The organism is Bradyrhizobium sp. (assembly GCF_049519115.1).
Taxonomy (GTDB): domain Bacteria; phylum Pseudomonadota; class Alphaproteobacteria; order Rhizobiales; family Xanthobacteraceae; genus Bradyrhizobium.
In genome coordinates this window covers 53779-148558 of the sequence record NZ_JBEKRB010000009.1, presented here as the reverse complement: position 1 = coordinate 148558, position 94780 = coordinate 53779, and the positions used below count along the sequence as shown (strand labels likewise).

The window sequence follows — 94780 nt, the reverse complement described above, 5'->3', positions numbered from 1 at the left end:
CGGGTCGAGCGGCCGGTTCTGCCAATCCCGGACTTCGTCCAGCACCGCGTCCGTGACCTTGCTGATCAGGTCCGGCGAGACTTCGGTGCCGTAGAGTTCGGCCAGGTGGCCCTGGATCTCCCTGGCGCAGGCGGCGAAGGTCTTACCGGGGCCGGCCGCCCCAAGCTCGTCAAACCCCAGCCTCAAGCTCGTCCATCTACGGTCGCGGTAAAGCCGCCGTGGGAACAAAGAGTGCCCGTGGCCAGTTGTCTTTCATTACTTAGAACTTTCATCGTGGCCCGATTTGAATTCGAGCGTAAACGTGCCGTTCAACAATTTACGCGCGATGGTCATTGTCGTCCTGCTCGCGGTCGCCTTCCATTCGGCATTGCCCTATCTCGCATCGCAACCGCCGCAGCGCATCGAACTCCTATCGCTGGATAGCGTTGCCGATTATCAATCAGCCACAGACATGATGAAGGATGAGCGGCGATGAGCCTGGTCATGACGCTTGCGTGGCGCAATCTTTTCCATGACCGGCTGCGCTTCATCGCCACCCTGGTCGGCATCGTGTTTTCCGTCGTGCTGGTGATGGTCCAGATGGGGCTTTTTCTGGGCTTCAGTCAGATGGTCACAACCATGATTGATCACGCCAATGCCGATCTCTGGGTGGTCCCCAAGGGAGCCAAAAGCTTCGAGGACCCTTCGCTCCTGGACGTCAAGCTGCGCGACAAGATCGTCTCCGTGGACGGCGTGGCTTCCGCGACGCCGCTGGTGATCGGCTTTTCAGACTGGCGGACCGAAACGGGCGAAGTCACTCCAGTCATCATCGTTGGTGCTGACATGAAGGCCGAGGCGCTGCCACCCTGGAACGTGGTCGAAGGAGATGTGCGCACACTGTCGCAATGGGGCGCCGTGGCCGTGGACCGTTCCTATTTCGACCGGCTCGGGATCAAGGGGCTCAATGCGACGGCCGAAATTCGCGGGCATAAAGTCAAGGTCGTTGCGCTGACAAGCGGGATTCGCTCGTTCACCACGACACCCTATGCCTTCGTCGATCAGAAAGACGCGCGGTTTTATACCGGTACCCTGCCAAGCCGTGCCAGCGATCTGATCATTCGCCTGAAGCCGGATGCGGATCGCACCAAGGCGATCCAGATGATCCGGGATCGCATCGGCGATGCCGAGGTGCTTACCACGGACGAATTTCGAAAACGCAGCCGGTCGTTCTGGTTGTTCGGCACCGGCGCCGGCGCGGCGCTGTTTGCCGGTGCCCTGCTCGGGGTGATCGTCGGCACCGTGGTCGTGGCGCAGACGCTTTATTCTTCGACCAAGGATCATCTCAGCGAGTTCGCGACGCTCCGCGCGATGGGCTCGTCAAACAATTACATCTATGGCGTCATCATCTATCAGGCCCTGCTCAACGCGGTGATCGGTTTTGTCATCGCGGCAGCAATAGGCTTCGTGGTGGTCAGAATGACCGAAAAGAGCGCGCTTCCGATCGTGATCACGCCATGGCTGGTTGCTGCATTACTGGCGCTCACAATTTTGATGTGCGTAGCCTCCGGTCTTGTGGCTATTGTCCGCGTGGTTCGCATCGATCCTGCCTCGGTGTTCATGCGATGAATGACATCCTCATCGAGGCCAAAGGCGTCAAGAAGACACTCGGCAAAGGCGCCGGCCTGGTGCAGGCCTTGCGTGGCGTCGATCTCGACTTGCGCAAGGGTGAACTGACGCTGCTGATGGGACCATCCGGCAGCGGCAAGACCACGCTGCTCTTGGTCTTCGGCTGCATGTTGACGCCGAGTGCGGGCGCGGTCACGGTTTGCGGCGTCTCGACCGCGGATGCCGACAAGGAGGGGCTTGCGAAAATCCGGCGTGACCACATCGGCTTCGTGTTCCAGTCGTACCACCTGTTTCCGACCCTCAATGCGCGGCAAAATGTTCAGCTCGCGCTCGACATCCGCGGTCACCACGGCCGGGATGCGGCCAGAAAGGCGCGGGAAGCGCTCGGTCTGGTCGGGCTTGAACAGAAGGCGAAGGCTTTTCCGGAGAACCTGAGCGGCGGCGAGCAGCAGAGGGTCGCGATCGCGCGCGCATTCGTCGCCAATCCCTCCATTATTCTCGCCGACGAGCCGACTTCGGCGCTCGACAGCGACAATGGGCGCAGCATCATGGGCATTCTCGCCGATGCTGCGCATCAGCGTGACCGCGCGGTGCTGGTGGTTACTCACGATCCCCGCATCATTCCATTCGCCGATCGCATCATCGAGATCGAGGATGGTCTTCTGGTTGAAGGAAAATCGGACGAACCTGGGCAATTGCGGCTGCCAAAGGCAGCCGCATGGCCCTGAGCGGCCGGGCATGTTGTTCGAGCGCAGGGAGACTTATTGCTTCGGAACAGCCTGCAGGGCGCGATTGAACGCCGAAGCAGCCAGTCGCAGTTGATCGCGATGAACTTCGTGCGTCGGGATCTTCGACACCTGCGAACTCAGCTGCTGCAAGATGTCGGCAAGCAAGCCATAGTTGACGTGAATATGAACGGATTTGCGCTCGTCTTCCGAACCCGGACGTTCGAGGACAAGCATCACACCGGTCGCATCTATCGATGCTTCAAAACGCGACGAGCGTTCGAACGTGCCGGAGAAGAATTTGTCGGGATATTCGAGGGCAACTTCAGCCTTGTCCGGAATCGGTTTCGTCATTGGATGAATCTTCCCGCGGATTGGAACGATCGAGGATGCGCACGATAGCTCGCGCCAGCGTGTTCAGTTTTGACTACGATCAACGACGAGAAGTTTCCAGGATTTCAGGCGCCCGTGGGGCGAGCCTGATCCTTCTTTGCTTGATAGCCGGCCAGAAACATCCGCGTCGCGCTCGCAATCACCTGCTCGATACGCTCCGCCGAGGGGGCTGGCGCCACCTGGAAAATGAAAGGCAGGAACAGCGAGGCCTGGCACATCTGGGTGAACTGCATCGACGCCAGCTCGAAGTCGTCAATCTTGAGGTCATCGAGTTGCGCGCGCGCCCGGAGATAGTCGGCAAGCCGGGCCGACGTCACAGAGATGACGTTGGTGTAGAAGCGGCGGCCGACGTCGGGCATCCGCTCGGCGATCGCCATCACGGTTCGGATCGCCGAGCCGCCGCCCGGCCGGCACAGGACCTGGATATAGGTCTGGCCGAAGTCCATCAGCGTCGTGGTGACGTCCCGTTCCGGATCGAAGTTGAAGGCCGCCTTGCCTTGTTCGAGGCTTTCCTCCTCGACGATGGCTTCGAACAGCCGGTTCTTGTCGGCAAAGTAGACATAAAGGGTGCCCTTGGAGACGCCGGCGGCGCGCGCGATCTCGCCCATGCTGGCGCCGTCAAAGCCCAGGTCGAGAAAGACCTTGCGGGCGCCGTCGATAATTTGCCGACGCTTGGAGGAGTCGACGTCTCCGACCAAACGGAGAGAAGATGGGGTCTCTGCAACCATTGGTTCAGCTTTCGGATAGATTTCGCGGTTTGGAAACAGTTCCGAAGGGGTTCCCCCGTATGTTATCGGGACTGGATATACCTTGACCGAACCGTTCGGTCAATGCTAATCAAGAGGCGGCCGGGGTTCTGCCCGGCCTTTGTCTGCATCACTTTTTCGATAGTATTTAGAGGGGGCCATGATGGCCGCAGCGAGAGACCAGGCCGCGCGGATTTTGCGTACCGAGCCGGACACGTCTGGTGACGAAGTGGCTAAGCAGGCTTCCGCTGAGATGGCCGATTCCGCTCGCGCGCATGTTTCCGACGAGACCGCCCGCCGCCCCCAAGAGATACCAGATCGGCAGACGCCGGATCGTCCTGCGGTCGCCAGACCAGTGGCGCCGGAGACGGTTGCCGCGCCGGCCGCCAAAAGCGGCAACCGCAAAAAAATGGTGTTCTTCGGCGCACTCGCGCTGCTTGCGCTCGCCGCAAGCTCTTACGGCGTGCATTGGTTCCTGGTCGGACGGTTTCACGTCTCGACGGACGATGCCTACGTTCGCGCCAACAACACCGTGCTCGGCGCGCGGGTATCGGGACATATCGCGGCGATCCTGCCGCGCGACAACGCAGTCGTTCATGCCGGCGACGTCGTCTTCAAGATCGACGATGGCGACTATCGGATCGCGGTGGACGCCGCGCGCACCCGGATTGCGACCCAGCAGGCGACGATCGATCGGCTCGGCCATCAGGTGATCGCGCAGGAAAGTGCGGCCGCGCAGTCCAGGGCGCAACTTGCGTCTGCGGAAGCCGGCTTGAAGCGCGCTGGCCTCGACTACGACCGTCAGCAGCAATTGAGCGAAAAGGGTTACGCGACGCACGCCACCTTCGAACAGTCCGAGGCAGGACGCGACCAGGGCATGGCGGCCGTGAAGGCTGCGCAGGCGGCCTTTGACGCCGCACGCGACAATGTCGAGGTGGCGAAGGCGCAGCAATCGGAAGCGCGCGCCCAATTGATGGAATTACAGACCACGTTGGCGAAAGCCGAACGCGATCTCGATTTCACCTCGGTGCGTGCGCCGGTCGAAGGCACCTTCTCCAACCGCATGGTCAACACTGGCGATTTCATCGCCGTCGGTCAGCGGCTCGGCAATGTGGTGCCGCTCGACGACGTCTTCATCGACGCCAACTTCAAGGAAACGCAGCTCAAGCGGATCCGGCCGGGACAGCCGGTGACGATCTCGGTCGATGCCTACGGCCACCGCAAGTTCTTAGGCATCGTCGAAAGCATCTCGCCGGCGGCGGGCTCGGTGTTCACGCTGCTGCCGCCCGACAATGCCACCGGCAACTTCACCAAGATCGTGCAGCGCCTGCCGGTCCGGATTCGCGTGCCAAAGGATGTGGCGCGGCAAAACCTGTTGCGTGCCGGCATGTCGGTCTACGCCACCGTCGATACCACCGAGGGCGCAACCGATGCCGACACCGATGCCGATCTCGACGCGCCGGGTGTGGTTCAGGCGAAGTAAGAAAAAGAGTAACGCGATGACGCCGACACCGCCTTTCGCCGTCATAGCGACGAAGCAATCCAGTATCTTTCCGCGGCGCCAACTGGACTGCTTCGCTAACGCTCGCAATGACGGTTTGATTGCATCATGACTGATACGACGGCAACGCCTGCGATGATGCGCGCCGCGCCCACCGAGCGGATCGAGCCGCGCCGGCTGGTGGCGTTTCTGATCATGGTGTTCGGGATGTTCATGTCGATCCTGGACATCCAGGTCGTCTCGGCCTCGCTCACCGACATCCAGGCCGGCCTGTCGGCAAGCTCCACCGAAGTCTCTTGGGTGCAGACCGCCTATCTGATCGCCGAGGTGATCGCGATACCCTTGTCCGGCTATCTGTCGCGCGCGCTCGGCACGCGGCTGTTGTTTGCGATTTCCGCCGCCGGTTTCACGGTTGCGAGTTTTCTCTGCGGCTTTGCCTCCTCGATCGAACAGATGATCCTGTGGCGCGCCATTCAAGGCTTTCTCGGCGCGGGCATGATTCCCACCGTGTTTGCTTCCGCCTACACGGTGTTTCCCCGCTCCAAATTCCATATCGTCGGCCCAATCATCGGCCTGGTGGCGACGCTGGCGCCGACCATTGGTCCGACCGTCGGCGGCATCATCACCGACCTGATGTCCTGGCACTGGCTGTTCTTCATCAATGTCGTGCCCGGCATCATCATCACGATCGGCGTGCTGGCGCTGGTTGATTTCGATCAGCCGAATTTCGCGCTGCTCGAGCATTTCGACTGGTTCGGCCTGATCACGATGGCGGGATTCCTCGGCGCGCTGGAATATGTGCTCGAGGAAGGGCCGCAATATGAGTGGCTGCAGGACACGTCGGTCGCGGTTTGCGCCGCGGTCTGCGTCGTCTCGGCCATCGCGTTTTTCTATCGCGTGCTGACGGCGAGGGAGCCGATCGTCGATATCAGGGCCTTCAAGAACCGGAATTTCGGCGTCGGCTGTTTAATCTCGTTCTGTGTCGGCATCGGTCTCTATGGGCTGACCTATATTTATCCGCGCTATCTTTCCGAAGTGCGCGGCTATAGCGCGCTGATGATCGGCGAGACCATGTTCGTCTCCGGCGCCACCATGTTCCTGACGGCGCCGATCGTAGGCCGCCTGATGCAGAAGGTCGATATGCGGCTGATCATCGCCCTCGGCCTCATCATCTTCGCGCTCGGCTCCTACCAGATGACGTGGATCACGCGCGATTACGATTTCTACGAGCTGTTGCTGCCGCAGATCCTGCGCGGCGTCGGCATGATGTTCGCCATGGTGCCGACCAACACTATCGCGCTCGGCACGCTGGAAGCCGATCGCGTCAAGAACGCCTCCGGCCTGTTCAACCTGACGCGCAACCTCGGCGGCGCGGTGGGACTGGCTGTGATCAACGAGGTGCTGAACGATCGCACCGATCTGCATATTTCGCGGCTTCAGGATCGCGTCACCTGGGGCAACATCATGGCGACCGAGACGCTCAACGATTTCACCCAGCGTCTGCAAGGCATGGGCGATGCGGCGTTGATGGCGATGAAGCAGTTGTCTCAGATCGTTCACCGCCAGGCCGTGGTGATGGGTTATGGCGACGCCTTCTTCATGCTGACGCTGTTTTATGTCGGCCTCAGTTTGCTGGTGATGTTTTTGAAGAAGCCGAACCCGAACGCTGTTGCGGGTAGAGGGCACTGATAGCGTTTTCGAGCGAAGTGAGTCGCACTATCCAGAAGCGATGCTGCTCCAAACCAGCGTGATGCCGGACAGGAATAACAGTCCAAGCACGACGTCGCGAAAGTTGCCGTCGCTGAGCGCATGATAGGTGCGTGCACCGAGCCACGCGCCGCCGATCGTCGCCGGCGTTACCAGCAGCGCAAGCCACATCGTCTCGCGCGCGATCAAGCCGGAGCCCGCCTGCACGACCAGCGCCGCCGTCAGAATCGTCCAGTTGAAAGTCTGGAAGACGCCACGCCGCTCATCCTTGCCCCAGCCGCGTACGCTCGCCCACAGAGTTGGAACAGGACCCGACAGGCCGGCGAGGCCGCCGAGTACGCCGCCGGCAAACCCGATGGCCGTGTCGGCGGCCTTCCCGCCGATGCTCAAGGCCACGGGTGCGCGCTGGAAATAGAGCGCGGCCGGAAACACCAGAAGCAGGATGCCGATGCCGAGCTTGAACAGGCGCGGATCGGCATAGGCAATCAATAAAGTGCCGAGTGGGACGCCGGCCAATCCGCCGACCAGAAAAGGCAACGCCAGCCTGAAGTCGATCGACCGCCAGATCGAAGGCATGGTCCAAGTCTGGGCGATAATGGAGCAGACCAGCACCAGTTGAACCGCGACATCCGGCGTCGCCACGTAAAGCCAGATGCCGAGCGCCATCAGCGCGGTGCCAAATCCCGCAAGGCCCGAGACAAAGCCACCGGCAAGCGCGCCGAATAGCAGCACCGCAACCGCAATTCCGTTCATGCTGCTATTGGCTGTCGCTGCGCCGCGGTCCGAAGATGGCGGTATAGAGATCGGTGGTCGGTCCGTTCGCCGTGATGCCGTAGGCGGTCGGAACGTCCGGCTCTGGCGGCGGCGCGGGTTGTTGCGCGACCTGCACCGGCGGGGGCTGGGCGGCAGGCGGTTGGCCATAAGCGGGTTGAGGTGCGCGGTTCGACGCCGAGGTTTGGCTCTGGCGGTTAGGTGTCGTCGCGGCTGTCGCCTGACCAGGGCGTGCTGCCGTCGCGCCCTGCTGTACTGGGGCGATCGGTTGCGACGTGACGGACTGAGTTGTTACGGATTGAACGGGCTGGGCCGCGGCCACGTTGGTTGCGGGCGCGGGCGATTGGCGCGGGCCGAAAACCTCGGTGTAGAGGTCGGTGGTCGTGCCTTCGCTCGTGATGCCGTACATGGTCTTGTATGGCTGCTCGCCTTGCGCGGATGCCTGGCTGGACGCCGCGTTGTTGCCCCCCGCGCAGCCGCAAGCGACGACCGCAATGGCGGTCAGCGCGATGGCGACGCGGATGCAAGGCAATACGCGGTTCAAGACGTTCCCCCTGACCAGTCGTGGCGGTCTGACGTCCAGCAATAAAGCGCCGATATGGCGCCCGCAAGGCAAACAATACCGCCAAAAGACGCCGGCCGACCAGCCTGAAATGGCGAGGGGTCCGGCGCATTACGCCGAACCCCTCATGGTATAGACATCAGCCGGCCTGTAAGCCGGGTTCTGTAGGGCCCCGCCCGCTTGCACGGACGGAACGTGACGGCCATTCCTCTGGGACAACGCTTGCGCGTTGCCTCGAGCAACCTACCCGGATAGCGAGCCTGACACCGCTCCCGCAGGCGTTATCGCTTTCGCGAACGACCCGCGTTGCCATCCCTATTCGGTCTTGCTCCCGGTGGGGTTTACCTTGCCGGTTCCGTTGCCGGTCCCGCGGTGCGCTCTTACCGCACCTTTTCACCCTTGCTGCCTCTTACGAGGAAGCGGTTCGTTCTCTGTGGCACTTTCCCTGGGGTTGCCCCCGCCGGATGTTATCCGGCACCGTACGTCGATGGAGCCCGGACTTTCCTCTCCCAAGGCCTTTCGACCAGAGTGGGAGCGGCCGTCCGGCCGACTGACGTCCAAGGCATGGGGTTTATGGCGGCCGGCGTCAAGCCGTTAACGGCCGGGAGAGCCCCCAAAAATAATTATCGTGAAGATGTCGTTTGGCGGTGGGTTCACTCGACTAGTGGCTGGCGATGACGCCGTTTCACAAGGAGTAAAGCGATGCAATATCTGCTGATGATCTATCGAAGCGAGGCCGAACTCTTCAAAATGAACGACGCCGACCGCCAAAAGATGTCGGCCGAGTACGGTACGTTTACGCAATCGATTATCCAGAGCGGCCAGTTCAAGGCCGGCGACGGATTGCAGCCGTCGACCACCGCGACCACCGTGCGGGTCCGCGAGGGCAAGGTTCTCACCACCGACGGCCCGTTTGCCGAAACCCGCGAGCAACTCGGTGGCTACTATCTGGTCGAAGCCAAGGACCTCGATGCGGCGATTGCGATCGCGGCGCGAATTCCCGGCGCCAGGGAGGGTTCGATCGAGATTCGGCCGATCATGATCTATTCGCCGGAACTGGTTCAAGCGAGGTCCGGCCGGGCCTGACAAATAATGACGTCAGCCGAAATCGAGAAAATATTTCGCGACGAGACGGGGCGGGCGCTCGCCACGCTGATCCGTCTTGTCGGCGACTTCGATCTCGCCGAGGACGCGCTCCAGGAGGCGTTTGCGGCTGCGCTGGAGCGCTGGCCTTCGACTGAAGTGCCTGCAAATCCGCGGGCGTGGCTGGTTAACGTTGCGCGCAACAAGGCGATCGATCGCATTCGCCGGCAAATCTCGTTTCGCGAGAAAGAGGCCGAGCTGACGCATGAGGCGATGCTCGATGCTGAAATCTTGCCGGAGGAAGATTGCTTAGTCCTCGACGACGACATGCTGCGGCTGATCTTCACCTGTTGCCATCCATCGTTCGCGACCGAGGTTCAGGTCGCCTTGACCTTGCGTACCGTCTGCGGGCTCTCCACCGCGCAGGTGGCGCGCGCCTTTGTGGTGAGCGAGGAAGCGATGGGCCAGCGCCTCGTCCGCGCCAAGCAGAAGATACGCCTCGCCCGCATTCCCTACGAAGTGCCCGAACGCGATGCGCTTTCCTTACGGCTGCGCGGCGTGCTCGCGGTGATCTATCTCGTCTTCACCGAAGGCTATGTCGCGACCTCAGGCGAGGCGTTGATGCGGCCCGATCTGGCGCGCGAGGCGATTCGGCTGGCGCGGCTGCTCGATACGTTGATGCCGGGCCGCCGTGAGGTGAAGGGCTTGCTCGCTCTCATGTTGTTGCACGATGCGCGCCGCGCCGGGCGCCAGACCGAAGGCGGCGATATCGTCCTGCTCGAAGAACAGGACCGCATGCTGTGGGACCAGAGCCAGATCACCGAGGGTTTGAAGCTCGTGGAAGAGGCGTTGCTGTTGCCGGGCCGCGCGGAAGCCTATGCGGTGCAGGCGGCGATCGCCGCACTGCATGCACGCGCGCCCAATTTTCAAGATACCGACTGGAAGCAGATCGCTGGACTTTACGAGGTGCTGCTGCGGATCAGCCCGTCGCCGGTGATCGAACTCAACCACGCGGCGGCGGTTTCGATGGTCGATGGACCGGCGCGCGCGCTCGACCTGATCGATGCCTTGCAGGCGCGCGGTGGGCTCGACGGTTATGAATTGCTGCCGGCGGTGCGCGCCGATCTGTTGCGCCGGCTCGGCCGGCATCAAGCGGCGCGCGAGGCTTATTTGGCCGCAACAGCCGCGACCCAGCTAGAGCCGTTGCGACGGCTCTATGCGCGGAGGCTGGCGGAACTTGACTGTTGAGCTAACCCGCCGCGACCGCCGTCGTCTCGACCGGCAAACTCGCGAGCAGTGATTGCAGCGTCGCCAGCGTCGAATGATCGGCCACGCCGTCGACCTTGGCGGGGCGGAAGTGACGCTGGAACGCGGTGACGACTTCCATGGTCACGGTGTCGTATTTGCCGGTGACGGGAACGCCGTAGCCATATCGGGCCAGCGCCTGCTGCAGGCCGCGAACGGCATCGTTGTCGGTTCCGATCTTCAATCCTTCGCTGCGCACGATCGGCGCCGGCTGAACCCAATGGCCGACGCCGGAATTCGCCATCGAATGCCAGGGAAATTTTTCGCCCGGATCCTTCTTGCGCGAGGGCGCCACGTCGGAATGCGCCAGCACGCGGTGCGACGGCACGTTACGGCGGAGCATGATGCCGCGGCACAGCGCGATCACGGCCGCGACCTGGCGCAACGGATACTCCGGATAGCCCCAGTCGTGCCCGCGATTGACGATCTCGATGCCGATCGAACAGGAGTTGATGTCGTCTTCGCCGGCCCAAGAAGCCACGCCGGCGTGCCAGGCGCGTTTGGCTTCCGGAACGCATTGGACGATGCGGCCGTCTTCCAGAACGATGTAATGCGCCGAGACGTCGGTGCCTGCTGTGCAGAGCTGGGCGATCGCGCCTTGCGCGTCCGGCATTCCCGTGTAGTGCAGCAGGACCATGTCGGGCACGCGGCCCTTGTTCCGCTCGCCGAAATTCGCCGAGGGGATGACATCGGAAGCGATCGAGGTATCTGGCGTGAAGGTCTTCATATTCTCGATCGGTCGGGGCAGCGGAGTGGCGCGCCGCTTCGAATCAATACCAGGAGACGCGAACGAACCTAGCGTCATATGAAGACTCAAACCGGGCAAGACAACGGCAATAAATTTCTTCAGAAATGAATAGCCGGTTTGCGGCCTGCATTTTGACCAGGTGTGTGCCGGACGCCTCACTTTGCGGTCACGGCCGGTGGATAACTCCGCCGGCGATCTTGTTCCGAGGCGGAGGTGAATCTGGCCGCCGAGCGTCAACGCTTTCTTAACGCTACCTGTCGTTACTAACTGGTGAAGAACTGCGCCCGGTTTCGGACCGGCTGGCACCGCCGGCTTCAGGTTTATGCATAGGAGGCGCGCTTCGGGGACGGATCGGAAGCCTCCGACGGCGGAGGGTGCGCGGGAAGCATAGGTTTGACGTGTCCTTTCGAATCCCAGCTTCGCAAGCGAGGACGCCAAGCTGGGCGCGAGCCCGGCGCCGTGAGGCACGGATTCTGTCGACCAGCCGGCAGGGGAACCAGGAACGCCTGGCAAAAAGCTCATTGTTGGGGCGCCATGGACTGCTTCGCGTCCAAGTTCCGCATTGGTTGTCTGCGCTCGGGAGAGCCGGCATGACCCAGCCGGCTGCGCGTTCGCGCCATATCCCGGTGCTTGGCCGCGAGGTGCTCATCTCGTTGCAGCCGCGCGAAGGCGGAATCTATGTCGATGCCACCTTCGGCGCCGGCGGCTATAGCCGGGCGATCCTCGAGACCCCGCAGACGCGCGTCATCGGCATCGACCGCGACCGCACCGCGATTGCAGGTGGCTTCGAACTGGTCGACCGGTCAAATGGCCGTCTCACTTTGATCGAGGACCGCTTCTCCAATCTCGCGGAAGTGTGCAGCGCGCAAGGCGTGACCTCGGTCGATGGCATCGTGATGGATATCGGGGTGTCCTCGATGCAGCTCGACGAGGCCGCCCGCGGCTTTTCGTTTCGGGCTGACGGCCCACTCGACATGCGGATGGGGCAGGAGGGGCCGACCGCGGCGGACGTGATCGCTACGGCGTCCGAGGCTGATCTCGCCAACATCATCTATATTTTCGGCGAAGAACGTCACTCGCGCGCAATTGCGCGGGCCATCGTCGTCGCGCGCAAGCAGGAACCGATTGCCTCGACGCGTGCGCTGGCCGATCTCGTCAGCAAGATCGTGCGGACGAAGCCCGGCGACATTCACCCGGCGACGCGGACGTTCCAGGGTCTGCGGATTTTCGTCAACGGCGAACTCGACGAGTTGCATCTGGCGCTTGCCGCCGCCGAACAGGTGCTCAAGCCCGGTGGCAGGCTCGTCGTGGTGTCGTTTCATTCGCTGGAAGATCGCATCGTCAAGAATTTCTTCAACGAGCGCGCCAAGGCAAGCGGCGGCTCCCGGCATCAGCCGGAGGCAACGATCGCGGCGCCGAGTTTCATCATCCTCACCAAGCGGCCGGTGACGGCGCAAGAGGATGAGGTTGCCGCCAATCCGCGCGCGCGCTCCGCCAAGTTGCGCGCCGCCGAGCGTACCGATGCACCTCACCATGCTGCCGGCGGCTTACCGGGATGGCCCACCCTCGATACCGTGATGAGGGGAGGCTAGCGGCATGCGCATCCTCCATCTCCTCGTGATCGGCGTTTTGGTGTTCGCCGCCGCCTATGTCTACCGGATCAAAATGGAATCGACCGAGCGCACCGAGCGCGTGCTGCGGCTACGCGCCGAAATCCGCGAGCAGCGCGACGCCATTGCGGTGTTGCGCGCCGAATGGGCCAAGCTCGACTCGCCGTTGCGGCTGCAAGGCCTGGTCGAGCGCCATCTGGCGCTGAAACCGCTGAACGCCAATCAATATGATTCCCTGAAGAACCTGCCCGACCGTCCGCCGAGCCTGGTCAAGCCGGGCGACCCTGACCCGATCGGGTCGATGCTCGAAACCATCGAGGCGACGGCGGACGCGCCAGCGACGACAGGTTCGATCCCACAACAGGAGGGCCAGCGATGACCGATCGGCTGCCTTCCGTACGGAAGCTTTCTCGTCCGCAGGAATCCTGGCGGGCGCGGCTGGTCCGCAGCCTGCTCTACGGGCGTAACGTCGATCGCGCGGCGAAAGCGCGCGCCCGCGTCGGCTTTGTGATGCTGGCCTTTGTCGCCATCTATGCGGTGATCGGTGGCCGGCTCGTGATGTTTGCAACCGGCACCGACAGTCACAGCGCGCGCCGCGGCGGAAGTCAGGACGCGATTGCTACCGCACGGCCTGACATCGTCGACCGCAATGGCGAAATTCTCGCCACCGACGTCAAGGCGCCGAGTTTGTTCGCCGAGCCGCGCCGCATCATCGACAAGGATGAGGCGATCGAACTTCTGACCGCGACCTTGCCCGATCTCGACACTGGCGAGGTGCGCGATCGCCTGTCCGGCCGCAAAGGCTTTGTCTGGCTGAAGCGCGAAATCTCACCGCAACAGCAGCAGGAAATTCATCGTCTCGGCATCCCCGGCATCGGCTTCTTGCGCGAGAACAAGCGCGTCTATCCGACCGGCAACGAGGTCGCCCACCTGATCGGCCTCGTCAACATCGACAATCAGGGCATCGCCGGGATGGAGAAGTGGCTCGACAACAATGGGCTGGCCGATCTGCATCGCGCCGGCTTTGCCACCGACCGTTTGCAGCGTCCGGTCGAATTGTCGGTTGACCTCCGGGTCGAGCACGCGTTGCGCGATGAATTGCTCAAGGCCAAGGAAAAGTTCCACGCCAAGGCAGCCTCCGGTCTTGTCACCAACGTCAGGACCGGCGAGGTCGTCGCGATGGTCTCGGTGCCGGATTTCGATCCGAACAATCCGAAAGAAGCGCACGATCCCGATCGCATCAATCGCCTGACCACGGGCGTCTATGAGATGGGTTCGACCTTCAAGGCGTTCACGCTGGCGATGGCGCTCGACACCGGAAAGTACAACCTCGATTCGCTGTGGGATGCGCGCGGGCCGCTGCACTATGGCAAGTTCGCGATCCACGACGATGAGCCAAAAGGCCGCTTCCTCAACACGAAGGAGGTGTTCACCTTCTCCTCCAATGTCGGAGCGGCGCGCATCGCATTGTCGCAAGGCGTGGAAGCGCACAAGGCGTTCCTGCGCAAATTGGGCCAGCTCGAGCGGCTGCGCACCGAATTGCCGGAGAGCGCCTCGCCGATCGTGCCGCACCACTGGAGCGATCTGAATACCATCACGATCGCGTTCGGCCACGGCATGGCGGTGGCGCCGTTGCAGGCGGTGATGGGCGTCAGCGCGCTGGTCAATGGCGGCTACTTGATCCCGCCGACCTTCCTCAAGCGCAACGAGCAGGAAGCGATGGAAGTCGCCAAGCGGGTGATCAGGCCCGAGACGTCGGAGAAGATGCGGTTCCTGATGCGCCTCAATGCCGAGATCGGCACCGCGCGCAAGGCCGACGTCAAGGGCTATTACATTGGCGGCAAGACCGGCACGGCCGAGAAAGTCATCAACGGCCGCTACGCCAAGAAGCGCGTGCTGACCGCCTTCACCGCGATCCTCCCCGTGGACAAGCCGCGTTATCAACTCCTGATCATGCTGGACGAGCCGCAGCCGTTGAAGGAGACCTACGGCTTCATCACCTCGGGCTGGAACGCGGTGCCGACCGCCGGCAACGTGATCTCCCGGATTGCCCCGCTTTTGGGCGTCGAACCGCGTTTCGACCTGCCGCCGTCCGACCGCCTTATTCTTGCGGCATCGAGGACAACCCAGTAAGGCGTACCACCTGCGACGCGTGACGGGATTCGATGCTGGGGTGATGCCCGGCCGGGCTGGAACTCCATGAAGCTCTCCGACCTCTTCGGTGATAACGCCACCATCAGCCCACAGAGGGCCGCGATCGAGGTTTCGGGATTGGCGGTCGACAGCCGCGCCGTGAAGCCGGGCGATCTGTTCTTTGCGCTTGCCGGCGCCAGGACCGACGGCGCGCGTTTCATCGATGCGGCGATTGCCGCCGGCGCCGTTGCGATTGCCGGCGATCATCCGCCATCGGGCGGATGCCGCGTGCCGTTTGTGACGACACTCAATGCGCGCCGCGCGTTGGCGCTGGCGGCCGCGAAATTCTTTTCCAAACAGCCGTCCACGATCGCCGCCGTCACCGGCACCAGCGGCAAAACCTCCGTCGCCGCCTTCACGCGTCAGATCTGGCAGCATCTCGGATTTGGAGCCGCGAGCATCGGCACGATCGGTCTGGTCTCGCCGAAGCGCACGGTCTATGGCTCCCTGACCACGCCTGACCCGATCGCATTGCACCGTGAACTCGACGAGATCACGCGCGAGGGTGTCACCCATCTGGCGTTCGAAGCCTCCTCGCACGGGCTCGATCAATACCGGCTCGACGGCGTGCGGGTGAATGCCGGCGCTTTCACCAACCTCACGCGCGATCATATGGATTACCATCCGGACGTCGCGCACTACCTCGCCGCAAAACTTCGGCTGTTCCGTGATCTCGTGGTCGATGGTGGTGCTGCGGTGATCTCAGCCGATCACGATCACTCGTCTGAGGTGATCGAGGTGGCGCGCCAAAGGAAGCTTCTGACGATCACGGTCGGCCATAACGGCGACGGTGCGGGCGAGGGGATTGCGGTGGCGGCGACTGCCATCGACGGCTTTACCCAGCGGCTTGAGTTGATCCATCGCGGGCGTCGCTATTCGGTCCACCTGCCGCTGGTCGGCGAGTTCCAGATCGAGAACGCGCTGGTCGCGGCCGGCCTTGCGATCGGCACCGGCAGCGCGCCCGACGCTGTGTTCGCCGCGCTCGAACAGCTCGAAGGCGCCAAGGGACGGCTCGAACGCGTCGGTGAAGTTAACGGCGCGCCGATTTTTGTCGATTACGCGCACAAGCCCGATGCGCTCGCGAAGGCGCTGCAAGCCTTGCGGCCCTATGCGCCGGGAAAACTCATTGTCGTGTTCGGCGCGGGCGGCGACCGCGACGCCGGAAAAAGACCTCTGATGGGCGCGATCGCTGCCGAGAATGCCGATGAGGTCATCATCACCGACGACAATCCGCGCAGCGAAAATCCGGCGGCGATACGCGCGGCAATTCTAGCTGCGGCGAAAGGCGCGAAGGAAATCGGCGACCGCGCGGAGGCGATCGGCAGGGCGATCGCTGGGCTCAAAAAGGGTGACGTGCTTCTGATCGCCGGCAAGGGTCACGAGACCGGACAAATTATCGGCGATCGCGTGCTGCCGTTCAGCGACCACGACGCGGTGGCTGCGGTTTTGGCGGAGCGGGTGGCATGAACGCATTGCCGTTGTGGACATCGGATGCGATGAGAGCTGCGATGCGCACCGAGGCCGATGGCGTGTTGCCGCAGGCGGTCACAGGTATTTCGATCGACAGCCGCACGCTTGCCCCGGGTGAAGCGTATTTCGCGATTCGTGGCGCGGTGCATGACGGTCACGATTTTGTGGAAGCCGCTTTGAAAGCAGGCGCCGCGCTCGCGGTCGTGGAAAAGGCGCAAGCCAAAAAATTCGCAAGCGATGCGCCGCTGCTCGTGGTCGATGATGTGCTGGCCGCGCTGGTCGATCTGGCGCATGCGTCGCGCGCCCGGTTGCAAGCTCAGGTGATCGCGGTCACGGGCTCGGTCGGCAAGACCTCGACCAAGGAAGCGCTGCTGCACGTGCTTTCGGCGCAGAGCCAGACTCACGCGTCCACGGCCTCGTTCAACAATCATTGGGGCGTGCCATTGTCGCTGGCGCGCTGTCCGGCCGACGCGCGATTTGCGGTGTTCGAGATCGGGATGAATCACGCCGGCGAAATCACCCCGCTGGTGAAGATGGTGCGGCCGCATGTAGCCATCATCACCACCGTCGAGCCGGTGCATCTGGAATTCTTTTCCGGCATCGAGGCGATTGCGGACGCCAAATCAGAAATCTTCGAAGGCGTCGTGGCCGATGGCGCCGTGGTGCTCAACCACGACAACTCGCAATTCGCCCGCCTTAGCCGCCGCGCCAGGAAGTGCGGGATTTCGCGCATCGTCTCCTTTGGTGCCGACAAGCGCGCCGAGGCCCGGCTACTGGATATCTCGCTGCATACGACCTGTTCGGCGGTGCATGCCAATATTCTCGGCCACGAAGTCACCTACAAGCTCGGCATGCCCGGCCGTCACATGGCGATGAATTCGCTTGCGGTGCTTGCCGCGTCTTCTTTGGCGGGCGCCGATCTTGCACTGGCCTCGCTGTCGTTGTCGCAACTCGTGCCCGCGGCCGGCCGCGGCGTCCGGCAGACGCTTGTGGTTCCCGGTGGCGAGGTTACCCTGATCGACGAGAGCTATAACGCCAACCCGGCATCGATGGTGGCGGCCTTGAGCGTCCTTGGCCGCGCAAAGATCGGTCCGCACGGGCGGCGGATCGCGGTGTTGGGCGATATGCTCGAATTGGGCCCGACCAGCGCGCAATTGCATGCCGGCCTGAATGACGCCATCAAGGCCGATCATATCGACCTGGTGTTTTGTTGTGGTCCGATGATGCGTAACCTCTGGGATGGTCTTTCCGCAGGCAAACGGGGCGGCTATGCCGGTAGCGCGGCTACTCTCGAACCGCAGGTCCTCGCCGCGATTCGCGCCGGCGATGCTGTCATGGTCAAAGGCTCGTTCGGCTCGAAGATGAAAACCATTGTCACCGCGCTCGAAAAGCGCTTCCCCGGCAACGCCGCGTTCGACGAAGCTGCCATCTAGGCATTCGCTACCTGTTCGGCCACGCCTTCAAAAAGCGAATGTCAAATCCAAAGCTCCACCAGAATTCGACATTTGCCAGTGGTCCTTTGATTCCAACATTTGTAAAAGTGCGTGCTGAAAACGCGAGAATCGGACCACTAGATGTTTTACTGGCTGATCGATCTTTCCAACACGGTTCCGGCGCTTGCCTTCCTGCACAGCCTTCTGAACGTGTTCCGCTACATCACGTTCCGCACCGGCGGGGCGATGGTGACGGGCGCGCTGTTCGTCTTTCTGTTCGGCCCCTGGATCATCGACCACTTGCGGCTTCGCCAGGGTAAAGGTCAGCCGATTCGCACCGACGGCCCGCAGTCTCATCTGACCAAAAAAGGCACGCCGACCATGGGCGGGCTGATGATCCTGTCGGGGCTCGTGGTCTCGACGGTGCTCTGGGCCAACCCGCTCAACCCCTATGTCTGGATCGTGCTGGCGGTAACGCTCGGCTTCGGCATTGTCGGTTTCTATGACGACTACCTGAAGGTCACCAAGCAGAGCCATAGCGGCTTTGCCGGCCACATCCGGCTGCTGCTTGAAGGGATCATTGCGCTGGTCGCCTGCTACGCCCTGGTGCGGCTCGGCCGCGAGCCGTTCTCGACCTCGCTCGTGATTCCCTTTTTCAAGGATGTCGCGCTGAATCTTGGCTGGTTCTTCGCGGTGTTCGGCGCGTTCATCATTGTCGGCGCCGGCAATGCGGTGAATCTCACCGACGGCCTCGACGGGCTCGCCATTGTACCGGTCATGATCGCAGCCGCGAGTTTTGGCATGATCTCCTATCTCACCGGCAACGCGGTGTTCTCGGATTATCTCCAGATCAATTACGTGGCCGGCACCGGCGAACTCGCCGTCATTTGCGGCGCGGTGCTGGGAGCAGGCCTCGGCTTCCTGTGGTTCAACGCGCCGCCGGCCTCGATCTTCATGGGTGATACCGGCTCGCTCGCGCTTGGCGGCATGCTCGGCTCGATCGCGGTTGCGGTGAAGCATGAGATCGTGCTCGCCGTGATCGGCGGCCTGTTCGTGCTGGAAGCGGTCTCGGTGATCGTTCAGGTCGCATCCTTCAAGCTTACGGGAAAACGCATCTTCAAGATGGCGCCGATCCATCACCACTTCGAGCAGTTGGGCTGGACCGAGCCGCAGATCGTGATCCGGTTCTGGATCATCTCGGTGATGCTGGCGCTCGCCGGCCTCTCGACCTTGAAGCTGCGGTGATCGCTTGATCCCCGTCACTTCCTTTGCGGGCAAGACGGTCGCGGTGTTCGGCCTCGGCGGCTCCGGGCTCGCGAGCTGTCATGCGTTGAAGGCCGGTGGCGCCGAGGTGATCGCCGGCGACGACGGCGCGGAGCGATTGGCGGAGGCTGCAAGAGCCGGCTTTGTCACCGCCGACCTGCGCAACGTAGACTGGTCGGGTTTTGCCGCGCTGATCCTGACGCCGGGCGCGCCGCTTACCCATCCCGCGCCGCACTGGAGCGTGCTGATGGCCGGCCGGGCCGGCGTCGAGGTAATCGGTGACATCGAACTGTTCTGCCGCGAACGGCAACGCCACGCGCCCGACGCGCCGTTCGTCGCGATCACCGGCACCAACGGCAAATCGACGACCACGGCGTTGATCGCGCATCTGATGCGATTTGCCGGTTACGACACCCAGATGGGCGGCAATATCGGCTACCCCATCCTGTCGCTGGAACCGCCGCGCAAGGGTCGCGTGCATGTGATCGAGATGTCGTCCTACCAGATCGATTTGACGCCTTCTCTCGATCCGGCCGTCGGCATCCTCATCAATGTCAGCGAAGACCATATCGATCGCCACGGCACGCTCGAACACTATGCCGAGGTGAAGGAGCGCCTGGTGGCCGGCGTTCAGTCACAAGGCACGGCAATCGTCGGTGTCGATGACATCTGGTGCCGCGCGAGCGCCGACCGGATCGAGCAGGCCGGAACACGCGTCGTGCGCGTCTCCGTGAAAAATCCGCTGCCCGACGGCATCTTTGTCGATCACGAGACGGTCTGGCGCGCCTCGGGTGGCGCGCGCAGCGAGGTCGCCAAAATTGGCGGCATCGGATCATTGCGCGGTCTGCACAATGCGCAGAATGCGGCATGCGCCTCGGCCTGTGCGCTCGCGCTCGGCGTCTCAACCGATGTGCTGCAAAAAGGCCTGCGCCATTTTCCCGGCCTTGCGCACCGGATGGAGCAGGTCGGCCGCCGCGATCATGTCCTGTTCGTCAACGACTCCAAGGGCACCAATGCGGATGCCACCGCGCACGCGCTGTCGTCCTTCGCCGACATTTTCTGGATCGCCGGCGGCAAACCGAAAGCCGGCGGCATCACGGGCCTTGCCGAATATTTTCCGCGCATCCGCAAAGCCTATCTGATCGGCGAAGCAGCAGTCGAGTTCGCGGCCACGCTCGGCAAAGGCGTGCCGCACGAGATTTCGCAGACGCTCGACGTCGCGGTCGCCAGCGCAGCGCGCGACGCAGCGGCCTCGGGATTGAGGGAGGCGGTGGTGCTGCTGTCGCCGGCCTGCGCGTCGTTCGACCAGTACCGCAATTTCGAAATCCGCGGCGCCAAGTTTCGCGATCTGGTGCAGGCGCTGCCGGGTGTGAAGCCGGTGGTGTGAGCGGATCTCGTGTCCCGGGCGCGGTGCAGCGCTTCTTCAGCGGTGCACCGCAGAGCCGGGACCCATCACAAATCTTTACAGTACCGCTATGGCCCCGGATCAGAGGCGCCCGCGCTGGCCTCGGTTCGGAATAAGCCTGGAGACCGATCACGGCGCGTTGCGCAGCACCCGGGGCACGCGAGACCCGCCGGACGTGGAAACATTTCCAATCCATTAACCCCTTGGAAACCATCATCGGCGACCAATGGGCGGGTCTCTCTCTAAAGGGAACGCCCATGCTCTCCCGTGAACAGCGAAATCCCTTCAGTGACTGGTGGTGGACGGTCGATCGCCTGCAACTGGCGGCGATCGTTGCGCTGATTTTGGCGGGAGTCATCCTGTCGCTGGCCGCAAGCCCGCAGGTCGCGACCCGGATCGGGCTCGATCCCTTTCATTTCTTCAATCATCACGTGGTGTTTCTGCTGCCGTCGCTGTTCGTGCTGATCGGCGTCTCGTTTTTGTCGCCCCGGCAAATCCGGCGCACCGCGCTGGTCATTTTTGCCGTGAGCATTGCTCTGATCGTGGCCACGTTGCTGATCGGGCCGGAGGTCAAGGGATCGCGACGCTGGATCACCCTAATCGGGGTCAATATCCAGGCCTCGGAATCCGCGAAACCCGCCTTCGTGGTGCTCGCCGCATGGCTGTTTGCGGAATCGACCCGGAAGCCGGAAATGCCCGCAACGTCGATGGCGCTGGTGCTGTTGTTGATGCTGGTGTCGTTGCTGGTCGCGGAGCCTGATTTCGGCCAGACCATGCTGATTCTGATGGTGTGGGGCGCGCTGTTCTTCATCGCCGGCATGCGCATGATCTGGGTGATGGGGCTTGCCGGCGCGGCAGGCGTCGGACTGTTCACCGCCTATCTGTTCGTGCCGCACGTGGCGGGGCGCATCAAGCGCTTCATGAATCCGGCCTCCGGCGACACCTTCCAGGTCGACACCGCGATGGAAGCCTTCAGCAACGGCGGCTGGTTCGGATTGGGGCCGGGCGAGGGCATCGCCAAACGCAGCCTGCCGGACAGCCACACCGATTTCGTGTTCGCGGTGGCGGCGGAGGAATTCGGAATCATTCTCTGTCTGGTGCTGCTCGCGCTGTTTGCGTTCGTGGTGGTGCGGGCGCTGTCGCGGGCCTATGCCAGCGAGGACATGTTCGCGCGCTTCGCGGCCTCGGGCCTGGCGATCCTGTTTGGCGTGCAGGCCGCGATCAACATGTCGGTCAATCTGCAACTGATCCCGGCCAAGGGCATGACGCTGCCGTTCATCTCCTATGGCGGTTCCTCGATGGTGTCGTTGGCTTACGGTGTCGGCATGCTGCTGGCGCTGACACGGCAGCGGCCGCGTACCGAACAGGAATCCATGAACGCCGGCGCTACAGTGCAGGGCTACGCGTGAAGCAAAATGGCTCCTCGTCATTGCGAGGAGCGTCAGCGACGAAGCAATCCAGAACCGATATGAAATACTACTGGATTGCTTCGCTTCGCTCGCAATGACGGCGTATTGCCTGTAAAAGACGCCTCCATGAACAACAAGACTCCCCTCATCCTGCTCGCGGCGGGCGGCACCGGCGGACATCTGTTTCCGGCCGAGGCGCTCGGCGTGGAATTGATGAAGCGGGGCTTTCGCGTGCGGCTTGCGACCGACGCGCGCGCATTGCGCTATTCCGGCCTGTTCTCGCGCGACACCATCGATGTGGTGCCGAGCGAAACCGTGCGCAGCCGTAATCCACTTTCGCTGGCGCGCACCGGCTTGATGCTGGCCGCGGGCATGGCGGTCGCGGTTCATCTGTTGCGCAAGCTCAAGCCCGCTGCCGTTGTCGGCTTCGGCGGCTATCCGACGTTGCCGCCGCTGATCGCCGCGCGGCTGCTCGGTATTCCCGGCATCATTCACGATGCCAACGCGGTTCTTGGCCGCGCCAATCGTTTTCTTTCGAGCCGCGTCAGCGCGATTGCGACCTCGCTGCCCGGCGTGCTTGACCGCGATCCAGGGCTCGCCTCGAAAACGACGACGGTCGGCACGCCGATGCGCCCTGCGATTCTGGCGGCCTCGGCCGTGCAATACGCGACGCCCGAATCAAGCGGGCCGTTTCGCCTGCTCGTGACCGGCGGCAGCCAGGGCGCGCGCGTGATGGCCGATGTCGTGCCGCCCGCCATCGAGAAACTCGAGCCTTCGCTGTGGGGTCGCCTCGTGCTGACCCAGCAGGTGCGCGAAGAGGACATGACGCGGGTGCGCGCGGTCTATGACCGGCTCAAGATCAATGCGGAGCTCGCGCCGTTTTTCACCGATCTGCCGGCGCGGCTCGCAGCCAATCACCTCGTGATCTCGCGCTCGGGCGCTGGCACGGTAGCCGAACTCGCCGCGATCGGCCGGCCTTCGATCCTGGTGCCGCTGCCCGGCGCCATCGATCAAGACCAGTTCGCCAATGCCGGCGTGCTGTCGGACGCGGGCGGCGCGTTGCGGATCGTGCAAAGCGAGTTCACCCCCGATCGTCTGGCCGCCGAAATCTCCGCGCTCGCTGCCGAGCCGGCAAAACTCGCGGCGATGGCAGACGCCGCGCGGAAAGCCGGCCGGCTCGACGCCGCCGAACGGCTGGCCGATCTGGTGGTAAAGGTGGCCGGGATTTAGGCGACAACCGCTAAAATGCCCCCTTGTCATGCCACGCGAAAGCGAGGCATCCAGTGGGGAGCGCGGCTGATTTGTGCCTCGCGAATCCTTAAGGTCTAGGGAAGCATCAATGAGACTGCCGCGCGAGATCGGACCCATTCACTTCGTCGGTATAGGCGGTATCGGGATGAGCGGCATCGCCGAGGTGCTGTGCAATCTCGGCTACACCGTGCAGGGCTCCGACGCTTCCGAAAGCGCCAACGTCGTGCGGCTGCGCGAAAAAGGCATCAAGATCGCAATCGGTCATCAGGCCGAGAATGTCGCGGGCGCCGACGTCCTTGTGGTCTCGACCGCGATCAAGCGCGATAATCCGGAATTGATGGCGGCGCGTGCCAGCCGAATTCCGGTGGTGCGGCGCGCCGAAATGCTCGCCGAATTGATGCGGCTGAAAAGCTGCGTCGCGATTGCCGGCACCCATGGCAAGACCACCACGACCTCGATGGTCGCAGCTCTGATCGATGCCGGCGGGCTGGATCCCACCGTGATCAACGGCGGCATCATCAATGCCTACGGCACCAATGCGCGGCTGGGCGCCGGCGACTGGATGGTGGTGGAAGCGGATGAAAGCGACGGCACGTTCCTGAAGTTGCCGGCCGATCTCGCCATCGTCACCAATGTCGATCCCGAACATCTCGATCACTTCAAGACGTTTGAAGCCGTGCAGGACGCCTTTCGCAGTTTCGTGGAGAACGTTCCGTTCTACGGTTTCGCGGTGATGTGCATCGACCATCCCGTGGTGCAGACGATCGTCGGCAAGATCGAGGACCGCCGCATCGTCACCTATGGCGAAAACCCGCAAGCCGATGCGCGGCTGGTCGATCTTTCTCCCGCAAACGGCGGCTCAAGCTTCAAGGTGGTGTTTCGCGACCGCAAGACCGATGCGACGCACGAGATCGCAGACATTCATCTGCCGATGCCGGGACGGCACAACGCGCTCAATGCCACCGCGGCGATTGCGGTCGCGCATGAACTCGGGCTTTCCGACGATGTCATCCGTAAAGCGCTGGCCGCTTTCGGCGGCGTGAAGCGGCGCTTCACCAAGACCGGCGAATGGAAAGGCGTCACGGTCATCGACGATTACGGCCATCACCCGGTCGAGATCGCGGCCGTGCTGAGAGCCGCGCGCGAGTCGACCAACGGAAAGGTGATTGCCGTGGTGCAGCCGCATCGCTTTACCCGGCTGCAATCGCTGTTCGAGGAATTCTGCACCTGCTTCAACGATGCCGACACGGTGGTCGTGGCCGAGGTTTATCCGGCCGGCGAAGCGCCGATCGAAGGCATCGACCGTGATCATTTCGTGCTCGGCCTGCGCGCCCACGGCCACCGCGAGGTGATTTCGCTGCCGAACGCGGCCGCGCTCGCCGCTGTCGTCAAGGCGCACGCAGGCAAAGACGATCTCGTCGTGTGCCTGGGCGCCGGCAACATCACGCAATGGGCCTACGCGCTGCCGGGCGAATTGCAGGCGCTGGGGTAAGGATGTTCTCGCTTGCCACGACTCTCGCCGCACGACGTGCTCTGCACTCTCCCCCCTTGTGGGGTCCGAGGCGAGCGAAGCTCGCTCTCGTAAGTGGAGAGGGGGGTACTACGAACACCGGCACCTGCGAGCCACCCCCCTCCCTAATCCTCCCCCACAAGGGGGGAGGGAACGGAGAAAGTGCGCTCGCATGACCTTCCCCGACATCACGCCCGACCTCAAAGCCGCGATGCCGGACTTGCGCGGGCGGCTAATGGCGAACCAGTCACTCTCCGAACTTACGTGGTTTCGCGTCGGCGGCCCGGCACAAGTGTTGTTCACGCCGGCGGATGAAGACGATCTCGCTTATTTCCTTAGCCGCCTTCCCCCTGAACTCGCGGTCACTGTCGTCGGCGTCGGCTCCAACCTGATCGTGCGCGACGGCGGCTTGCCGGGCGTGGTGATCCGGCTCGCCCCGCGCGGCTTCGGCGAAGCGAGCGCGCATGGTGAGATCGTGAGCGCAGGCGCCGCCGCGCTCGACAAGCGCGTGGCGGAGACGGCGGCTGCCGCCAATCTCGGCGGCCTCGAATTCTTCTTCGGTATTCCCGGCACCATCGGCGGCGCCCTGCGCATGAACGCCGGTGCCAACGGCGCGGAGACCAAGGACATCCTGTGTGAGGCGTCCGGTGTCGGCCGCGACGGCAAAAAACATGTCTTCAGCAATGCGGAGATGAAATTCGTCTACCGCAATTCCGGCGTCGATCCCTCCATCATTTTCACCTCGGCGCGTTTTCAGGGTAGACCTGCGACGGCGGAGGCAATCCGCGTGCGCATGAATGAAGTCCAGGCGCATCGCGAGGCGGCGCAGCCGGTCCGCGAGAAGACTGGAGGCTCGACCTTCAAGAACCCGCCGGGCAACAGCGCTTGGAAATTGATAGATGCGGCCGGTTGTAGAGGCCTTCGCGTCGGCGGCGCTCAGGTGTCGGAAATGCACTGCAATTTCCTGATCAATACCGGCGAGGCCACCGCAAGCGATATCGAGACCCTTGGCGAAACCGTTCGCACGCGGGTGAAGGAAAATTCGGGAATCGAGTTACACTGGGAAATCAAGCGGATCGGGATTTCTGCTTAAGTGCCATTTCGCGTGAGCGACGTGAACCGGGTTAAAGCGAAAGCGACGGATGCGGATCACCATTCTCTTCGGCGGCACCAACAAGGAGCGTCTGGTTTCGGTAGCGACCGCCCAGGCGCTGCACATCGCGCTGCCCGAGGCCGATCTGTGGTTCTGGGCTCCCGATGATGCCGTGCATGAGACCAGCGGCAAGGCGCTGCTCGGCCATTCGCGTCCGTTCGAAGATGCGTTCAAGCCCGATGGTGCGCGCATCAGCGGCTCGATCGAGCAGGCGATTGATCGGGCTCAAACCGACGGTCGGTTGCTGGTGCTGGGGTTGCACGGCGGCCGCGCCGAGAATGGCGAGTTGCAGACGATTTGCGAGATGCGCGGCGTCGCCTTTACCGGCTCGGGATCGGCGTCGTCGAATCTCGCCTTCGACAAGGTCGCGGCCAAGCGCTTTGCGGCGATCGCCGGCGTCCATTCGCCTGATGGTATCGCGCTTTCCGACATTGAGGCGGCCTTTGCCGAGTACGGAAAACTGATCGCCAAGCCCGCGCGCGATGGTTCGAGCTACGGGCTGATCTTCGTGAATTCCAAACAGGATATCGTTGCCGTTCGCAACGCTGCTCGAAGCGAGGAATACGTCATCGAGCCGTTCGTCGCCGGCACCGAATCGACCTGCGGCGTGCTGGAGCAGGCCGATGGCTCGGTGATTGCGCTGCCGCCGATCGAGATCATTCCGGCCGAGGGCGGCCTCGGCTTCGACTACCGCGCGAAGTATCTCGCGAAAGCGACCCAGGAAATCTGTCCCGGCCGCTTTGCGCCCGAAATCAGCTCAAAAATCATGGACATGGCCCTGAAGGCTCATCTGGCTTTGTCGTGCAGCGGCTATTCGCGCACCGACTTCATCGTCTCAGACAACGGGCCGGTCTATCTCGAGACCAATACCTTGCCGGGCCTGACCAAAGCCTCGCTCTATCCGAAGGCGCTGAAGGCCCAAGGCATCGATTTCGTCGATTTCCTCAAAGGTCAGATCGCCATCGCGGAGCGGCGGGCGCGGGGGTAGGTCTACGGCGGAAAAGCGGCACAAGCCTGCGCCTTTTGGCCGGAACCGTTCAAGCATTACCAAATTCCTAACGATACCGGCCAAATCCTTCTCCCGGCACGTCAAATCCGGGCCTGAACCGACCAAATTTACCCTTTGTTTACCAGGAAGTCCGAAGGTTAACGCTGGCGGCGCGTATGCGCTCGCACCGCAATTCCTTGCGGGCACAACCGTTAACGAGCTCGAGTAATGGATGGTGGAGGACGTCTCGCCCGGTCGCCGCGATCGCCGAGGCAACAGATGGGTCTGATACGAGCCGCTGCCATCGGCGCGGCCGTGCTGTTGCGCGAACGTCTCGGTTTTGCGTCTTCCGCCGCCAAAGCACGCCGTCATCCGCGCCGCGAACAACCCTCGGGCGTCATCGCCTTTGTCGAACGGCGCTGGCCCCGCCGCGGTGGCCTATTCGCCACCCTGTTGCTGCTCGTCGCGAGCACTGGCCTTGGCATCGTCAAGGGCGGCCATCTCGAACAATTCGTCGCGGCTGTAAGCGAGGCGCGCAACGCGCTGGCCAATTCGGCCGGATTTCGCATCACCTCCGTCGGCATCAACGGCCGCAAGCAGTTGACCCAGGACGAGGTGCTCGCGATCGGCGGCGTCAATGGCCACTCCTCGCTGTTGTTCCTCGATGCTTCCTCGGTGCGCGAGAAGCTGAAAGCCAATCCCTGGATCAGCGAAGCCACGGTGCTGAAGCTTTACCCGGGCCAGTTGCGGATCGATATCGTCGAGCGGACGGCGTTCGCACTCTGGCAGCAAAACGGCAGGCTCTCGGTGATTTCGGATGACGGCGCCGTGCTGCAGAATTTTGTCTCGCCGGCGTTCCTTAAATTGCCGCTGGTGGTTGGTAAGGGCGCCGAAACCCGCGCCAAGGATTTCCTCGCGCTGTTGTCGCGCTATCCGCAGGTCAATGCCGTGACCAGGGCTGCGACCTTCGTCGGCGAGCGGCGCTGGAACCTGCGTCTCAATGACGGCCTCGACATCCGCCTGCCGGAAAACGACGTCGGCAACGCGCTTGCGACCTTGAGCAGCCTCGACAGGGACGAACACCTGTTTGCCAAGGACGTCGTCGTTATCGACCTGCGGCTGCCGGACCGGCTGCTGGTGCAGCTGTCGGACGATGCGGCCAAGGCCCGCGAAGACACGCTGAAGAAAAAAGACCCGAAGAAGAAGGTCGGCGACGCATGAGCGGCTTCGATCCCAGGCAAGCACCGAAGACGCGTCCGATGTCGCAGAAGCGCACGGCGCTCGTGGCCTCGCTCGACATCGGCACCAGCAAGATCGCCTGCATGATCGCGCGGCTGAAGCCGTGCCCGCCGAATGAAGCCCTGCGCGGCCGCAGCCATGCGGTCGAATTGATCGGCTATAGCCAGATCCGCTCAAAGGGGGTGAAGGCCGGCGCGGTGGTCGATCTCGTCGAATGCGAGCAGGCGGTCCGTCAGGCGGTCGCGCTTGCTGAGGACATGGCCAAGGTTCACGTCGAATCGGTTTTGCTGTCGGTGTCGGGCGGACGGCTGCAGGCGCAACTGGTCGAGGCGGCCGCTGACATCAAGGGCGCCGCCGTGACCCCGGTCGATGTCGCGCGCGTCACTTCCGCCGGCATGCACCATGCGACCGGCGAGGGCCGTACCGTGCTGCACGCGCTGCCGACCGGCTATTCGATCGACGGCGTCAAGGGCGTCCGCGATCCCAAGGGCATGATGGCGCGGCAGTTTGGCGTCGATATGAACGTCGTCACGGCCGACACCACGGTCGTCAAGAATCTCATGCTGGTGGTCGAACGTTGTCATCTCAATGTCGAGGCGATGGCGGCGAGCCCCTATGTGGCCGGATTGGCGGTCCTGACCGACGATGAGGCCGATCTTGGCGCCGCCGTGGTCGAAATGGGGGCGGGGACCACCACGATTGCGACCTATTCCGGGGGACGATTCATCCACGCTAGCGGGTTTGCGCTCGGCGGGCATCACATCACCATGGATCTTGCGCGGGGGATGTCGGCATGCATTGCGGATGCCGAGCGAATCAAGACGTTATATGGCACGGTGCTGACTGGCGGGTCAGACGCACACGAGTTGATGTCCGTGCCGTCTACCGGCGACGACGAGCTAGACGTTCCGCAGGTCGTGTCACGCGCCACGATCGCGAATATTGTCCGGCACCGTGCCGAGGAGATTTTTGAGATGGTCAGGGACCGGCTTGCGGATTCTCCCTTTGCGGCGGAACCGAAAGCCCGTGTGGTTTTGAGCGGCGGCGCTTGCCAGCTCACCGGCACGCTGGAGCTTGCCACCCGAATCCTCAACCGGCCGGTGCGGATCGGCCGCCCGCTGGGTTTCAGCCGGCTTCCGAACGAAGCGAAGAGCGCATCGTTCGCGGTGCCCGGCGGCCTGCTGGTCTATCCGCAATTCGCTCACCTTGAACATGTAGAACCGCGGCATACGCGGCAGCTCCGGACAGGGACCGACGGCTATTTCGGAAAGGTCGGACGATGGCTACGCGAGGGCTTCTGATGAATCTTTTCCGCAACGAATCAATTTCACCAACACCCACGGCCACCGGCCGGGGCGAACCCACGCGCGCGTGATCGAGAGGCAACCATGGCACCCATCAATATCACTCCCCCCGACATTCATGAGTTGAAGCCCCGCATCACCGTTTTCGGCGTCGGCGGCGCCGGCGGCAATGCCGTGAACAACATGATCACCGCGGGGCTCCAGGGGGTCGACTTTGTCGTCGCCAATACCGACGCCCAGGCGCTGACGATGTCGAAGGCGCATCGCATCATCCAGATGGGCACGCAGGTCACGCAAGGCCTCGGCGCCGGTTCACAGCCCGATGTCGGCGCGGCCGCGGCCCAAGAGGTAATCGACGAGATCCGCGATCATATCTCCGGCGTCAACATGGTGTTCGTCACCGCCGGCATGGGCGGCGGCACCGGCACGGGCGCAGCCCCGGTCATCGCCAAGATCGCACGCGACCTCGGCATTCTCACCGTCGGCGTGGTGACCAAGCCCTTCCACTTCGAAGGCCAGCGCCGCATGCGCACGGCGGAAGCCGGCATCAACGAACTACACAAGGTCGTCGATACGCTTCTGATCATTCCGAACCAGAACCTGTTCCGCGTCGCCAACGAGAAGACCACCTTCGCCGACGCCTTCGCGATGGCCGACCAGGTGCTCTATTCGGGCGTCGCCTGCATCACCGATCTGATGGTTAAGGAAGGCCTCATCAACCTCGACTTCGCCGACGTCCGCGCCGTGATGCGTGAAATGGGCAAGGCGATGATGGGCACGGGCGAAGCCACCGGCGAAAAGCGCGCACTGACGGCAGCCGAAGCTGCGATCGCCAACCCCCTGATCGACGATTCCTCGATGAAGGGCGCCCGCGGCCTTTTGATCTCGATCACCGGCGGTCGCGATCTCACGCTGTTCGAGGTCGACGAAGCCGCGACGCGGATTCGCGAGGAAGTCGACCAGGACGCCAATATCATCGTCGGCGCCACCTTCGACGAGACGCTCGACGGCATCATTCGCGTCTCAGTGGTCGCCACCGGCATCGAACAGGCCGCCATCTCCCGCAGCACCGGCAATTCTCCGGCGCCGGCGCCCGCTCTCGTGAGCACGTCGAACTCGAATTCGCCTCCCGATTCGCGTCTGGCCGAACTGACCGCGCGGCTTCGGGCTGACAATGCACGGCTGGCCGAACGCGCCCAGAAGTTCGAAGGCTCGCATCCGGCGCCTTCAGCGCCGCAGCAGCGCCCGGGCAATACGGTCGAGCGCGCGGCGCTCGCGGCCATCGCCGCGGCCGTTGCACCCGAAGCGCCGTCTGCACCGGCGCCGTTGCAGCCGGCTGCCTATGGCGATGTCACGGTTCGCCCGATCGCCCAGAAACCGACGCTGTTTCCCGATCCGGAAGTAGCGACGGCGCCCGCGCCGGAACCGGCGCCGCCGGAAAATTTCATTCCGCAGGCGGCCGAACGTGCGCCGGTCCGTGCGCCGCGGATGCCGAAGTTCGAGGACTTGCCGATGCCGGCCCAGAACGAAATCCGCCAAGCCCGCGGAGAAGCCGAGGACGATCACCCGCAGAAAAGCCGAATGTCGCTGTTGCAGCGTCTGGCCAATGTCGGTCTTGGCCGCCGCGACGACGAAAGCGAGCCGCCGATCGCAGCGCGTGCTTCGGGACCCGCGATGCCGGCGATGCCGCCGCTGCCCGACCGCAAGCCTCAGCGATCGGTCGCGGACCAAATGGCGAATCGGTCTCCGGTATCAGAGTATGCTCCTCGTCATGCACCTCAGGGATTGGATATCCACGGCCGGCCGGCACCTGTGGCCGCAACGCCACAGGGCGATGACCATCTTGATATCCCAGCCTTCCTCCGCCGGCAGGTGACCTGAAATTTGTTACAAACTTGACGATGCCAAAGGGCCCCGGTCTAACCGCCGGGGCCCTTTTGTTTTACCGGACGGGTCAGGCCTCGATTCCATCGCAAGGCATTGAAATTAAAATGTTAAACATGTGTGCTAAAATTGACGTGAGGATCGTTTGACGGCCTTTTTCGGCGGCGGATTGGGGTCCGGCTTTGGCGCGAATGCGGCAGAGATAGGGTAACAATCGGTAAAAAAGCGTGAGTTGGCGTGCATTAAGGCGACGACTATTCTCGACCGTGACTTGGGGAACCACTGAGTCGAACCGGCATCATAGGGGAGCCGGTTTGGTCTCGCGGTAAGTCAGTGTGGGCACTTCTGTATGAAATTCGGCCGGCAGACAACGCTGCGTTCGCAAGCAACCGTGACAGGTGTCGGTGTCCACTCCGGACTGCCGGTTAATCTGACGGTTGGACCTGCATCCGTGGATGCGGGTTTTATTTTTGTCCGGACCGGCCTTGAGGGCAGCGACCGAGAGGTCCGCGCCGTCGCCGAGTCCGTGATTGCTACCGAATTTGCCACCGTTCTCGGCGACCGCGAGGGGCCGCTGGTCTCCACCGCCGAGCACGTGCTGGCCGCATTGCGCGGCATGGGCGTCGATAACGCCACCATCGAAGTCGACGGCCCCGAAGTTCCGATCATGGACGGCAGTGCGGCGGCTTTCGTCGCCGCGATCGATCAAGCCGGCTTCGTCTCCCAGTCGGCGGCGCGCCGTTTCATCCAGGTGGTCAAGCCGGTGCAGGTCACGATCGGCGATTCCTTCGGCGAACTGCGGCCGCATGCCGCGGGCTTCCGCGCCGAGGTCGAAATCGATTTCGCCAATCCCGTGATTGGCCGGCAAAGCTACCTTCTCGATCTCAGCGCGGAACGGTTCCGCCGCGAGATTTCCCGCGCCCGCACCTTTGGCTGCGTCAACGACGTCGCCCGCCTGTGGAGCGCCGGTTTTGCGCTCGGCGCCTCCTTCGAGAATTCGGTGGTGTTCGACGACAACCGCCTGCTCAACACCGAGGGCCTGCGCTACAGCGACGAATGCGTGCGCCACAAGGTGCTCGATGTGATCGGTGACCTCGCGCTCGCGGGCCTGCCGCTGCTCGGCGCCTTCCGCTCGGTCCGCGGCGGCCACAAGCTCAACCACGCCGTGCTGACGGCGCTTCTGGCCGATCGCACCGCTTATCGGGTGGTCGAGGGTGAAGCCGCCCGCCGGTCGCGCACTCATGCCGAGGTCGGCAGCGGCATGGTCGGCGGCATGGTCGCCCCCGCCTATGGCCCGGACGTTTCCTAAAGGCGTCCTTATTTCCCGTTTTCTTGCTCGATCGATGCCCCGTGGCGGCAAAGCGTGTCTTTGCGCTCCGAATCTGCGAATTTGGCTCCAACGGCGGCGGTCGGCGATAAGTTTTGAGGGATGACAGGCGTTGAAACCCGCCTTATTCCGGGCGAAATAGCTGCGTATCCGGTTGGTTAAAGGACTTGTTTTAGATAAACAGGGCTGGGGCAACGCAGATCCGTGCCGGCTCCAGTTTCCGCTGCGCCCGATCACGCTCGAAAGGCGTCAGGTCTGAACTTCATGTCGACAAAGCGTATGACGCTCGCACATCAACGATTTTCAAACCGTTGGGACCTCGGTGCTCTCGCGCGATTGGTGCGCGTGGCCGCGGGGCTTGCGCTTGCCGCCACGGTTTTGAGCGCGTGCAGTTCGGCCACCGAATTATGGGACAAGGTCACCCAGAAGGACGACACCTTCGTCGAGGAGCCCGCGGAAAAGCTCTACAATGAAGGCCTGTTCCTGACCAACGAGAAGCGCGATGCGAAGGGCGGGGCGAAGAAGTTCGAGGAAGTCGATCGCCAGCACCCTTATTCGGACCTGGCGCGCAAGTCGCTGCTGATGTCGGCCTACGCTTATTACCAGGCCAACGACTATGACAGCTGCATCGGCGCTGCGACCCGTTACGTCACGCTGCACCCCGGCAGTTCGGATGCGGCCTATGCACAGTACCTGATTGCCGCCTCGCATTACGACCAGATCGCCGACGTCACCCGCGACCAGGGCCGCACCGAGAAGGCGATCGCCGCGCTCGAGGAAGTCGTGCGCAAATATCCGACGTCGGAATATGCGGTCAGCGCCAAGGCCAAGCTCGAAGCCGCGCGCGACCAATTGGCGGGCCGCGAGATGACCGTCGGCCGCTATAATTTGGAGAAGCGCAACTACACCGGCGCCATCAACCGCTTCAAGACCGTGGTCACCCAGTACCAGACCACGCGCCATGTCGAGGAGGCGTTGGCGCGCCTGACCGAAGCCTATATGGCGATCGGTATCGTCAGCGAGGCGCAAACAGCCGCCGCCGTGCTCGGGCATAATTTTCCCGACAGCCCCTGGTACAAGGACGCCTATAATCTCGTAAAGTCCGGCGGTTCGGAACCGACCGAGAATCCCGGCTCTTACATTTCCAAGGCGTTCAAGAAGTTCGGTCTCGGCTAATCATCCGGCTCGAATATTGGTATGGAATCGGGGTCTGATTCCATTTAGTCCGGACTTGATCTGGGAATTCTCATGCTGGCGCGTCTGTCGATCCGTGACATCGTCCTGATCGAACGGCTCGATATCGAGTTCGCTCGGGGCCTTGCGGTTTTGACCGGCGAGACCGGCGCGGGAAAATCCATTTTGCTTGATGCCTTCGCGCTGGCGCTGGGCGGCCGCGGCGATGCCACCCTGGTCCGCCACGGCGCCGAGCAGGGTCAGGTGACGGCGGTGTTCGACGTGCCGAAGGGCCATCCCGCAGCCGCGCTGCTTGCCGAGAACGGCCTTGAGGATACCGGCGAAATGATCCTGCGCCGGGTGCAACTCGCCGACGGCCGCACCCGCGCCTTCATCAACGATCAGGCGATCAGCGTGCAGACCCTGAAAGCGCTGGGAACCGCGCTGGTCGAGATTCACGGCCAGCATGACGAGCGCGCGCTGGTCGATGCCTCGACCCATCGCCGCCTGCTCGATGCGTTTTCCGGCCTCGAGAAGGATGTCGGTGCGCTGGAAAAGCTCTGGGAAGCGCGGCGCGAGGCCAACCGGTTGCTCGACGACCACCGCGCCGGCATGGAGCGTGCGGCGCGCGAGGCCGATTATCTGCGGCACGCCTCCGATGAATTGAAACAGCTCGCGCCAAAGGACGGCGAGGAGACCGCGCTCGCCTCCCGCCGCACCACCATGATGCAGGGCGAGAAGATCGCCTCCGATCTGCGCGAGGCTCAGGACGCCGTCAGCGGCAATCAGTCGCCGGTGGCGAGCCTGTCGGCGGCGGTGCGCCGGCTCGAACGGCGGGCGGCGAATTCGCCTTCTTTGGTTGAGCCCGCGGTGAAAGCGATCGATATCGCGATCAATGCGCTGGAAGAGGCCGATCAGCATCTCACGGCAGCGTTGCTCGCGGCCGATTTCGACCCCGCCGAGCTCGAGCGCATCGAGGAGCGGCTGTTTTCGCTGCGCGCCGCCTCGCGCAAATATTCGACGCCGGTCGACGGGCTGGCCGCGCTCGCCGCCAAATATGCGTCGGATGTCGCGCTGATCGATGCAGGCGCCGATCAGTTGAAAAAACTGGAAGCGGCGGCGGATGCGGCCGACAAGCTTTACGGTGCCGCGGCCGCCAAGCTTTCCGCGGCGCGCCTCAAGTCGGCGGAGAAGCTCAACAAGGCGGTCAATGCCGAACTCGCGCCGCTCAAATTGGAGCGCGCGAAATTCACCACGCAGGTTGAATCCGATCCGGCCTCGCCCGGCCCGCAAGGCTATGACCGCGTCGAGTTCTGGGTGCAGACCAACCCCGGCACGCGACCGGGCCCGCTGATGAAAGTCGCCTCCGGCGGCGAACTGTCGCGCTTTTTGCTGGCGCTCAAGGTGGTGTTGTCCGACCGCGGCTCGGCGCCCACGCTCGTGTTCGACGAAATCGACACCGGCGTTGGCGGCGCGGTGGCGGACGCGATTGGCGCGCGGCTGTCACGGCTCGCCTCCAAGGTCCAGGTGATGGCGGTGACGCATGCGCCGCAGGTCGCAGCCCGCGCGGACCAGCATCTGCTGATTTCAAAGGATGCGCTCGACAAGGGCAAGCGCGTCGCCACCCGCGTCAACGCGCTCGCCGCCGACCACCGCCGCGAGGAAATCGCCCGCATGCTCGCCGGTGCGGAAATTACCGCCGAGGCGAGGGCTGCCGCCGAGCGGCTGCTGAAAGCGGCGACGGCGTAGGTCTCTCGTGTCCCGGACGCGGTGCAGCGCCATTAGCGCGTTTACGCGCGTCTTCGACGCGCTGCGCTGCTCCGCAGCGCCGGGACCCACACTTCATCGGCGACATGGACCCCGGATCAGCAGCCCACCGCCATAGCGCGCCGAAGACGCGCGTGAATTCCCATGGCGCTGCGCTGCATCCGGGGAACGGCCGGTGGCAGGCCCACTTTTCTCAAAATGAACTTCGTCGTAATCATTGACCATGGCCAAAGCAGCAAAACCCAAAAAGCTCCCCGACGTCGCCGACCTCACCAAGACGCAGGCCAAGGTCGAGCATATGCGGCTCGCGCTCGAACTCGAGGGGCACGACCGGCGCTACTACCAGGACGACGCGCCGAGCGTCACCGATGCCGAATATGACGCAGTGCGCCAGCGCTTCAACGCAATTGAGAAGCGCTTTCCGGAATTCGTCGATGCCTCCTCGCCGTCGCAAAAGGTCGGCGCCGCGCCTTCCGGCCGATTCAAAAAGGTCCGCCATGCCATACCGATGCTCTCGCTTGATAATGCGTTTGCGGAAGGCGACGTCGTCGATTTCGTCGGCCGCATCCGCCGCTTTCTGAAACTGTCCGAGGACGAGCCCATCGACTTTTCCGCCGAGCCCAAGATCGACGGGCTTTCGATGTCGCTGCGCTACGAGGATGGCGAACTCGTTACGGCCGCGACGCGCGGCGACGGTGCGGAAGGCGAAGACGTCACCGCCAATATACGCACGCTGGAAGACGTGCCGAAGAAGCTGAAAGGCCGCAAGGTGCCTTCAATCTGCGAGGTGCGCGGCGAAGTCTATATGACCAAGAAGGCGTTTCTGGCGCTCAATGAACGCCAGAAGGCTGCCGGAGGCACCATCTTTGCCAATCCGCGCAACTCGGCCGCGGGTTCGCTGCGGCAGAAAGACCCTTCGATCACCGCCTCGCGGCCGCTCGGCTTCTTCGCTTATGCCTGGGGCGAAATGGCGGAGATGCCGGAGGACACGCAATCCGGCATGATCGCCTGGTTCGAGCATTGCGGCTTCAAGACCAACCCGCTCACCAAGATCTGCCATTCGGTCGAGCAGCTGATCGCGTTTCACCGCAAGATCGAAGAACAACGTGCCAGGCTCGACTACGATATCGACGGCGTCGTCTACAAGGTCGATCGGCTCGACTGGCAGGAACGTCTCGGCTTTGTCTCGCGCACCCCGCGCTGGGCCATTGCGCACAAATTCCCCGCCGAGCGCGCCATGACGGTGCTGCGCGATATCGAGATTCAGGTCGGGCGCACCGGCTCGTTTACCCCGGTCGGCAAGCTGGAGCCGGTCGGCGTCGGCGGCGTCATCGTGCAGAACGTGACGCTGCACAATGAGGATTACATCAAGGGGATCGGCAACAAGGGCGAGGTGTTGCGCGAGGGCCGCGATATTCGGATCGGCGATACGGTGGTGATTCAGCGCGCCGGTGACGTGATTCCGCAAGTGGTCGATGTCGTGATCGACAAGCGGCCGAAAGGCACAAAGGAATTTCCTTTTCCGAAGAAGTGTCCGTGCTCGCTGCATACCGATGTGGTGCGCGAGGAAACCGCAACCGGCGAGGAGGGTTCGCGCGCCCGCTGCACCGGCGAGTTCGCCTGTCCCTTCCAGAAGATCGAGCACCTGAGACTGTTTGCCTCGCGGCGCGCTTTCGATATCGAGGGGCTCGGCGAGAAGCAGATCCAGTTCTTCTTCGAAGAAGGATGGGTAAGGGAGCCCGCCGATATCTTCACGCTGCAAAAGCGCAACGCCAAGCTCAAGCTCGATGAAATCGAAGGCTACGGCGAAACGTCGGTGCGCAATCTGTTTGCCGCGATCGAGGAGCGGAGACGGATATCGCTGGAGCGCTTCATCTATGCGCTCGGCATGCGCCATGTCGGCGAAACGACCGCACTGGCGCTGGCGCGCGGTTACGGCTCGTGGGATGCGTTCCACGACGCCTGTCTGAAGGTCGCGAAGGACGACGAGGAAGCGATTGCGGAAATGGATGCGCTCGACCAGATCGGCGATACCGTGATCGCCAGCATCAAGGCCTATTTCGGCGAAAGCCATAACCGCGGCGTCGTCGAGAGGCTGACGCGCGAGGTTGATATCCTCGATGCCGAGAAGCCGAAGAGCAATTCTGCCGTGGCGGGCAAGACGGTGGTGTTCACGGGCTCGCTCGAAAAGATGACGCGCGACGAGGCCAAGGCGACGGCCGAGCGCCTGGGCGCCAAGGCCGCAGGTTCAGTATCGAAGAAGACCGATTACGTCGTCGCGGGTCCCGGCGCCGGCTCAAAGCTGGCGGAAGCCAAGAAACACGGTGTCACGGTGCTCACCGAGGACGAGTGGCTGAAGATGGTCGGGGAGTGAGGGTTCTCCCGCTGTCGTCATCATCCGCGAAAGCGGATGATCCAGTATTCCAGAAACAGTAATTTGTTATCGAGAGGGCTCGGTGTACTGGATACCCCGCTTTCGCGGGGTATGACGAAGGATGGTGCGGACATATCCCCTCACACCATCCCCGTCTCTTCCTCCGCCTGCTCGATCAGTTCCTCGCTCACCACCACGTTGCGCCTCGGTATGATGAACACCATGGTCGAGGCGCAGGCGAGCGAGAGAACAAATACAGCGGCGTTGAGCGGCGCCGGTGTGGTGAAGTGGCCGCCGAGATAGGCGCCGAACTGCGACAGGAACGAGCCGAGCCCCATTTGCAAGAATCCCATCGCGCCGGATGCGGTGCCCGCCGCCTCGGGCCGGACGCTGATGGCGCCAGCGGCGGAATTCGACATCACGAACGCATTGGCGAACATCACGATCATCTGGGTGCCGAACAGCCAGCCCGGCATCTGGTTGAGGCCCGTGAGCCCGCAGACGAGATTGAGGAAACTGCCCGCGAGTTGCAGCGCCAGCCCGAACCAGATCAGCCGCTCCAGTGAATGGCGCGGCGCAAAGCGCACGCAAAAGAGATTGCCGACCAGATAGGCGAAGCCGATGAGCGCAAACCAGGCGCCATATTCGGCGCCGGTGCGGCCCATATGCGTGATGACGATGTAGGGAGCGCCGCCTGCGAAGGTGAAGATGATCTGGGAGGCCAGCACCTGGCACAGCACATAGCCGATGAAGGCGCGGCTGGTCAGGAGATTGCCGACGTCGCCGCGAAAGCCGCTTGGTTGAAGGCGCACGCGGCGCGTTTCCGGCAAGGCCAATGCGATTGCGACTGCCACGGCGAGCGATCCTGCAGTGGTGACGTAGAAGATCGAACGCCAGCCGAATGCGGTCTCGAGCAGGCCGCCGGTCAAAGGGCTCAGCATCTGCGCGATCATCATCACCGCGATGACGAGGCTGATCATCGAGGAGATGCGCTCGCGGTGATAGAGGTCGCGGATGATGGCGCGGCTTATCACCATGCCGCTGGCGCCGCCCAGCGCCTGGAAAAACCGTGCGGCGATCAGTTGGGGCAGCGTCTCGGCGAAGATGCACGCCGCGCTCGCCACCACCATCAGGGAAAGGCCCGCCAGCAATACCGGCCGGCGTCCGTAGCGATCGGACAGCGGCCCCATCAGGATCTGCGAACAGGCAATGCCGACCATGTAAAGCGACACTGTCATCTGCGCGATGGAAATGTCGCTGTTGAAGCTCGTCACGAGCAGCGGCAGCGCCGGCACCAGCATGTAGAGCGAGATCGGCGCCACGCCGGTCATGGCGACCAGGAGCAGCAGCATCGTGCGCGTCGTCGCCGCGTTTGTGCCGTCGGCCACTTTGCCGTTGGCCACCTTGCCGTTAGTGAGTGCGGCCGGTTTGCCGACGACGCCGTGCATCAGAAGTCCAATTCGTTAGGCGCAGGCACCGTCAGACCGCAAAGCGATCCGGTGAGTGCCCTCCAGATTTCGTTTGAGTGATTTTCTTCGGGTTCGACTTTAGCGTTATTCGGCGCGCCGAATATGCGAGTTTCGGCATGCGGCTATTCGTTTTCCGGGATGCGCTTGGCGCAAGCGGGCCTGCCGTCAGGGAATGGTTGAGAGGCGATAAATACCGCCATTTTCTGTCATGACTTGCGACGTGGATCGACGATCCGTTACCGCGGAAACGGTGTGCTCTCTCTCTCCCGCGCAACCGGGGTTTACCCCGGTTGCGCGTTGTAAATTTGCGCAAGTCGGGCGAGCCCGACTTGCGGCGGGAGAGCGTCGGGGTTGAGGGGGTACGGTCTATCGATAGTCCGTAGCCCCTCACCCGGATTGCGCCATTGATGCTTCGCATCACCGACGCAATCCGACCTCTCCCCATGGGAGAGGTGATCCAGCGCGGGTGGTGAGTGGACTACAACGACAGCGGTGCCGTCGCTTCGTCGAGCCAGGCTTTCGTCACATCATCGACGTGGCTGCGCACGGCGTGGCGGACCCGCTCGTGGTATTCGTTGACCCAGCTCAACTCCTCGGCCGTCAGCATGCTGAGATCGATCAGCCGGCGGTCGATCGGCGCGAGCGTTAGTGTTTCGAACGCGTTGACCGGCTTCTCGGCGCCTGCGATCTCGGCCGCGACCACCAGCTCGAGATTCTCGATCCGGATGCCGAAGGCGTCGGTTTTGTAATAGCCGGGCTCATTGGAGAGGATCATGCCGCGCTTCAGCGGGGCCGAGCCGAGCTTGGATATCCGCGCCGGACCTTCGTGCACCGACAGGTAGCTGCCGACGCCGTGGCCGGTGCCGTGTTCGAAATCGACGCCGGCCTGCCACAGGAATTGCCGCGCCAGGCTGTCGAGCTGCGCGCCCGTGGTGCCGTCGGGGAACAGCGCGCGCGCAATGGCAATATGACCGCGCAGCACGCGGGTAAAGCGGTCGCGCATCTCGAAGGTCGGCTCGCCGATCGCGATCGTGCGGGTGACGTCGGTGGTGCCGTCTTCATATTGCGCGCCGGAATCGATCAGCAGGAGATCGCCGCGCGCGATGCGGCGGTTGCTCTTGCGGGTCACACGATAATGCACGATGGCGCCGTTCGTCCCGGTGCCTGAAATGGTGGGGAAGGAGACATCTTTCAGCGCGCCGGTGTCGCGCCGAAAAGTCTCCAGCGCCTCGACGGCGTCGATCTCGGTCAGCGCACCCGAAAGGGCCTCGTGGTCGACCCAGGCGAGAAAGCGTGCCAGCGCAATCGCGTCGCGCCGGTGCGCCGTCCTGGCGCCCGCGATTTCGGTGTCGTTCTTGACCGCCTTCAACAGGCTGACGGGATCGGCCCCGTGTACCGGTTTGCCGCCGGCCGACGAAATCAGGCGGGTCAGGGCGTCGGCTGCCGTTGCAGCGTCGAGCGCGATCGACGCGCCGCTTTTCGACAGCTCGACCAGCTTCGCCGTCAGCGCGCCGGGCTCGGCGATATCAGCGGTCTGCTCGAGATGATCGCGGACGCTGTTGGAAAGCTTGCGGTGATCGATGAACAGCGTCGGCCGGCCGCTTTTGGGCACCAGCGCGTAGGACAGAGGCAGGGGCGTGTGCGCGACGTCGCCGCCGCGGATATTGAAGGTCCACGCCACCGCATGGCTATCGGACAGCACCAGCGCGTCTGCGCCGAGCTTCGTGATCTCGGCCTCGATCCGCTTCAGCTTGTCGCCCTCAATCTCGCCCGAAAACGGCTGGCCGTGCAGGCTGACCGGGGCAAGCGGCAGCGCCGGCCGTTCGGTCCAGACCGCATCGACCGGGTTGGTATCCACCGCGACCAGCTCCGCGCCGGCTTTGGCGCAGGCGGCGGCGAGCTTTTCCGCGGCTGCCGTCGCGTGCAGCCACGGGTCGAAGCCGAGGCGGTCGCCGGCGGCCAGGTGTTGCGCCAGCCAGGTCTCGGGCGGCGGGTCGATCAGCGATTCGACAGCCCAGGCCTTGGTGTCGACCTGCTTGGCTGATTGCAGCGTATAGCGGCCGTCGACAAAGACCGCGGCCTCGCGGGCCAGCACGATGGCCAGGCCCGCCGAGCCGGTGAAACCGGTGAGCCAGGCCAGCCGCTCTTCGGAGGGCGGAACATATTCGTTCTGCTGCTGGTCGGCGCGCGGCACCACGAAGCCGCTCAGGTTGCGTTTCGTCAGCTCCTCGCGAAACGCGGACAAACGCGCGGACAAGGCGATGCCGGTCTCGGGTTCGTCGAAGGTCTGGAAGTGCGCTTCAAACATTAGTCGATAGTATCATCTTCCAGGGAGCACTCGGCAACCGACTCAATTTGCTTCCGATTCCGGATTTATTGTGATTGAATTGCTGCACCCGCGTTAGACGGGCTTGAACGTTTCGTGACTGCAATGGTTATGGAAGCGATTCAGAAGAAATCCTTCCGGGTGGAATTCCAAGTTCCATGGGCGTTTTGTGACCAGCGTCGAGGAATTAACCATGCCCGTCTTCACCTTTGAGAAGATTTCGCCACCGATGCGCCGTGTATCTGCTTCTGCTCCCGTTGCCGAAAAGCCGCGCAGCGTCATCGTTCAGATCCTGGATCGTTTTGTCGAAACCCGCGCCAAGCGCAAAATCAGCGCCGACAAGGCCGGCAAGCCTCGCCAGCGGAAGTCGGCGAAATAGCCAACCGTCCTTCCTTCAACGCACCTTGTGGAGCAGCAGGCTGCTCCAGCCGTCGATTGTGATCCGCCGTTCCAGCACAAGCCCTCGCGCCAGGTAGGCCGCGATTACCGACGGCGCCTGGGCCGACAATAGCCCCGACAGGATGACGCGCGCGCCGCCGGCCAGGTGGTCGGACATCGCCGTCGCCATCTGGCGCAGCGGATTGGCGAGAATATTGGCCAGCAGCAGGTCGAAGGGTTTCCGTTGCCGCAACCGGGGGGCGGAAAAGCCGCTTCCCCAGGTCACCTCGACCAACGGACCGACGCCGTTCAGGCGCGCGTTCTCGGCGGCGACTTTCACCGACAGCGCGTCGATGTCGCTGGCGAGCACAGAATCGTGCAGCGCCTTGGCGGCCGCAATCGCCAAGACCCCGGTCCCGGTGCCGAGATCGAGCACGCGGCGTGGCCGATGCGCCTTCAACACGTGGCCCAGCAGCACGAGGCAGCCGCGGGTGGTGCCGTGATGGCCGGTGCCGAAAGCGAGTGCAGCCTCGATCTCGATGCCGAGCTTGTTGGGCGCCACTTTCGCCCGATCGTGCTGGCCATGGACGATGAAACGGCCGGCATGGACGGGAATCAGATCCTCCAGCGTGGCCTTGACCCAGTCCTTAGCCTCGACGACGTCGAATTTGACGGACCGCGCGACCTCGTCGCCTCCGGCAAGTCGCACCAGCTCGCGGATTCTGGCCTCGACAGGCGCGTCGCCAAAATGCAGGGTGACGTCCCAGCGCCCGGTTGGTCCCTCGAACGCCGCAACCGCGGCCTCACCCGCATCGAGGCTTTCGGTCAAAAGATCCGAGACGCGGCGGGCGGTTGCTTCGTCGCCGATTGCCAGCGTCGCGCGGTGGGTTTGCGGTGTCTGCGTTGAGGCCATCGTGATTTTCAGGTGAGAGGGCTTAATGGATGGTAGGGGCTGTTTCAAAACCTCCCCTTGAAAAGGGGAGGTCGCTTTGCTCCGACGTCGGGTGGGGATCAAAGCAGCACGTGTAATGCAAACTGCGAAATGCAAACAGGCGGACCCCCACCCCAACGCTCTCCCTTTCAGGGGGAGGGAGAAGCAACCGCCGTTGCTCTGCCTGATGTAGTTTAAAGCTTCATTCAGTTTCTTCTTATAGGTTCAACCGTGCTGGAGCACTGTCGGTCCGCGATCAAATTTAGCCGCGGAAAATTTGTGAGAAACAAACGGCTGTGCAAGGATGTGGCGGCGGTTCTCAAACCACTTTTTGAATGCCTTCATCTGCTCCGTCAATTCAGCCCCAATCACCCGACTAAAGCCAGGCATCACCTCCGCGCCGTCAAAGTGTTGGTTCAAGCACGCGCTGGATCATTATGAATTTGCTGGTTGATCGTGCGAAAAGTTTCTCGTTGGCGTCGCTTTGGGCCGTCCTGAGGGACTTGTTATCCACAGCGGCTGGCGAGACTTGGCTCTTTGCGTGACGCGCGGATTCCTCAAAGCGCATTTTATCCACACGACCTCACAGCCAACGCAATGCTCGTCCACAGGTCTGTCCACCCAACATACCGCGCTCATTCAAGGCGTTGTCCATGCGGGCTGAGCGGGAGACAAAGGCGCGGTTCGAGGGTTAGATCGGGCAGCAGATTTCGAAGCGAACGGCGATCTGGTCCATGCGGAACGGGCTTTACTCCATCCACATCCATATGCTCGACGGGGTGCGGGGCCGCGACAGCGGCGTTCTCATTCTGAAGGACGGCCAACTCGTGGGGGGCGGTCCGTATTTCTGGTCGGTCGGCCGCTACAGTGTTGGGCAAGTCAGCGGGAACGACGGCACCTGGAAGGGCGAACTCGTCACCAACCAGCATACGCCCTTTGACGATCCCTTCGTCCGCCCGCTATTCGCAGGTCAGGAGGTCTCGACCGGATTTTCCGGCAAATTTTCCGGCGGCGCGTCCGAAGTGTTCGGCACGACCTTGGTGGGCACGCGCAGCCTCAGCTTTCACGCGGTGCTGAAGTGGCTGGCGGAGGGGTAGGGCTCGCGCTCGGCGATCATGGCGGCGATTCCCGATGGCGTCGGCGGCGCGTTTTCAGCCTTCGCGCGTAGCCTTTGATTTGCCGTCCTCGTACCCAAATATAGCATCGACCAAGGGTAGGACGAGAAGATGGCAAGACCAACCGACAAGCTTGAGGATGGGATTCGGATATGGCCAAGCTAGAGCGGCCGGTCTCGGTGGCATTAGAACATCTCGGTCGCCGCGCCAGGTAAATAAGATCACAGAAGAAAATAAGAAAACACGGCACGCCCTCGAAAACTTACGCGAGATGGCCAAAGGTCCAGAGTGGGCGGCTTACATTAAACACCGCGTTGCGGAAGGCTGCTCAGCCGATGTTATAGCGGATGAGGCCTACTGGGTGGATCGATACTCATGAGAAGGCGCGGATACTCGGTCTCGGGCTGCCTGAAATACCATTGGCGATTTTGAAATTTCGAACTGACGCACTGCCCAGTTTCAAACTGAGACACTACCGGCCCATCCCCAATCCATCCACAGCCTATCCACCGATCATCCAAACATCCCCCGGTGATCCCTCAGGATCACCCGCGCGGCGTTGTGACCGGGGGCGCCGGTAACGCCGCCGCCGGGGTGGGCGCCGGAACCACAGTGATAAAGGCCTTTGAGAGGACCGCGGTAATCGGCATGGCCGAGCATCGGCCGTGCCGAGAAGATCTGGTTCAGCGTCAGCGCACCGTGGAAGATGTCGCCGCCGAGCAAGCCGAATTGACGTTCGAGGTCGAGCGGCGACAAAACCTGCCGCCCGATCACGCTTTCCCCAAAGCCGGGCGCGTAACGATCGACGGTCGCGATCATGAGGTCGGCGACTTCCTCGCGGTGGTCGTCCCAGGAGCGCCCGTTGGGGAGTTCCGGCGCGACATGCTGGCAAAAAAGACTCGCGACGTGTTGGCCTGGCGGCGCGAGGCTGTCGTCCAGCGTCGAGGGGATCAGCATTTCGACAATCGGCTCGCGGCTCCAGCCGTCCTCGCGGGCGTGCTGCCAGGCGCGGTCCATGTAAGCGAGGCTGGGCGCTAGGATGATGCCGGAGGTCAGATGATCCCCTTCGCCCGGCAACGCGGTGAACGAGGGCAGGGCGCTCAGCGCCACATTCATCCGGAAGGTGCCGGAGGCGTTGCGCCAATGCTGTATGCGGGTGAGAAAATCCTTCGACAGGGCGCCTGAGGGCACGAGGCGCGTATACAGAAGCTTCGGGTTGACGCCGGAGGCGACATATTTCGCGCGGACGGTCTTGCCATTGTCGAGAATGACGCCTGTGGCGCGGTCGCGCTCGACGATCACCTCGCGGACGCCGGCCTCAAGCGTAATCTCCGCGCCGGCCTGCCGCGCGGCCTTGGCGATGGCCTGGCCGATTGCGCCCATGCCGCCGATGGCATGGCCCCAGACGCCCTTCTTGCCGTTCACCTCGCCAAAGGCGTGGTGCAGCATCACATAGGCCGAGCCCGCGGCATAAGGGCTCGCATAGTTGCCGACGACGGCATCAAAACCGAACAGCGCCTTGATCAGGTCGCTCTCGAACACCTCGTCCAGCATCTCGCCGGCCGAGCGGGTGAACAGATCGAGCAACATCCGCTGCTGCTCCAGCGAAAGCTGCCGCAGGATGCTGGCCGACCCCAAGGCGTTGAAACCCTCGCGGATCGCACCGACCCCAAAACTCTCGACCAGGTTCGGCGGCGCGCGCAATACAAACGCGCGCAACACGTCGGCGATTTCTTCAAGCTTGCGATTGAAACCATCAAGCGCTTCGGCGTCGCGTTGGCTGAGTTTGGCCAGAGACGCTTTCGTGCGGCCTTCGCCTGACATGAGATAGCTGCCGTCGGGCGCGGGCAGGAAATTCTGCACGCGGCGCTCGACGATCTCAAGGCCGTGTTCGCCGAGTTTCAGGTCAGAAATAATCTTGGGGTTGAGCAGGCTCACGGTGTAGGCCGCGACCGAATTGCGGAATCCAGGCGCGAATTCTTCCGTCACCGCCGCGCCGCCCACCACCTTGCGCCGCTCGACGACCCGCACGCGCAGGCCGGCGGCGGCGAGATAAGCCGCGCAGGTGAGGCCGTTATGGCCGGCACCGATGATGACGACGTCTGTTTCGTTCATGTGGGTTTCAAGAAAATCCGGTCAAAAATTTTAGCCGTCATTCCGGGGCGATGCGAAGCATCGAGCCCGGAATCTCGAGATTCCCGGCCTGGTGCTTACGCACCATCCCGGAATGACGAACAATACATAGCGAACCTGAAGCTGTGGGCACAGCGGTTTGATCGGGGCCGGATTGCCCATGTCCAAGCCATGTGCTCCATTGCCGCCTCTCGTTTGCGTTTCGAAAACACCCCGCCGGAGCCTTCATGACCCAATCCGATCTGCCTGTCGCCGCGGAGCTCGCTTCCGCGGGCCGCAACCGGCTGGTGCTTCTGGTCTACACGGCTTCGATTTTCGTCAGCGCGTTGTTGTTGTTCTCGGTCCAGCCGTTATTCACGAAAATGGTGCTGCCGCGGCTCGGCGGCTCGCCGGCAGTGTGGTCGGTGGCGATGGTGTTTTTCCAGTCGCTGCTGCTTGCCGGCTACGTCTATGCGCATCTGCTGATGCGGATCAAGAGCCGCGTGATCCCGATTCTGGTGCATTTGGTGTTGCTGATCGTGGCCTTCTCCACGCTGCCGCTGGCGATTGCGGCGCAATGGGGTGATCCGCCGACTTCAGGCTACGCGCTGTGGCTGCTTGGTCTGTTTGTCGCCTCGATCGGGCTACCGTTTTTTGCGCTCGCCGCCAACAACCCGCTGCTGCAAGCCTGGTTCGTCCGCACCGGTCACCCGGATGGCGCCGATCCCTATTTTCTCTACGCTTCGTCCAATATCGGCAGTTTTCTGGCGCTGCTGTCCTATCCGCTGGTGCTGGAGCCGGTCTTCACGCTTCGGACGCAAAACCTGATCTGGACCGGTGGCTATGGCTTGCTGATCGTCCTGATCGCGGCCAGCGGCTTCCTGTTGTGGCGTTCGCCCGCATTGCCGGCAGCTACGCTTGCTGCGGAGAGCGACGCGCCGGCGCCTTCTTGGGTGTTGCGGGCGCGCTGGATTTTTCTCGCCGCGGTGCCTTCCGGACTTTTGATCGCAGTGACCGCGCATATTTCGACCGACGTGGCGGCGGCTCCCTTGCTGTGGGTCCTGCCGCTATCGCTTTATCTCTTGACCTGGGTCTTGGTGTTCCAGTCGCGGCCGCTGTTGCCGCACAAATGGGTGCTGATGGCCCAGCCGGCGGCGATCGCGGGCATCATCGTGTTGCTGGCGATCGGCGGCGAACAGAACCTGTTGCTGACGCTCGGCGGGCATCAGGTCTGTTTCTTCGTCATCGCGATGGCGTGTCATGGCGAACTCGCGCGCACGCGACCGCCAGCCAAATATCTCACCGGCTTCTACGTCGCGCTGTCGTTCGGCGGCATGATCGGCGGGTTGTTCGCAGGATTGATCGCGCCCAACGTGTTTTCCTGGGTGGCGGAGTATCCGATCCTAGTGGTGCTTGCCGCGCTCTGCCGTCCGCCGGCCAGCGAGCGCTGGCCGTTTTGGAGCCGCCCATTCTGGCCGCTTCTGGTGGTGCTGGCGGTCGCGTTGATCGTTCCGTCGCAGGGCAGGGATAGTTTGTTCGACTGGTTCGAGGAAAACCGGGTCTATGTCGCCGGCGGCGTTGCCGTGTTCGGCATGCTGCTGGCGCTTGGGCTCAACGCCTCGCGACTGAAGCTTGCGGCGGTGGCGGCGCTGGCGCTGGTGCTGGTTCGGGTTTACCCGTCCGACGACGGTCGCGTGGACACCGTGCGCAGTTTCTTCGGCGTCCACAAGATCGTGACCACGCCGCACGGCCAGTATCATGTGCTGTTGCACGGCACCACGATTCACGGCGCCGAGAAATTCCAGAATGACGACGGCACGAAGATCGAGGGACGGCCGGAGCCGATTTCCTATTATCACAAGGACGGCGGCATCGGTCAGGCGGTAACCGCAATCCGCGAACGCAAGGGCGCGCCGTTACGCGTTGCGGCGATCGGACTTGGCTCCGGGACGCTCACCTGCGTCGGGCTGCCCGGCGAGACCTGGAAGTTCTTCGAGATCGATCAGTCGATGGTCGATACCGCGCGCGATCCGAAATATTTCACCTATGTGCAGAACTGCCAGCCTGATTTGAAGCCCGTGATCGGCGATGCGCGGCTGACCTTCGCGCGCGAGCCCGACGGCGTCTACGACCTCATCATCGTCGACGCTTATTCCTCGGACGCGATCCCGATCCATCTCGCCACCCAGGAGGCGATGAAGATCTACAAGGACAAGCTCTCACCGCAAGGCGTGGTGTTGATGCATGTCTCGAACCGGCATCTTGAATTGGCGAGCGTCGTCGTCGGCATCGCCGACGCCAACGGCATGAAGAGCTGGGTCTACAATGAAGACTCCGGCCGCGACGGCGAGTACATCTTCGCGACCAATGTCGTGGTGTCGGCGCGCGACGAGGCCGATATCGGCAAGCTCGCCTCAAGCGACAAATGGGAAGAAACCGAGGCCAAGCCGGATCAGCGGGTCTGGACCGACGATTATTGCAACGTCTTGGGCGCGGTCTATCGGCGGCTTCGCGACGGCGAGTAGCTTCTTCACCTCTCCCCGCCTGCGGGGAGAGGTCGTGTTGCGCGAAGCGCAATACGGGTGAGGGGCATTTTCCGATAGTCTGGGTGTGCTTTGACTCCCCTCATCCCAACCTTCTCCCCGCAAGCGGGGAGAAGGAGTTCATCTTTCATCGCGGCATTGAGGGAACTCGCAGGTTCCCTCCGGCGTTGTGGCATCAATTAAATGTCCCAATTGTGCCGCCGTACGCCCTGATGGCCGTGCGAAGATCGGCATCAGATCCGCTGGAGGAGATGCCATGCCGAACGTCAAGTGGTTGTCGGTCGTTGTGTTGTCGGTCGCGCTTTCCACCGCCGCCTATGCGGCTGGACGGGGCGGTGGCGGCCATGGCGGCGGTGGACACGGCGGGGGTGGTGGTCACGGTGGCGGCGGACGCGGTGGTGGCGGCGCCCATTTCGGCGGCGGCGGCCATGGCGGGGGTGGACATTTTGGCGGCGGGGGTCGTGGCGGTGGCGCACGGTTCGCCGGTGGCGGCGGTCGGCATTCCGGCGGCGGACGAGCAGCCGTCTCGCATGCGGGCGGCGGCCGGGGGGCGGCATTCTCGCGCGCGGCCGGCGGCAGCAGTTTCCGCGGCAATCGTGGTGCGGAAAATCACAACGCTGCAGGCAATCCGGCCGGTCACAATGACCGCGCAGCAGCCAATCTCCGTGCCAATGCCGTTCACCACGCGCTCGCCGCGGGTGCGGTCGCCGGCGCGCTGCATAACCATAACGCGTTGAACAATCCCGCAGCCCGCGCGCATATCACTTCCGCTGCGGCGACTGCCGGATGGCGCGGCCATGACCGTAACGGCGGCTGGTGGCGTCACAGCCATGGCGGCTATGGCTGGGTCGGTCCGCTGTTCTGGCCGTTCGCCTATTACGACCTCTATGGCTACGCGATGTGGGGCTACGATCCCTCGCTGTGGGATTACGGCTACGGCGATATCTATGCGGGGATGTTCGCGCCTTACGGCTATGACGACCTGAGCGGCTATCTGCCGTCCGGCAACGCGGCGGCGCCGGCGTCCGGTGGCGCCAATGCGCCGCCGAATGAACTCGCGCAGATGTGCGGCGATGACAGCCAGGACATCGCGGGGCTTCCGATCGATCGGATCCAGCAGGCGCTCAACCCCAACGATGAGCAGCGCAAGGCACTCGACGATCTCGGCACTGCGTCGGTCAAGGCCGCGCAGACCATCAAGGCGGCTTGCCCGAAAGATGTCGCATCGACCGCGCCCGCTCGCCTGGCAGCGATGCAGACGCGGCTCGAGGCGATGATCTCGGCGGTGCAGACCGTTCAGCCTCCGCTCGATCATTTCTATGGTCTATTGAACGACGAGCAGAAGACGCGGCTGACGGCGTTGGGCCAGGATCAGCGGCGCGGTAGCAACAACGAAGGCGTGCTGGCGCAGGGTTGCGGCAATGCGCAGGCCAATGCGACCGAGTGGCCGGCAGCCGCCATCGAGAGCCGCGTTCATCCGACCGATGCGCAGCGCGCGAGCTTCGACAACTTGAAGGATGCCAGCGCCAAGGCGGCCGATCTGCTCAAGGGAACGTGCCAGCCCAACGAGGCCTTGACGCCGCCGGCGCGGCTATCGGCTGCCGGCCAGCGCCTCGACGGGATGCTGCAGGCGGTCGAGATCGTGAAGTCCGCGCTCGACAGCCTCTATGGCGAACTGAGCGACGAGCAGAAGGCGCAGTTCGAATCCATCGGTCCGGGCCGCGACGTCGCGCAAGCGTCGGTTTCTTCTGACGACGCTACAGCCGCGCCGCAGCACACGCGCCATCGTCGTCACGCCAATGTCGTGGGTCTTGTTCGCCGCTTGATCGGGTTCTAAGACGCGCCGGCGCAAAGCGCGCGTCACGAGGCGCGGACGCGCGGCATACCGGTCGGGCTCGCGGCGATCACCGCGCGGCGGTCGACCACGGCGTGATGGAATTGTTCGAGCACGAGGCCATAGGCGGAAAGGTCGCCTTCCTCGATCGCGCCGTCATCGTAGCATTCCAGCGTTTCGCGCAGGAATTCGTCGGCTTCTTCCTGCAACGCATCGAGTTCCTCGAGGGAATCGGTCTTGCGCACCTGCCCGATCGCCGAAAGCAGTTTGTCCCGGTGCAACGTGGTGACGTTGCGCTCGTCGCGCTTCATGTAATGGCGCACCCACGCCGCGCCTGAGCCGAGTACCGAGAGCAGCAGAATGCCGCCCCAGAAATAGTCGCTGTATTTATCCAGAAAAGTCCGCTCGGTGCCGTCGATATAGGCCGCAGCGCCCGGATGCGCCGGGATCGCCGCGTCCTTGTCGGTGTCGGGCTTCTGGATCTTCGAGGCCGCCGGATCATCCCTGGCGAGCGCCGGGCGCACCTGAAACAGCGCGCGGGTGAAGGCGCCGACAGTTGATTCCGATAGCGACTTCGGCGCCACGATCAGATGATTGACGCTCACGGTATCGACCGTGTCTTCGGGCCGGGCAGGGGCGCTGGTGAACGAACTGCCGGGAATTTCCTCGGACTCATAAAGCGGATGTTTGTGCGCGATCGTTTCCGAGACGTCGATCGGGATGAAGGCCGGTTCGCCGCGCAAACGCGCGGTCGTGGTGATGGCATCGGTAGTGATCTTGCTGTCGAGCGGGCCGACCGTCATGAACGCGTCGATCGACGGGTCTTTTACCATGTCGGTGATCTGCGACGTCGAGAAGCGCGAGACCGCGACCTTGTCGGGGTTGAGGCCGGATTCGGTCAGGATCACCTTGAGCAAGTTGATATTGATCGGGGTGCGGCCGAGCACGCCGATGCGATGTCCTTCGAGATCGGCGATCTCCTTGATCTTCGACTTGGTGTCTTTCTTGGCGCCTTTTTTCGGTGCACCGGAAGGCGCCCACAGCACCACGACGTTCTTGCGCAGGATCGCAACCGAACCGGCTCCCTTGGGCATTTCCTCATCGGCGCGCCCGACCGCCAGATCGGTCTCGCCGGTGCCGAGAAGCCCGAGGCTCTCCACTGCGCCCGCGGTCGAAATCACCGTCAGCCGGACCGGGCTCCCCTCGCTGGCAAAAGTCTGTGCCAACGCCTGGATCAGCCTTTGATCGTCGCTGCCCGCCGGGCCCACGGCAATTCGCAGGGTGGTCGGACGCCACAGCAGGAAGGCCGCGCCGGCAATCGCTGCGAAGATCAGCAGCGACGCAGCGATCAGCAGAAACGGCGAGCTTCTCTTCCGCCCTGCGGAAGCGAGGTTCGCGTTCAAACCGTCCGACACCGACATGTTGCCGCCAACTTACCTGTGAGCCCTGACGTCCAAAGAAACTTACGAACAAACCTGACGAAGAAATCCCACGAAGAAACCTTACGAGAACCTTACAAGGAACTGCGCCGCACCATCATCCTATCACGCCCCGTAGTCTTGCGGGCCAGGATTTGTGTTGGCGTCGCCCACGCGGCCATCGCCAGTCCCTACGAAATCGCGTAATCATGCCGTCGTTAAGGAAGTGCTCGTCCAACTCGGCGATGATATCAGGTCGAGAGGTGTGCGCGTTCGATTTGAACACGATTTTAACAGAACTGTCTGCTTGCCGATCGTTATCTGACAGGCACAGCTGGGCGCGATGGGCCAATGCGCTCACGTAAGGAGAGCGTGCCGTGCGATTGCGACGTCTGCTCAGCTTGACGCTGCTCGCCGCCGGATTGGCGGCCTGTTCGCAGGAAATCGATACGACTCCCGAGCAGCGCTCCTGCATCGCCGGGCGCTACGCCAGCTACGACGCGAAAAAGATCGACCAGTGTGTCGACGTGTGCAAGGCGTGCATGAAGGGCAATACGGTCACCTGCAACACCTCGTGCAGGTTGCGCGGCGCCAGTTAACCGTTAATGACACGGCGGTAATGGGGTGCGCCCAAGCCTGTCGTTCAGTGCTTGACCCGTCACCGAAGGCATCGAATCATTGGTGCTTTCAGGCTCGCGCCAAAATGATTGAGATTGGTATTATTAGTATCATTGTGCTGGCGGTCGGCTATTGGGTCACGCTGTGGCTCATGAGCCGTCACGACGACGTCCTGCACGGCGACTTCGTTCATGGCGAGCCGGGGGCCGAGACGGCTGCGCAGCCGGATCAGCGGTTTGCGGCCAGACCGCCGTTTCCTGCGAAGCCGGTGTTTCCTGCGAAGCCTGAAGTCAAAGCCGCCGCAGTCAAATCTGCGATGGTCAAGCCCGCTGCCGCCAAGCCCGTCCTGCGCAAGCGCTTCACGCGCAGCCGCCATCGTCGGCCGCCGCTTCCGATCGATTGGATACGCTGCAATCGCTGTTGGCGTCCATCAAGCGGGACTTGAAGGACGCCTCGCAGCTCTAATTTCCGAGAAAAGAAACCGCGTTAGTTCGGATAGTAATAGCGCGGCTGCTGCTGTTGATAATAGCTGCGCGGCTGCTGGTACGCATTGCCGTAGGCGTCATAGCCCTGCGGCTGCTGCTGATAGTAGTAGACCTGCCCATCATAGGCGCGGCGGCTTGGGCGCGGTGCCGGGTAGCGCTGGTCGGTTGAACTGCCATCGGCCGGATAGATGTAGCCGTCGTCGGCGCGGACCTGAGGCATGACTGGTTGGGGCATGACCTGGCGCGGCGCCATTTGCGGGGCGACCGGATCGCCGGCGGCATTGCCATATTGCGGCGTATATTCCTGCGGAGCATATTCCGGAGCGGTATCGCGGCGCGCGACGGCTGTCCGCGGCTTGGGATTGCGGGCCAGCGCGACCGTGGACGAACCGGTCAGCGTGACCGTGGTGTTGAGCACGCCTTGCTCCTGCACCAAGGCGTACAGCGTGGTGGCGTTGGCGCGCGACAGCCGTACGCAGCCGTGCGAGACCGGCGTGCCGAGGCGGCCTTCGGACTCGGTGCCGTGGATCGCATGCCCGACCTTGGTGAAGAAGATCGAATGAGGCATCGGCGCGTCGTCGAATTCCTTGGAATAGTGATCCTCTTCCATCCGGAAGGTGCGGAAAGAGCCGTTCGGCGTCTCATGCGACGGATTGCCTGACGAGACCGGCCAGTGGTAGCGCTCAACGCCGTCGACGGCGACGGTCATCATCTGCGCATCCTTGTCGACGGTGATGGCGACTTTGGCCTGTGCGGCGCCGGCGGCAAACAGCATCAGGATCGCGGCGATGAGAAGGGAACGCATGTTACTTTTGGCCTCCGGGCCTTTGACGATCGCACCACCCCATCCCCGCCTGCCAATATGCCCGAATTAGGGCCTTGGTTCCAGCGGCGCTTTGATGCACCGCTTAATGGGGCATCGTTAACGCCAACTTGAACGATGAGGTCTGGCGCCACGATGGCGGCGATGTGTGGTTCACCTTTGCGCCCCTCGCACCTTCGTCACCCCACGCCTTTGTGGCGGCCCGATGAACATGGAACCTGCGCGTCACGGCGGCGTTATAGACCCATTCATGAGATGAGGATGACGATGGTGAATAAGGTAAAGGCGATCACAACGGCGGCGTATCCCCTCGAGGGGCGGGCTGGGCGTTGGCTTGCGGCCACGGCCGTTGCGTTGGCGCTGCTCGCGATCCCTCAATTCGCGCATGCGCAGGGCGTTGTGGGCGGGATGGAGCGGGGCGCTGCCCAGGGCTCTTATGACGGCAGCCGCGTCGCGGGTCCGGTGGGTGGGGCCGTGGGTGGCGCCGTCGGCGCCGGTGTCGGCGGCGCGGTCGGCGCAGTCGACGGCATTCTCGGCATTCCCGGTCCGCGTTGCCGTGGTTACTACAACCGTTACGGCCACTGGCGCTGTTACCGGTATTGACCCTTCAGAGTCATTCCGGGATGGTCCAAAGGACCAGACCCGGAATCTCGAGATTCCGGATGCGCTCGCATATGCTCGCGCTCCGGAGCGACCCCTTCGGGGTCAATTCTTTAGCCGATATCCGGTTTTGAAGATCCACCACACCACGATCATGCAGATGACGAGGAACGCCAGCGTCATGCCGACGCTCAAGGCAACGCTGACGTCGGCGATCTCGTAAAAGCTCCAGCGGAAGCCGCTGATCAGATAAACCACCGGATTAAGCAGCGTGATGGTGCGCCAGCCCGACGGCAGCATATTCACCGAGTAGAAGCTGCCACCGAGAAAAGTCAGCGGCGTTACCACCAGCATCGGGATCATCTGAAGCTTCTCGAAACCGTCGGCCCAGATGCCGATGATGAAGCCGAACAGGCTGAACGTCACGGCCGTGAGCACCAGGAAGGTCAGCATCCATATGGGATGGTGGATTTGTAAAGGTACGAACAGGCCGGCGGTCGCCAGAATGATCAGGCCGAGAATAATCGATTTGGTCGCGGCCGCCCCGACATAGCCGAGCACGATCTCGAAATAGGAAATCGGCGCCGACAATATTTCGTAGATGGTGCCGACGAATTTCGGGAAGTAGATGCCAAAGGAGGCGTTGGCGATGCTCTGCGTCAGCACGCTCAGCATCACCAGGCCCGGCACGATGAAGGTGCCGTAGCTGACGCCTTCGACTTCCTTGATGCGCGAGCCGATCGCGGCGCCAAACACCACGAAATAAAGCGAGGTCGAAACCACCGGCGACACGATGCTCTGCACGATCGTGCGCCCGGTGCGTGCCATTTCGAATTTGTAGATTGCGCGGACAGCTTGGAAGTTCATGATGCGCGCACCAGATTGACAAAGATGTCTTCGAGCGAACTCTGGTTGGTCTCCAGGTCCGTGAAACGAATGCCGGCGGCGCGGAGGTCGCCGAGCAGGCTGGTGATACCGGTGCGGTCGCCTTTGGTGTCGTAGTTAAAGGTCAGGTCGTTGCCGCCGTTCGACAGTTCGAGATTATAGTCGCTCAGCGCCGGCGGTATGACGTTGATGCTTGATTGCAGATGCAGCTTGAGCTGTTTCCTGCCGAGCTTCTGCATCAAATTCGCCTTGTCCTCGACCAGGATGATCTCGCCCTTGTTGATGACGCCGACCCGGTCCGCCATTTCCTCGGCCTCGCCGATATAATGCGTGGTGAGAATGATGGTGACGCCTGCGGCCTTCAAGGTCCGCACCACCTCCCACATGCCCTTGCGCAGTTCGACGTCGACGCCCGCGGTCGGCTCGTCGAGAAACAGAACCTGCGGCTCATGCGACAGCGCCTTGGCGATCATCACGCGGCGCTTCATGCCGCCCGACAGCGTGACGATCTTGGAATCCTTCTTGTCCCACAGCGACAGGTCCTTGAGGACCTTCTCGATGTGAGCGGGATTTTTCGGCTTGCCGAACAGGCCGCGGCTGAAGCTCACCGTGCCCCATACCGACTCAAACGCATCGGTGTGCAATTCCTGCGGCACGAGGCCAATCATCGTGCGTGCCGCGCGGGAGTCGCTGATGATGTCATGGCCGCCGACCGTGACGCGGCCGGCGCTCAGATTGTTGATGCCGCAGATGATGCTGATGAGCGTGGTCTTGCCGGCGCCGTTCGGTCCGAGCAGCGCAAAGATTTCGCCTTGCTCGATCTCCAGATTGATGTCCTTCAGCGCCTGGAAGCCGGAGCCATAGGTCTTGGAAAGATGAGAAACGGAAATAATGGAAGCCATGGCGGCGAGGGCGATCTCGTGAGGGAGGTCTTTTGACGCTGAAATGAAAAAGCGAGGCGGGAACACACAGATAGGAAGTGAGAACTTTTGTGCAATCCCGCGAGGCGCCTTTGGCGGTTGTTTATAAGCCGCTAATCGAAATATCCTGCGACCAAAGATAAATCAAAACAACCGGCAAATTAACCGGGGACCCAAGGAAATGTCAGGGCTTTGTCAGCATGATGTCAGCATCAAAGATTTTTTGCGCCGCTTCCCGATGGGCGGTGGCGCTGTTGGCGAGTGTGTGTGCGGCGTCGCCGCACGGCGCCCACGCGGCCGAGGTCACGATCAAGCTCGGCAACACCGCGCCCTATAGCGGGCCGGCGTCCGCTTATGGCACGATCGCGCGCGCGGAATCCGCCTACTTCCAGATGCTCAACGACCAAGGCGGCATCAGCGGCCGCCGGATCGAGTTCCTGACGCTGGACGATGGCTACTCGCCGGCGAAGACGGTCGAGCAGACCCGCAAGCTGGTCGAACAGGATGAAGTCTTGGCGATGTTTTCTTCCGTCGGCACCGCGCCGAACATCTCGGTGCAGAAATATCTCAATGCCAAACAGGTGCCGCAGATTTTCGTGTCCTCCGGCGCGACGCGCTGGAACGATCCCGAGCATTTCCCCTGGACGGTCGGTTTCAATCCGACCTACGAACTCGAGGGACGTCTCTACGCGGAGTACATTCTGAAGACCAAGCCGAACGCGAAGATCGCGGTGATCGCGCCCAATGAAGACGCGGGCAAGGATTATGTGCGCGGCTTCAAGGCGGGCCTCGGCGAGCATCTCGATCAGCTGGTCTCGGAGACGACCTACCTCACCGCCGATCCCACCATCGATTCGCAAATGGTCACGATGCGCGAATCCGGCGCGGATGTGTTCTTTGCGGAAGCCACGCCGAAATTCGCCGCCCAAGCGATCAAGAAAGCCGCCAGCATGGGCTGGAAGCCGCTGATCATCCTGCCTACGGTGTCGAACTCGTTCGCCGCGGTGCTGGAGCCAGCGGGGTTAGAGAATTCGATCGGCGTGGTGACCGGGCTTTATCTCAAGGACCCCAACGATGCGCGCTGGGCGGACGATCCCGCGCTGAAGGACTGGTTCGCCTGGATGAAGAAGTATCAGCCGAACGCGTCAACCGGCGATCTCTTCAACGTGCAGGGCTATACGGTGGCGCAGATCATGGCGCTGGTGTTGAAGAACTGCGGCGACGATCTTTCGCGCGACAACATCATCAGGCAAACCAAGCGGCTCGACGGGGTCGAGATGCCGCTGCTGTTGCCCGGCATCAAGGTCTATGTCGATCCGAACAACGTCACGCCGATCCGCCAGATCCAGATGGCGCGGTTCGACGGCAAGTCCTGGGTGTTGTTCGGGGATGTGCTGGGGGAGAAGTGAGGGCGTTTCGGCAGCGCGATAGCAGCACGTATTCGAACCTTGGAGATGTCGTCCCTGCGAAAGCAGGGACCCATAACCACAGGCTTCTGTTTTTTTAAGGAGGATTTATCGAATCACGGTACGGATAGATTCCGCGGTATGGGTCCCCGCGTGCGCGGGGACGACTGCCGTAGCAAGCTTCGCGCCGCCGTAGGCCCTACTGAAAATAATTATTGATGATGCGCAGGTCAGACAGCGCCGGTTGCGCGCCTTTCATGCTGGCCTCGATCACCCGCCGGCACACCGCGGCCGTGGTCTCGTCCCGGAAGTCGTTCGCGGCCTCCAGCACCGTGCGCGCGGTGTCGAGCGCGCCGCCGTCCTGCTTCGAGGCCTCGGAATCCTCGCCCGCCGCGCCGCCCTTGCGGCCAAAACCCTGGCCCGCGGCCTTGCCGAAAGCAGGCACGCCCTTGCCGAATGGAATCGCGTTCATGCCCGGCTATCTCCCCTGATCATGCGTAGAGCGCGGCCGCCATGCTCGCGTCGAGCGGGGCGGTGCCGTTCTTGCGCGACTGGTAGAACGCGAGCACGCTGCGCGTCGTCTCGATGTTGAGACGGCCGTAGTCGCTTTCGAGGCTTCTCAGGTCGCTGGCGGTGATCCGGTGATCCTTGGCGCCGAGGAACAACAACGCCATCGTGGTGTCCCAGGAGAAATTCAGCGCCTTGCACAGGATCAGGATCATCTCGCGATTGCGGTCGAACAGCGCGCGCTCGATCACGTCGCTCGGCAGCGAGCACAACAGGGAGATGCCGATCGTAACCTCTTCGAGCCGGTGCGAACGCGCGTAGGTCGATATGCTGGCTTCGTTCAGGTTGCCCTGCCGGTGCTGCGTCGTCACCACGCGCTTGGCGACGAAATGGCTGCGCGACACCGGGCCGAACTTCGACTGCAATTCGCCGGCCAAATCCGACACCGACGACTGGATCTGCCGCGCGATGTCCGGACGCTCGCGCTCCAGGCGCTTCTTCACGTCGGAGGTCGCTTTCGCGATCAGCTGCTGGAACACATGCCGCGGAATATCTTTGCGCAGGCCGAGCTGCTCGGCGAGGATCGAATCGCCTTCCGCGCGCTGGACCATGTTGAGGAAGCCGAAGTCGGAGAATTTGGCGCCGCTGTTGCTGGCGACGGAATTCACCACGTCCTGGTCGCCGCGCTTGACGAGTTCGTCAGTCACCCGCTCTTCAAGCGTGGTGCGCTTGGAGATCGAGAGCATGTGCTCCTGGCTCTTGGTGCAGGCGTTGGCCACCAGCGCATAGGTCTCGAGCTGCTTTGATTCCCTCAACACGGGACCAGCGACCTCGATCGCGTCATCGAAAGCGAGCTTGTGAATGATGTTGACGGGCGCCTGGTCGAAGCGCGCGAGTTTTTCCGATAGTTGCGCGCGAGCCGCGACCTCGATTTCGTCGGCGAGACGGGAGACGACCTCGCCAAAGGTCCAGATTTCGTCGTCGGAAAAGCCGCCGGCGATCATCAGATCGGTGGTGTGCCACAGGGCGCGCGCCCGGCTCTCGGGCGTTCCGCGCGAGACTGCGTCCTCGAGATCGTCGAGAAACGACTTCGATTCCGTCTTCCTGGCCGTCTTGAACTGCAAGCTCATTTTGGGTGCCAAATCCTTCGGCAAAACCTCATCTCGCCGCGAAGATACAGACCAGACCCAAGTTTTCGGTAAAAAAGGCTGGGAAGTATTGTCGGTCGAAATTCGTTAAAATCGGCTGGATTTCGTTAAGATGCATATCTGCGAGCGGGACCCCCAAATCGGGCGTTTGCATCGCCCCAGGGTTTCAATCTAGAAGGCAACTCGGCCCCAAATCACTAAGAAGAAGTAACGAAAAAAGTAACGATACGTGGCCCCAGCCAGCCCAACGAGCCCATCCCAGACCCGCACGCTGTTCTTTGCCCTGCTGGCGCTGGCCTGCGGCCACACGCTGTCGACCTGCCTGAGGACGCTGCCCGGCATCAGCCTCGACCTGATGGCCAGGGACTTTTCTACCGCACCGCAAACACTGGCGAGCCTGATCGCGGTCTATCATTTCTCGTTCGCGGCGCTGCAGATACCGGTCGGTGCCGCGATCGACCGCTTCGGCGTGCGTCCGGTCTCGCTCACTTTGTTTTTTGGAACGATTGTAGGCTCAGTGGCGAGCGGGTTTGCGACCGGCACCGCGAGCTTTGTGTTCGCGCAATTCCTGATCGGCGTTTCGACGTCCGGCATGTTCATGTGTCCGATGACGCTTGCCGCCAAGCAGGTATCGCCGGAACGGTTTGGCCTCTGGTCCGGCGCCGTTCTTTCGATCGGCAATACCGGCATGCTGCTGTCGTCGAGCCCGCTGGCTTACGTGATCGAACATTACGGTTGGCGCGCAGGCTTTCTGATCTCGGCGGCGATCGGCGCCGTGATTGCCGTGGCCGTATTCGCGCTGGTGCCGAAGCAGCCGGCCGAACACAAGGAACAATCCTCGCCGTTGTCGCAGATGGCCGAAGTGCTGCGCATCGGCTTCTCGCGTCCGATGCGCGGCATCATCGCACTGGCGCTGGTGTCGCTCGCTTCCTCGCTGGTGCTCAGGGGCGTGTGGGGCGGCCCATGGCTGATGGATGTCAAAGGCCTGACGCGAATCCAGGCCGGCAATCAACTCGGCATTTTCACGCTGTCGCTGATCATCGCGCCGCTGTGTTCGGGAATTATCGATCGACGGTTCGGTCATCGCCGGATGATCCTGGCGGGCGGACATCTGCTGGCGGCGATCTGCGTGGCGCTGATGGCGCTGGGCGCGCCCGATTCCGTTCTTCCGCGCTTGTTCCACGTCGAGGTGATGCCGCCGCAGTTCGATCTGGTCATGCTGGTCACGATGGGCTTTGCGGTGTCGACGCAATCGCTGCTGTTCGGCATGACGACGCAACTGATGGGCGCCGAGATGGCCGGCAGAGCCTTCGCGGCCACCAATCTCGCTCTGTTTCTCGGAACCGCATTGTTGCAGTCGGCAACCGGCGTGGTGGCAGCGAGATATGGCTTGCCGGCGGTGATGATGTTCGTGGCGGCGGCGCTGGCGGCGGGCGCTCTGACGTTCTTTGTCCATACGCGGCCATCACAGCGGTGAAAGCCGTCGCCCCTATGCCGGCGAAGTCGCCAGATTTTCCAGCGGCGCCGTCAGCCGGCAAATCAGTCCAGTTGATCCATAAGAGACGTCAACGGTGCCGCCGAAATCGTCTTGCAGCACGCGCGAAATGAGGCGTGAACCGAAGCCGACATTCGTGGGCTCGGACGCGGGCGGGCCGCCAGACTCCTGCCAGGTGAAAACGAATTCCTGATTTTCAGACGTCCACGCAATCGATACGTGGCCGCTCGGCACCGTGAGGGAGCCATACTTCATCGCGTTGGTCGCGAGTTCGTGGATCGCGAGCGACAGGGCCAGTGCCTGCCGGGATTTGACGATCAAAGGAGGGCCTGAGACCGTGAACCGGCCTTCGCCGGTCCGGTACGGGGTCAGCGCCGTGCTGACGACGTCTGGAAGCGGCGCGGCCGCCCAGTTGGCCGCGGTCAGCAAGTCGTGCGCGCGTCCGAACGCCGCCAGACGTCCTTGATACTTGTCGAGATCGGCCTTGTGCGAAGCGTCGCGGAACGTCTGGGTCGCCACGGCGCCAAGGACGGTGAGGGTATTTTTGACGCGGTGCTTGAGCTCCTCATTGATCAGGTGCAGCGCTTCCCTTCCCATATGCTCTGATGTGACGTCCTTGCAGACGACGAGCACGCCGCCGACTTTGCCATCGACATCGATCGGACCAAAGCTGTAGGTCCACCAGACATCCTCGCGACGTCCGTAACGCGTGACCGGCACCAGCTGGTCTTCGTTCCAGGTCGCTCCCTTGCCTGCCATGACGTAGTCGATCTGGGGGCCAATGATGTCCCAGATCTCGGCCCAGCATTCACGGCCACGGGCTCCCAGAGCGCTCGGATGTCGTTCGGGCCCCATCGTCTCGCGATAGGCATCGTTGTAGAACTGGATCAGCTCAGGCCCCCACCAGATGAACATCGGGTGGCGCGAGGTGAGAACGAGCCGCACCGTCACCCGGAGACTTTGCGGCCAGGCATCAGGAGGGCCGAGCGAGGTTTTTGACCAGTCGAACGCCCGCGTCAGCGCGCCGAGCTCGCCGCCGCTGCCTAAGAAGTCGCCGACTTCTTCGCCACCCATACGCAAAAACCTCACTCACACGCCCGTCATCGAGCCTATAGCCGGAGTTCTGCAAGGTACAATGGCCGGCCTTAGGGAGTCAGCCCCCATGGTACCAAAGGCTTAACCCCGAAAGGAGTGGGATACGCCTGCACTGCCGCTGGATAGGGGTATTCGTGGTGGATGGGTATAGGTCTTTCCGCGCGCATCGGGGGCCGGTGCGGCGCAGCTGCCGAACTCAGGCGCGCTCGACAAAACTGTCGACGACTTTCTTTTCGCCGGCCTTCTCGAAGGCGATGGTGAGTTTGTTGCCGTCGATCTTTACCACATGGCCATAGCCGAATTTCAGGTGAAAGACGCGGTCATCCAGATTGAAGTCCGAGGCGGTGCCGGTCGATTTGGCGATCAATTCGCCTTCGATCACCAGCGGTGCGCGCTTGGGTTTTGCGAAGCCGCTTCCCTCGCGCGAGTTAAACGACGACTGCCGTTCCTCGAAGCCAAAACCACCTTGACGGCTGCTTGATCCGCGCGCGCGGTTGGCCTGCGCGCGTTGCCAGCCGGGCGTCGTATAACTTGAACCAAAGGATTCCACATTGTCGAAGCGCGAGGGGCCGTAGCCGCCGGCGCCGCCCCAGCCCGAGCCGCCTTTGGATTCCGTGATCTCGACGTTGTGCGCCGGCAGTTCGTCGAGAAAGCGCGAGGGGATCGTGGTCGTCCAGGTGCCGTGGATACGGCGGTTGGTGGCGAAATAGAGCTTGGCGCGCTTGCGGGCTCGCGTCAGCCCGACGTGCGCGAGACGGCGCTCTTCTTCCAATCCCGCGCGGCCCTGTTCGTCGAGCGTGCGCTGGCTCGGAAACAGACCTTCTTCCCAGCCCGGCAAAAACACGTTGTCGAATTCGAGCCCCTTGGCGGAATGAAGCGTCATCAGCGACACGGCTTCGTCTTCCCCGCCACCTTCGCGATCCATCACCAGCGAGATGTGTTCGAGGAAACCTTGCAGGTTCTCGAACTCTTCCATCCCGCGCACCAGTTCCTTCAGGTTGTCCAGCCGTCCGGCAGCATCCGCCGAGCGGTCCTTCTGCCACATCTCGGTGTATCCGCTCTCGTCGAGGATGGTTTCGGCGAGTTCCGTATGCGAAACCACTTCGGACTGCGCGCGCCAGCGATCGAAACTGATCAGGAGATCGCGCAAGCTGCCGCGCGCTTTTGGCTTCAATTCGTCGGTCTCGACCATCGCCCGCGCCGCTTCGAACAACGGCAGACGCCGCTTGCGGGCGTGATCGTGCAGCATCTGCACGGTGGCGTCGCCAAGCCCGCGCTTGGGCACGTTGACGATGCGCTCGAACGCCAGATCGTCGGCGGTCGAATTGACCACGCGCAAATAAGCCAGCGCGTCGCGGATCTCGGCGCGCTCATAGAACCTCGGACCGTTGATCACGCGATAGGGCAGGCCGAGTGTGACAAAGCGTTCTTCGAACTCGCGCATCTGGAACGAAGCCCGGACCAGAATGGCAATCTCGTTGAGGTTCTCTTTCTGGCGCTGGAGTTCCTCGATCTCCTCACCGATGGCGCGGGCTTCCTCCTCGGAATCCCAGGCGCCGGTCACGGTGACTTTTTCGCCGTCGACATCCTCGGTGCGCAAGGTCTTGCCGAGGCGGCCTTCGTTATGCGCGATCAGATGCGAGGCGGCGGCAAGGATGTGGCCGGTGGAGCGGTAGTTGCGTTCGAGGCGGATGACTTTCGCGCCGGGAAAGTCGTGCTCGAAACGCAGGATGTTGTCGACCTCGGCGCCGCGCCAGCCATAGATGGACTGATCGTCGTCGCCGACGCAGCAGATGTTTTTGAGGGACGCTTTCTCCCTCTCCCCGTTTACGGGGTCGCGACGATCGGAGCTCGCGCTGAGAGCGTCGGGGTGAGGGGGAGTCTCCAGCAACTCGGTCCGCGGAGATTCCCCCTCACCCGGATTGCTTTGCGATCCGACCTCTCCCCGCAAGCGGGGCGAGGTGGAGGAAGAACTCGGCGCCTGCGCCAACAGCCGCAGCCAGAGATATTGCGCGACGTTGGTGTCTTGGTATTCGTCGACCAGAATGAACTTGAAGCGTCCCTGGTATTGCCGCAGCACGTCCGGATGTTCGCGGAACAGGCGGATGTTTTCGAGCAGCAGATCGCCGAAATCGGCGGCGTTGAGAATCTTCAGCCGCTCCTGATAGCTCGCATAAAGCTTGCCGCCCTTGCCGTTGGCGAACACCGAGGCTTCGCCCGCCGGCACCTGCGACGGCCCAAGCCCGCGATTTTTCCAGCCATCGATCAGGCCGGCCAGCATCCGCGCCGGCCAGCGCTTGTCGTCGATGTCTTCGGCCTGCAGGAGCTGCTTGAGCAGCCGTATCTGGTCGTCGGTATCGAGCACGGTGAAATTGGATTTCAACTGCACCATCTCGGCATGGGTGCGCAGAATGCGCCCGCCGATGGAGTGAAAGGTGCCGAGCCACGGCATCCCTTCAACGGCTTGGCCGAGCATCTGGCCGAGCCGCAGTTTCATTTCGCGGGCGGCCTTGTTGGTGAAGGTCACCGAGAGGATTTCGCCCGGCCGTGCCCGACCCTGGCTCAGAATATGAGCGATGCGGCAGGTCAGGACGCGGGTCTTGCCGGTGCCGGCGCCGGCCAGCACCAGGACCGGACCATCCAGCGTCTCCACCGCTTCGCGCTGCTCGGGATTAAGGCGGCTGAGATAAGCGGGTGCGGCCGACGCGCGCGCACGCGCGGCAATTCCGCCGGCCAAAGGCTGGTGGTCGGGGACGCTCGTATGGGGCAGGTGGCGCGGCTCGGTCATCTCGTGATTCGTTTTCCCACCCACGATTACACCGCAGGCCGGCAAAGGGGAGCCTTCATAGCAGGAACCAAGCCCATATAGGGTCCCTAGTGGTCCGATTCCAACATTCGCACACCTTTTCGGCGACCACTTTTGCGAATGTTGGAATCATTGGACCACTAGCAAATACAGGATTCGAGTGGAGTTTGGGATTTGACATTCGCTTTACGGACTCGCGGCTTAGGGAGAGCGAATGTTAAATCCACTCCACTCGGAAGCACCTTTGACAGGAGTTATCCAGCCCTCACGCAGCCCTTGATACCGTCGCGATTTGTTCCTTTCCGGGCGAGATTTTTCGCTTCCAAGACGCTTTGAAGCGGCCGGAACCTTTGTTCCAGGGGGCGATTATTTCACCGAAAGCGTCAGCGTTTGTTCGCGACGCTCGGAAAAACGGATGAAGCGGAGCTTGTCATGTTGAGCTGGGTCGTCACCTTCCTGATCATTGCCCTGATCGCCGGTATTCTCGGCTTCGGCGGTATCGCGGGCGTCTCCATCGAAATCGCCAAGGCGATCTTCTTTATCGCGGTCGTGCTGTTCATCATCTCGGCTGTGGTTGGCCTGGCGCGCGGCAGAACGCGGGTTTAGAGCATGAACCGGACCCGCAGGGCCGCGTCAGCGCAAAGTGGGTACCGGTTTTCCCTCGCGACAAACGCGGAAGCGTTTGCGCGCAGATCAATCTGAAATAGAAGTTCGTTATTTCCTCGACGGCATCGCGATTGCGCGGCCGATGCCCTCCGGTCGCGGGACCATTGCGTGAGCCTTGGCCACGGCATCAATTGTGGCGCGGATGTCGGGCGGGAAGGGCGCGGTCTTTCGCTCTCCCATATCGATATGCAGCGTCATGTTTTCGGAAGTAGCCGACAGCCAGCCTTCGTCGGCGTGACGCAACTCCTCAAAGGTATGCAGGCGCTTGTCGTCGGCGGCGATCAGATAGACGGACACCTGCAACGGTTGGCCGAGATGAATCTCGCGCAGGTAGCGCACATGGCATTCGGCGGTGAAGGTCGAGCCGTTGCGGCTTTTCTTGTAAGAAGGGCCGATGCCGAGCACGAGCCACAGCTCGTCGATGGCCCGGTCGAACATCACATTATAATAGGCCATGTTGAGATGGCCGTTATAGTCGATCCATTGTGGCTCGATCTGCATGATCGAAGACAGGAACGGCGCCGGCCGATCGGTACCGCCGGTACCGGATTGTGTCGTCATGGTGTCCATCTCTCTTCGTGGGTCAACGTCCCTTGACCCTCCAAATATCCTTTGCCACGGTATTCCCCTAGTGGAGCGGTTTTGACATTCGCTAACCCGTCTAGCCGCAGACTTGGAAAGCGAATGCCAAAACCAAAGCTCCACTAGAAACTCATATTTGCTAGTGGTCCTTAGATTCTAACATTCGCAAAGATGTTCGCTACAACGGGAAGCGAATGTTAGAATCGGACCACTAGGAGGAATCCACAAGTGGGCACGACCATCACCAATATTCCGAAGCGCGCGGAGCCGAAGGCGGTTACTGCTGCGGTGGAAAAGCTCGCCGCGCGGTTCGGCAATCGCCTCGTCACCTCGCAGGCGGTGCGCGACCAACACGCCCATACCACGACCTGGCTGACGTCGCAGCCGCCGGATGCGGTGGTATTCGCGCAAGAGACCGCCGACGTACAGGATGTGGTGCGGATTTGCGCCAGCCACGGCGTGCCCGTGATTGCGTTTGGCACCGGCACGTCGCTGGAGGGTCAGGTCAACGCGCCTGCCGGCGGTGTTTGCATCGACTTCCGCGACATGAACAAGGTGCTGGAAGTTCACGCCGAAGATCTGGATTGCGTGATCGAACCCGGCGTCACCCGCAAGGCGCTGAACGAGCATCTGCGCGATCAGGGCGTATTTTTTCCGATCGATCCCGGCGCCGACGCCTCGCTCGGCGGCATGGCCTCGACGCGGGCCTCCGGCACCAACGCGGTGCGTTACGGCACCATGCGCGAGAACGTGCTGGCGCTCAAAGTCGTGCGCGGCGACGGCGAGATCATCAAGACCGGCACACGGGCCAAGAAATCGAGCGCCGGCTACGACCTCACCCATCTGTTCATCGGCGCGGAAGGCACGCTCGGCATCATCACCGAACTGACGATCAAGCTGCGCGGCATTCCCGACACCATCGCGGCGGCCGCCTGTTCGTTCGACAGCGTGCGCGGCGCCTGTCAGGCGACGATCATGGCGATCCAGACCGGCATCCCTGTTGCACGCATTGAACTCTTGAACGCCGAACAGGTCGCGGCGTGCAATTCCTATTCGAAGCTGACGTTGCCGCAGACGCCGCTGCTGCTGCTCGAATTCCACGGCAGCGAGGCCGACGTCGCCGAGCAATCGAAGAATTTTGCCGAGATCGCCACGGAATGCGGCGGCGGCGATTTCACCTGGACCACGCGGCCCGAGGACCGCACCAAGTTATGGCAGGCGCGGCACGATGCTTACTGGGCGGTCAAGGCGCTTCGTCCCGGCGCCGGCGTGGTGGCAACCGATGTGTGCGTGCCGATTTCACGGCTCGCCGACTGCGTCACCGAAACCGAGGACGACCTGAAACGCCTGCACCTGCAATCGCCGATCGTTGGCCATGTCGGCGACGGCAATTTCCACTGTTCGCTGCTCTGCGATGTCGACGATGCCGACGAAATGGCGCGCGGGGAGGACTTCATGCACCGCCTGGTCGAGCGCGCGCTGTCGATGGGCGGCACCTGCACCGGCGAGCATGGCATCGGGCAGGGCAAGCAGAAGTACCTGAGAGGCGAACTCGGCGGTGAGGCCATCGACGCCATGCGCGCGATCAAGCTGGCGCTCGACCCCCAGAACATCTTCAATCCCGGCAAAATCATTCCGGCGTCGAGCGGATGACGTAATCTGCAGTTACGATGATCGCGCGGCGGTGTATTCGATAGATATTGTTTTTCGACCTAAAGATTTGGACCTGATGATGCGCCTCTGCCGGAATATGACAGCCGCTCTGATCCTCGCGCTGGCGCCACAAATGGCGGCCGCGGCGGACGGCGATCCTCCGCCGGAGCCGGCAGTGAATTCCGCGCAAAACCAGCCGGCACTCGGGGCGGGTGATACGGACGAACTGAAGCCGCAGACGCCGGACACGGATCTGTTCGCGCTGATGACGGGAACATGCAGCACGCTCAAGGTAGCCGGGCGCGATTTTGCCTGCCGCACGGTTGCCTATGCCCACAGCGTTCAGGGCCGGGCCTATTTCACCATCGCGCTCGACGATCCAGCCGACCAGAGCCACATCATCTCGTTTTCAGGTGAAAATAGCCGGCGGACCAATGAAAACCTGTATGACCTGACGGTCGACCGAGTGCTGTTGAATTCGAAAAACCAGCCGAAAGCCGATGGCCTTCCGGTGCCGACGGTGGTGAGGTCGGCGGGCCGGTGCGTGCAGCTCGGCAATTTTGCCACCGGCCATGTCTCCAGCGTGGTCTGCTCCGCGACCGACCGGAGCGGCAAGAAATACGATCTGCGCTTCGAATCAGATGGCTCGCCGATCACGGTGCGCAGAGTCATTCCAACCGAGCCGACCATCCGCGGGCGCAGTTGAGTTTTGAGAACATAAGCGATGGCGATGCGCTGGTTCGACAAGCCGAAGCCGAAGGATATCTGGGAAGAGCCCGTGGCCGGGCCGCTCGGAGACATCGAGGCCGCGCACCGGATTCGCGATATTTGCCGCGCAGCCTCAGGTAGCGCCGAGAAGGTCGGCACCCACGGCGGCAAAAGCGATCAACATGAGTTTCAGCGCTACGAGCGCGCGGCGCGGGCGGCGATGGAGACCGCCATGAAGATATCGGACGATCTGCTGCGCGACACCGCGGTGCGCCAGATCATCGATCTGTGCCTGACCGCAGATGATGCGCGGACGGCGCGAATTCTGTTCCGCGCGATCCAGGCCCCGTCGATTCGCGAAGAGGTGCTGCGGGATCATCCGCTGCTCGGATCGTAGAGAACGCTTCGACTGCAACCGCGACGGAGGTCAAACCCCCTCGCCCCGCTTGCGGGGAGAGGGGGACTGTCCGTGTAGTGGAAATGCCCCTCACCCGAAGGCTTCGCCTTCGACCTCCCCCCGCAGGCTGGGAGAGGTGGGGAAGGGTAGGCACTGTTGCTTGTTTACTTCTCGACCGCGCCGCCGCTTTCGGCCCAATCCTTGAAGCCGCCGATATTGTAGACCTCGTTGTAGCCCATGTCCTTGAGCAGCTTGCCGGCGAGTGCGGCGCGGCCGCCGGATGCGCAATAAATCAGGATGGTCTTGTCCTTGGCAAAATTCTTGTCGTGGGTGGGCGCGTCGGGATCGGCGCGAAACTCCAGGAGGCCGCGCGAGACGTGAACCGCGCCGGCCGCCTTGCCGCTCGCCTGCACTTCGGTGCCGTCGCGGATGTCGAGCAGCAGCGCGTTGCCTTTGGCGATCTTCTCACGCGCCTCGGCCGGCGTGATCTTCGGCACCGCCGCGTTCGCGGCTTCCATCATCTGCTTGACACCGAGCGCCATCTTTCATCTCCCCTTTTTGGACTGTTCGTTGCGTTGCTTGACGGTCTCGACGATATAGGTTTCTTCGCATGAACGCCAAGACGGGTGTGGCGCGATCAAGGACTTCCTGATGCGGCTTCCGTTTTTCTACGGCTGGGTCATCATCGCGGTGACCTTCGTCACCATGGCGATCGGCGTCAACGCCCGCACCGCCTTTTCGCTGTTATTTCCGCCGATCCTCGGCGAATTCGGATGGGATCGCGGCGTGACCGCCGGCGCGTTCTCCTTCGGCTTCGTGGTGTCGGCGGCATCAAGCCCGCTGATCGGCCGCCTGATGGACCGTCTCGGCCCGCGCAGCGTGATGGAGCTCGGGGTCGCGCTGATGGCGGGTGGATTGTTGCTGGCGCCGCTGACGACGCAACCCTGGCATCTTTATCTGACCATCGGCGTTCTGGTCGGAGCCGGCAGCATCTGTCTGGGCTATTCCGGTCAATCGCTCTATCTGCCCAACTGGTTCAACCGCCGCCGCGGGCTTGCCATTGGTCTTGCTTTCGCCGGCGTCGGCATCGGCTCGATGACGCTGCTCCCCTGGGTGCAGCTGATGATCGAGCAGACCGGCTGGCGAACCGCCTGCACCGCGATGGGGCTTCTGGTTCTGATTGCGCTCGCACCGATCAACCTTCTCGTGCGCAAACGGCCGGAAGACCTCGGGCTTCGCCCCGACGGCGATGCCGCGCCGTCGGCCTCAGCGTCCAAGCCGGTGTCGAATGTCGTCGATCATGAGTGGGCCAGTATCGACTGGACGCTGGCGCGCGCTGTGTGCACCGCGCGATTCTGGTGGCTTGCGATCGGCTATTTCGGCGGACTTTACGTCTGGTACGCGGTGCAGGTGCATCAAACCAAATATCTGCTCGATATCGGTTTCAGCCCAAAGGTTGCGGTGTGGTCGCTCGGCGCGGTCAGTCTTCTCGGCATTCCCGGCCAGATTTTTCTGGGTCATCTGTCCGACCGGGTCGGACGCGAATGGATCTGGACCATCGGCTGTGCGGGTTTTGCGATCTGCTTTGCCGCGCTGACGGCGCTGTCGGAGATTCATTCGCTGGCGCTGATTTATCTCATGGTGTTCACGCAAGGCGCGCTCGGTTACGGGCTGACGTCGGTGCTGGGCCCGATCGTGGTCGAAATCTTTCAGGGCAAGCATTACGGCAGTATTTTCGGAACCGTCACGGTCGCGGCGCTGGCCGGCGGCGCGGCCGGCCCGTTTGTGACCGGCGTGCTGCATGACGTCACCGGAAACTACACGCTGGCGTTTGCGATCGGGATCGCCGTCAGCGGCCTTTCGGCGCTCGCGATCTGGTTCGCTTCGCCGCGCAAGGTCCGTGCTGTCGCCGGTCGGCTGCACTTCGAATAGGCGGCACCGGATACCGCGCTAGACGACGGTGCGGGACTTTTGATCGGCGGTACTAGTGTTTTGTTAGACTTTAGCCTTCAGACCTTCATCTGCGGCGGCTGGCGTTTTATATTACGCAAAACCGGAGCGGACGACCATGAATGAGCATGCTCAGGCTGCCGTGACCGCGCCGCTGTTCGATCCGCTGTCGCCGGAATTCATTCGCGATCCTTATCCGCACTACGACCGGCTGCGCCGCCTCGATCCCGTACACATCACGCCGCACGGCATGTATCTCATCAGCCGGCACTCGGACGTGAGCGGCGTGTTGCGAGACAAGCGCTTCGGCAAGGATTTCTTCGACCGGTCGACGCGGCGCTACGGCGCCAAGATCATGGAAGAGCCGATCTTCCGCTCGATGAGCCACTGGATGCTGCAACAGGACCCGCCGGACCACACCCGCCTGCGCGGACTGGTGGTCAAGGCCTTCACGGCGCGGCGGGTGGAAGACATGCGGCCGCGCATTCAGGCGGTGGTGGATCAGACGCTCGATCGCATCATCCCGCGCGGGTCGATGGACCTGATCGAGGACTACGCCTTCCGCCTGCCGGTCACCATCATCTGCGATATGCTCGGCATTCCCGAAGAGCATCGCGAGCTGTTTTACGCTGGCTCGCGCGAGAGCGGCGGCCGCATTCTCGATCCGGTGCCGCTGACGCCGGAAGACATCGCGAAAAGCAATGCGGCCTACATGATGTCGCAGATGTATTTCCAGCAACTGTTCGAGCTGCGGCGCAAACAACCCGGCGACGACCTGACGACGCAACTGGTGCAGGCCGAGGAAGACGGCTCCAAACTCACCAATGAGGAATTGACCGCCAACATCATCCTGCTGTTCGGGGCGGGCCACGAAACCACCGTCAACCTGATCGGCAACGGGATTCTGGCGCTGCATCGAAACCCGGACCAGCTCGCGCTTTTGAAGGCGCGCCCGGAATTGATCACCGGCGCGATCGAGGAGTTTCTGCGATACGATTCCTCGGTGCAGATGACCGGCCGGGTGACGCTGGAAGATATCGACGACCTCGGGACTAAGAAGATCCCCAAGGGCGAAAGCGTGCTTTGCCTGCTCGGTTCGGCAAACCGCGACCCGGCGGTCTATCCCGACAGGCCTGACCGGCTCGACATCGCGCGGCCTAACGTGCGCCCATTGTCGTTCGGCGGCGGCATTCACTTCTGCCTCGGCGCCCAGCTGGCGCGCATCGAGGCCGAAATCGCGATCTCGACCCTGTTGCGGCGCTTGCCGGATTTGCGGCTCGATGACGCGGAAAATCCGGAATGGCGGACAACTTTCGTCCTGCGCGGCCTCAAGCGGCTACCGGCCGGCTGGTGAACCGCCGCGGTGACTTTGCCTAGAAGAAGGACGTTCTCTTGCCCCCCTGCAACGAGCTGAACGACGTCGATTGCGGTGTCTGGGCTGGCGTCGAGCGGCAATAAACGCGTTGCATGTCGCGCGGGTAGGTCGTCTTGGCGTGCTCGGCGGCCGCCAAATCGATCTCCGCGGTGACGAAGGGCTTGTCCGCCGACGTCTCGCCAAGCAACGCCGCGTCCGGCGAAAACAGCCAGCCATTGCCGGTGAACAGGCTGCGGTCGTAACCGCGCCGATTTGCCGAAGCGATGTAGCAACCCGATACGATCGCCGACATCTCGCACGCCGCGCGCCAGCGCTGGGCCGCGCCGCTGGCCCGCGGGTGGACGATCAGGTGAGCGTCGGCAAGTCCGATGTCGCGCGCGTGTTCCGGAAACATGATTTCGCTGCAAAGCTGGAAGCCGACCCGAAGCTGATCGTGCCGGGTGACGCCGAACTGCCAGTTGCCCCGGTCGAACCAAAGGCTTTCCCGCGCGGCCGGGAGGTCGGGCAGATACCATTTGCTTCGCGTCGGCCGGTAGCCGAACTCTTTCGTCCAGATGAAGGCTTCATTGAGCCGTAGCCCGTTTCGTTCGGTCGGTCTCGATGTCATCACCATCTTGCAGGCGAGGCTACCGAGCGCGCCGATCATCTCGTCATGCGCGGCGATCGCCTTCTCCCACAGGTCTCGATCGAAGGTGTCTTCGCCAAATATCCACTCGCAGAACGGCATTTCCGGCAACACCACCAGATCCGGTTCTTCCGCATCAACGTGGGCGACAAGCGCATCCCAGGCGGGCTTTTTTCGCGCGGCTTCGTCGGGAAATTCACAGATCGTTATCTTCACGTCCACACGCTCCACACCCTCCTGGCCCCCTTGGGCCGAGAGACAGTACAAACCGGATAGCCAAATTTCGCACTGGCAGAAATGAAAAAGATATGCTGTTTTCTGCCAAATGACGAAGCCTCGAAAAATGGTCGTGTTTGCCTTCGACGGCTGCCAGCTTCTCGACGTGGCCGGGCCATCGTCGGTTTTCGGCATCGCGAACCACGTCACCGGCCGCCTGCTCTACGACGTCAAGGTGGTCTCGCCCCGCGGCGGTTTGGTCGCCACCTCTTGCGGCGTGTCGATTGCGGCGCTGGCAATCAAGTCCGTATCTCCCAAGACCGTCGATACGGTGCTTGTGTCCGGTGGCGAACTTGCGGCGATGCGCGATAGCATCGCGCCGGCCGCCACGCGCCGATGGCTCAAGCGATGCGCCCAAGAGAGCCAGCGCTTCGGGTCGGTTTGCACCGGCACCTATGTTCTTGCGGAGTTGGGCGAGTTGGACGGGCGCCGGGTCACCACGCATTGGGCGGATTGCGAAAATCTGGCGGCGCAATTCCCGGATATATCGGTGGATCGGGACGCGCTCTTTATCGTGAGCGGCAATATCTGGACTTCTGCCGGGATCTCCACCGGAATCGACATGGCGCTGGCGATAGTGGAGCGGGACCACGGCCGGCCGGTCGCCGACAGGGTGGCAAAGTCGATGGTTCTGTACGCACGGCGGCCGGGATACCAGTCGCAGTTCAGCGAGGTGCTGAATGCCCAGATCGCGTCAGGGGCGCCGTTTGCAGATCTGATCAATTGGCTTGAAAGCCGGGTCGGCCAGCCGATCGACATCGCAACGATGGCAAACCGTTGTGGTCTGACGGAACGGACCTTCTATCGGAAATTCGTCGCTTCCGTCGGGCAGACGCCAGCCAAATTCATTCTCAACGCCCGGCTGGAAAAAGCCCGAACCCTGCTCGGGACCGACCTGCCGTTGAAGGTCATTGCCGATCGCATCGGAATGGGCTCGGCGACCCGGCTCAGTCTCGCATTCGAAAGAAAGTTCGGCCTGTCCCCCTCGACATTCCGAAACGTCCATCATGCCAACGGGAAAGGGCCCAAGTCAGTCTCCTCAGCCCGTTCCCCTTCGTCCCTCTCGGGGGCCAAGGCGGTCGCGGCTAATTGGTGAACCGTCGCGGTAATCCGCCGCTGTGACTTCGCCACGGTTCACTCTATATATAGCCCGATATATGACCGGCGGCATGCCGCTTGCTTCATATCGTGCGCGAAGCTTACGGCGCGAAGAGGCGCTCGCAACGCGCGTGATCTGTGCCCTCAAGAGGAGACACCGTGCAGACGACGCTGCTCGGACTGGCGATAGCTTTTATCATCGCGCTCGTCGCCGCGCTGGTCGGGCCGTATTTCGTCGACTGGAACCAGTTCCGTCCGCAATTCGAGGCCGAAGCCGCCAAGGTGATCGGTGCGCCGGTGCGGGTCGCGGGCGAGCTGGAAGCCCGTCTGTTGCCGTCACCCACGTTGCGGCTGCGTTCGGTGGTGGTCGGCGGCGCCAACGATCTCGGCAAGGTGCGGGCCGACAAGCTCGACGTCGAATTCAGTCTCGGCTCGCTGATGCGGGGCGAATGGCGCGCCACCGAACTCACGATTGGCGGCATGGCGCTCGATCTCGGATTGGACCCGAAGGGCGCGATCGACTGGCCGGCTTCCAACGGGAAGTTCAATCTGGGAAGCCTCGCCATCGACCGGCTGCATCTCACCGGCCGGGCTGCGTTGCACGATGCGATGAGCCATCGCACGCTTGAACTCGAGGACATCGTTTTTTCCGGTGACGTGCGCGCGCTGGCCGGCTCGATGCGGGGCGACGGCAGCGTAACGGTGTCGGGCAGCCGCTATCCGTTCCGCGTTTCGTCCGGCCAGAGTCCCGACGGCAACGGCACACGATTGCATCTGAATGTCGATTCCGGCGCGCGGCCGGTGTCGGCCGACCTTGACGGCCTGCTGAACTTCGAGGGGCGCAGCCCCCGCTTCGAAGGCGCCATCACCTGGGCCGCGGCCGCGGGGGGCAAAGGAGATAAGGGCGACAAGGGTGCTGCGCCGGCAAATGTCCCGTGGCGGGTTTCCGCCAAGGTCAAGGCGGACCGCACTGTCGCCAAACTCGACCAGATCGAGGCGAGTTATGGCGCAGACGACATCGCCCTCAAGCTGACCGGTACGGGCGAACTTCGTTTTGGCGCGTCGCCGCTGTTGCATGCGGCGCTGTCGGCGCGGCAACTCGATGCCGACCGGTTTGCCGCCAGGGAAATCGCGGCCGCCGGCAAGCCAGGCTCCGCCAAACAAATCAGCGGCCTAAACAGCGGCAAAGACAACACCGCCGATCCGGTGCGGGTACTTCCGGTGCTGCGCGCACTGATGAGCGCTTTTCCGCAAGCACCGATTCCGACCGAGCTTGAACTGGCCGCCGAGCAGATCGTGCTCGGGGGACGCAGCGTGCAGAATTTTGCCGGCCAGCTTCGCTCCGATGAGAATTCTTGGGCGGTCGATCGTCTCGAGCTCCGCGCGCCCGGCTCGACCCGCGTTTCGCTGAGCGGCAAAACGCTTGATGCCACAGCCGGTCATTTCAAGGGCGCGCTGACAATCGAATCCTCCGACCCCGATGCGCTGGTGATGTGGCTGCAAGGGCGGAGCGAGGCGACCTATCGCAGCCAGAATCCGTTTCGCCTGAGCGGCGACGTCAATATTGCAGCCGACAGCGTCGCCATCGACAACGTAAAATCCGAGATCGACGGCGGCGCGGTGGAGGGGCGGATCGCGCTGACGCATGATGCGGCAAAGGGCGCGGCGTTCGAGGCGGCGCTGAAGGCCGAACGGCTCGATCTTGATTCCGCAGCCGCCTTTGCGCGCGCCGTGCTCGGTCCACAGGGCGAGTGGCCGGAACGAATGCTGCTTTCGCTTGCGATCAACCATGCGATTTCGGCCGGACAGGACCTGCATCCGTTTTCGGCCAAACTCGGCTACGACCCGAAGACCATGACGCTGGACTCTTTGAAGATCGGAGAGGCCAGCGGCGTGGTGCTGGAGGGGAGCGGCGCGTTCGATCGGGCGAACGCGACCGGCAAGCTAGCGCTCAATTCAGGCGGGGCCTCGCTGTCGCAACTCGCAAGTCCTATCGCGGCGTTATCGCCGCAGCTCGCCGCGCGGCTCAACGCCATGAAGCTCCCTCCAGGGCGGGCGCAACTGAAGCTCGCGCTCGCTGTCGACAAGGACGCAGGCCGTGCCGATCGCGCCAATGCGCAAGTCTCGATCGACCTCGACGCGCCGCAGTTCAAGGGCTCCGTTACGATCGCCGCCAAACCGGGCGCGGCAAGCGTGCGCGATGCCGATCTCGACAAGCTCATCCATGGCGACGTCGCCATAGAGACCAAGCTGTCGTCGGAGCAGGGCTCGGTGCTGTTCGCGCTGCTCGGCCTCGATGGCACGATCGCCGCGCGCGATGGGCCGGCCCAGCTTCAGGGCTCGGTGACCGGCGCGTGGGGCACGCCGCTTCGCCTCAAACTCAATCTTACGGCTGCGGGTTTTGAGGCCGACGCGCAGGGCACCACCGATTCCTTTGTGCAGGAATTCAGTGCCAAGTCCGTCAAGGCCAGCCTGTCTTTGAAAGCGCGCGGTCTCAATCTCTCTCCGTTGTTCGATCTCAAGCCGTCTGACAAGTTGGCGCAGGATGTCGGTTTGTCGTCGCGGGTTTCGCTGGCCGGCGGCAAGGTGACCTTCGACGACATCGATGGTGCGATCGCAGGCTCGCGGCTGCGCGGCCGCATCGCGATGACGCTCGATGGCGAACGCCGGATCGACGGCGAAGTGGGCCTCGATACGCTGGATCTGGCGCCGGCCTTTGCGCTGATGCTGGGCGCGGCCGGGCGCGACGCGGCTGAGCCGTTCGGCAACGGCTTTCTTAGGGGTTGGCGCGGGCAGGTCGCGTTTCAGGCATTGCGGGGCGTGCTGCCGGGCGGCAGCGCATTGCGGCCGCTCTCGGGCACCGTGAAGGGCGACGGTCAATCGCTGGTCGTCGACGGCATCAAAGGCGCGATCGGCGGCGGCGACCTCAGTGGCAACATTGAAGCGAGATCAACTCCGGGCGGATTGGCGCTCAATACCCGCCTGACGCTCAGCGGCGTCGATGGCGCGGCCTTGCACTACCGCGCGCTCGCGATGCCCGCCGGGCGCACCTCGTTGCAGATGACGCTCGCAAGCCAGGGCCGCAGCGCCTCCGCTTTGATCGGGGCGATCTCGGGCAACGGCACCGTGACGCTGGAAGCAGCCCGCGTCAGTGGGCTTGATCCGCGCGCGTTCGAGGTTGCGATCCGCGCCAGCGACGCTGGCCAGCCGGTGGACGATCTTCGGCTACGCAAACTGGTTGAGCCGGCGTTGTCGGGCGGTGCGCTGCTGGTGGCTTCCGCGCAAATCCCGTTCACGATCAGAGACGGCCGGCTTCGCGTGACCGCCACTGCGCTTGAGGCCGACGGCGTCCGCGCCATCGTATCCGGCGGTTACGACATTCCCGCCGACCAGACCGACGTTCGCGCCACACTGACCGCGCCGGGCGCCGGCGCCGGACAGGCGAGCCCGCCGGAGATTGCGATTTTCGCCGCAGGATCGCCCGATGCGCTCGACCGGACGGTCGATGTTGCGGCGCTGTCGTCGTGGCTGGCGGTGAGGGCGATCGATCGCGAAACCAGACGGCTCGATTCGATCGAGCGCGGCGAGGCGGCCCCGGCTTCGATCCCGCCGCCGGCGCAGCCGATGAGCTTGCCCGAGGGCTCACCCGCTCAGCCACCCGCCGACGCGCCGCCGCGTCCGCTTGCCCCGAGGCCGAGAGTTAGCGTACCGCGCCCGCCAGCCGTTTCGCCGGCCGTGAATGCTCCGCCTGCCAACAATCCCGCCGCCAGCGGGCCGGTCGTGAGCCAACAAGCGCCGCCCTTGCCGCCGGCGATCGACGTGCGGCCGGCGCCTGCGGTGGCGCGGCCGCCGAGACCGAAACCACCGCTGGTGCTGACACCGCCGGTCGCGACCCCGTAGCCGGCTTTCCAGATTTTTGCACAGCGCGTGATCGCCTCTTCTCCGAGACCGCTCCCGTCGAGGATAAAATTCTGCCGGACGGCTTCGCGCGCGAACCCCGTTCCCAATCGCCGTTCACATGCGTCCATGTGAAAAACGGGCCTTTTCCGGTCTCAATCCTGCGGCTACGGTGCCGCTCCGTTCGCGCTGTTCGCGAACGTCTTGCTTGCCGGCTGCAGACATGACGCTCAACCAGATCTGTCACTGGATCGACCAGACGGCGTTAAGCCAATGGATCCAGATCGCCGGCTGGGTCGTTCCAACCGTGCAGACGATCCACATCCTCGCCATTGCGGTGGTCGCCAGTTCAGCACTAATGCTCGATCTGCGCCTGATCGGCGTGTTCTGGGCCAACCGGCCGCTGCAAACCGTGAAGGCACGGTTCCTGCCGCTGGTGTGGTGGCCGCTGCTGGTCTTGCTGGCCACGGGTCTCATCATGATCATCGCCGAGCCGGCGCGGTCGCTGAAGAACCCGGCCTTTCAGCTCAAGATGGGACTTCTGATCGCAGCGCTGATCGTCACCTCGCTGTTTCAATTGCTTCACCGGCGCAACACGTCGTTCGGCGATGCCGCCGGTTCCCGCGCCGCCGCCGCGACGCTCGCCGTCGTCTCGATCCTCCTGTGGTCCTCGATCATCTTCGCCGGGCGCTGGATCGCCTATTTCGCCTGACAGAAATCGAATTCATCACCCACATGCATCACAGGGATTTCTTCGGTGGATATTGAGGGCGCGCTGGCGTGGTTGCAGTCGACGTGGATCGCCACCGCGGTTGCCGAGAACGACATCCTGTTTCCATGGATCGAGTCGGTTCACGTTTTGGCGATTGTGATCGTGGTCGGAACCATCTCGATCGTCGACCTGCGGCTGTTGGGCGTGGCCTCGCTCGATATCAGCGCCAAGCGGCTGATGCGCGATGTCATCCCCTACACCTGGGCCGCGTTCGCGATCGCCGCGATCACGGGATCGCTGATGTTTTCATCCGATGCGACGCACTACGCCCATAACCGTCTGTTCCAGATCAAATTGGTGATGCTCGTGCTCGCCGGACTCAACATGGCGGTGTTTCATCTTTTCGGCGAACGCGACATCGAGCGCTGGGATGCGCCGGGTGCAACGACGCCGGTGGCCGCGAAGGCGGCGGCCGCCGTTTCACTGATGGCCTGGATTGCGGTGGTCTCGCTCGGCCGCGGGACCGGCTTCACGATGCACTGAAGGTGGGCGGCACTGACTTCACATTAAAACAAGTTCTGGCTACTTTTGTTCAAGTTGCCGAACTCAGATCACTCTTTTCCTCCGGAGAAATGCGCGTGAAATCGGGTCCAATCGGTATCGCTTCTGTTGCTCTCTTCGCCCTCGTGCTGGCGCCGTCGATTGCGGGTGCGCAAGCGCCGCAAAAGGCGCCCGCGGTGATCAACCCGCCGCCGACGGCCCAGGACTGGGCCGACATCGCCAAATTGCCGGACTGGAGCGGCGTCTGGAATCCGAAGATCACGGATCAGGATGCCCAGATCAAAACCAATCCGCCGCCGTGGAACGAGGCCGCCGCCAAGAAGATCCAGCACATGTTCGCCGAGGAAAAGGCCGGCCGTCCGACGCTGATTTTCGCCAACTGCCTTCCCGAGGCCCACCCCTCCTGGATGCTGGTCACCCACAACGCCATGGAGATCCTGTTCACGCCGGGGCGCGTGACCATGCTTGGCGAGTCCGACGGCAATCGCATCCGCCGCATCTACACCGACGGCCGCGGTCATCCGGAGACGTCTGACCCCACCTTCCACGGCCATTCGGTCGGCCACTGGGAAGGCGACACGCTGGTGGTCGATACCACCGACATCGTGCCGGAGGCACCGCTCGCCGTCAGCGAGGCGGCAGGCCTTCCCAACAACGGCGACATGCATGTGATCGAGCGCATTCATCTCGCCGACAAGGATATCCTGCACGACGATCTTGAAATCGTCGCGCCGAATATCTTGACCAAGCCGTGGAAGACGACGCGCATCTTCTTCCGCCAGCGCGCGCGCAAGTTCGACATCGTCGAGGGCGTCTGCGCCACCGGCGACCTGGTCGAGCGCGTCAATGCGGATGGTGACCATGTTTTTGTTCCCGTTCAGAAATCCGAATGGGGCCACACCACAGCCGTTCCGGCGAAATAACCTGCAAAACAAGACAGGAGATAACCATGCGACACGTCCTGAAATCGATCGGCGCGTTCGCCATTTTGGCGGTCGTATTAGGCGGAATCTCGCAAGTTGCCGCGCATCACTCCGCCTCGATGTTCGATTTCACCAAATCCCAGACGCTCAAAGGCAAGGTCGTTGAGATGCGCTGGGTCAACCCGCATGTCACGATCACCGTCACCGGATCGCCCAGTGCGGACGAAGCGCCGGCCGACTGGCTGATCGAAACGACGAGCCCCGGCAATCTGGTGCGTGCCGGTGGCTGGCGGCGCGACGCGGTGAAGCCGGGCGATGAGGTCGAGGTCACCTTCCATCCGGAGCGCGAGGCCGGCAAGAAGAGCGGTCTGTTGATGGAGCTCAAAGCGATTTCATCCGGCGAGGTCTTCACCGCCAATATCCGCGATCAGGAAAAGCCGGGTCTTGAGTAAGAATTGGCCGGAATAAAGCAAGGCGGTAACGGCTTTCCTCGCCCGGCGAAGTGGCGCCAAGAAAGCGACAGGAAACCAGAACAGCGTCAGGAGGTGCCCATGCGACTCCTTCGGAACTCAACCGTCGTGATGGCCGTCGCGGCGATCGCCGGTGCGGGGATTTCACAAGTCGCGGCCCATCATTCCGCATCGATGTTCGATGTCATGCGGACCGAGGTGCTCAAGGGCAAGGCGGTGGAGCTGCATTGGGTCAACCCGCATGTCACGCTGATCGTCAAAGGCGCGCTCAAGTCCGGCGAAGCGCCGGCCGAGTGGATGATCGAAACGACGAGCCCCGGAAACCTGGCGCGCCTCGATGAGGGCTGGCAGCGTGACGCCGTGAGACCCGGCGAGGAGGTCGTGGTCGCGTTCCATCCGCTGCGGCAGCCCGGCAAGAGACTGGGTCTGTTGCGTCAGGTGACGACGCTTTCAAACGGCCGGGTATACGCCGGCAATCTTCGTGACCAGGAAAGGGCCGGCCTTGAATAGACCCAACGCGGTGCGTGCTTTCGCCAGGCAAAGTTGCGTCCTGTTCGCCGTCCTCGCGGCAGCGCTCAGCATTGCGGCCACGCCTTCCCTGGCCGAGGATCAGCCTCCGTCCAAGGATACGATCTTCGCCCGCAAGGTCGCGATGGGCGAGATCGACATGAACATGGACGAGATCGAGACCATGCTGGCGCCCGAAGGCAAGCTGCTGCTGTCGGACGCCGAGGAGCATGCCGAAGTTATCTCGACCTTGCTGATGGCGTTTCCGCATCTGTTTCCGCCCTCGACCAACCAGTGGAAGGAAGGCGCGGAGCGCGATCCCGCCACCGACACGTTCGCCAATCCCGCGATCTGGTCGAATTTTTCGGATTTCTACAAACGCGCCAGCGAAGCCTCGAAAATCGCATGGGCCGCCAGCCGCGCCAAAAAGCCGGACGAGTTCCGCGCCCAGATCAAGGAACTGCGTTTGCGATGCAACGCCTGCCACGCGCTCAATCTGAAGACGGAATAGTCAGCGTTGCGCATGCGCGGCAAGCGCCGGCTCGCCGTCGCCGATGCCAGGTGGCTCAGACCCTGTCGGCGACCGGCGGCTTTGATTCCGCGGCCGGCGCCGCCGTCTGGGCGCGCGACCGAAAATAGTCCAGCACGAAGAGCCTGATGGCTGACGACAAATTGCCTTGCTGGCGATTGCTGTCGATCTCGCCGACCAGTTCGGACAGCGTGATGTTCCGCAGGCCGGAAATTTCCTTCATGCCGTTCCAGAAGGCCTCTTCGAGGCTGACGCTGGTCTTGTGGCCTGCGACCACGATCGATCGCTTTACGACGGGCGATTTCATGATGCGTCCTCGCCGTCCATGCGATGCTGATCCAGGTGTTCACTGGCGCGTTCGGTGCGCAGTTTCTCGAGTTCACGTTCGGACCGGGTGCGGCCGAACCGGGTGCGATTGGCGGCGGCTTCCTGTTCCGACCGCTCCTTCGCAACGCGCTTCCTGAACTGTTTCAGATTGACCAAATCCCCCATGGCGGCCCCCGTCATGCAGATCTGGTTGTCGTGGCGACGATGCCGTCAATCGATGAACGTGTGCGGGTTCCAGTTGAATTGACCCGATCCAAATTCAGCGGATGCGCGCTATCAAGCTCGATCCTCATTATGAAATCCCCATTATGCCGTCTGATCGCAAAATGTCGTATGTCGATTTTCGAAATATTTTTTGCTCTACCACGGCGAAGTGCCACCGTAAAAGCCAATAAGCATAATTCTTTAGGCGATAAGAGGTCGCGGTGCATGGCAACGCAAGAAGCCATGCCGTAGTTATCCGGGGTGCGTCATTTCGCGCGGCTTCACCAGCCGGTCGAACTCCTCGGCAGAAACAAAACCAAGTCGGACCGCCTCTTCTTTCAACGTTGTGCCGCGCGCGTGAGCGGATTTAGCCACTTTGGCCGCATTATCATAGCCGATCTTCGGGGCCAGCGCGGTCACCAGCATCAGCGAACGTTCCATCAGTTCATGGATGCGTTTCTCGTCGGCGCGTATTCCCTCGACGCAGTGCTCGGTGAAAGAGCGCACCACGTCGGACATCAATTGAATGGAATTCATCATACAAAATGCCAGGACCGGCTTGTAGACGTTCAATTCGAAATGGCCCTGGCTGCCGGCCGTCGTGATCGCCGCCTGATTGCCGAACACCTGGCAGCACACCATCGTCACGGCTTCGCACTGTGTCGGGTTGACCTTGCCCGGCATGATCGAGGAGCCGGGCTCGTTCTCCGGCAGAATCAATTCGCCGAGGCCGGAGCGCGGCCCGGAGCCCAGCAGGCGAATGTCGTTGGCGATCTTGAAAAGGCCAGTGGCCGCCGCGTTCAGGGCGCCGTGCGCGAACACATAGGCGTCGTTGGTGGCGAGTGCCTCAAATTTGTTCTGTGCACTTGTGAACGGAAGCCGCGTGATCTTCGCGGCGTGGCGGGCAAAGGTCTTGGCGAATTTCGGCTTGGAATTAAGCCCGGTGCCGACCGCGGTGCCGCCTTGCGCCAGCGGATAGAGCTCCTTCAGCGCCACGCGTATCCGTGTCATCGCGTGCTCGACCTGGGTGGCGTAGCCGGAAAATTCCTGGCCCAACGTCAGCGGCGTCGCATCCTGGGTGTGGGTGCGGCCGATTTTGACGATATGGGAAAACGCTTTCTCTTTGGTCCGAAGCGCGCGGTAGAGCATCGCCAGCGCCGGCAGCAGGTCATGGGTGATGGCGACCGCGGCTGCAATATGCATCGCGGTCGGGAACGAGTCGTTCGACGACTGACTCATGTTGACATGATCGTTGGGATGCACCGGCGCCTTGGTGCCGAGCTTGCCACCGAGCAATTCGCTGGCGCGGTTGGCGATCACCTCGTTGAGGTTCATATTGGTTTGGGTGCCGGACCCGGTCTGCCAGACCACCAGCGGGAAATGATCGTCGAATTTGCCGTCGACCACTTCGCGTGCGGCGCGGATGATGGCTCGGGCCCGGCGCTGGTCGAGCAGGCGGAGTTCGCGGTTGGTTTCGGCGGCGGCGAGCTTGACGACGCCGAGTGCACGAATGATCGGCATCGGCATCCGGTCGTGACCGATGCGAAAATTCTGCCGGCTGCGTTCGGTCTGCGCGCCCCAGTAGCGGCTCGCGTCAACTTCGATCGGACCGAAGCTGTCGGTTTCGGTCCGTGTCGCCGATTTTGACGGGGATGGGGATTTTGATCGGGCCATAATGTTCCTGAACGAATTGCCGCTTTGTTCTGCAGGAACTTTAAATAGGAAGCCTCGAATAGGAAGTCTTGAAATAGGAAGCCTTGAAATAGGAAGCCTTCGAATAGGAAGCTTTGGCAGGCCAATCAGGTCTGCCTTGCTGTCATTTCTTGCGGAAGCGGTCGAGCCGCACCACCTCGGCGCCCTCGCTGGGCTTTTCCGGCTCGCTGGCTTCTTCATTGGTCGGCACTGGCAAAGCGGGGGTTGCGGGCGAAGCCGCTGTCTCCTGTTCATCGGCGGGCGCCGCCGTATCGGAGGTCTCGAATTGCAGGCCGAACTGCACCGAAGGATCGAAGAAGCTCTTGATGGCGCTGAAGGGAATGACGAGGCGTTCCGGGATGCCGCCAAACGACAGACCGACCTCGAAGCGCTCCTCCGTCACCACCAGGTCCCAGAACTGGTGCTGCAGGATCACGGTCATCTCTTCCGGATATTGCGCCAGAAGACGGGGCGACAGCTTCACGCCGTCGGCCGTGGACACGAAGGTGATGAAAAAATGATGGTCGCCCGGCAGGCCGTGCTCGGCCGCATCGGCCAGAACGCGACGCAACACCCCGCGTAGCGCATCGCGGGCCAGTACGTCGTATCGGATATGATCGGTCGCCATGGTCAGTCCTGTCGTGCCATCTGAAAACGTATTTGCCCGCGAAAGCCGGCCGGAACGCCGGCATCCGACTCGGGGCGAGTTCCGCATCGTACCCCGCTTAATCGCCGAGGTCAGCAGGTCCGAAGCTTACAAACTGGGCCGAAAAGGCCTTTGGAAAAAGGAAAGTGGAGGCTTCTGTTGCCAGGTGCCTCCGAACCCCGCCTAACGGAGCTTAACCCGTCAGGACTTTAAATCGGTATTTCAAACTGCGTTACGCAGCCTGAGCAACCGGAGCATAGTTGTCGTTTGCAACTATTGCATGGCCCGATATCGGCGGAACCATACCGAGAAAAAACACGCCCTTTACGCCCTCGTCGATCCTGTTTCGCCCCCGCCGAAGCCTTGTTCGGGCATGATCCGGAAAAAGCCTGCCCCGCACGTGATGCGGGGTGGGCACCGGTTTTCCGACAAAGATCATGCCCACCTGGAAGGCTTTGGTGGAGGCGCCGGGTACTGCCCCCGGGTCCGAATGGTTTATTGCGACGGCAATTTATTTCCATAGCCGGCGAACCGGCACCCCTATATAGGGGGCAAAGGTTGAGAAAGACAGTGCCGGCGCGCCCTCTGTGAATGACACGAATGTCAGAACCGGACACTGGAAAAGCCGTTGAAACACATGGTTTTGAGGAAACCGGTCGCTTCGAGGGGGTGGATAGGCGGGAATATCGGTTGGCCCGCCCGCGGCCACATTCTAGAACTGCCCCATGCCCCCGGAATCGCCACCGGCCGCCGTCGCCGCGCCGGATCTTTCTAAATCGCCGCCGACATTGGTTGAGCTCTTCATAGCCTTCGCGAAAATGTCGCTGGCGGGCTTTGGCGGCGTCCTGGTCTGGGCGCGGCGGGGCATCGTCGATCAGCACAAATGGATGACGGCGGACGAGTTCAACGAAACCTTCGCGCTGTGCCATTTCCTGCCCGGTCCCAACATCGTCAACCTCACCTTCGTGTTCGGATCGCGCCTGCGGGGGCTGCCCGGCAGTATCGCGGCGTTTTCCGGACTGGTCGGCCCGCCGGCCCTGATCATGGTGGTGATGGGCGCGCTCTATCACCGCTACGGCGAGATCGATGCCTTGCGGCGCATTCTCTCCGGCGTGGCCTGTGCGGCCATTGGTCTGATGCTCGCGGTGGTGTTCCGGATGATGACGCCGCTCTTCAAGCGGCGGGACGTCGTTGCGCTGTTGGTGATGGTCCTGGTCTTCATCGCGATCGGCCTGTTCCGTCTGCCTTTGGCGGCGGTGCTGCTGATCGCCATTCCGGTATCGATCGCGATCACTTACTGGATGCGGAAGGAGGCGGCATGAATTCCGATGCCAATCCGGTTCTGACACTGGCCTGGACCTTCGCCATGATGTCGCTGTTTGCCGTCGGCGGCGCCAATTCGGCGATCCCGGAAATGCATCGTATTGCGGTCGACGTGAATCATTGGCTGACCGACAAGCAATTCACCGACGTCTATGCCATCGCGCAGCTCTCGCCTGGACCGAACGTCCTGATCGTCACCCTGATCGGCTATTCGGTGGCGGGCATCCTGGGCGCGCTGGTCGCCACGCTGGCGATGTGCGTGCCGACCGCGGTACTGGCCTTGATCGTCAGCCGCTTTTTGACCCGCTCGAGTCAATCGCGCTGGCCTTCCATTATCCAGGCGGCGCTGGTGCCGTTGTCGATCGGCTTGATGGGCGCGAGCGGCTTTATTCTGGCGCGTGCCTCCGACCAGACCGTCGTTGCCGTCCTCGTCACGGTCGGAGCCGCGGTGCTGGCGTCGGTGACCAAAATCAACCCGCTCTGGATGCTGGTGGCCGGCGGCTGCCTCGGCTTTGCCGGCCTGATCGGGTGAAACTTTCTTATCCCTCTCCCGCGAAGCGGCGGGGAGGGATAAGAAAGTACGCCGCCATGCGATGCCGGACTCGGTTCCGGCCTTGTTGAGGCCGCGCCGGATGCTCATTTTTCGGGGTATAAAGGCCGGGCGAGAGCGAATCGCCGTATTGAAGGCTGGCCCTCGCCGTTAAAAGTTCGCCGCCGGCTGCCCAGAAGGGCCTGTCGGCTCCGACCAGTGGAACGTCATTGAACCCATGATCCAGTATCACGACCTGCTCGAACGGATTCTGGCCGACGGCGTCGAGAAATCCGACCGCACCGGCACCGGGACGATCTCGATCTTCGGCCACCAGATGCGCTTCAATCTGGGCGCGGGCTTTCCGATGCTGACCACCAAGAAGCTGCCACTCAAGGCGATCATCCATGAGCTGTTGTGGTTTCTGCGGGGCGACACCAACATCAAATATCTGCACGACCATGGCGTCACGATCTGGGACGAATGGGCCGACGCCAACGGCGATCTGGGCCCGGTCTATGGATCGCAGTGGCGCTCCTGGCCGGCGCCGGACGGACGCAAGATCGACCAGATCGCCAACGTGGTCGAGATGATCCGGCGCAATCCGGATTCGCGGCGGCTGATCGTCAGCGCGTGGAATCCGGCCGAGATCGACCAGATGGCACTGCCGCCGTGCCACTGTCTTTTCCAGTTCTATGTCGCCAACGGCAAACTGTCGTGCCAGCTGTATCAGCGTTCGGCCGACGTGTTTCTCGGCGTGCCCTTCAACATCGCCTCTTACGCGCTGCTCACCATGATGGTCGCGCAGGTCACTGGATTGAAGCCAGGCGACTTCGTCCATTCCTTCGGCGACGTGCATCTTTATTCCAACCATATCGAGCAGGCGCGGCTGCAGCTGACGCGCGCGCCGCGGACCTTGCCGGTCATGAAGATCAATCCTGATGAGAAGGACATCTTCGGTTTCCGCTTTGAAGACTTCGTGCTCGAAGGCTACGATCCGCATCCGCACATCAAGGCCGAGGTCGCGGTTTGAATTTAGTCATTCGCCGCGCACGTCCCGACGAAGCAGGCGTCGTGCTCTCGCTGATTAAAGAACTCGCCGACTACGAAAAGCTCTCGCACGAGGTCGAAGCGACGGAGGCGATGATTGCGGCCGCGCTATTTACCGACAACCCGCGGCTGTTTTGCGATGTCGCGGAATGGAACGGCGAGGTCGCGGGCTTCGCGGTCTGGTTCGTCAATTTCTCGACGTTCTCGGGCCGCTCCGGAATCTATCTGGAGGATTTGTTCGTGCGGCCGGCCGTGCGCGGCAAGGGCATCGGCAAGGCGTTGTTGTCGCATCTGGCAAAAGAGTGCGTGGCGAATAACTGGTCGCGCCTGCAATGGTCGGTGCTCGACTGGAATGAGCCCTCGATTGCTTTCTACAAATCGTTCGGCGCGGTCCTGATGGACGAGTGGACCATCTGCAAGGTCGCCGGCCCCGCACTGTCAGCGCTTGCACAAGAGCAACGCTAATGGAGATCGTGCTCATAGCGGCGGTTGCCGACAATGGCGTGATCGGCGCGGATGGCGCGATCCCCTGGCGGCTCAAGACCGACCTGCAACGCTTCAAGGCACTTACATCAGGCAAGCCGGTCGTGATGGGGCGCAAGACCTTCCTGTCGCTACGGCGTCCGCTGCCCGGCCGCACCAACATCGTGATGACGCGGGATGGGGGTTTTCGAGCTTCAGGCGCCGTCGTGACCACCTCGCTCGAAGACGCCCTGGACGTCGCGAAGGGGGACGCGCTGCGGCGTTTCGTCACTGAAATCGCCGTCATCGGCGGGGCGGAAATCTATGCCCAATGGATCGGCCGGGCCGCGCGCCTGGAGATCACGGAAGTTCACGCCGCGCCCGCGGGCGATAGCCGTTTTGCCTCCTTGGACAAGGCGGTCTGGGAAGAGGTCGCGCGGGCCAAAAACCCGTCAGGCCCGGACGATAGCGCGGCCTTTTCCTTTGTGACGTATGTCAGGTGGAAACCGCATTAACCGCTTCCCCCAATGTTTACGTTGACAATTAGGGCCGCCAGCATAGCTGTTGCGGGCCCTATATCAGCCTAAAGGCGCGCGTTGTAAGGGCAGGGGCCGTCCCCTATAAAGCCTGCGCGGACGCTGCGGGCGGGCCAACCGGCCCTGTGTCCCACGAAGGAGAGTTTGAATGGCGTGGAAGAATCAGGGCGGAGGCCCCTGGGGTTCGGGTCCGAAGGGGCCGTGGGGCTCCGGACCGCAGCCGACAGGCGGCCCAAGGCCGCCTGATCTGGAAGATCTTCTGCGCCGTGCCCAGGACCGCATCCAGCAATTGCTGCCGGGCGGCTATTTCAGCGGGCTCGGCATCGCACTCGCGCTTCTGGTTGTGGTCGCGATCTGGGCCATGTCCGGCTTCTACCGCGTGCAGTCCGAAGAACTCGGCGTCGTGTTGCGCTTCGGCAAATATGTCCGCGATGCGCAGCCAGGCTTGAACTACCATCTGCCCTATCCGATCGAGACGGTGCTGCTGCCCAAGGCGCTGCGCGTCTCCACGCTGTCGATCGGCATGACGCTGATCGACGATCCGGCGCGGCGCGGCCGCACCATGCGCGATGTGCCCGAAGAAAGCCTGATGCTGACCGGCGACGAAAACATTGTCGATGTCGATTTCACCGTGCTCTGGCGCATCAAGCCGAAGGGCGTCGCCGACTTCCTCTTCAACATCCAGAATCCGGAAGGCACCGTGAAAGCGGTGGCCGAAAGCGCGATGCGTGAAGTCGTCGGCAAATCGAACATCCAGCCGATCCTGACGGGTGCGCGCACCTCGACCGAAGGGTCGGTTCAGGAGCTGATGCAGAAGACGCTCGATAATTACGGCTCCGGCATTCAGGTGCAGCAGGTGCAGATGCAGAAGGTCGATCCGCCGAATCAGGTGATCGACTCCTTCCGCGACGTGCAGGCCGCGCGCGCCGACCTCGAGCGGTTGCAGAACGAGGCGCAGACCTATGCCAACCGCGTCGTGCCGGACGCCAAGGGCCGCGCTTCGCAAATCCTGCAGGTTGCCGAAGGCTACAAGCAGCAGGCGGTGGCCGAGGCCAAGGGCCAGAGCGCACGCTTCCTGAAAGTCTATGACGAGTACAAGAAGGCGCCCGACGTCACCCGCCAGCGCATCTATCTCGAGACCATGGAGCGCATTCTCGGCGGTTCCGACAAGCTCGTCTATGACGGCGGATCGTCGGGACAGGGTATCGTGCCCTATCTGCCCTTGAGTGAATTGTCGGCGCGACGCCCGGCAGCGCCGGCCAGCCAGCCGCAACAGCCGTCTACGGGAGCCACGCGATGAGGTCCCCCGTCACAGGCATTATGTTGCTGCTGTTGCTCTTGCTGTTGCTGATCGTCGGTTACAGCTCGGTGTTTTCCGTACAGCAGACCGAGCAGGTGCTGGTGGTGCGACTGGGTGCGCCGGTCGACGTCGTCACCGAGCCTGGCCTGCATTTCAAGGCGCCGTTCATCGACACGGTGATCCCGGTCGACAAGCGCATTCTCGATCTCGAAAATCCCTCGCAGGAAGTGATCGCCTCGGACCAGAAGCGGCTCGTGGTCGATGCCTTTGCGCGCTATCGCATCAAGAACGCCCTGCAATTCTATCAGAGCGTCGGCTCCATCCAGGCCGCCAATCTCCAGCTCACCACGCTGTTGAACGCCTCGCTCCGCCGCGTGCTCGGCGAGGTCACCTTCATCCAGGTGGTGCGCGACGAACGCGAAGCGCTGATGGGGAAAATCCGCGACCAGCTCGACAAGGAAGCCGGCGGCTACGGCATCCAGGTGGTCGACGTACGGATCCGCCGCGCCGATTTGCCGGAGCAGAACAGCCAGGCGGTCTATCAGCGCATGCAGACCGAGCGGCAGCGTGAGGCCGCCGAATTCCGTGCACAGGGCGGCCAGAAAGCGCAGGAGATCCGTTCTAGCGCCGATCGTGAGGCCACCGTCATCGTCGCCGACGCCAATTCGACCGGCGAGCAGGTTCGCGGCGAGGGCGATGCCGAGCGCAACCGGTTGTTTGCCGAAGCCTATGGCAAGGACCCGGACTTCTTCGCGTTCTATCGTTCGATGACGGCCTATGAAAACAGCCTCAAGAGCAACGATACGCGCTTCCTGTTGCGTCCGGATTCGGATTTCTTCAGGTTCTTCGGCGGCGCCGGCGGCAAACCGGCTGCGGCGGCCGCTGCTCCGGCGGCCTCAGCGAAGCCGTAGTTCCTAAAGTAAAGGCCGAAGCGAAACGCGCTTCGGTTCAAAAAATAAAAGTTCAAAATGGGAGGTTTCGATCCGATGAGGTCCATAGCGTTCGCCGACTTCCTCATCGGTTTGGGAATCCTGTTTGTGCTCGAAGGTCTGATGTTCGCGGCGGTCCCGGCCTGGCTCAAACGGGCGATGAAAAGCGCGTTGGTGACGCCTGACAACATCTTGCGGGCCGCCGGTATCGGTTCGGCGGTGGCCGGTCTGATCCTGATCTGGGTGGTGCGCCGCTAAGCGGTGTTTCGTTTTAAGACCTGCCGCCTTTCTGGGCGTGTTCGGCCTCATTTGGCGGCGTCTGTTTTTCGCCCAAATGGTAGGCTCAAACGCTTGCGCGGTTACCCCCTTCGGGCGCAGTCTGGCGTTCAGCTTTCCGAGGTTCGTGCTTTTCTCGCGGCACCCGCGTCCACGAACTCAAGGCCACCCAATTCCGCTCCTTCGACAAGAGAGAACCGATATGACCGTTGCAATTGATGCCCCACGCCGTCGCCTGCGCCCGCTCGTGGCGGCAGCATGCCTGACGGCAAGTCTTGGGGCAGCAACCCTCCTGGCCTCGGCGTTTCCCGCAGCCGCGCGCGGCCCCGACGGCATCGCCGATGTTGCCGAGAAAGTGATCGACGCGGTGGTCAATATCTCGACCACGCAAACGGTCGAAGCCAAGGGCGGTCCCGGCGAGGGCCGGGGCGGCGCGGCTCCGCAACTGCCGCCGGGCTCGCCGTTCGAGGAATTCTTCGACGACTTCTTCAAGAATCGGCGCGGCGGTGGTCCGCGGAGCGGCGACATGCAGCCGCACAAGACCAACTCGCTGGGCTCGGGCTTCATCATCGATACGTCGGGCATTGTCGTGACCAACAATCACGTCATTGCGGACGCCGACGAGATCAACGTCATCCTCAACGACGGCACCAAGATCAAGGCCGATCTGGTCGGCGTCGACAAGAAGACCGACCTTGCGGTGTTGAAGTTCAAGCCGCCGCGGCAATTGACGGCGGTGAAGTTTGGCGATTCCGACAAACTGCGGCTCGGCGAATGGGTGATCGCGATCGGCAATCCCTTCAGCCTCGGCGGTACGGTGACCGCCGGCATCGTCTCGGCGCGCAACCGCGACATCTCGAACGGTCCCTATGACAACTACATCCAGACCGACGCCGCCATCAATCGCGGCAACTCCGGCGGCCCGCTGTTCAACCTCGACGGCGAAGTGATCGGCGTCAACACGCTGATCATCTCGCCGACCGGAGGTTCGATCGGCATCGGATTTGCGGTGCCATCCAAGACGGTGGCCGGCGTGGTCGACCAGCTTCAGAAGTTCGGCGAGTTGCGCCGCGGCTGGTTGGGAGTCCGCATTCAGCAGGTCACCGATGAAATCGCCGAAAGCCTCAACATCAAGCCCGCGCGCGGCGCATTGATTGCCGGCATTGACGAGAAGGGCCCTGCAAAACCAGCCGGCATCGAGCCCGGCGACGTTGTCGTCAAGTTCGACGGCAAGGACATCAAGGAGCCGAAGGACCTGTCGCGCGTCGTTGCCGACACCGCCGTCGGCAAGGAGGTCGATGTCGTCGTCATCCGCAAGGGCGAGGAGCAGACCAAGCGCGTGACGCTGGGACGGCTCGAGGACACCGACAAGCCGCAGCCGGCTTCCGCCAAGTCGACGCCGGAACCGGAAAAGCCGGTGACGCAAAAGGTGCTCGGGCTTGACCTTGCCAATCTCTCCAAGGACCTGCGTGGCCGCTACAAGATCAAGGACAGCGTCAAGGGCGTAGTTGTCACCGGTGTCGATAATGCTTCCGATGCCGCCGACAAGCGGCTCTCCGCCGGCGATGTCATTGTCGAAGTGGCGCAGGAGGCGGTCGCAAGCTCTGCCGACATCAAGAAGCGGGTCGAACAACTCAAGAAGGACGGCAAGAAGTCCGTGCTGCTTCTGGTGTCGAACGCCGATGGCGAACTGCGCTTCGTCGCGCTGAGCGTGCAGTAGGGCTTCAACCGCCTCCACGTACACTACGTCGTCCCCGCATACGCGGGGACCCATACGCCGCGGCTGCGCTTTTTTGGCGGGCTGGTCGGGGGCCTCGTTCCGATCATCCGCCGGTGGTTATGGGTCCGTGCTTTCGCAGGGACGACCACCGCTATCCTCCCACAAACTCCTCGCGCATAAAACCTTGCGAAACTTGCCGTAGCCGCTACTGCGCCGCGCCGGTCGCGGCCGCGTTGGCCGCCCTGACGGTTCCGTGGCGTGGGGTCAGCACCTCAAGCTGATGCGGCGAGGCGGGCATGGCGTTGCGCGTGAGCGTCGGCGTGGCCGTCTGCTCCTGGACGCCCGCCGACCCCATCACCGAAAGCTGGAGCGGCGTGGCCGGGAACGACGAGACTTCGTAGGTCGGAAGCTCTGCCGCGCCGACGGCGGCGCCTTGCAGGAGCGCGAAGGCAAGAACGGCAGTCGAGAGGAGATGTTTTGCGGAGAGGCGTTGCATGGGAAAGATCCATCAGGTGACGATGTTGCGAAGCGGGTGTGCCGCGATCGCATTTCGCCTCCCCTGGAGTCTCCCTGAGGACGTTCAACCGTTACTCGGGGGATTTAGCAACTCATGGCTTCGTGATCTGACGACAATAGCAGCCGAATATGTTCCGACCCCAAGTTTAAGCAGGATATTTCCTCTTTGGGTCGATGCGGGAACGATGATTCTTCGAAGTTGCGCGGCGCGATCGATTGAATTCTGCGGCTCGAGTTCGTGGTTAACCCGCCACAGACTCCTCGCGCAGATTACTTTGCGCAAATCCCCGCATAGGCCGGGCAAGAGTACATTATGACGCCGGACGCCCCTTTAGCATTCCGGCGACGCCGAGGTCCTCGTCCAGTTCGGGCCAGTGAATCCCCATGGGCATCAGCTCAAAATGAGCGCGCGCTGCACCGCTCGCGTTCAGCAATCGAGGGCACCATGCGAGCGGCGTTGCGATCCGGCGTCCATCGGCCAGCGTCACCACTAATTCGTCGGCCGTGAAAGCAACAGAGACCGGCCTGATGTCGCCGACATCAATTTCCAAGTACTCATGCCATTTGCTTTCGAGCTGTTCTCGGTGCGATCTCAGATAGCGGATAATAGATTTCGTGCGCGGGGAATCCCGTATTGGTGGCGACTGAAAGGTCGTGAAGCCAAAATTTGGCCTCTTGGTCGCCGGCTCTCACATGTACGTGCGGTGGTTCGTCCCGCTCATTCGAATAGAAAAACGCGCGATAAGGCCCCCAACGCAGAATAGTCGGCATTCACGCCCCCACAAACTCCTCGCGCCTGAACCCCTGCGCATACAACAACGCCGTGAGGTCGCCATAGTCGATGCGCGCGGCAGCAGCGGCTGCGACCGCCGGCTTGGCGTGGAAGGCAACGCCCAATCCTGCTTCGCCAATCATGCCGAGATCGTTGGCGCCGTCGCCCACGGCCAGCGTGTCGATGTTGTCGAGGTCCGCGGCTTCGCGCAGCTCGATGAGCGTTGCAAGCTTGGCGGCGCGGCCCAGAATAGGCTCCTTGACCTCGCCGGTCAGCTTTCCGTCTTGCACGACCAGCTCATTGCCGCGATTTTCCTGGAATCCAATTTTGGCCGCGATCGCTTGCGTGAACAACGTGAAGCCGCCGGAGATCAGACAAGTCCAACCTCCGTGGGCCTGCATGGTTGCGACCAGTTCGCGGCCGCCCGGCGTGAGCGTGATCCGCTCCTGGATGACCTTGTCGACGACATCGACCGGCAGGCCCTTGAGCAGCGCCACACGCTCGCGCAGCGCCGGTTCGAATTCGATCTCGCCGCGCATCGCGCGTTCGGTAATAGTTGCGACGTGAGCCTTGAGTCCGACGAAGTCGGCCAACTCGTCGATGCATTCCTGGCCGATCATGGTGGAATCCATGTCGGCCAGGAAAAGCTTCTTGCGCCGGGCGATCACGGGCTGCACCACGATATCAATGGGCAGGTCCTCGCGCGCCGCGCGCAGGCGCTCAGCTGTGGCGGCGATATCCTCACTGCCGTCGCCG

Annotated in this window: 86 protein-coding genes, 2 other RNA genes and 1 pseudogene (1 of these 89 cut by a window edge); 58 read left to right on the top strand and 31 right to left on the bottom strand. The window is 62.7% G+C overall.

Annotation, left to right across the window (positions count from 1 at the left end; all coding sequences use genetic code 11):
- Nucleotides 1–123 (bottom strand): annotated as a pseudogene (locus tag ABSE61_RS10545) (transposase); the annotation flags it as partial.
- Between the two features lie 178 nt (nt 124–301).
- On the opposite strand from ABSE61_RS10545, the gene ABSE61_RS10540 reads away from it, so the two are divergent.
- The 3 genes from ABSE61_RS10540 to ABSE61_RS10530 are packed head-to-tail and all read left to right on the top strand — an operon-like array spanning nt 302 to nt 2333.
- Nucleotides 302–475: a hypothetical protein gene (locus ABSE61_RS10540; RefSeq protein ID WP_423871036.1), complete on the top strand. Its 174-nt coding sequence runs from the start codon at nt 302–304 to the stop codon at nt 473–475.
- A complete protein-coding gene (locus ABSE61_RS10535) occupies nt 472–1605 on the top strand; it encodes an ABC transporter permease (RefSeq protein ID WP_423871035.1) in 1134 nt (377 codons plus the stop codon). The genes ABSE61_RS10540 and ABSE61_RS10535 overlap by 4 nt, the downstream gene beginning before the upstream one ends.
- The gene (locus ABSE61_RS10530; RefSeq protein WP_423871034.1) at nt 1602–2333 is read left to right on the top strand and encodes an ABC transporter ATP-binding protein; all 732 of its coding nucleotides are present in this window, start codon (nt 1602–1604) and stop codon (nt 2331–2333) included. Before ABSE61_RS10535 ends, ABSE61_RS10530 begins: the two co-directional genes overlap by 4 nt.
- A gap of 33 nt (nt 2334–2366) precedes the next feature.
- On the opposite strand, the gene ABSE61_RS10525 is transcribed toward ABSE61_RS10530, so the two are convergent.
- Both ABSE61_RS10525 and ABSE61_RS10520 read right to left on the bottom strand, forming a co-directional pair.
- A complete protein-coding gene (locus ABSE61_RS10525; RefSeq protein ID WP_423871033.1) occupies nt 2367–2684 on the bottom strand; it encodes a hypothetical protein in 318 nt (105 codons plus the stop codon).
- Nucleotides 2685–2788: 104 nt separating this feature from the next.
- Nucleotides 2789–3451, bottom strand: coding sequence for a TetR/AcrR family transcriptional regulator (locus ABSE61_RS10520; RefSeq protein WP_423871032.1), 663 nt, complete (start codon nt 3449–3451; stop codon nt 2789–2791).
- A 181-nt stretch (nt 3452–3632) separates the two neighbouring features.
- Between ABSE61_RS10520 and ABSE61_RS10515 the strand changes: the two genes are divergently transcribed.
- Together ABSE61_RS10515 and ABSE61_RS10510 are read left to right on the top strand one after the other, a co-directional pair.
- Nucleotides 3633–4952 carry an HlyD family secretion protein gene (locus ABSE61_RS10515; protein WP_423871040.1) on the top strand — a complete coding sequence of 440 codons (1320 nt, stop codon included), beginning with the start codon at nt 3633–3635 and terminating at the stop codon, nt 4950–4952.
- 126 nt (nt 4953–5078) lie between these two features.
- Nucleotides 5079–6659 (top strand): DHA2 family efflux MFS transporter permease subunit, encoded by a 1581-nt coding sequence (locus tag ABSE61_RS10510; RefSeq protein WP_423871031.1) that lies wholly within the window; start codon nt 5079–5081, stop codon nt 6657–6659.
- 27 nt (nt 6660–6686) lie between these two features.
- On the opposite strand, the gene ABSE61_RS10505 is transcribed toward ABSE61_RS10510, so the two are convergent.
- The 3 genes from ABSE61_RS10505 to rnpB form a co-directional block, all read right to left on the bottom strand.
- Entirely contained in the window at nt 6687–7430 is a 744-nt protein-coding gene (locus tag ABSE61_RS10505; RefSeq protein ID WP_423871030.1) for a sulfite exporter TauE/SafE family protein, read from the bottom strand.
- A gap of 4 nt (nt 7431–7434) precedes the next feature.
- Nucleotides 7435–7992, bottom strand: coding sequence for a hypothetical protein (locus tag ABSE61_RS10500; protein WP_423871029.1), 558 nt, complete (start codon nt 7990–7992; stop codon nt 7435–7437).
- A 153-nt stretch (nt 7993–8145) separates the two neighbouring features.
- Nucleotides 8146–8564, bottom strand: an RNA gene (rnpB, locus tag ABSE61_RS10495) — RNase P RNA component class A.
- Between the two features lie 148 nt (nt 8565–8712).
- Here rnpB and ABSE61_RS10490 point away from each other — a divergent pair.
- Entirely contained in the window at nt 8713–9096 is a 384-nt protein-coding gene (locus ABSE61_RS10490) for a YciI family protein (RefSeq protein ID WP_423871028.1), read from the top strand.
- Between the two features lie 6 nt (nt 9097–9102).
- Nucleotides 9103–10341 carry an RNA polymerase sigma factor gene (locus tag ABSE61_RS10485; RefSeq protein ID WP_423871027.1) on the top strand — a complete coding sequence of 413 codons (1239 nt, stop codon included), beginning with the start codon at nt 9103–9105 and terminating at the stop codon, nt 10339–10341.
- 1 nt (nt 10342) lies between these two features.
- On the opposite strand, the gene ABSE61_RS10480 is transcribed toward ABSE61_RS10485, so the two are convergent.
- The gene (locus ABSE61_RS10480; RefSeq protein WP_423871026.1) at nt 10343–11125 is read right to left on the bottom strand and encodes an N-acetylmuramoyl-L-alanine amidase; all 783 of its coding nucleotides are present in this window, start codon (nt 11123–11125) and stop codon (nt 10343–10345) included.
- A gap of 611 nt (nt 11126–11736) precedes the next feature.
- On the opposite strand from ABSE61_RS10480, the gene rsmH reads away from it, so the two are divergent.
- The 19 genes from rsmH (at nt 11737) to ligA (ending at nt 37899) form a co-directional block, all read left to right on the top strand.
- Nucleotides 11737–12738 carry a 16S rRNA (cytosine(1402)-N(4))-methyltransferase RsmH gene (gene rsmH / locus ABSE61_RS10475; protein ID WP_423871025.1) on the top strand — a complete coding sequence of 334 codons (1002 nt, stop codon included), beginning with the start codon at nt 11737–11739 and terminating at the stop codon, nt 12736–12738.
- A gap of 4 nt (nt 12739–12742) precedes the next feature.
- Nucleotides 12743–13135 carry a cell division protein FtsL gene (ftsL, locus tag ABSE61_RS10470; RefSeq protein WP_423871024.1) on the top strand — a complete coding sequence of 131 codons (393 nt, stop codon included), beginning with the start codon at nt 12743–12745 and terminating at the stop codon, nt 13133–13135.
- Entirely contained in the window at nt 13132–14889 is a 1758-nt protein-coding gene (locus tag ABSE61_RS10465) for a peptidoglycan D,D-transpeptidase FtsI family protein (protein ID WP_423871023.1), read from the top strand. The genes ftsL and ABSE61_RS10465 overlap by 4 nt, the downstream gene beginning before the upstream one ends.
- A gap of 66 nt (nt 14890–14955) precedes the next feature.
- Nucleotides 14956–16416 (top strand): UDP-N-acetylmuramoyl-L-alanyl-D-glutamate--2,6-diaminopimelate ligase, encoded by a 1461-nt coding sequence (locus ABSE61_RS10460; RefSeq protein WP_423871022.1) that lies wholly within the window; start codon nt 14956–14958, stop codon nt 16414–16416.
- Entirely contained in the window at nt 16413–17852 is a 1440-nt protein-coding gene (locus ABSE61_RS10455; protein WP_423871021.1) for a UDP-N-acetylmuramoylalanyl-D-glutamyl-2,6-diaminopimelate--D-alanyl-D-alanine ligase, read from the top strand. The genes ABSE61_RS10460 and ABSE61_RS10455 overlap by 4 nt, the downstream gene beginning before the upstream one ends.
- Before the next feature lie 141 nt (nt 17853–17993).
- Nucleotides 17994–19097: a phospho-N-acetylmuramoyl-pentapeptide-transferase gene (gene mraY / locus ABSE61_RS10450; protein WP_423871020.1), complete on the top strand. Its 1104-nt coding sequence runs from the start codon at nt 17994–17996 to the stop codon at nt 19095–19097.
- 4 nt (nt 19098–19101) lie between these two features.
- Nucleotides 19102–20502, top strand: coding sequence for a UDP-N-acetylmuramoyl-L-alanine--D-glutamate ligase (murD, locus tag ABSE61_RS10445; protein ID WP_423871019.1), 1401 nt, complete (start codon nt 19102–19104; stop codon nt 20500–20502).
- A 275-nt stretch (nt 20503–20777) separates the two neighbouring features.
- The gene (gene ftsW / locus ABSE61_RS10440; RefSeq protein ID WP_423871018.1) at nt 20778–21929 is read left to right on the top strand and encodes a putative lipid II flippase FtsW; all 1152 of its coding nucleotides are present in this window, start codon (nt 20778–20780) and stop codon (nt 21927–21929) included.
- 126 nt (nt 21930–22055) lie between these two features.
- Complete coding sequence (gene murG, locus ABSE61_RS10435) at nt 22056–23159, top strand: undecaprenyldiphospho-muramoylpentapeptide beta-N-acetylglucosaminyltransferase (RefSeq protein WP_423871017.1); 1104 nt, start codon at nt 22056–22058, stop codon at nt 23157–23159.
- A 109-nt stretch (nt 23160–23268) separates the two neighbouring features.
- Complete coding sequence (gene murC / locus ABSE61_RS10430) at nt 23269–24672, top strand: UDP-N-acetylmuramate--L-alanine ligase (protein ID WP_423871016.1); 1404 nt, start codon at nt 23269–23271, stop codon at nt 24670–24672.
- A 190-nt stretch (nt 24673–24862) separates the two neighbouring features.
- On the top strand, nt 24863–25783 hold the full coding sequence (gene murB / locus ABSE61_RS10425) for a UDP-N-acetylmuramate dehydrogenase (protein ID WP_423871015.1): 921 nt from the start codon (nt 24863–24865) through the stop codon (nt 25781–25783).
- A gap of 49 nt (nt 25784–25832) precedes the next feature.
- Nucleotides 25833–26831, top strand: coding sequence for a D-alanine--D-alanine ligase family protein (locus ABSE61_RS10420; protein ID WP_423871014.1), 999 nt, complete (start codon nt 25833–25835; stop codon nt 26829–26831).
- Nucleotides 26832–27059: 228 nt separating this feature from the next.
- The gene (locus tag ABSE61_RS10415) at nt 27060–28052 is read left to right on the top strand and encodes a cell division protein FtsQ/DivIB (protein ID WP_423871013.1); all 993 of its coding nucleotides are present in this window, start codon (nt 27060–27062) and stop codon (nt 28050–28052) included.
- On the top strand, nt 28049–29371 hold the full coding sequence (gene ftsA / locus ABSE61_RS10410) for a cell division protein FtsA (protein WP_423871012.1): 1323 nt from the start codon (nt 28049–28051) through the stop codon (nt 29369–29371). The genes ABSE61_RS10415 and ftsA overlap by 4 nt, the downstream gene beginning before the upstream one ends.
- An 87-nt stretch (nt 29372–29458) precedes the next feature.
- A complete protein-coding gene (gene ftsZ / locus ABSE61_RS10405) occupies nt 29459–31255 on the top strand; it encodes a cell division protein FtsZ (protein WP_423871011.1) in 1797 nt (598 codons plus the stop codon).
- Between the two features lie 352 nt (nt 31256–31607).
- Nucleotides 31608–32567 carry a UDP-3-O-acyl-N-acetylglucosamine deacetylase gene (gene lpxC / locus ABSE61_RS10400; RefSeq protein WP_423871010.1) on the top strand — a complete coding sequence of 320 codons (960 nt, stop codon included), beginning with the start codon at nt 31608–31610 and terminating at the stop codon, nt 32565–32567.
- A gap of 297 nt (nt 32568–32864) precedes the next feature.
- The gene (locus ABSE61_RS10395; RefSeq protein WP_423871039.1) at nt 32865–33761 is read left to right on the top strand and encodes an outer membrane protein assembly factor BamD; all 897 of its coding nucleotides are present in this window, start codon (nt 32865–32867) and stop codon (nt 33759–33761) included.
- A gap of 72 nt (nt 33762–33833) precedes the next feature.
- Nucleotides 33834–35507, top strand: coding sequence for a DNA repair protein RecN (recN, locus tag ABSE61_RS10390; protein ID WP_423871009.1), 1674 nt, complete (start codon nt 33834–33836; stop codon nt 35505–35507).
- A gap of 241 nt (nt 35508–35748) precedes the next feature.
- Nucleotides 35749–37899, top strand: coding sequence for an NAD-dependent DNA ligase LigA (ligA, locus tag ABSE61_RS10385; RefSeq protein ID WP_423871008.1), 2151 nt, complete (start codon nt 35749–35751; stop codon nt 37897–37899).
- A 140-nt stretch (nt 37900–38039) separates the two neighbouring features.
- On the opposite strand, the gene ABSE61_RS10380 is transcribed toward ligA, so the two are convergent.
- Both ABSE61_RS10380 and ABSE61_RS10375 read right to left on the bottom strand, forming a co-directional pair.
- Nucleotides 38040–39347: a multidrug effflux MFS transporter gene (locus tag ABSE61_RS10380; protein WP_423871007.1), complete on the bottom strand. Its 1308-nt coding sequence runs from the start codon at nt 39345–39347 to the stop codon at nt 38040–38042.
- 499 nt (nt 39348–39846) lie between these two features.
- The gene (locus ABSE61_RS10375) at nt 39847–41676 is read right to left on the bottom strand and encodes an aminopeptidase P family protein (RefSeq protein WP_423871006.1); all 1830 of its coding nucleotides are present in this window, start codon (nt 41674–41676) and stop codon (nt 39847–39849) included.
- 211 nt (nt 41677–41887) lie between these two features.
- On the opposite strand from ABSE61_RS10375, the gene ABSE61_RS10370 reads away from it, so the two are divergent.
- Nucleotides 41888–42073 (top strand): hypothetical protein, encoded by a 186-nt coding sequence (locus ABSE61_RS10370; protein WP_423871005.1) that lies wholly within the window; start codon nt 41888–41890, stop codon nt 42071–42073.
- A gap of 15 nt (nt 42074–42088) precedes the next feature.
- Here ABSE61_RS10370 and ABSE61_RS10365 read toward each other — a convergent pair whose 3' ends face one another.
- Entirely contained in the window at nt 42089–42985 is an 897-nt protein-coding gene (locus ABSE61_RS10365) for a 50S ribosomal protein L11 methyltransferase (RefSeq protein ID WP_423871004.1), read from the bottom strand.
- Nucleotides 42986–43737: 752 nt separating this feature from the next.
- Here ABSE61_RS10365 and ABSE61_RS10360 point away from each other — a divergent pair.
- Nucleotides 43738–44100: a GrlR family regulatory protein gene (locus tag ABSE61_RS10360; RefSeq protein ID WP_423871003.1), complete on the top strand. Its 363-nt coding sequence runs from the start codon at nt 43738–43740 to the stop codon at nt 44098–44100.
- Nucleotides 44101–44631: 531 nt separating this feature from the next.
- Here the strand turns inward: ABSE61_RS10360 and ABSE61_RS10355 are convergent.
- Nucleotides 44632–46233, bottom strand: coding sequence for a phytoene desaturase family protein (locus ABSE61_RS10355; protein WP_423871002.1), 1602 nt, complete (start codon nt 46231–46233; stop codon nt 44632–44634).
- Between the two features lie 245 nt (nt 46234–46478).
- On the opposite strand from ABSE61_RS10355, the gene ABSE61_RS10350 reads away from it, so the two are divergent.
- Nucleotides 46479–48755 carry a fused MFS/spermidine synthase gene (locus tag ABSE61_RS10350; protein ID WP_423871001.1) on the top strand — a complete coding sequence of 759 codons (2277 nt, stop codon included), beginning with the start codon at nt 46479–46481 and terminating at the stop codon, nt 48753–48755.
- Nucleotides 48756–49029: 274 nt separating this feature from the next.
- Complete coding sequence (locus tag ABSE61_RS10345; protein WP_423871000.1) at nt 49030–50610, top strand: Spy/CpxP family protein refolding chaperone; 1581 nt, start codon at nt 49030–49032, stop codon at nt 50608–50610.
- Between the two features lie 23 nt (nt 50611–50633).
- On the opposite strand, the gene ABSE61_RS10340 is transcribed toward ABSE61_RS10345, so the two are convergent.
- Nucleotides 50634–52028, bottom strand: coding sequence for a TAXI family TRAP transporter solute-binding subunit (locus ABSE61_RS10340; protein WP_423870999.1), 1395 nt, complete (start codon nt 52026–52028; stop codon nt 50634–50636).
- A gap of 374 nt (nt 52029–52402) precedes the next feature.
- On the opposite strand from ABSE61_RS10340, the gene ABSE61_RS10335 reads away from it, so the two are divergent.
- Entirely contained in the window at nt 52403–52624 is a 222-nt protein-coding gene (locus ABSE61_RS10335; RefSeq protein WP_423870998.1) for a hypothetical protein, read from the top strand.
- 104 nt (nt 52625–52728) lie between these two features.
- Nucleotides 52729–53088, top strand: a complete 360-nt coding sequence (locus ABSE61_RS10330; protein WP_423870997.1) for a hypothetical protein — start codon at nt 52729–52731, stop codon at nt 53086–53088.
- 41 nt (nt 53089–53129) lie between these two features.
- Here ABSE61_RS10330 and ABSE61_RS10325 read toward each other — a convergent pair whose 3' ends face one another.
- Nucleotides 53130–53933 carry a L,D-transpeptidase gene (locus tag ABSE61_RS10325; protein WP_423870996.1) on the bottom strand — a complete coding sequence of 268 codons (804 nt, stop codon included), beginning with the start codon at nt 53931–53933 and terminating at the stop codon, nt 53130–53132.
- Between the two features lie 279 nt (nt 53934–54212).
- Between ABSE61_RS10325 and ABSE61_RS10320 the strand changes: the two genes are divergently transcribed.
- Nucleotides 54213–54554, top strand: a complete 342-nt coding sequence (locus tag ABSE61_RS10320; RefSeq protein WP_423870995.1) for a hypothetical protein — start codon at nt 54213–54215, stop codon at nt 54552–54554.
- 102 nt (nt 54555–54656) lie between these two features.
- Here the strand turns inward: ABSE61_RS10320 and ABSE61_RS10315 are convergent, their stop codons facing one another.
- Both ABSE61_RS10315 and ABSE61_RS10310 read right to left on the bottom strand, forming a co-directional pair.
- Nucleotides 54657–55418, bottom strand: a complete 762-nt coding sequence (locus ABSE61_RS10315; RefSeq protein WP_423870994.1) for an ABC transporter permease — start codon at nt 55416–55418, stop codon at nt 54657–54659.
- Entirely contained in the window at nt 55415–56338 is a 924-nt protein-coding gene (locus ABSE61_RS10310; protein ID WP_423870993.1) for an ABC transporter ATP-binding protein, read from the bottom strand. The genes ABSE61_RS10315 and ABSE61_RS10310 overlap by 4 nt, the downstream gene beginning before the upstream one ends.
- A gap of 218 nt (nt 56339–56556) precedes the next feature.
- Here ABSE61_RS10310 and ABSE61_RS10305 point away from each other — a divergent pair, with 218 nt between their 5' ends.
- Nucleotides 56557–57765: an ABC transporter substrate-binding protein gene (locus ABSE61_RS10305; protein ID WP_423870992.1), complete on the top strand. Its 1209-nt coding sequence runs from the start codon at nt 56557–56559 to the stop codon at nt 57763–57765.
- 196 nt (nt 57766–57961) lie between these two features.
- On the opposite strand, the gene ABSE61_RS10300 is transcribed toward ABSE61_RS10305, so the two are convergent.
- The gene (locus ABSE61_RS10300; protein WP_423870991.1) at nt 57962–58234 is read right to left on the bottom strand and encodes a hypothetical protein; all 273 of its coding nucleotides are present in this window, start codon (nt 58232–58234) and stop codon (nt 57962–57964) included.
- Nucleotides 58235–58253: 19 nt separating this feature from the next.
- Nucleotides 58254–59399, bottom strand: coding sequence for a DUF2336 domain-containing protein (locus ABSE61_RS10295; protein WP_423870990.1), 1146 nt, complete (start codon nt 59397–59399; stop codon nt 58254–58256).
- A 247-nt stretch (nt 59400–59646) separates the two neighbouring features.
- On the opposite strand from ABSE61_RS10295, the gene ABSE61_RS10290 reads away from it, so the two are divergent.
- On the top strand, nt 59647–60894 hold the full coding sequence (locus ABSE61_RS10290) for an MFS transporter (RefSeq protein ID WP_423870989.1): 1248 nt from the start codon (nt 59647–59649) through the stop codon (nt 60892–60894).
- 12 nt (nt 60895–60906) lie between these two features.
- On the opposite strand, the gene ABSE61_RS10285 is transcribed toward ABSE61_RS10290, so the two are convergent.
- Nucleotides 60907–61986: a sensor histidine kinase gene (locus ABSE61_RS10285; RefSeq protein ID WP_423870988.1), complete on the bottom strand. Its 1080-nt coding sequence runs from the start codon at nt 61984–61986 to the stop codon at nt 60907–60909.
- 217 nt (nt 61987–62203) lie between these two features.
- On the bottom strand, nt 62204–64795 hold the full coding sequence (locus tag ABSE61_RS10280; RefSeq protein ID WP_423870987.1) for an ATP-dependent helicase: 2592 nt from the start codon (nt 64793–64795) through the stop codon (nt 62204–62206).
- A gap of 450 nt (nt 64796–65245) precedes the next feature.
- On the opposite strand from ABSE61_RS10280, the gene ABSE61_RS10275 reads away from it, so the two are divergent.
- A complete protein-coding gene (locus ABSE61_RS10275) occupies nt 65246–65419 on the top strand; it encodes a DUF1328 domain-containing protein (protein ID WP_423870986.1) in 174 nt (57 codons plus the stop codon).
- Nucleotides 65420–65527: 108 nt separating this feature from the next.
- Here ABSE61_RS10275 and ABSE61_RS10270 read toward each other — a convergent pair whose 3' ends face one another.
- Entirely contained in the window at nt 65528–66040 is a 513-nt protein-coding gene (locus tag ABSE61_RS10270; RefSeq protein ID WP_423870985.1) for a thioesterase family protein, read from the bottom strand.
- Between the two features lie 249 nt (nt 66041–66289).
- Here ABSE61_RS10270 and ABSE61_RS10265 point away from each other — a divergent pair, with 249 nt between their 5' ends.
- The 3 genes from ABSE61_RS10265 (at nt 66290) to ABSE61_RS10255 (ending at nt 68819) form a co-directional block, all read left to right on the top strand.
- Entirely contained in the window at nt 66290–67714 is a 1425-nt protein-coding gene (locus ABSE61_RS10265) for an FAD-binding oxidoreductase (protein ID WP_423870984.1), read from the top strand.
- Nucleotides 67715–67790: 76 nt separating this feature from the next.
- Nucleotides 67791–68420 (top strand): hypothetical protein, encoded by a 630-nt coding sequence (locus tag ABSE61_RS10260; protein WP_423870983.1) that lies wholly within the window; start codon nt 67791–67793, stop codon nt 68418–68420.
- 18 nt (nt 68421–68438) lie between these two features.
- Complete coding sequence (locus ABSE61_RS10255; RefSeq protein ID WP_423870982.1) at nt 68439–68819, top strand: hypothetical protein; 381 nt, start codon at nt 68439–68441, stop codon at nt 68817–68819.
- 164 nt (nt 68820–68983) lie between these two features.
- Here the strand turns inward: ABSE61_RS10255 and ABSE61_RS10250 are convergent, their stop codons facing one another.
- Nucleotides 68984–69361 carry a rhodanese-like domain-containing protein gene (locus ABSE61_RS10250; RefSeq protein ID WP_423870981.1) on the bottom strand — a complete coding sequence of 126 codons (378 nt, stop codon included), beginning with the start codon at nt 69359–69361 and terminating at the stop codon, nt 68984–68986.
- A 109-nt stretch (nt 69362–69470) separates the two neighbouring features.
- Between ABSE61_RS10250 and ABSE61_RS10245 the strand changes: the two genes are divergently transcribed.
- Nucleotides 69471–70751: an MFS transporter gene (locus tag ABSE61_RS10245; RefSeq protein WP_423870980.1), complete on the top strand. Its 1281-nt coding sequence runs from the start codon at nt 69471–69473 to the stop codon at nt 70749–70751.
- A gap of 136 nt (nt 70752–70887) precedes the next feature.
- On the top strand, nt 70888–72123 hold the full coding sequence (locus ABSE61_RS10240; protein ID WP_423870979.1) for a cytochrome P450: 1236 nt from the start codon (nt 70888–70890) through the stop codon (nt 72121–72123).
- Between the two features lie 19 nt (nt 72124–72142).
- Here ABSE61_RS10240 and ABSE61_RS10235 read toward each other — a convergent pair whose 3' ends face one another.
- Nucleotides 72143–72985, bottom strand: a complete 843-nt coding sequence (locus tag ABSE61_RS10235; RefSeq protein ID WP_423870978.1) for a carbon-nitrogen hydrolase family protein — start codon at nt 72983–72985, stop codon at nt 72143–72145.
- A 127-nt stretch (nt 72986–73112) separates the two neighbouring features.
- Here ABSE61_RS10235 and ABSE61_RS10230 point away from each other — a divergent pair, with 127 nt between their 5' ends.
- The 8 genes from ABSE61_RS10230 to ABSE61_RS10195 all read left to right on the top strand — a co-directional run bounded on the left by ABSE61_RS10230 (nt 73113) and on the right by ABSE61_RS10195 (nt 81724).
- Nucleotides 73113–74141: a GlxA family transcriptional regulator gene (locus ABSE61_RS10230; protein ID WP_423870977.1), complete on the top strand. Its 1029-nt coding sequence runs from the start codon at nt 73113–73115 to the stop codon at nt 74139–74141.
- Between the two features lie 161 nt (nt 74142–74302).
- Nucleotides 74303–78043 carry an AsmA family protein gene (locus ABSE61_RS10225; protein WP_423870976.1) on the top strand — a complete coding sequence of 1247 codons (3741 nt, stop codon included), beginning with the start codon at nt 74303–74305 and terminating at the stop codon, nt 78041–78043.
- Nucleotides 78044–78263: 220 nt separating this feature from the next.
- A complete protein-coding gene (locus tag ABSE61_RS10220; RefSeq protein WP_423870975.1) occupies nt 78264–78752 on the top strand; it encodes a DUF6644 family protein in 489 nt (162 codons plus the stop codon).
- Nucleotides 78753–78797: 45 nt separating this feature from the next.
- Complete coding sequence (locus ABSE61_RS10215) at nt 78798–79295, top strand: DUF6644 family protein (protein WP_423870974.1); 498 nt, start codon at nt 78798–78800, stop codon at nt 79293–79295.
- A gap of 95 nt (nt 79296–79390) precedes the next feature.
- Entirely contained in the window at nt 79391–80236 is an 846-nt protein-coding gene (locus tag ABSE61_RS10210) for a hypothetical protein (RefSeq protein WP_423870973.1), read from the top strand.
- Nucleotides 80237–80262: 26 nt separating this feature from the next.
- On the top strand, nt 80263–80688 hold the full coding sequence (locus ABSE61_RS10205; RefSeq protein WP_423870972.1) for a DUF6152 family protein: 426 nt from the start codon (nt 80263–80265) through the stop codon (nt 80686–80688).
- Nucleotides 80689–80787: 99 nt separating this feature from the next.
- Nucleotides 80788–81216: a DUF6152 family protein gene (locus tag ABSE61_RS10200; protein ID WP_423870971.1), complete on the top strand. Its 429-nt coding sequence runs from the start codon at nt 80788–80790 to the stop codon at nt 81214–81216.
- Nucleotides 81209–81724 carry a cytochrome c gene (locus tag ABSE61_RS10195; protein WP_423870970.1) on the top strand — a complete coding sequence of 172 codons (516 nt, stop codon included), beginning with the start codon at nt 81209–81211 and terminating at the stop codon, nt 81722–81724. Before ABSE61_RS10200 ends, ABSE61_RS10195 begins: the two co-directional genes overlap by 8 nt.
- Nucleotides 81725–81779: 55 nt before the next feature.
- Here the strand turns inward: ABSE61_RS10195 and ABSE61_RS10190 are convergent, their stop codons facing one another.
- From ABSE61_RS10190 to ssrA, 5 genes are all read right to left on the bottom strand, one after another.
- Nucleotides 81780–82049, bottom strand: coding sequence for a ribbon-helix-helix domain-containing protein (locus ABSE61_RS10190; protein WP_423870969.1), 270 nt, complete (start codon nt 82047–82049; stop codon nt 81780–81782).
- Nucleotides 82046–82234 carry a DUF4169 family protein gene (locus ABSE61_RS10185; RefSeq protein ID WP_423870968.1) on the bottom strand — a complete coding sequence of 63 codons (189 nt, stop codon included), beginning with the start codon at nt 82232–82234 and terminating at the stop codon, nt 82046–82048. Before ABSE61_RS10185 ends, ABSE61_RS10190 begins: the two co-directional genes overlap by 4 nt.
- Before the next feature lie 291 nt (nt 82235–82525).
- On the bottom strand, nt 82526–83947 hold the full coding sequence (gene fumC / locus ABSE61_RS10180) for a class II fumarate hydratase (RefSeq protein WP_423870967.1): 1422 nt from the start codon (nt 83945–83947) through the stop codon (nt 82526–82528).
- A gap of 142 nt (nt 83948–84089) precedes the next feature.
- Entirely contained in the window at nt 84090–84593 is a 504-nt protein-coding gene (locus tag ABSE61_RS10175) for an SspB family protein (protein ID WP_423870966.1), read from the bottom strand.
- A gap of 163 nt (nt 84594–84756) precedes the next feature.
- Nucleotides 84757–85185, bottom strand: a transfer-messenger RNA (tmRNA) gene (gene ssrA, locus ABSE61_RS10170).
- Between the two features lie 151 nt (nt 85186–85336).
- On the opposite strand from ssrA, the gene ABSE61_RS10165 reads away from it, so the two are divergent.
- The 9 genes from ABSE61_RS10165 (at nt 85337) to ABSE61_RS10125 (ending at nt 92736) form a co-directional block, all read left to right on the top strand.
- Nucleotides 85337–85933 (top strand): chromate transporter, encoded by a 597-nt coding sequence (locus ABSE61_RS10165; protein WP_423870965.1) that lies wholly within the window; start codon nt 85337–85339, stop codon nt 85931–85933.
- Complete coding sequence (locus tag ABSE61_RS10160; protein WP_423870964.1) at nt 85930–86466, top strand: chromate transporter; 537 nt, start codon at nt 85930–85932, stop codon at nt 86464–86466. Before ABSE61_RS10165 ends, ABSE61_RS10160 begins: the two co-directional genes overlap by 4 nt.
- Before the next feature lie 235 nt (nt 86467–86701).
- Complete coding sequence (locus ABSE61_RS10155; RefSeq protein ID WP_423870963.1) at nt 86702–87496, top strand: thymidylate synthase; 795 nt, start codon at nt 86702–86704, stop codon at nt 87494–87496.
- Nucleotides 87493–87978, top strand: a complete 486-nt coding sequence (locus ABSE61_RS10150) for a GNAT family N-acetyltransferase (RefSeq protein ID WP_423870962.1) — start codon at nt 87493–87495, stop codon at nt 87976–87978. The genes ABSE61_RS10155 and ABSE61_RS10150 overlap by 4 nt, the downstream gene beginning before the upstream one ends.
- Nucleotides 87978–88490, top strand: a complete 513-nt coding sequence (locus tag ABSE61_RS10145) for a dihydrofolate reductase (protein ID WP_423870961.1) — start codon at nt 87978–87980, stop codon at nt 88488–88490. Before ABSE61_RS10150 ends, ABSE61_RS10145 begins: the two co-directional genes overlap by 1 nt.
- Before the next feature lie 169 nt (nt 88491–88659).
- Nucleotides 88660–89811, top strand: a complete 1152-nt coding sequence (gene hflK, locus ABSE61_RS10140; RefSeq protein WP_423870960.1) for an FtsH protease activity modulator HflK — start codon at nt 88660–88662, stop codon at nt 89809–89811.
- On the top strand, nt 89808–90722 hold the full coding sequence (gene hflC, locus ABSE61_RS10135) for a protease modulator HflC (protein ID WP_423870959.1): 915 nt from the start codon (nt 89808–89810) through the stop codon (nt 90720–90722). The genes hflK and hflC overlap by 4 nt, the downstream gene beginning before the upstream one ends.
- A gap of 75 nt (nt 90723–90797) precedes the next feature.
- On the top strand, nt 90798–90998 hold the full coding sequence (locus tag ABSE61_RS10130; protein WP_423870958.1) for a DUF2065 domain-containing protein: 201 nt from the start codon (nt 90798–90800) through the stop codon (nt 90996–90998).
- Between the two features lie 220 nt (nt 90999–91218).
- Nucleotides 91219–92736, top strand: a complete 1518-nt coding sequence (locus tag ABSE61_RS10125; protein WP_423870957.1) for a Do family serine endopeptidase — start codon at nt 91219–91221, stop codon at nt 92734–92736.
- 205 nt (nt 92737–92941) lie between these two features.
- On the opposite strand, the gene ABSE61_RS10120 is transcribed toward ABSE61_RS10125, so the two are convergent.
- From ABSE61_RS10120 to serB, 4 genes are all read right to left on the bottom strand, one after another.
- Complete coding sequence (locus tag ABSE61_RS10120) at nt 92942–93232, bottom strand: hypothetical protein (protein WP_423870956.1); 291 nt, start codon at nt 93230–93232, stop codon at nt 92942–92944.
- Between the two features lie 331 nt (nt 93233–93563).
- Nucleotides 93564–93803: a DUF2442 domain-containing protein gene (locus tag ABSE61_RS10115; protein WP_423870955.1), complete on the bottom strand. Its 240-nt coding sequence runs from the start codon at nt 93801–93803 to the stop codon at nt 93564–93566.
- Nucleotides 93804–93807: 4 nt separating this feature from the next.
- Nucleotides 93808–94023, bottom strand: a complete 216-nt coding sequence (locus ABSE61_RS10110) for a DUF4160 domain-containing protein (RefSeq protein WP_423870954.1) — start codon at nt 94021–94023, stop codon at nt 93808–93810.
- Nucleotides 94024–94780: the 3' portion of a phosphoserine phosphatase SerB gene (serB, locus tag ABSE61_RS10105; protein ID WP_423870953.1), read on the bottom strand. It continues 140 nt past the right edge of the window; the window shows 757 of its 897 coding nt (coding positions 141–897); the start codon falls outside the window, past its right edge — the gene reads right to left on this strand; the stop codon is at nt 94024–94026.

Coding starts and splice junctions, on each gene's coding strand:
- ABSE61_RS10485 (WP_423871027.1), top strand. CDS start 9,103: ATGACGTCAGCCGAAATCGAGAAAATATTTCGCGACGAGACGGGGCGG.
- ABSE61_RS10460 (WP_423871022.1), top strand. CDS start 14,956: ATGAAGCTCTCCGACCTCTTCGGTGATAACGCCACCATCAGCCCACAG.
- ABSE61_RS10120 (WP_423870956.1), bottom strand. CDS start 93,232: ATGCAACGCCTCTCCGCAAAACATCTCCTCTCGACTGCCGTTCTTGCC.
- mraY (WP_423871020.1), top strand. CDS start 17,994: ATGTTTTACTGGCTGATCGATCTTTCCAACACGGTTCCGGCGCTTGCC.
- ABSE61_RS10360 (WP_423871003.1), top strand. CDS start 43,738: ATGCGGAACGGGCTTTACTCCATCCACATCCATATGCTCGACGGGGTG.
- ABSE61_RS10165 (WP_423870965.1), top strand. CDS start 85,337: ATGCCCCCGGAATCGCCACCGGCCGCCGTCGCCGCGCCGGATCTTTCT.
- ABSE61_RS10350 (WP_423871001.1), top strand. CDS start 46,479: ATGACCCAATCCGATCTGCCTGTCGCCGCGGAGCTCGCTTCCGCGGGC.
- ABSE61_RS10300 (WP_423870991.1), bottom strand. CDS start 58,234: ATGAACGCGATTCCATTCGGCAAGGGCGTGCCTGCTTTCGGCAAGGCC.
- ABSE61_RS10340 (WP_423870999.1), bottom strand. CDS start 52,028: ATGTCGGTGTCGGACGGTTTGAACGCGAACCTCGCTTCCGCAGGGCGG.
- ABSE61_RS10415 (WP_423871013.1), top strand. CDS start 27,060: ATGGATGGTGGAGGACGTCTCGCCCGGTCGCCGCGATCGCCGAGGCAA.
- ABSE61_RS10220 (WP_423870975.1), top strand. CDS start 78,264: ATGACGCTCAACCAGATCTGTCACTGGATCGACCAGACGGCGTTAAGC.
- ABSE61_RS10275 (WP_423870986.1), top strand. CDS start 65,246: ATGTTGAGCTGGGTCGTCACCTTCCTGATCATTGCCCTGATCGCCGGT.
- ftsZ (WP_423871011.1), top strand. CDS start 29,459: ATGGCACCCATCAATATCACTCCCCCCGACATTCATGAGTTGAAGCCC.
- ABSE61_RS10145 (WP_423870961.1), top strand. CDS start 87,978: ATGGAGATCGTGCTCATAGCGGCGGTTGCCGACAATGGCGTGATCGGC.
- ABSE61_RS10175 (WP_423870966.1), bottom strand. CDS start 84,593: ATGGCGACCGATCATATCCGATACGACGTACTGGCCCGCGATGCGCTA.
- ABSE61_RS10320 (WP_423870995.1), top strand. CDS start 54,213: ATGACGATGGTGAATAAGGTAAAGGCGATCACAACGGCGGCGTATCCC.
- ABSE61_RS10515 (WP_423871040.1), top strand. CDS start 3,633: ATGGCCGCAGCGAGAGACCAGGCCGCGCGGATTTTGCGTACCGAGCCG.
- ABSE61_RS10245 (WP_423870980.1), top strand. CDS start 69,471: ATGCGGCTTCCGTTTTTCTACGGCTGGGTCATCATCGCGGTGACCTTC.
- ABSE61_RS10125 (WP_423870957.1), top strand. CDS start 91,219: ATGACCGTTGCAATTGATGCCCCACGCCGTCGCCTGCGCCCGCTCGTG.
- ftsL (WP_423871024.1), top strand. CDS start 12,743: ATGCGCATCCTCCATCTCCTCGTGATCGGCGTTTTGGTGTTCGCCGCC.
- ABSE61_RS10280 (WP_423870987.1), bottom strand. CDS start 64,795: ATGACCGAGCCGCGCCACCTGCCCCATACGAGCGTCCCCGACCACCAG.
- ABSE61_RS10490 (WP_423871028.1), top strand. CDS start 8,713: ATGCAATATCTGCTGATGATCTATCGAAGCGAGGCCGAACTCTTCAAA.
- ftsA (WP_423871012.1), top strand. CDS start 28,049: ATGAGCGGCTTCGATCCCAGGCAAGCACCGAAGACGCGTCCGATGTCG.
- murG (WP_423871017.1), top strand. CDS start 22,056: ATGAACAACAAGACTCCCCTCATCCTGCTCGCGGCGGGCGGCACCGGC.
- ABSE61_RS10190 (WP_423870969.1), bottom strand. CDS start 82,049: ATGAAATCGCCCGTCGTAAAGCGATCGATCGTGGTCGCAGGCCACAAG.
- ABSE61_RS10525 (WP_423871033.1), bottom strand. CDS start 2,684: ATGACGAAACCGATTCCGGACAAGGCTGAAGTTGCCCTCGAATATCCC.
- ABSE61_RS10160 (WP_423870964.1), top strand. CDS start 85,930: ATGAATTCCGATGCCAATCCGGTTCTGACACTGGCCTGGACCTTCGCC.
- ABSE61_RS10130 (WP_423870958.1), top strand. CDS start 90,798: ATGAGGTCCATAGCGTTCGCCGACTTCCTCATCGGTTTGGGAATCCTG.
- ABSE61_RS10240 (WP_423870979.1), top strand. CDS start 70,888: ATGAATGAGCATGCTCAGGCTGCCGTGACCGCGCCGCTGTTCGATCCG.
- ABSE61_RS10380 (WP_423871007.1), bottom strand. CDS start 39,347: ATGCACGGCGTCGTCGGCAAACCGGCCGCACTCACTAACGGCAAGGTG.
- hflC (WP_423870959.1), top strand. CDS start 89,808: ATGAGGTCCCCCGTCACAGGCATTATGTTGCTGCTGTTGCTCTTGCTG.
- ABSE61_RS10530 (WP_423871034.1), top strand. CDS start 1,602: ATGAATGACATCCTCATCGAGGCCAAAGGCGTCAAGAAGACACTCGGC.
- ABSE61_RS10355 (WP_423871002.1), bottom strand. CDS start 46,233: ATGAACGAAACAGACGTCGTCATCATCGGTGCCGGCCATAACGGCCTC.
- ABSE61_RS10250 (WP_423870981.1), bottom strand. CDS start 69,361: ATGGCGCTCGGTGTCAAGCAGATGATGGAAGCCGCGAACGCGGCGGTG.
- ABSE61_RS10205 (WP_423870972.1), top strand. CDS start 80,263: ATGCGACACGTCCTGAAATCGATCGGCGCGTTCGCCATTTTGGCGGTC.
- ABSE61_RS10110 (WP_423870954.1), bottom strand. CDS start 94,023: ATGCCGACTATTCTGCGTTGGGGGCCTTATCGCGCGTTTTTCTATTCG.
- hflK (WP_423870960.1), top strand. CDS start 88,660: ATGGCGTGGAAGAATCAGGGCGGAGGCCCCTGGGGTTCGGGTCCGAAG.
- ABSE61_RS10310 (WP_423870993.1), bottom strand. CDS start 56,338: ATGGCTTCCATTATTTCCGTTTCTCATCTTTCCAAGACCTATGGCTCC.
- ABSE61_RS10230 (WP_423870977.1), top strand. CDS start 73,113: ATGGTCGTGTTTGCCTTCGACGGCTGCCAGCTTCTCGACGTGGCCGGG.
- ABSE61_RS10520 (WP_423871032.1), bottom strand. CDS start 3,451: ATGGTTGCAGAGACCCCATCTTCTCTCCGTTTGGTCGGAGACGTCGAC.
- ABSE61_RS10255 (WP_423870982.1), top strand. CDS start 68,439: ATGGCGATGCGCTGGTTCGACAAGCCGAAGCCGAAGGATATCTGGGAA.
- ABSE61_RS10345 (WP_423871000.1), top strand. CDS start 49,030: ATGCCGAACGTCAAGTGGTTGTCGGTCGTTGTGTTGTCGGTCGCGCTT.
- ABSE61_RS10295 (WP_423870990.1), bottom strand. CDS start 59,399: ATGAGCTTGCAGTTCAAGACGGCCAGGAAGACGGAATCGAAGTCGTTT.
- ABSE61_RS10455 (WP_423871021.1), top strand. CDS start 16,413: ATGAACGCATTGCCGTTGTGGACATCGGATGCGATGAGAGCTGCGATG.
- ABSE61_RS10480 (WP_423871026.1), bottom strand. CDS start 11,125: ATGAAGACCTTCACGCCAGATACCTCGATCGCTTCCGATGTCATCCCC.
- ABSE61_RS10420 (WP_423871014.1), top strand. CDS start 25,833: ATGCGGATCACCATTCTCTTCGGCGGCACCAACAAGGAGCGTCTGGTT.
- rsmH (WP_423871025.1), top strand. CDS start 11,737: ATGACCCAGCCGGCTGCGCGTTCGCGCCATATCCCGGTGCTTGGCCGC.
- ABSE61_RS10200 (WP_423870971.1), top strand. CDS start 80,788: ATGCGACTCCTTCGGAACTCAACCGTCGTGATGGCCGTCGCGGCGATC.
- ABSE61_RS10505 (WP_423871030.1), bottom strand. CDS start 7,430: ATGAACGGAATTGCGGTTGCGGTGCTGCTATTCGGCGCGCTTGCCGGT.
- ABSE61_RS10285 (WP_423870988.1), bottom strand. CDS start 61,986: ATGGGTGGCGAAGAAGTCGGCGACTTCTTAGGCAGCGGCGGCGAGCTC.
- ABSE61_RS10315 (WP_423870994.1), bottom strand. CDS start 55,418: ATGAACTTCCAAGCTGTCCGCGCAATCTACAAATTCGAAATGGCACGC.
- ABSE61_RS10375 (WP_423871006.1), bottom strand. CDS start 41,676: ATGTTTGAAGCGCACTTCCAGACCTTCGACGAACCCGAGACCGGCATC.
- ABSE61_RS10395 (WP_423871039.1), top strand. CDS start 32,865: ATGACGCTCGCACATCAACGATTTTCAAACCGTTGGGACCTCGGTGCT.
- ABSE61_RS10305 (WP_423870992.1), top strand. CDS start 56,557: ATGATGTCAGCATCAAAGATTTTTTGCGCCGCTTCCCGATGGGCGGTG.
- ABSE61_RS10535 (WP_423871035.1), top strand. CDS start 472: ATGAGCCTGGTCATGACGCTTGCGTGGCGCAATCTTTTCCATGACCGG.
- ABSE61_RS10325 (WP_423870996.1), bottom strand. CDS start 53,933: ATGCGTTCCCTTCTCATCGCCGCGATCCTGATGCTGTTTGCCGCCGGC.
- ABSE61_RS10465 (WP_423871023.1), top strand. CDS start 13,132: ATGACCGATCGGCTGCCTTCCGTACGGAAGCTTTCTCGTCCGCAGGAA.
- ABSE61_RS10510 (WP_423871031.1), top strand. CDS start 5,079: ATGACTGATACGACGGCAACGCCTGCGATGATGCGCGCCGCGCCCACC.
- ABSE61_RS10260 (WP_423870983.1), top strand. CDS start 67,791: ATGATGCGCCTCTGCCGGAATATGACAGCCGCTCTGATCCTCGCGCTG.
- ABSE61_RS10330 (WP_423870997.1), top strand. CDS start 52,729: ATGATTGAGATTGGTATTATTAGTATCATTGTGCTGGCGGTCGGCTAT.
- ligA (WP_423871008.1), top strand. CDS start 35,749: ATGGCCAAAGCAGCAAAACCCAAAAAGCTCCCCGACGTCGCCGACCTC.
- ABSE61_RS10270 (WP_423870985.1), bottom strand. CDS start 66,040: ATGACGACACAATCCGGTACCGGCGGTACCGATCGGCCGGCGCCGTTC.
- fumC (WP_423870967.1), bottom strand. CDS start 83,947: ATGGCCCGATCAAAATCCCCATCCCCGTCAAAATCGGCGACACGGACC.
- ABSE61_RS10155 (WP_423870963.1), top strand. CDS start 86,702: ATGATCCAGTATCACGACCTGCTCGAACGGATTCTGGCCGACGGCGTC.
- ABSE61_RS10185 (WP_423870968.1), bottom strand. CDS start 82,234: ATGGGGGATTTGGTCAATCTGAAACAGTTCAGGAAGCGCGTTGCGAAG.
- ftsW (WP_423871018.1), top strand. CDS start 20,778: ATGCTCTCCCGTGAACAGCGAAATCCCTTCAGTGACTGGTGGTGGACG.
- murC (WP_423871016.1), top strand. CDS start 23,269: ATGAGACTGCCGCGCGAGATCGGACCCATTCACTTCGTCGGTATAGGC.
- murB (WP_423871015.1), top strand. CDS start 24,863: ATGACCTTCCCCGACATCACGCCCGACCTCAAAGCCGCGATGCCGGAC.
- ABSE61_RS10370 (WP_423871005.1), top strand. CDS start 41,888: ATGCCCGTCTTCACCTTTGAGAAGATTTCGCCACCGATGCGCCGTGTA.
- ABSE61_RS10365 (WP_423871004.1), bottom strand. CDS start 42,985: ATGGCCTCAACGCAGACACCGCAAACCCACCGCGCGACGCTGGCAATC.
- lpxC (WP_423871010.1), top strand. CDS start 31,608: ATGAAATTCGGCCGGCAGACAACGCTGCGTTCGCAAGCAACCGTGACA.
- recN (WP_423871009.1), top strand. CDS start 33,834: ATGCTGGCGCGTCTGTCGATCCGTGACATCGTCCTGATCGAACGGCTC.